Annotated in this window: 88 protein-coding genes, 1 tRNA gene and 6 pseudogenes; 40 read left to right on the plus strand and 55 right to left on the minus strand. The window is 65.9% G+C overall.

What is annotated here, in order from left to right; genetic code table 11:
* Nucleotides 1-71 precede the first annotated feature (71 nt).
* Entirely contained in the window at nt 72-995 is a 924-nt protein-coding gene (locus C2847_RS00740) for a GGDEF domain-containing protein (protein WP_164835594.1), read from the minus strand.
* A gap of 97 nt (nt 996-1,092) precedes the next feature.
* Between C2847_RS00740 and lepA the strand changes: the two genes are divergently transcribed.
* Together lepA and C2847_RS00750 are read left to right on the plus strand one after the other, a co-directional pair.
* Nucleotides 1,093-2,919 (plus strand): translation elongation factor 4, encoded by a 1,827-nt coding sequence (lepA, locus tag C2847_RS00745; RefSeq protein WP_105316589.1) that lies wholly within the window; start codon nt 1,093-1,095, stop codon nt 2,917-2,919.
* Nucleotides 2,909-3,892, plus strand: coding sequence for a sensor histidine kinase (locus C2847_RS00750; protein ID WP_105316590.1), 984 nt, complete (start codon nt 2,909-2,911; stop codon nt 3,890-3,892). Before lepA ends, C2847_RS00750 begins: the two co-directional genes overlap by 11 nt.
* Here C2847_RS00750 and sdaAB read toward each other — a convergent pair.
* Nucleotides 3,889-4,551, minus strand: a complete 663-nt coding sequence (gene sdaAB / locus C2847_RS00755) for an L-serine ammonia-lyase, iron-sulfur-dependent subunit beta (protein ID WP_015716795.1) — start codon at nt 4,549-4,551, stop codon at nt 3,889-3,891. The genes C2847_RS00750 and sdaAB overlap by 4 nt on opposite strands.
* A gap of 17 nt (nt 4,552-4,568) precedes the next feature.
* On the opposite strand from sdaAB, the gene C2847_RS00760 reads away from it, so the two are divergent.
* From C2847_RS00760 to C2847_RS12960, 3 genes are all read left to right on the plus strand, one after another.
* The gene (locus tag C2847_RS00760; protein ID WP_105316591.1) at nt 4,569-6,500 is read left to right on the plus strand and encodes a hypothetical protein; all 1,932 of its coding nucleotides are present in this window, start codon (nt 4,569-4,571) and stop codon (nt 6,498-6,500) included.
* On the plus strand, nt 6,497-7,348 hold the full coding sequence (locus tag C2847_RS00765; RefSeq protein WP_105316592.1) for a dihydrodipicolinate synthase family protein: 852 nt from the start codon (nt 6,497-6,499) through the stop codon (nt 7,346-7,348). Before C2847_RS00760 ends, C2847_RS00765 begins: the two co-directional genes overlap by 4 nt.
* Nucleotides 7,349-7,681: 333 nt before the next feature.
* Nucleotides 7,682-8,068 (plus strand): hypothetical protein, encoded by a 387-nt coding sequence (locus C2847_RS12960; RefSeq protein ID WP_425275068.1) that lies wholly within the window; start codon nt 7,682-7,684, stop codon nt 8,066-8,068.
* Here the strand turns inward: C2847_RS12960 and cdd are convergent.
* Both cdd and C2847_RS00780 read right to left on the minus strand, forming a co-directional pair.
* The gene (gene cdd / locus C2847_RS00775; RefSeq protein WP_105316593.1) at nt 8,065-8,433 is read right to left on the minus strand and encodes a cytidine deaminase; all 369 of its coding nucleotides are present in this window, start codon (nt 8,431-8,433) and stop codon (nt 8,065-8,067) included. The genes C2847_RS12960 and cdd overlap by 4 nt on opposite strands.
* A complete protein-coding gene (locus C2847_RS00780; protein ID WP_105316665.1) occupies nt 8,420-9,745 on the minus strand; it encodes a hemolysin family protein in 1,326 nt (441 codons plus the stop codon). The genes cdd and C2847_RS00780 overlap by 14 nt, the downstream gene beginning before the upstream one ends.
* A gap of 82 nt (nt 9,746-9,827) precedes the next feature.
* On the opposite strand from C2847_RS00780, the gene C2847_RS00785 reads away from it, so the two are divergent.
* The 8 genes and pseudogenes from C2847_RS00785 (at nt 9,828) to acnA (ending at nt 20,532) form a co-directional block, all read left to right on the plus strand.
* Nucleotides 9,828-10,262 carry a MarR family winged helix-turn-helix transcriptional regulator gene (locus C2847_RS00785; protein WP_105316594.1) on the plus strand — a complete coding sequence of 145 codons (435 nt, stop codon included), beginning with the start codon at nt 9,828-9,830 and terminating at the stop codon, nt 10,260-10,262.
* Nucleotides 10,255-11,526 (plus strand): TolC family protein, encoded by a 1,272-nt coding sequence (locus C2847_RS00790; protein ID WP_105316595.1) that lies wholly within the window; start codon nt 10,255-10,257, stop codon nt 11,524-11,526. Before C2847_RS00785 ends, C2847_RS00790 begins: the two co-directional genes overlap by 8 nt.
* Nucleotides 11,523-12,488: a TolC family protein gene (locus tag C2847_RS00795; RefSeq protein WP_105316596.1), complete on the plus strand. Its 966-nt coding sequence runs from the start codon at nt 11,523-11,525 to the stop codon at nt 12,486-12,488. Before C2847_RS00790 ends, C2847_RS00795 begins: the two co-directional genes overlap by 4 nt.
* A gap of 10 nt (nt 12,489-12,498) precedes the next feature.
* Nucleotides 12,499-12,737: pseudogene (locus tag C2847_RS12455) on the plus strand (RND transporter); the annotation flags it as partial.
* Between the two features lies 1 nt (nt 12,738).
* Nucleotides 12,739-13,613 (plus strand): annotated as a pseudogene (locus tag C2847_RS00800) (efflux RND transporter periplasmic adaptor subunit); the annotation flags it as partial.
* The gene (locus C2847_RS00805; RefSeq protein ID WP_105316597.1) at nt 13,610-16,909 is read left to right on the plus strand and encodes an efflux RND transporter permease subunit; all 3,300 of its coding nucleotides are present in this window, start codon (nt 13,610-13,612) and stop codon (nt 16,907-16,909) included. The pseudogene C2847_RS00800 and the gene C2847_RS00805, both read left to right, overlap by 4 nt.
* Before the next feature lie 3 nt (nt 16,910-16,912).
* The gene (locus C2847_RS00810) at nt 16,913-17,665 is read left to right on the plus strand and encodes an alpha/beta hydrolase (protein ID WP_105316598.1); all 753 of its coding nucleotides are present in this window, start codon (nt 16,913-16,915) and stop codon (nt 17,663-17,665) included.
* A 161-nt stretch (nt 17,666-17,826) separates the two neighbouring features.
* A complete protein-coding gene (gene acnA / locus C2847_RS00815; protein ID WP_105316599.1) occupies nt 17,827-20,532 on the plus strand; it encodes an aconitate hydratase AcnA in 2,706 nt (901 codons plus the stop codon).
* A 62-nt stretch (nt 20,533-20,594) separates the two neighbouring features.
* On the opposite strand, the gene atpD is transcribed toward acnA, so the two are convergent.
* Genes atpD through C2847_RS00860 form a run of 9 tightly spaced genes read right to left on the minus strand, consistent with a single transcriptional unit; the run spans nt 20,595 to nt 28,968 of the window.
* Nucleotides 20,595-21,266, minus strand: coding sequence for a V-type ATP synthase subunit D (atpD, locus tag C2847_RS00820; protein WP_105316600.1), 672 nt, complete (start codon nt 21,264-21,266; stop codon nt 20,595-20,597).
* Nucleotides 21,267-21,275: 9 nt separating this feature from the next.
* Nucleotides 21,276-22,712, minus strand: a complete 1,437-nt coding sequence (locus C2847_RS00825) for a V-type ATP synthase subunit B (RefSeq protein WP_019550082.1) — start codon at nt 22,710-22,712, stop codon at nt 21,276-21,278.
* 11 nt (nt 22,713-22,723) lie between these two features.
* Entirely contained in the window at nt 22,724-24,460 is a 1,737-nt protein-coding gene (locus tag C2847_RS00830; protein ID WP_105316601.1) for a V-type ATP synthase subunit A, read from the minus strand.
* 12 nt (nt 24,461-24,472) lie between these two features.
* Nucleotides 24,473-24,787, minus strand: coding sequence for a V-type ATP synthase subunit F (atpF, locus tag C2847_RS00835; RefSeq protein WP_208619917.1), 315 nt, complete (start codon nt 24,785-24,787; stop codon nt 24,473-24,475).
* A gap of 2 nt (nt 24,788-24,789) precedes the next feature.
* A complete protein-coding gene (locus C2847_RS00840) occupies nt 24,790-25,761 on the minus strand; it encodes a V-type ATPase subunit (RefSeq protein WP_105316603.1) in 972 nt (323 codons plus the stop codon).
* A gap of 3 nt (nt 25,762-25,764) precedes the next feature.
* Nucleotides 25,765-26,331 (minus strand): V-type ATP synthase subunit E, encoded by a 567-nt coding sequence (locus C2847_RS00845; protein WP_105316604.1) that lies wholly within the window; start codon nt 26,329-26,331, stop codon nt 25,765-25,767.
* Nucleotides 26,332-26,386: 55 nt separating this feature from the next.
* Nucleotides 26,387-26,686: an ATP synthase subunit K gene (locus C2847_RS00850; protein ID WP_038029369.1), complete on the minus strand. Its 300-nt coding sequence runs from the start codon at nt 26,684-26,686 to the stop codon at nt 26,387-26,389.
* A gap of 12 nt (nt 26,687-26,698) precedes the next feature.
* A complete protein-coding gene (locus C2847_RS00855; RefSeq protein ID WP_105316605.1) occupies nt 26,699-28,657 on the minus strand; it encodes a V-type ATP synthase subunit I in 1,959 nt (652 codons plus the stop codon).
* The gene (locus C2847_RS00860) at nt 28,654-28,968 is read right to left on the minus strand and encodes a V-type ATPase subunit subunit G family protein (protein ID WP_105316606.1); all 315 of its coding nucleotides are present in this window, start codon (nt 28,966-28,968) and stop codon (nt 28,654-28,656) included. The genes C2847_RS00855 and C2847_RS00860 overlap by 4 nt, the downstream gene beginning before the upstream one ends.
* Before the next feature lie 101 nt (nt 28,969-29,069).
* On the opposite strand from C2847_RS00860, the gene C2847_RS00865 reads away from it, so the two are divergent.
* Complete coding sequence (locus tag C2847_RS00865; RefSeq protein ID WP_105316607.1) at nt 29,070-30,215, plus strand: 23S rRNA (cytosine(1962)-C(5))-methyltransferase; 1,146 nt, start codon at nt 29,070-29,072, stop codon at nt 30,213-30,215.
* Here C2847_RS00865 and C2847_RS00870 read toward each other — a convergent pair.
* Complete coding sequence (locus C2847_RS00870) at nt 30,163-30,570, minus strand: hypothetical protein (protein ID WP_105316608.1); 408 nt, start codon at nt 30,568-30,570, stop codon at nt 30,163-30,165. The two genes, C2847_RS00865 and C2847_RS00870, sit on opposite strands and share 53 nt — an antisense overlap.
* Before the next feature lie 45 nt (nt 30,571-30,615).
* On the opposite strand from C2847_RS00870, the gene C2847_RS00875 reads away from it, so the two are divergent.
* From C2847_RS00875 to C2847_RS00900, 6 genes are read left to right on the plus strand one after another with little or no spacing between them, the layout of a single operon-like run.
* On the plus strand, nt 30,616-30,825 hold the full coding sequence (locus tag C2847_RS00875) for a DUF3248 domain-containing protein (protein WP_105316609.1): 210 nt from the start codon (nt 30,616-30,618) through the stop codon (nt 30,823-30,825).
* Nucleotides 30,822-31,202, plus strand: coding sequence for a DUF3809 family protein (locus C2847_RS00880; RefSeq protein ID WP_105316610.1), 381 nt, complete (start codon nt 30,822-30,824; stop codon nt 31,200-31,202). The genes C2847_RS00875 and C2847_RS00880 overlap by 4 nt, the downstream gene beginning before the upstream one ends.
* 21 nt (nt 31,203-31,223) lie before the next feature.
* Nucleotides 31,224-31,898, plus strand: coding sequence for a metal-dependent hydrolase (locus tag C2847_RS00885; protein WP_105316611.1), 675 nt, complete (start codon nt 31,224-31,226; stop codon nt 31,896-31,898).
* Nucleotides 31,891-32,718 carry a serine/threonine-protein kinase gene (locus tag C2847_RS00890; RefSeq protein ID WP_105316612.1) on the plus strand — a complete coding sequence of 276 codons (828 nt, stop codon included), beginning with the start codon at nt 31,891-31,893 and terminating at the stop codon, nt 32,716-32,718. The genes C2847_RS00885 and C2847_RS00890 overlap by 8 nt, the downstream gene beginning before the upstream one ends.
* A complete protein-coding gene (locus C2847_RS00895) occupies nt 32,719-34,611 on the plus strand; it encodes an AMP-binding protein (protein ID WP_105316613.1) in 1,893 nt (630 codons plus the stop codon).
* 4 nt (nt 34,612-34,615) lie between these two features.
* A complete protein-coding gene (locus C2847_RS00900; protein WP_105316614.1) occupies nt 34,616-36,997 on the plus strand; it encodes a tetratricopeptide repeat protein in 2,382 nt (793 codons plus the stop codon).
* Here C2847_RS00900 and murJ read toward each other — a convergent pair.
* The 9 genes from murJ to C2847_RS00945 all read right to left on the minus strand — a co-directional run bounded on the left by murJ (nt 36,948) and on the right by C2847_RS00945 (nt 46,026).
* Nucleotides 36,948-38,435 carry a murein biosynthesis integral membrane protein MurJ gene (murJ, locus tag C2847_RS00905; protein ID WP_105316615.1) on the minus strand — a complete coding sequence of 496 codons (1,488 nt, stop codon included), beginning with the start codon at nt 38,433-38,435 and terminating at the stop codon, nt 36,948-36,950. The genes C2847_RS00900 and murJ overlap by 50 nt on opposite strands.
* Entirely contained in the window at nt 38,425-39,555 is a 1,131-nt protein-coding gene (locus tag C2847_RS00910) for a PDDEXK family nuclease (protein WP_105316616.1), read from the minus strand. Before C2847_RS00910 ends, murJ begins: the two co-directional genes overlap by 11 nt.
* Before the next feature lie 43 nt (nt 39,556-39,598).
* Nucleotides 39,599-39,686, minus strand: a tRNA-Leu gene (locus C2847_RS00915).
* Between the two features lie 17 nt (nt 39,687-39,703).
* A complete protein-coding gene (locus tag C2847_RS00920) occupies nt 39,704-40,855 on the minus strand; it encodes an LCP family protein (protein ID WP_105316617.1) in 1,152 nt (383 codons plus the stop codon).
* Nucleotides 40,856-40,890: 35 nt separating this feature from the next.
* Entirely contained in the window at nt 40,891-41,901 is a 1,011-nt protein-coding gene (locus C2847_RS00925; RefSeq protein ID WP_341865784.1) for a S8 family serine peptidase, read from the minus strand.
* A 341-nt stretch (nt 41,902-42,242) separates the two neighbouring features.
* On the minus strand, nt 42,243-43,040 hold the full coding sequence (locus C2847_RS00930) for a helical backbone metal receptor (RefSeq protein ID WP_105316619.1): 798 nt from the start codon (nt 43,038-43,040) through the stop codon (nt 42,243-42,245).
* Nucleotides 43,037-44,275, minus strand: coding sequence for a histidinol dehydrogenase (hisD, locus tag C2847_RS00935; protein ID WP_105316620.1), 1,239 nt, complete (start codon nt 44,273-44,275; stop codon nt 43,037-43,039). Before hisD ends, C2847_RS00930 begins: the two co-directional genes overlap by 4 nt.
* Nucleotides 44,276-44,282: 7 nt before the next feature.
* Nucleotides 44,283-44,882 carry a hypothetical protein gene (locus C2847_RS00940; protein WP_105316621.1) on the minus strand — a complete coding sequence of 200 codons (600 nt, stop codon included), beginning with the start codon at nt 44,880-44,882 and terminating at the stop codon, nt 44,283-44,285.
* 4 nt (nt 44,883-44,886) lie between these two features.
* Nucleotides 44,887-46,026: a hypothetical protein gene (locus tag C2847_RS00945; protein WP_105316622.1), complete on the minus strand. Its 1,140-nt coding sequence runs from the start codon at nt 46,024-46,026 to the stop codon at nt 44,887-44,889.
* A gap of 168 nt (nt 46,027-46,194) precedes the next feature.
* Between C2847_RS00945 and C2847_RS00950 the strand changes: the two genes are divergently transcribed.
* Together C2847_RS00950 and C2847_RS00955 are read left to right on the plus strand one after the other, a co-directional pair.
* Nucleotides 46,195-46,563, plus strand: coding sequence for a hypothetical protein (locus C2847_RS00950; RefSeq protein WP_003044617.1), 369 nt, complete (start codon nt 46,195-46,197; stop codon nt 46,561-46,563).
* Nucleotides 46,560-47,177 (plus strand): uracil-DNA glycosylase, encoded by a 618-nt coding sequence (locus tag C2847_RS00955; RefSeq protein ID WP_105316623.1) that lies wholly within the window; start codon nt 46,560-46,562, stop codon nt 47,175-47,177. Before C2847_RS00950 ends, C2847_RS00955 begins: the two co-directional genes overlap by 4 nt.
* On the opposite strand, the gene bshB1 is transcribed toward C2847_RS00955, so the two are convergent.
* Genes bshB1 through C2847_RS00970 form a run of 3 tightly spaced genes read right to left on the minus strand, consistent with a single transcriptional unit; the run spans nt 47,174 to nt 49,248 of the window.
* Nucleotides 47,174-47,857 (minus strand): bacillithiol biosynthesis deacetylase BshB1, encoded by a 684-nt coding sequence (bshB1, locus tag C2847_RS00960; RefSeq protein WP_105316624.1) that lies wholly within the window; start codon nt 47,855-47,857, stop codon nt 47,174-47,176. The two genes, C2847_RS00955 and bshB1, sit on opposite strands and share 4 nt — an antisense overlap.
* Entirely contained in the window at nt 47,850-48,455 is a 606-nt protein-coding gene (gene plsY / locus C2847_RS00965) for a glycerol-3-phosphate 1-O-acyltransferase PlsY (RefSeq protein ID WP_105316625.1), read from the minus strand. The genes bshB1 and plsY overlap by 8 nt, the downstream gene beginning before the upstream one ends.
* Before the next feature lie 10 nt (nt 48,456-48,465).
* A complete protein-coding gene (locus C2847_RS00970) occupies nt 48,466-49,248 on the minus strand; it encodes an ABC transporter permease (RefSeq protein ID WP_208619916.1) in 783 nt (260 codons plus the stop codon).
* A gap of 24 nt (nt 49,249-49,272) precedes the next feature.
* On the opposite strand from C2847_RS00970, the gene C2847_RS00975 reads away from it, so the two are divergent.
* Genes C2847_RS00975 through C2847_RS00985 form a run of 3 tightly spaced genes read left to right on the plus strand, consistent with a single transcriptional unit; the run spans nt 49,273 to nt 51,606 of the window.
* Nucleotides 49,273-50,295 carry an ABC transporter ATP-binding protein gene (locus tag C2847_RS00975; protein WP_105316627.1) on the plus strand — a complete coding sequence of 341 codons (1,023 nt, stop codon included), beginning with the start codon at nt 49,273-49,275 and terminating at the stop codon, nt 50,293-50,295.
* Entirely contained in the window at nt 50,292-51,068 is a 777-nt protein-coding gene (locus C2847_RS00980) for an ABC transporter permease (protein WP_105316628.1), read from the plus strand. The genes C2847_RS00975 and C2847_RS00980 overlap by 4 nt, the downstream gene beginning before the upstream one ends.
* 4 nt (nt 51,069-51,072) lie before the next feature.
* Nucleotides 51,073-51,606, plus strand: coding sequence for a Uma2 family endonuclease (locus C2847_RS00985; protein ID WP_105316629.1), 534 nt, complete (start codon nt 51,073-51,075; stop codon nt 51,604-51,606).
* Here C2847_RS00985 and cimA read toward each other — a convergent pair.
* The 7 genes and pseudogenes from cimA to C2847_RS01025 all read right to left on the minus strand — a co-directional run.
* Nucleotides 51,578-53,161: a citramalate synthase gene (gene cimA / locus C2847_RS00990; protein WP_105316630.1), complete on the minus strand. Its 1,584-nt coding sequence runs from the start codon at nt 53,159-53,161 to the stop codon at nt 51,578-51,580. The two genes, C2847_RS00985 and cimA, sit on opposite strands and share 29 nt — an antisense overlap.
* A gap of 95 nt (nt 53,162-53,256) precedes the next feature.
* Nucleotides 53,257-54,759: pseudogene (locus C2847_RS00995) on the minus strand (2-isopropylmalate synthase); the annotation flags it as partial.
* Nucleotides 54,760-54,815: 56 nt separating this feature from the next.
* Nucleotides 54,816-55,829 (minus strand): ketol-acid reductoisomerase, encoded by a 1,014-nt coding sequence (ilvC, locus tag C2847_RS01000; RefSeq protein WP_105316631.1) that lies wholly within the window; start codon nt 55,827-55,829, stop codon nt 54,816-54,818.
* The gene (ilvN, locus tag C2847_RS01005) at nt 55,826-56,338 is read right to left on the minus strand and encodes an acetolactate synthase small subunit (RefSeq protein WP_015716745.1); all 513 of its coding nucleotides are present in this window, start codon (nt 56,336-56,338) and stop codon (nt 55,826-55,828) included. The genes ilvC and ilvN overlap by 4 nt, the downstream gene beginning before the upstream one ends.
* On the minus strand, nt 56,335-58,023 hold the full coding sequence (ilvB, locus tag C2847_RS01010; protein ID WP_105316632.1) for a biosynthetic-type acetolactate synthase large subunit: 1,689 nt from the start codon (nt 58,021-58,023) through the stop codon (nt 56,335-56,337). The genes ilvN and ilvB overlap by 4 nt, the downstream gene beginning before the upstream one ends.
* Before the next feature lie 166 nt (nt 58,024-58,189).
* Nucleotides 58,190-58,762: pseudogene (locus tag C2847_RS01020) on the minus strand (NAD(P)-binding domain-containing protein); the annotation flags it as partial.
* A 254-nt stretch (nt 58,763-59,016) separates the two neighbouring features.
* Nucleotides 59,017-59,409 (minus strand): annotated as a pseudogene (locus C2847_RS01025) (FAD-dependent oxidoreductase); the annotation flags it as partial.
* 36 nt (nt 59,410-59,445) lie between these two features.
* On the opposite strand from C2847_RS01025, the gene C2847_RS01030 reads away from it, so the two are divergent.
* The 3 genes from C2847_RS01030 to C2847_RS01040 all read left to right on the plus strand — a co-directional run bounded on the left by C2847_RS01030 (nt 59,446) and on the right by C2847_RS01040 (nt 62,288).
* Nucleotides 59,446-60,189, plus strand: coding sequence for a TerC family protein (locus C2847_RS01030; protein ID WP_105316633.1), 744 nt, complete (start codon nt 59,446-59,448; stop codon nt 60,187-60,189).
* A 20-nt stretch (nt 60,190-60,209) separates the two neighbouring features.
* Complete coding sequence (gene fumC / locus C2847_RS01035) at nt 60,210-61,607, plus strand: class II fumarate hydratase (RefSeq protein WP_105316634.1); 1,398 nt, start codon at nt 60,210-60,212, stop codon at nt 61,605-61,607.
* A gap of 66 nt (nt 61,608-61,673) precedes the next feature.
* Nucleotides 61,674-62,288 carry a superoxide dismutase gene (locus C2847_RS01040; RefSeq protein ID WP_105316635.1) on the plus strand — a complete coding sequence of 205 codons (615 nt, stop codon included), beginning with the start codon at nt 61,674-61,676 and terminating at the stop codon, nt 62,286-62,288.
* 36 nt (nt 62,289-62,324) lie between these two features.
* Here the strand turns inward: C2847_RS01040 and mqnB are convergent, their stop codons facing one another.
* From mqnB to infC, 6 genes are all read right to left on the minus strand, one after another.
* Nucleotides 62,325-62,981 carry a futalosine hydrolase gene (gene mqnB, locus C2847_RS01045; protein WP_105316636.1) on the minus strand — a complete coding sequence of 219 codons (657 nt, stop codon included), beginning with the start codon at nt 62,979-62,981 and terminating at the stop codon, nt 62,325-62,327.
* Nucleotides 62,981-64,642 carry a glycerol-3-phosphate acyltransferase gene (locus C2847_RS01050; RefSeq protein WP_105316637.1) on the minus strand — a complete coding sequence of 554 codons (1,662 nt, stop codon included), beginning with the start codon at nt 64,640-64,642 and terminating at the stop codon, nt 62,981-62,983. Before C2847_RS01050 ends, mqnB begins: the two co-directional genes overlap by 1 nt.
* A complete protein-coding gene (locus C2847_RS01055) occupies nt 64,639-65,106 on the minus strand; it encodes a COG2426 family protein (RefSeq protein WP_105316638.1) in 468 nt (155 codons plus the stop codon). The genes C2847_RS01050 and C2847_RS01055 overlap by 4 nt, the downstream gene beginning before the upstream one ends.
* 68 nt (nt 65,107-65,174) lie before the next feature.
* Entirely contained in the window at nt 65,175-65,531 is a 357-nt protein-coding gene (gene rplT / locus C2847_RS01060; protein WP_015716736.1) for a 50S ribosomal protein L20, read from the minus strand.
* A gap of 10 nt (nt 65,532-65,541) precedes the next feature.
* Nucleotides 65,542-65,739 carry a 50S ribosomal protein L35 gene (rpmI, locus tag C2847_RS01065; RefSeq protein ID WP_105316639.1) on the minus strand — a complete coding sequence of 66 codons (198 nt, stop codon included), beginning with the start codon at nt 65,737-65,739 and terminating at the stop codon, nt 65,542-65,544.
* 87 nt (nt 65,740-65,826) lie between these two features.
* Complete coding sequence (gene infC / locus C2847_RS01070) at nt 65,827-66,342, minus strand: translation initiation factor IF-3 (protein ID WP_105316640.1); 516 nt, start codon at nt 66,340-66,342, stop codon at nt 65,827-65,829.
* A 91-nt stretch (nt 66,343-66,433) separates the two neighbouring features.
* Here infC and C2847_RS01075 point away from each other — a divergent pair, with 91 nt between their 5' ends.
* Together C2847_RS01075 and C2847_RS01080 are read left to right on the plus strand one after the other, a co-directional pair.
* Entirely contained in the window at nt 66,434-67,195 is a 762-nt protein-coding gene (locus C2847_RS01075) for an enoyl-CoA hydratase/isomerase family protein (protein WP_105316641.1), read from the plus strand.
* Between the two features lie 51 nt (nt 67,196-67,246).
* Entirely contained in the window at nt 67,247-68,896 is a 1,650-nt protein-coding gene (locus C2847_RS01080; protein ID WP_105316642.1) for a glutamine--tRNA ligase/YqeY domain fusion protein, read from the plus strand.
* A gap of 4 nt (nt 68,897-68,900) precedes the next feature.
* Here C2847_RS01080 and C2847_RS01085 read toward each other — a convergent pair whose 3' ends face one another.
* Both C2847_RS01085 and C2847_RS01090 read right to left on the minus strand, forming a co-directional pair.
* Complete coding sequence (locus C2847_RS01085; RefSeq protein WP_105316643.1) at nt 68,901-69,329, minus strand: hypothetical protein; 429 nt, start codon at nt 69,327-69,329, stop codon at nt 68,901-68,903.
* On the minus strand, nt 69,322-69,627 hold the full coding sequence (locus tag C2847_RS01090) for a DUF3234 domain-containing protein (protein WP_105316644.1): 306 nt from the start codon (nt 69,625-69,627) through the stop codon (nt 69,322-69,324). The genes C2847_RS01085 and C2847_RS01090 overlap by 8 nt, the downstream gene beginning before the upstream one ends.
* A 20-nt stretch (nt 69,628-69,647) precedes the next feature.
* Here C2847_RS01090 and C2847_RS01095 point away from each other — a divergent pair, with 20 nt between their 5' ends.
* The gene (locus C2847_RS01095) at nt 69,648-70,355 is read left to right on the plus strand and encodes a TlyA family RNA methyltransferase (protein WP_105316645.1); all 708 of its coding nucleotides are present in this window, start codon (nt 69,648-69,650) and stop codon (nt 70,353-70,355) included.
* On the opposite strand, the gene C2847_RS01100 is transcribed toward C2847_RS01095, so the two are convergent.
* The 3 genes from C2847_RS01100 to C2847_RS01110 form a co-directional block, all read right to left on the minus strand.
* A complete protein-coding gene (locus C2847_RS01100; RefSeq protein ID WP_105316646.1) occupies nt 70,342-71,337 on the minus strand; it encodes an aspartate-semialdehyde dehydrogenase in 996 nt (331 codons plus the stop codon). The two genes, C2847_RS01095 and C2847_RS01100, sit on opposite strands and share 14 nt — an antisense overlap.
* A 72-nt stretch (nt 71,338-71,409) precedes the next feature.
* Entirely contained in the window at nt 71,410-71,628 is a 219-nt protein-coding gene (locus C2847_RS01105) for a DUF4926 domain-containing protein (protein ID WP_105316647.1), read from the minus strand.
* Between the two features lie 416 nt (nt 71,629-72,044).
* Complete coding sequence (locus C2847_RS01110; RefSeq protein WP_105316648.1) at nt 72,045-73,565, minus strand: glycine--tRNA ligase; 1,521 nt, start codon at nt 73,563-73,565, stop codon at nt 72,045-72,047.
* A gap of 151 nt (nt 73,566-73,716) precedes the next feature.
* On the opposite strand from C2847_RS01110, the gene C2847_RS01115 reads away from it, so the two are divergent.
* From C2847_RS01115 to sucD, 5 genes are all read left to right on the plus strand, one after another.
* Nucleotides 73,717-75,927: an ATP-dependent Clp protease ATP-binding subunit gene (locus tag C2847_RS01115; protein WP_105316649.1), complete on the plus strand. Its 2,211-nt coding sequence runs from the start codon at nt 73,717-73,719 to the stop codon at nt 75,925-75,927.
* 76 nt (nt 75,928-76,003) lie between these two features.
* Complete coding sequence (gene radA, locus C2847_RS01120; protein ID WP_105316650.1) at nt 76,004-77,281, plus strand: DNA repair protein RadA; 1,278 nt, start codon at nt 76,004-76,006, stop codon at nt 77,279-77,281.
* The gene (locus tag C2847_RS01125; RefSeq protein ID WP_105316651.1) at nt 77,278-78,291 is read left to right on the plus strand and encodes a PIN/TRAM domain-containing protein; all 1,014 of its coding nucleotides are present in this window, start codon (nt 77,278-77,280) and stop codon (nt 78,289-78,291) included. The genes radA and C2847_RS01125 overlap by 4 nt, the downstream gene beginning before the upstream one ends.
* A gap of 62 nt (nt 78,292-78,353) precedes the next feature.
* Complete coding sequence (gene sucC, locus C2847_RS01130) at nt 78,354-79,490, plus strand: ADP-forming succinate--CoA ligase subunit beta (protein WP_105316668.1); 1,137 nt, start codon at nt 78,354-78,356, stop codon at nt 79,488-79,490.
* Complete coding sequence (gene sucD, locus C2847_RS01135; RefSeq protein ID WP_105316652.1) at nt 79,487-80,353, plus strand: succinate--CoA ligase subunit alpha; 867 nt, start codon at nt 79,487-79,489, stop codon at nt 80,351-80,353. Before sucC ends, sucD begins: the two co-directional genes overlap by 4 nt.
* A gap of 45 nt (nt 80,354-80,398) precedes the next feature.
* Here the strand turns inward: sucD and malQ are convergent, their stop codons facing one another.
* From malQ to C2847_RS01150, 3 genes are all read right to left on the minus strand, one after another.
* On the minus strand, nt 80,399-81,901 hold the full coding sequence (gene malQ / locus C2847_RS01140; RefSeq protein WP_105316653.1) for a 4-alpha-glucanotransferase: 1,503 nt from the start codon (nt 81,899-81,901) through the stop codon (nt 80,399-80,401).
* Nucleotides 81,902-81,992: 91 nt separating this feature from the next.
* Nucleotides 81,993-82,865 carry a 3-hydroxybutyryl-CoA dehydrogenase gene (locus C2847_RS01145; RefSeq protein ID WP_105316654.1) on the minus strand — a complete coding sequence of 291 codons (873 nt, stop codon included), beginning with the start codon at nt 82,863-82,865 and terminating at the stop codon, nt 81,993-81,995.
* A gap of 15 nt (nt 82,866-82,880) precedes the next feature.
* Nucleotides 82,881-83,741, minus strand: coding sequence for a DMT family transporter (locus C2847_RS01150; protein WP_105316655.1), 861 nt, complete (start codon nt 83,739-83,741; stop codon nt 82,881-82,883).
* On the opposite strand from C2847_RS01150, the gene C2847_RS12965 reads away from it, so the two are divergent.
* Nucleotides 83,704-83,928 carry a hypothetical protein gene (locus C2847_RS12965; protein ID WP_425275070.1) on the plus strand — a complete coding sequence of 75 codons (225 nt, stop codon included), beginning with the start codon at nt 83,704-83,706 and terminating at the stop codon, nt 83,926-83,928. The two genes, C2847_RS01150 and C2847_RS12965, sit on opposite strands and share 38 nt — an antisense overlap.
* Nucleotides 83,929-83,955: 27 nt before the next feature.
* Here the strand turns inward: C2847_RS12965 and C2847_RS01155 are convergent.
* A pseudogene (locus C2847_RS01155) lies at nt 83,956-84,951 on the minus strand (M16 family metallopeptidase); the annotation flags it as partial.
* The gene (locus C2847_RS01160; protein ID WP_105316657.1) at nt 84,941-86,155 is read right to left on the minus strand and encodes a M16 family metallopeptidase; all 1,215 of its coding nucleotides are present in this window, start codon (nt 86,153-86,155) and stop codon (nt 84,941-84,943) included. The gene C2847_RS01160 and the pseudogene C2847_RS01155, both read right to left, overlap by 11 nt.
* A gap of 15 nt (nt 86,156-86,170) precedes the next feature.
* Between C2847_RS01160 and recG the strand changes: the two genes are divergently transcribed.
* Both recG and C2847_RS01170 read left to right on the plus strand, forming a co-directional pair.
* Nucleotides 86,171-88,498, plus strand: a complete 2,328-nt coding sequence (gene recG / locus C2847_RS01165) for an ATP-dependent DNA helicase RecG (protein WP_105316658.1) — start codon at nt 86,171-86,173, stop codon at nt 88,496-88,498.
* Between the two features lie 63 nt (nt 88,499-88,561).
* Nucleotides 88,562-89,308 carry a hypothetical protein gene (locus tag C2847_RS01170; RefSeq protein WP_105316669.1) on the plus strand — a complete coding sequence of 249 codons (747 nt, stop codon included), beginning with the start codon at nt 88,562-88,564 and terminating at the stop codon, nt 89,306-89,308.
* Here C2847_RS01170 and C2847_RS01175 read toward each other — a convergent pair.
* The 5 genes from C2847_RS01175 to C2847_RS01195 form a co-directional block, all read right to left on the minus strand.
* Complete coding sequence (locus tag C2847_RS01175; RefSeq protein WP_105316659.1) at nt 89,292-90,281, minus strand: pectin acetylesterase-family hydrolase; 990 nt, start codon at nt 90,279-90,281, stop codon at nt 89,292-89,294. The genes C2847_RS01170 and C2847_RS01175 overlap by 17 nt on opposite strands.
* Nucleotides 90,282-90,368: 87 nt before the next feature.
* On the minus strand, nt 90,369-90,746 hold the full coding sequence (locus C2847_RS01180; protein WP_105316660.1) for a CBS domain-containing protein: 378 nt from the start codon (nt 90,744-90,746) through the stop codon (nt 90,369-90,371).
* 142 nt (nt 90,747-90,888) lie between these two features.
* Nucleotides 90,889-93,822, minus strand: a complete 2,934-nt coding sequence (locus C2847_RS01185; protein WP_105316661.1) for an AAA family ATPase — start codon at nt 93,820-93,822, stop codon at nt 90,889-90,891.
* On the minus strand, nt 93,797-94,921 hold the full coding sequence (locus tag C2847_RS01190; protein ID WP_105316670.1) for a metallophosphoesterase family protein: 1,125 nt from the start codon (nt 94,919-94,921) through the stop codon (nt 93,797-93,799). Before C2847_RS01190 ends, C2847_RS01185 begins: the two co-directional genes overlap by 26 nt.
* 25 nt (nt 94,922-94,946) lie before the next feature.
* Nucleotides 94,947-95,963: a YibE/F family protein gene (locus C2847_RS01195; RefSeq protein ID WP_105316662.1), complete on the minus strand. Its 1,017-nt coding sequence runs from the start codon at nt 95,961-95,963 to the stop codon at nt 94,947-94,949.
* 57 nt (nt 95,964-96,020) lie between these two features.
* Between C2847_RS01195 and C2847_RS01200 the strand changes: the two genes are divergently transcribed.
* The gene (locus C2847_RS01200) at nt 96,021-96,386 is read left to right on the plus strand and encodes a zinc uptake transcriptional regulator (protein WP_105316663.1); all 366 of its coding nucleotides are present in this window, start codon (nt 96,021-96,023) and stop codon (nt 96,384-96,386) included.
* A 78-nt stretch (nt 96,387-96,464) separates the two neighbouring features.
* On the opposite strand, the gene C2847_RS12230 is transcribed toward C2847_RS01200, so the two are convergent.
* A partial coding sequence (locus C2847_RS12230) for a hypothetical protein (RefSeq protein ID WP_164835596.1) occupies nt 96,465-96,737 on the minus strand: 273 nt, incomplete at its 5' end.

Raw genomic sequence — 96,737 nt, forward strand, 5'->3', positions numbered from 1 at the left:
TCCGCAGGGTCGGTTCCCCATCTTTTTATCCCGCTCGGTGTCTCACATGTGTTTGTCCGGGTTCAGGGTCCTCATCTCCCCTTCTTCCGGTACATGAGCCCATCGGCCGCCTCGAGGGCCTGCACCAGCTCCTTTTCCTCCACCCGGCTGAAGCCCACGGAAACCGAAGGGAAACGAGCATGGACCCGCGCCTCCAGAGAGGCTCCATCCCTTAAGCCCAGGTGCAGGCCCACGAACTCGTCCCCGCCCACCCGGTAAAGGGCATCCCCCTCACGGGCCTCCTCCCGCAGGACCCTGGCGAAGCGGACCAGATGGGCATCCCCCGCCTTATGCCCCTCCCGGTCGTTCACCGCCTTGAGGTCGTCCAGGTCCCAGAGGGAAAGGACCAGGGAAAGCCCCTCCCGGGCGGCCAGGGCCTGGAGCCGGGAAAAGTCCCGCTCCAAGGAGCGGCGGTTGGCCAGGCCCGTGAGGGGGTCGGTGAGGGCCTCGCTCTGGATGAGGCTTTGCAGAGCCTGGAGGCGCCGGATCATGGCCGCCACGCTGAGGCCGGCTATGCTGGCCAAAAGCCCCCCCGCCGCCACCAGGAAGCGGGTTTCCTCCTGGGGCCAAGGGGCGAGGAGGACATAGGCCAAGGCCAGCCAAAGCCCGGGCCAGCCGGCGAAGGCGGCAAAGGCGTAGGCGCCCACGGTGAAGAAGGCCATGACCCCAAGCCGCCAATCCTCCCCCGAAAGCCCGGTGACCACCGCCTCCGGTGGGGCTACCAGGCTCATGAGGGCGGTGAATAGGGCCACCCCCAGGTGCAGGGCCACGGCCAGGCGCCCCATGCCCGTGACCCTGCCCAGGATGTAGGCCACGGGAAGGCTTAACCAGTAAAGGAGCGTGGCAGCGTACATCACCCGGCCCCCATAAAGCACCACCACCGGGATCCACACCAAAGGGATCAGGGCCAGGCGCCAGTACAGGCGGACCAGCCCCGGCCAGATCTCGGGGGACATGCCGCATTCTACCCATACCACCCAAACCACCGGGCGGTTCATTTGGGGTAGGGGCCCCAAAGCGGCCAGCTTGACTTTGCCCCCTCCACCCTGGACGATGAGAAGGATGGATGACAAGCGCATCCGCAACTTCTCCATCATCGCCCATGTGGACCACGGGAAGTCCACCCTGGCTGACCGAATCCTACAGCTGACCCATGCGGTGAGCGAACGGGAGATGCGGGAGCAGTTTCTGGACTCCCTGGAACTGGAGCGCGAACGGGGCATCACCATCAAGGCCAGCGCCGTGCGGGTGGAGTACCGGGCCAAGGACGGGAAAACCTATATCTTCAACCTGATTGACACCCCGGGCCACGTGGACTTCACCTACGAGGTCTCCCGGGCCTTGGCGGCGGTGGAAGGAGTCCTTCTGGTGGTGGACGCCAGCCAAGGAGTGGAGGCGGAAACCCTGGCCAAGTTCTACATGGCCCTGGAGCACGGCCACGCAATGATCCCCGTCATCAATAAGATCGACCTTCCCAACGCCAGGCCCCTGGAGGTAGCCCTCGAGGTGGAGGAGGTTTTGGGCCTTCCCGCCGACGAGGCCATCTTCGCCTCGGGGAAGACGGGGGAAGGCGTGGAGGAGATCCTCGAGGCCATCGTAAAGCGCATCCCACCCCCCAAGGGCGACCCGGAAGCTCCCCTTAAGGCCCTCATCTTCGACTCCCTTTACGACGCCTACCAGGGGGTGATCCCCTACCTCCGCCTCTTTGAGGGCCGGGTGCGCCCGGGGGACCGGATCCGCATCTACTCCACCGGCAAGGAGTTCACCGTGGACAAGGTGGGGATCTTCACCCCCCAAGGGCTCATCCCCGTGGAGGAGCTCACCGCCGGGGAGGTGGGCTGGCTGGTGGCCGCCATCCGGGACATCCACGACGTCCAGGTGGGGGATACCATCACCCACGCCCATAGGCCCACGGAGGCCCCCTACCCCGGCTTCCGCCCCGCCAAACCCGTGGTCTTCGCCGGGCTCTATCCCGTGGACTCCGGGGACTACGGCAAACTCCGGGACGCCCTGGAAAAACTCAAGCTCAACGACGCCGCCCTTTCCTTTGAGCCGGAGACCTCCACCGCCTTGGGCTTTGGCTTCCGCTGTGGATTCCTGGGGCTTCTCCATGCCGAGATCGTGCAGGAACGCTTGGAGCGGGAGTTCGGCCTGGAGCTCATCGCCACCGCCCCCAGCGTGGTCTACAAGGTCCGTCTGAAGAACGGGGAGGAGATGGAGGTGCTCAACCCCGCCGACCTCCCCGACCCCACGAAGATCGAAGAGATCCTCGAGCCCTACGTAAAGCTCACCGTCTTCACCCCCGAGGAGTACGTGGGGGCCATCATGCAACTCGTCCAGGAAAAACGGGGTCGCCTGGTGAACATGACCTACCTTCCCGGGGAAACCAAGCGGGTGGAGCTGGTCTACGAGGTGCCCTTTGCTGAGATCCTCTACGACTTCCACGATCGCCTGAAGAGTCTCTCCCGGGGCTACGCCTCCATGGACTACGAGCAGATCGGTTACCAGCCTGGGGACCTGGTCAAGGTCAACGTGCTGGTGCACGGGGAGCCCGTGGACGCCCTCACCTTCATCGCCCACCGGGACAAGGCCTACGCCATGGCCCGGGCCATGGTGGACAAGCTGGCGGAGGTCATCCCCCGGCAGCTCTTTGAAGTGCCCATCCAGGCGGCCATCGGGGGGAAGATCATCGCCCGGGCCACGGTGAAGGCCCTACGCAAGGACGTGCTGGCCAAATGCTACGGTGGGGACGTGACCCGGAAGAAGAAGCTTCTGGAAAAGCAAAAGGAGGGGAAGAAGCGGCTCAAGGCCATCGGCAAGGTGGAGGTGCCCCAGGAGGCCTTCCTGGCGGTGCTCTCGGCGGGGCGGGATGAGTCTTAGGGCGAGGCTCGCCCTGGTTATCGCCCTTTTGGCTTTCCTGCCCAACCTGGTCCTGGCCCTCACCCTGGGCCTCATGGGGGAGGGTCCCTGGCTGCCCTTGGTGCTTTGGCTTCTTCTCATCGCCGTGGTTTCCGGGGCGGTGGGGTATTTCCTGGCCCGAAGCCTCCTTAAGCCCCTCGAGGAGCTCACCCGCGCCCTGGCCTACCTCTCCTTAAAGGAGAGCCCGGTGAACGAGCTCAGGCTACCCGCTCCCAAGGAGCCTCCCCCCCTGGAAATCGCCCTGCTCCGCGCCCGCTTCGGGGAGCTTCTTCAACGCCTCCAGCGCCTCATGGAGGCCCGGGAAGCCTTCTACGGGGCCCTGGCCCACGATCTGAAAACCCCCCTGCTTTCCGCCATCCGGGCCCTGGAGTACCTGGAAAGGGCGGACCACCTGGGACGGGAGAAGCGGGTGGAGCTCCTTCTGGCCTTGAGGCGGGAGCTCTCCCAGGCCCACCTCTTGTTGGAAAACCTCCTGGCCCTCTCCCGCCTGGAAGCCCGCACCCCCCAGCGGGAAACCCTGAACCTAAGGGCCTTGGCCGAGGATCTCCTCCTGCGCTACCAGGAGGAAGCGGGAAGGCGGGGGCTTGGCCTTGCGGTGGAGGGGGCGGGTCTCGCCCGGGGGGAGCGGCTCCTTGTGGAAAGGGCCCTGGCCAACCTTCTGGATAACGCCCTGCGGCACGCCAAAACCCAGGTGCGCATCCGGGTGGAGGAAGGGGCCTTACAGGTGGAGGACGACGGGGATGGGCTTCCCCTTCCCCTGGAGGCCCTGGCCCAGCCCTTCCGCCAAGGAGGCCCGAACCGGGGAAGCGCGGGGCTTGGCCTCTACACCGCCAAGCGGGTGGCCGAGGCCCACGGGGGGAGGCTTTTGACCTGCAAAAGCCCCTTGGGCGGGGCGTGTTTGCGCCTGGAACTTCCCTCGGCCAAGGAGCTTTAGTCCATAACCGGGGGAATCTGCCGCACCCAGAGGATGTAGGAGAGGTGCTCCAGGTACCTCAAGGGAACCTCGGGAAGGGGGCGGTCCACCTCGAGGCTCATCATGGCCTCCCCGCCCCGCTTCTTGCGGCTCACCGTGAGGTAAGCGATGTTCACCTCGTCATCGGCCAGGATGCGGGCCACCCGGGCCACCACCCCCGGGGTGTCCACGTTGCGGATCACCAGGGTGGGGGCGGCTCCGGTGATGCGCACCTCAAAGCCATCCAGGTCAAAGATGCGCACCAATCCGCCTCCCAGGGAGCTTCCGGTCACGGTGATGCGCTCCTTCTCCCCCTCCAGGACCATGCGCACGGTGTTGGGGTGCACATCCCCTAGCTCCACCGCCTTAAAGGCCACCTCGAGGCCTTCTTTCTCCGCCAGGGAAAGGCTTTCCTTAAGCCGCTCGTCGTCGGGGGTAAAGCCCAAAACCCCCGCCACCAGGGCCAGGTGGGTGCCGTGGCCCTTTCCCGTCTTGGCGAAGGAACCGTGCAGGCCAAACTCCACCCGCCTGGGCCTTTCCCCCAAAAGGTGCCGGGCCAGAAGGGCCAGGCGGCAGGCCCCGGCGGTGTGGCTGGAGGAAGGCCCCACCATCACCGGGCCGATCATGTCCAGTAGACCCATGCCTGTAGAATAACCCCATGCGCGCGTTCCTGACCCGGGCCATCGGCTTCCTCTTGGCCCTGGGACTCCCGGTTTTAGGCCAAAGCCTGGTGGTCCCGAAGGAAGTCCAGGCGGGAAGGTCCGTGGTCCTGGAGGGGCGGGACCTGCCCGAGGGGCGCTTCCCCATGGTGCTGGAGGGTCCCGAGGGACAGGAAACCTTGGAGGTGGAGGCCCAGAAGGGGAGGTTCCAGCTGGAGTTACACCCCAAGGTCCCCGGGGAGTACCGCATCCGCCTTTCCCTGCCCGCCGGTGCCCTGGAAGCCCGCTTCACCGCCCTGCCTCCCGCCACCCCCGAGCTGACCCGGGAAGGGCTCAAGCTCCCCTGGGGCCTCCTGCCCCTACCCCCGGGGGATTGGCTGGGACCTTTGGTCCAAGGGGATAAGGTGTACGTAGCCCAGGGGCTTTTGGCGGTGGAAACCAGCCTTAAGGAGAAAACCCTAGCCTTTCACTTTGCCCCGGCCCGCATCCTAGCCCTCCGTCCAGGCCCCGAGGCCCTCCTCGAGGGGGACTGGGTCTTGCCCATCCCCTTTCCCCGGGTGCCCTTTGAAGGCAAGGAGGAGGACCTAAAGGCCCTGGGCTCCCTCCTGGAAGCCCTCAACCCCCCGAAGCCCTGGCCCTACTATGCCTACTGGACCCTGGACCCCGCCACCCTCACCCCGGAGGACCTGGAGGCCTACGGCCAGGACCTCCTGGCCCGGGGCCATAGGCCGGAACTCCTCTTCGGCCAACCGGAGGTGGCCCGCATGGCGGAGGTCTCCCGCTCCCTGCGGCAAAAGGATCCCGAAAAGGCCCTTCTCCTGGCCAAGGTCCTCCTCCGCTACACCCCTCTCTTCCCAGGCTCGCTGGCTTTTTTCCAGGAGACTGCCCAGTACCTGGAGGCCCAGGGCCACCCTGCCCAGGCCCTGACCTTCTTCGAGGCGGGAAAGGTTCTGCGCGCCTGGCTTCCCCCCAGGCTTTCCCTGCTTCCCATGGCCCTCTGGACCCTGGGCCTGGCCTACCTGGGCCTCATGCTCTACCTCTTCCTCTACTACCTGCCCGCCCAGCTAAAGGACCTGAAACCCATCGGCGGCTACCTAGGCGGGCTCTGGCGGCACCCCCTCCTGCGCCTTCGGCACCTTCACCTGGCCTACGCCAGCCTGGGGGAACGGGTGTTGGCCCTGGCCCTCTTCCTAGCCCTCAGCCTGGGCTTCCTCCTTCAGGGACTGGACGCCCAGGTGCGAAAAGAGCTTTTCGCCCCCCCCTTGGACCAAGGCACCCTCCGTACCCAAAAAGCCCAGGACTGGCTCCGCACCCTGCCCCCCACTCCTGAGGTCAAGGCCCTTCTGGGCTACGCCCTCCTTTCGGAAGCCCCTAAGGAGGCCCAGGGCCTCCTGCGGGAAGCCCCTTTACCCTTCGCCCTGGCCCTTAGGGGAGACGAAACCGCCTTGGCCCAGGCCTACCGTAGGGCTCCCCTCGAGGGACCCATCCGCACAGCCCTCCAACTGGGGCAGGATCCCTGGGGGGCCAGGGAGCCGGGTCCCAGCCTGCGCACCCTTTACCTGGCCCTCCTCCAGGTGGAGCTCAAGCGCCTCCAGGAGGATCCCTTTCGGGAGTTCCTGCGCCTAGGCACCTCCCTTCCTGAAGGGGTGAAGCCCTGGGCCTTCGCTGGCTTCTGGCTCCTTCTTTTCTACCACCTCTTCACCTTCCTCCTGCCCCGGCGCAGGACCCCGGTCCCCCCCTCCTGGGCCCTGGGGGTGCGCCTTTTGGTGCCGGGAAGCCTGGGGTTCTCCTCGGGGCTGGGCCTCGTCCTCCTCCTCCTGGCCTCCTATGGGCTTTTTGCCGTGTTGGAGGGGCAGAAACCCACCTTCCTAATCCTGGCCTATGGGCTCCACCTCCTGGCGTTGATGGTCAGCCTAAGGAGGCCCGCATGATCCTGCCACCCATCCCCACCCCCTTCGACCGGGAAGGCCGCCTGGACACGGAGGCCTTCCGCGGGTTGGCGGAAGCCCTAGAACCTTTGGTGGACGGGCTTCTCATCTACGGCTCCAACGGGGAAGGCGTTCATCTGACCCCTGAGGAACGGGCCAGGGGGCTTCGGGCCCTAAAACCCCGGAAGCCTTTCCTGGTGGGCCTCATGGAGGAAACCCTGCCCCAGGCGGAACGGGCCCTCCTCGAGGCCCAGGAGGCAGGGGCCATGGCCCTCTTGGCCACCCCACCCCGGTACTACCACGCCAGCCTGGGCGAGGGGCTGGTGGCCTATTACCAGGCCCTGGCGGAGAGGACGCCCGTCTTCCTTTACCACGTGCCCCAGAACACCAAGGTGGACCTCCCCCTTGCCGCGGTAGAGAGCTTGGCCCAGCACCCCAGGATCCTGGGCATCAAGGACTCCAGCGGGGACCTCTCCCGCCTGGCCTTTTACCAGGCCCATCTAAGGGATTTCCGGGTCTTCACCGGCCACGCCCCCACCTTTCTGGGGGCTTTGGCCCTGGGAGCGGAAGGAGGCATCCTGGCGGCGGCCAACCTGGCCCCCAGGGCCTACCGGGCCCTGCTGGAGGCCTTCCGCTCCGGGCGGATCCAGGAAGCCCAGGCCCTGCAGAAGCGGCTCTTCCCCCTGGGGGACCTCCTCTCCAAGGGCGGGGTGCCCCTCCTCAAACAGGCCCTCCGCCACCTGGGCCTGCCTGCAGGGTACCCCAGGCCCCCCTATCCCCCGGAAAGCCCCCTTTGGCCCAGGTTCCTTCCGGTTCTGGATATCCTGAAGGAAGAGGGATGGATTCTATGAGAAGGATGGCCCTGCTCATCATGGCGCTAGGTTTTCTGGCCGCCTGTGCGCCCCAAACCCTCACCCCGGAAGCCCGTTTCCTAGGGGCGGAAATCCGGGGTTTTGAGCTAAGCCCGGAACCCGCCCTCCTCCTGGGGGTAAGGGTGGCGTTCCAAAACCCCAACCCCTTCCCCTTGCCCCTTTCCACCTTTGGCACCCAGCTCCGGGTGGGGGAGGTGGGGGTGCCTTTGGACCTCACCCTACCCCCTGGGCGCAAGGAGGAGACCTTGAGCCCCGCACCGATGTCTATCTGGCCCGCCCCTACCCCCTGGGCGCAAGGAGGAGACCCTCCTGGTGCGCCTGACCCCAGGGGAAGCCCTCGCCACCGCAAGGGCCCTCCTTTCCCGGGAAGGGGTGGAGGTGGCCCTCGAGGGGCGCACCCTGGGCCAGAACTTTTCCTTCTTCCGCACCCGCTTAAGCTTTCCCCTGGAGCCCCCAAGGGTGCGCCGGACAGGGCTGAACTTTTTCCTGGAAAACCCCAATCCTCTCCCCTTGCGGGTGGAGGGGAGGCTGGTGCTCCTGGGCCAGACCTTCCAAGTGGAGGCGGACCTGCCCGCCCGGGGGGAAGGTAGGCTCCAGGTGGTGGGCTTCCGGCCTGGCCTGGAACGGGGGACGGGGCGGCTGGAGCTCAGCCTCGAGGTCCCCGGCTTTCTGCGGCAAAGCCTGGTTTTACCCCTCTAGAGCCTAAAACCCAGGGGCAAAAGCTCTCCCAGGGTCTTCACCACATACCCCTCGGGCCCGTGCATGACTACCTCGGTCCCGGAGGAGCCAAACTCAAAAAGCACCTGGCGGCATCCCCCGCAAGGGGGGATGGGGCCCTTCGGGCTATAGATGTGCACCCGGTCTATCCGCCTCTTCCCCGCCAAGACCATGGCGGCCACCGCATTGCGCTCCGCACACTGGGAAAGGGGAAAGGAGGCGTTTTCCACGTTGACCCCAAGGAAGCTTTCCCCTTCCGCCTCCACCAGGGCCGCCACGGGAAAGCCGGAGTAAGGAGCGTAGGCCCGCCCCACGTGGGCCCTCAGGATTTCCCTAACCTTCTCCATGCTCCACCAGCCTTTCCACCCGTACCCGCTCGATGCGCCGCTGGCTGGCGCTTTCCACCACGAACCGGAACCCCTGCCATTCCACGCTCTCCCCCACGCCGGGGATGCGGCCGAACCGCTCGTAGAGGAAGCCCGAGAGGGTGTCGTACTCCCCCTCGGGAAGCTCCACCCCCAAGGCCTCGGAAACCTCGTCCACGGGGGTTTGGGCCTGGATGGAGAAGGAGCCGTCGGGAAGCCTGCGAATGGCCAGGTCCTCCGGCTCGTCGGTCTCATCGTAGATCTCCCCCACGATCTCCTCCATCACATCCTCCAAGGTGACCAGGCCCGCTGTGCCCCCGAACTCGTCCACCACGATGGCCATGTGCACCTTCCGCCGGCGGAGCTCCCTCAGAAGCGACCAAGCATCCATGTTCTCGGGGACGAAGTAGGGAGGATGGGCGATGGAGGCCACGGTGCGCCCCTTAAGCTCCTCCTCGCAGTAGTAGTCCAGCAGGTCCTTGGCGTAGGCCACCCCCACGATGTGGTCCACGTTCTCCTTGTAGACAGGAACCCGGCTGTAGCGGTGCTCCCGGAAGAGGTGGAGGAAGTCCTCCAGGCTGGCCTCCGCCTCAATGGCCACCATCTCCACCCGGGGGGTCATGATCTCCCGCACGGGGGTTTCCTCCAGCTCCAGGATGGAGTGGATCATCTCCTCCTCCTGGGCCTCTATGGTGCCCGACTCCTCCGCCCCAGCCAGGATCAGCTTGAGCTCCTGCTCGGAGACCAGGGGGGTACCCCGGGGCTCGAGGCCCAGCACCCTGAGCAGGAAGACGGAGAGCAGGCTAAAGAACCGGCCCACGGGATAGAGGAGGACGGAGAGGAGATAGATGGGCCAGACCCCCACCCGGGCCAGGGCCACCGCGTGGTGCACGGCAATGGACTTGGGGGTGATCTCCCCGAAGAACAGGATGAGGAAGGTCATGAGCCCCGTGGCCAGGCCCACCCCCACCGAGCCGAAGGCCCGGGTGGCCAGGTCCGTCACCAAGGCGGTGGCGGCAATGTTCACCAGGTTGTTGCCCACCAGGATGGTGGTGAGGAAGCGGGTGATGTCCTGGGCCAGGAGGCGGAAGGGCCCCCCTTGAGCTTCCGAGAGCTCCCGCACCTTCCAGGGGTAAAGGGTGGTGAAGGCGGTCTCGGTAGCGGAGAAAAAGGCGGAGAAGGCCAAGAGGAGGACCAAAAGGAAAAGGTCCCCAGGGCTTGGGGCTTGGGACTGGGCCAGGGCTAGGGAACCGAAGGGCAAGAGGAAGAGCCACCGACTGGGAGGTCTGTCCATATCACCTTTCCGCATTCTACACCATGGCCAAGTGTGGCCCAGCCCCGCCTCTTTACTTCACCTTTCTGTATAGTTGAAGGGTATGAACGGTCCGCCCCTTACCCTGGTGGAGGAGCTTTCCCGGCTAGGCTACGCCCTCATGCGCCTCCTCTTCGCCCGGGCCAAGGAGGTCTTCGCCAAGGAGGGGGTCTCTCCCCTCCAGGCAGAGGCCCTTCGCCTGGTGGCCCAGGGGGTGCGACTGCCCTCGAGGCTGGCGGAGCACCTGGAGGTCCTGCCTTCCCAGGTCTCCCACCTCTTGGCCTCCTTGGAAGAGGCCGGGCTCCTGGAGCGCTACCCCGACCCCGAGGACCGGCGGCGGGTCCAGCTCCAGCTCACCCCCAAGGGGGAGGCGGTGCAGAAACGCCTCCAGACGGCCTGGCTGGAGGCCTACCGCCAACACCTGAGCCGCCTGGACACCGCGGAGCTCCTGGCCTTCCGCGACCTCCTGAGGAAGCTCACGGAGGTGGAGGGTGGCTAGGCTTTGGACCCTCCTTTTCCTCCTGGCCCCGGCCCTGGCCAGCGGCCACGCCCTGGACCCCTTGCAGGAGCACCCCCTCCTGCGCCAGGCCCAGGCCCTCCTGGAGGCGGCGCGCAAGGGGGTGGAGGCCCAGGCCGCCCCCGTGGCCCTGAACCTGCAGGGGAACTACACCCGGCTGGGCTACGAGTGCACCCCTTCCTCCCTTTGCCAAAACCTCCCCGGTACCGGAGGGAGCCTCACCCTCTCCCTGGTCCTCACCCCCTTTCCCTTCGGCGAGGCCGCGGACGGGCTGGCAAGGGCCCAGATCGCCTACCGCCGGGCGGAGCTGGGCTACCGCAAGGCCCTCACCGCCCTGCAAGCCCAAGCGGTGGCCGCCCACGGCCGCCACCGCCAAGCCCTCCTGGGGGTGGAGGCGGCAGCCAAGGGCTTGGAGCTGGCCGAGAAGGCCTTAGAGGCGGCCAGGAAGCGCCAGGCCAACGCCAAGGAACTGCGCGAGGCAGAGCTGGCGGTTTTGGAAGCGAAAAACCGCTTGGAGGAGGCCCGCCGGGGTCTGGAACTGGCTAAGCGGGCAGCGGCAGGGCTGGTGGACCTGGAAAAGCCCCTTCCCAACATCCCCCCACCCCGGGGAAGCACACCCCTCGCCCTAGAGGAGGCCCGCCTAAGCGTGGCGGAGGCCGGGATCGCCTACGAGAGTGCCCTACGGGCCCTCTTGCCCCAGGCGCAAGCCAGTTACCTCCTCTACCTGAGCGGCAACGACACCCTGGCCCTTACCCTCTCCAGCCGCTCCCTGCAACCCACCCTCTCCTACACCCGCCAAGACCCCGCCCGCCAGCCCACCGCGGTGCCCGGCGGGGGCAGTTACCGCACCCAGGAGGAGCTCCGGCTTTCCCTCTCCCTCACCCTCTCCCCTGGGCTCTTGGAGGCCCTGGAGGCGGCCACCTTCCAGAAGCAGGGGGCAGAAGAGGCCCTACGGGCGACTGAGGTCCAGGCCGGGCTCCAGGAGGCTACCCTGCGCCACGCCCTCCAGGGAGCCGAGGCTGCCCTGGCCCTGGCCCGGAAGCGCCTGGCCGCCCAGGAGCAGGCCTATGAGGAAGTCCGCCAGCGCCTGGCCCTGGGGCTGGAAAGCCCCCTGGCCCTGCTCCAGGCCGAACTCTCCCTGGTCCAGGCCCGCCTGGGCCTGGCACAAGCCGAAAGCGAATACCGAAACCGTCTGATGGACCTTTACCAGTTCTACGGTGAGCTCTTACCGGAGGTTGCCCCATGAAACGAGCCCTTATGACCCTTCTCCTCTTGGTCCCCGTCCTGGCCCAACCCCTCCCTGAGGCCCTGAAGCGGGCCTCCGAGGTGGCGGCAGTGGCCACGGCCCGGCTGGACCTCGCCCTGAAGCAGAAGGACCTGGCCCGGACCCTGCAAGACCCCTTGCGCACGGCCCTCTCCGAGCTCCAGGCCCGGCAGGCGGCCCTCCTGGCCGAGGCCAAGCTCAAGCGGGCCCTGGCCCAGGCGGAAAGCGACATCGTCGCCGCCTACGCCCAGGCCCGGGAGGCCGCGCTCCAAGTGGCCCTGGCCGCCAAGGCCCTGGAGGTGGCCGAGCTGGGCCTCAAGGCCACCGAGGTGCGGGTGAAGGGCGGGGGCGCCACCAGCCTGGACCTCCTGGAAGCGCAAAACCGGGTGTTGGAGGCCCGGAAGAACCTGGAGGCCGCCCAGCGGGGCCAAGAAAGCGCCCTGGCGGCTTTGGCCAACCTGGTGGGCGCTTGGAAGCCGGAGAGTGTCCAGGAACTCCCACCCCTACCCGGCATGGAGGTGGTGGAAGCCCTACTCCAAGAGCATGCCGACCTCCTCCAGCTTCGGCAGTCCCTAGAACTCCTCCGTTTCCAGCGGGGCCTCCTGGACGAAAGCTTCGCCGCCAGGAGGGACCTCGAGGCCCTGGAGGACCAGGCCAGGACCCTGGAGGAGAACCTGGGGAGCCTGGAGCGCTCCCTGCGGGTGGCCTTGGAGGCCCGCCACCGCCAGCTTGCCCCCCTCCTCCAGGGGGTGAAGACGGCTGAGGAGGCCTACCGGGGGGCTCAGGAACGCTACCGGGCCGAGGAAAAGCGGTTCCAGGCAGGGCTTGCCAGCCGCCTCTCCCTCCTACAACAGGAGCTTGCCCTGAAACAGGCCGAACTCACCTTGGAGCAGGCCAAGCACGCCTACCTGAAGGCCTACTACGGGCTCCTGGCGAGCCGCTAAGGAGGAAACTATGCGCCCTGTAACGAGCCTTGCCCTAAGCCTCATCCTCCTCAGCGCCTGCGCCCCCAAGGAGGCCAAAGCTCCCGAGACTCCTCCCACCCCTACCCTGGCCACGGAGGTGCGCACCGTGAGGGCCCAGTCTGGAATCCTGGAGCGGGAGGTACGGACCTCCGCCACCTTGCAGGCGGAAAAGGAGAGCCTGGTGGCGGCAGGCGCCTCCGGCCGGGTCCTGCGAACCCTTCCCCCCCGNGGCTTAACCTAAAACAAGCCGAGGCCAACCTGGAGCGCGCCCGAAACCAGCTTGCGGGAAACCGGGCCACCCTCAAGGCCCAGCTTCAAGCGGCAGAGGCCCAGCTTCAGGCGGCCAAGAAGCGCTACGAGGAAGGCCAGGCCCTGCTTTCGGCCGGGGCCTTGGCCCCTTTGGACCTCAAGGCCCTCGAGGCCCAGTACCGCCAGGCGGAAAGCAACTACCAGAACGCCCTCGAGGCCCTATCCCGCCTGGAGCGGGGGGAGGACCTCCGGCCTCTTGAGCTTCAGGTGGAGGCCGCCCGGCTCCAGGTGCGCCAGGCGGAAAGGAACCTCAAGGAAAGCACGGTGCGGGCCCCCTTCGCCGGGGAGGTGGTGGAGGTGTTCGTAAGGGAAGGGGAGTTCGTGGGAACGGGAAGCCGGGCCTTCCGGTTGGCCACCACGGACCGCCTTTTGGCCAAGGTCTACCTCCCCCCCGACCAAGCCAGCGCCCTCACCCCAGAAACGCCCTTCCTCCTCAGGCAAAACGGGCGGGAGGTCTGGGCACGCCTCCTGCGCAAGACGGACCTTCCGGGACAGACCCGCCTGGTGGAGGTGGTCCTGAAGCCGGAAGGCACCCTGCTCCCGGGTCCCGCCGAGATGCGCTACCGGGTGAAGCTGGCCGAGGGCCTCCTCCTCCCCGCGACGAGCCTTCAGGTCCAGGAGGGGGAAACCCTGGTCTACCAGGTGGAGGCGGGGAAGGCGAGAAAAACCCCTGTGCGCCTTCTCGCCCAGGAGGGCGGACAGGCAGCGGTGGAGGGCCTTAACGAGGGTGCCGAGGTCATCCATCCCGTGCCCGTGGGCCTCAAGGATGGGGATCCCGTGGAGGTGGTTCGGTGAGGACCAACCCTCTGGTGGCCTTCTTTGTGGAGCGGTTCGTCTTCGCAACCGCCATCTTTGCGGGCCTGGTCCTGGTGGGCCTGCTCCTGGGCCTTGGGCTTGGGGTGGAGCTCCTGCCCCGCTTCAGCGTGCCCGTGGTGGCGGTCTCCACCAGCTATCCCGGGGCCGGTCCCGAGGAGGTGGCGGAGCAAGTATCCAAGCCCCTCGAGGACGCCCTTTCCACCCTAAGCGGGGTGGACACCATCGGAAGCAGCTCCACCGAGGGCTTCAGCCTGGTCTTCGTCCAGTTCCAGCAAGGGGTGGACGTGGACCGGGTGGCGGTGGAGGTGAGCCAGAAGGTGGCCGCCGCCCGGGCCCTGCTTCCCAGGGATGCCTCGCCCCCCGTGGTGCAGAAGTTTGACCCCTCGGCAAGCCCCATCCTCTACGTGGCCCTCGAGGCGCCCGGGGAGGATCTCTCCCAGGTGTTGCGCTACGCCGAGCGAACCCTAAAGCCCCGCCTCCAGCTGGTGCCGGGGGTGGCGGACATCCGCCTCACCGGGGCGCCCAGGCGGGCCATCCGGGTCTACCTGGACCCAGGCCGCCTCGAGGCCCTGGGCGTGGCCCCCGGCCAGGTGGTGCAGGCGCTTTCCACCTCGGCCCTGAACCTACCCTTGGGGAACCTCACCGAGGGGGAAAAGCGCCTGGTCTATACCCTGCGCAACACCCCCGCCACCGCCGAGGAGGTGGCGGATTTGGTCCTGGACCCCTCCCGGGGCCTCAGGATCAGGGACGTGGCCCGGGTGGAGGAGCGGGCGGAGGAGCCCAGTACCCTAAACCGCCTGAACGGCCGCCCCGCCGTCCTCCTAGCGGTGGTGAAGACCCCCGACTCCAACGCCGTGGCCGTGGCGGACGGGGTCAAAAAGACCCTGGCGGAAACCAAACTCCCCGCAGGCTACCGGGCGGAGATCGCCCTGGACTCCACCCGCTTTATCCGGGCCGCCGTTTTGGACACGGTGCGGGAAGCCTTCCTAGCTGCCTTGGCGGTGTCCTTGGTGGTGCTGGTCTTTTTGGGGAAGCTGAACTCCGTCTTCTCCGTGATCCTGGCCATCCCCATCACCCTCTCGGGGGCCATCCTCCTTTTCGGCCTTCTGGGCTTCACCTACAACCTGATCAGCCTTCTCGCCCTCACCGTGGCGGTGGGCATCGTGGTGGACGACTCCATCGTGGTGGCGGAGAACATCGACCGCTACCGGCGCATGGGTTACGGCCTCAAGGAAGCGGTGCTGAGGGGAGCCAGCGAGGTTTCCGTGGCGGTGGCCGCCGCCACCCTGAGCCTCCTGGCGGTATTCCTCCCCATCAGCTTCCTCCCGGGCATCATCGGCCAGATCTTCCAGCAGTTCGGCCTGGGCATGGCCGCTGCCATCGCCGTGAGCTGGCTGGAAGCCCTCCTCTTCCTCACCGTGCGCCTGGCCTACTTCCCGGACCCCGAGCCCCCAAGCCCCAAGGAAGCCCTTCTGGCCCTCCGCCTCCTGCCCCAGGACCTCCGCTTCGCTTACCGAAGGGGCTTTCGTACCCCAGTGGGCCTTCTCCTCGGAGCCCTGGCCGCCTTCCTCCTCTACCGGCAGGGGCCCCTTTGGCTCCTCCTCCTTCCCCTATACCCCGCCCTCCTTGGCCTTGGGCGCTACCTGGGCCGCTTTTTCCTGGACCTGGCGGGAGCCCTCACCCACCTCCTCCACGCCAGCTCCGAGGCCTTGATGCACCGCCTCACCGAGGCTTACGCCCGAAGCCTTAGCCAGGTCCTAAGGCGGCCTTGGGTGGTCCTGGGCCTCGCCACCCTGGCCTTCCTCTCCCTCTTCCCCCTCCTGCCCAGGATCCCCTTCAACTTCACCCCCCGCTCCGACACCGGGGTCCTCACCGCCACCCTGCTCTTGCCCAAGGACACCCCCCTGGCGGTCTCCGACCGGGCGTCAAGGACCCTCGAGGCCTACTTCCTCTCCCACCCGGCGGTGAAGCGGGTGGTCACCACCGTGGGGGCCAGCGCCACCGGCGGGGCCCAGGTGGGGGACCCCAGCCGGGTGCAGCTCCAGATCGTCCTGAAGCCCAAGAGCGAGCGCCAGGACATCTTCACCCTCACCGAGATCTTCAATCGCCAAGGACGGGAGGCCCTTAAGGACTTCCCTGGAGCCGACCTGCGGGTCCTGGCCCAGACCGGCCCCGAGGCCGGGGATGCGGACCTGCAGTTTTTCGTCACCAGCCCCGACCGGGCCCTTTTGGAGAAGCGGGTGATGGAGATCACCCAGCTGATTGCGGAAAAACCCTATGTCCTCAACGTGAAGAACACCCTCGAGGCCACCCAGCGGGAACGGGTCTTCGTACCGGATCCTGCCCGGCTTTCCGGCACCGGCCTCACTCCCCTCGACGTAGCCCAGACCCTGCGCCTTTACCTCTCCGGCAGCCAGGCGGCCACCGCCAGGAGGAGCGGCGAGGAGTTGGCCATCGTGGTCCAGGCGGATCCCCTACGCCTCGGGGGCGAGTCCGACCTCCTCTCCCTGCCCATTTACGCCCCTGCCCTGGGAGCCTTCCTGCCCCTGGGAAACCTGGGGCGGTTCGTGGAGCGGCCTGGACCCACCCTGATCTCGAGGCGCAACCAGGCCTACGCCGCCGGGATCAACATCAACCTCAAGCCCGACGCCCCAGGAAGCTTCCAGATCCAACGGGAGCTGGAGGCGGAGCTTAGGGAGAAGGGCCTTTTGGGCGATGGAGTGGAGCTTCTGGCCACGGGCCTCGGCTCCTTCACCGGGGAGCTGGCCCGGCTGGCCCCCCTGGCCTTCCTCCTGGCCCTGTTCCTCAACTACCTGGTCATCGCCAGCCAGTTCAACGCCTGGCGCTACCCCCTTTACCTTCTCCTCCCCGTTCCCCTAGCCCTGGTGGGGGCCTTCTGGCTCACCTACCTCTTGGGCACCGGCCTGGACGTGATCAGCGTCCTGGGGGTGGTGATGCTCATCGGTCTGGTCACCAAAAACGCCATCCTCCTCCTGGACTTCGCCGTAAGGCGCATGCGCGAAAAGCCCTTAAGGGAAGCCTTGGTGGAGGCGGCCCGGCTCCGCTTAAGGCCCATCCTCATGACCAGCCTAACCGTGCTTATCATTAGCCTGCCTTTGCTTCTAGGCACCGGGGAAGGCGCCGAGTACCGTAGACCTCTAGGGGTGATCATCCTGGGGGGACTCCTTTCCTCCACCCTCCTCACCCTCTTCGTGGTGCCCGCGGCCTTCTACGCCTTTGAAGGGCAAAGGGCCCGGGAAGCGATCCTGAGGTGATCCATGAGCGCCAAAAAGCTCCTTCTCCTCTTCCTGGTGGCAGCCTTCCTCATCGCTCTGACCGTGGTTGGGGTGGCCCACTACTTCCTCAGGCCCTTAAAGGCAGAGGGCGTGGCCCAGGAGGCCTTGACGCAAGCTGGCCTCGAGGTGCGGGAGGCTTCTTACGGCCTAGAGCTCATCCCCAAAGCCCCCAAGGCCCTTTTGGCCTTCTACCCCGGGGCCCGGGTGGAACCCTTGGCCTACGCCCCGGTCCTGGCCCCGGTGGCGGAGGCGGGGTACCTGGTGGTCCTCTTGAAGGTTCCCTCGGGCATCGCCCTCCTGGGAAAGGAAAGGGCCCTGGAGGCCCACCGGGCCCATTCCGGGCTCCCCTGGGTGGTGGGCGGGCACAGCCTAGGCGGGGTGGCAGCGGCAGAGCTGGCCGCCTCGGAAGGGCTTCCCCTCATCCTCTTCGCCAGCTACCCGGAAAGGGACCTTTCCCAGGAAGACCTCCCCGTCCTGGCCCTTTTTGGCACGGAAGACGGCCTTCTCCCCCCGGAAAAAGCCCGGGAGAAGGCCCGGCTCCTTCCCAAAAACGCCCGGGTGGTCTTCGTGGAGGGATTGAACCATGCAGGCTTTGGCGCCTACGGCCCCCAGAAGGGAGACCGGCCCGCCCGAAGGCCCCGGGAAGCCCTATGGCGGGAGATCCAGGAGGAGGTCCTGCTCTTCCTGGAGGGCCTGGGCCTGGACGCCCCTCCCCCGCCCCAGGCCCACCGCTGAGGGCCAAGGTGGTATAGTGGGAAAAGCCGGGGCGGGCGCCCCCCCTCGGAACATTTCCCCCCAAAACCCACACCCAGCTCAAACCCTGGCTTTGGCGCCCGGGTACCGGAGTTTGCAGCCCGCTGGGTGGGGTTTGGAAAGGGGGAAGGAAAGGAGCAGCCATGAAGGATAGTTTCCAAACCCTTAAGACCCTTAACACCCCTAGCGGCACCTACGCCTACTTTGACCTCACGGAACTGGAAAGGAAAGGGATTGCCGAGGTAAGCCGCCTCCCCTTCTCCATCCGCATCATGCTGGAAAGCCTCCTCAGAAACGAGGACGGCTACCAGGTAACCCGGGAGGACATCGAGGCCCTAGCCCGCTGGACCCCTGAGCCGGGGGAGATCAACGTGCCCCTGAAGCTGGCCCGGGTCATCCTCCAGGACTTCACCGGGGTCCCGGCGGTGGTGGACTTGGCCGCCATGCGGGACGCCGTGGCCGAGCGGGGCGGGGATCCCAAGCGCATCAACCCCGTGGTCCCCGCCGACCTGGTCATCGACCACTCGGTGCAGGTGGACGCCTTCGGCACCGCCTACGCCTTCTTCTACAACGTGGAGAAGGAATACGAGCGGAACCGGGAGCGCTACCTGCTCCTCAAGTGGGCCCAGGGAGCCCTGGAAAACTTCCGGGTGGTGCCCCCCGGCACCGGCATCGTCCACCAGGTGAACCTGGAGTACCTGGCCCAGGTGGTGATGACCGAAAAGCGGGATGGCCTCCGCCTGGCCTTCCCCGACAGCCTGGTGGGCACCGACAGCCACACCACCATGGTGAACGGCCTGGGGGTTCTGGGCTGGGGCGTGGGGGGCATTGAGGCCGAGGCCGTCATGCTGGGCCAGCCCTACTACATGCTGGCCCCCAAGGTGGTGGGCTTCAAGCTCTTTGGGGAGCTCCCTGAGGGGGCCACCGCCACCGACCTGGTCCTGACCATCACCGAGATCCTACGCAAGCACGGGGTGGTGGGCAAGTTCGTGGAGTTCTACGGCCCCGGCGTGGCCAAGCTCTCCCTGGCGGACCGGGCCACCATCGCCAACATGGCCCCCGAGTACGGGGCCACCATGGGCTTCTTCCCCGTGGACGAGGAAACCCTAAGCTACCTGAGGCTCACGGGCCGCCCCGAAGCTCTGGTGGAGCTGGTGGAGGCCTATACCAAGGCGGTGGGCCTTTTCCGCACCCCCGAGGCCGAGGCCAAGGTGCAGTACTCCGAGTACCTGGAGCTGGACCTCTCCACCGTAGAACCCTCCCTGGCCGGCCCCAAACGGCCCCAGGACCGGGTGCCCCTCAAGGAGGTGAAGGGGAGCTTCCTGGCCCACCTCACCAAGCCGGTGAAGGAACGGGGCTTCGGGCTTACCCAGGACCAGCTCTCCAAAAAGGTGCTGGTCAAGCGCCAGGACGAGGAGTTTGAGCTCACCCACGGTTCCGTGGTCATCGCCGCCATCACCAGCTGCACCAACACCTCCAACCCCACGGTGATGCTGGGAGCCGGGCTTCTGGCCAAGAAGGCGGTGGAGGCGGGCCTGGACACCAAGCCCTGGGTGAAGAGCTCCTTGGCCCCGGGTTCCAAGGTGGTCACCGACTACCTGGAGAACAGCGGCCTCCTTCCCTTCCTCGAGGCCCTGCGCTTCCACGTGGTGGGCTACGGGTGCACCACCTGCATCGGCAACTCCGGCCCCCTGCCGGAGGACATCGCCAAGGCGGTGGAGGAGGGAAACCTGGTGGTGGCCGCCGTGCTTTCCGGGAACCGCAACTTTGAAGGGCGCATCAACCCCCACGTAAAGGCCAACTACCTGGCGAGCCCCATGCTGGTGGTGGCCTACGCCCTGGCGGGGCGCATGGACATCGACTTCACCGCGGAGCCCCTGGGCTATGACCCCAACGGCAAGCCCGTCTACCTCAAGGACATCTGGCCCTCCATGGAGGAGATCCGGGAAGCCATGGCCAAGACCCTGGACCCCGAGCTCTTCAAGAAGGAATACGCCCGGGTCTTCCAGGGGGACGAGCGCTGGCAGGCCCTGCCCGCCCCCACGGGGGAGCTCTTCGGCTGGGATCCCGAGAGCACCTACATCCAGAAGCCTCCCTTCTTCCAGAACCTGGGCCAGCACCAGGTGGGGGACATCCAGGGAGCCCGGGTGCTCCTGGTCCTCGGGGATTCCGTGACCACCGACCACATCTCCCCCGCCGGGGCCATCCCGGTGAAAAGCCCGGCGGGCCAGTACCTGATCTCCAAGGGGGTCAAGCCCGAGGACTTCAACTCCTACGGTTCCCGGCGCGGCAACCACGAGGTGATGATGCGGGGCACCTTCGCCAACATCCGCATCAAGAACCTGATGCTGGATGGGGTGGAGGGGGGCTACGCCAAGAAGCTGCCGGAGGGCGAGGTAGACTTCGTCTACCCCGTGGCCATGCGCTACAAGGCCGAGGGTACACCCCTTTTGGTCATCGCCGGCAAGGAGTACGGCACCGGTTCCAGCCGCGACTGGGCCGCCAAGGGCACCTTCCTCCTGGGCATCAAGGCGGTGCTGGCGGAAAGCTTTGAAAGGATCCACCGCTCCAATCTGGTGGGGATGGGAGTCCTGCCCCTGGAGTTCCTGCCGGGGGAGAACCGGGAAACCCTGGGCCTTACCGGCTACGAGGTCTACGACATCCTGGGCCTAAAGGACCTCGCCCCCCGCAAGAGGGTGGAGGTGGTGGCGAGAAGGGAAGATGGCACGGAGGTTCGCTTCCAGGCCATCGCCCGCCTGGACACCCCGGTGGAGGTGGATTACTACAAAAACGGGGGCATTCTCCAGACCGTGCTCCTCAACATGCTAAAGGAGGCGAAGGCCCAGTAGCGAAGCGCGCAAGGCCCCGGGGCTGTGCCCCGGGGCCTTCTTGCACCCTTCTTGGGAGGGGGCTAAAGCCCTGCCCCGATCTCCAGCTGGGGGTTGGGGCGGCTTCCCTCCGCCTCCGCCTCCCGGGCCTCGATCTTGCCCTTGATGCGCTTTAAGCGGAAGGTGTCCTCCCGCTCCCGCTGCTCCAGGACCTGCTGGATGAAGCGGATCTGGGAGCGGATCCCGGGGATCACCACCTGTTCCAGGGCGTTCACCCGTCGGGTGGTCTTTTTGATCTCCTCCCCGATCTTCTTGAGGCGGGTTTCCGTGTTGGCCACCTGGATCAAGGCCTCGGCGTAGCGGCGGAAGGCACGGGCGGCTTCCAGGGTGTAGGCCGGGGTGCCCACCGGGGAGAGCAAGGCCCCATCGGGGAAGGTGGCCTTGAGCCTCGGCACCTTGCTCCCCCAGACGTTTTCCACCTCCGCCTCCACCTCCTCGAGGGGCCTCACCCCCAAGGCGGCGGCGGAAACACTCTCCGGCCCGTCAAAGGCCTGGGCGAGAAGCAAGGCCCCATAGGCTTCCTGCGCCGCCTGGTTCAGGGCCTTCCGGGCCTCCAAGGCCTCCTTGACCAGCCCGAAGAACTCCGCCACCAAGGCATCCCGCTTCTTCTTGAGGAGGTCCACCCCCTTCTGCGCCAGGCGCATCTGGCCGCGCCGTTGCAGAAGGTTCATGCGGGTGGGGCTCACCTGGCTCATCTACCCTCCTTAGTCCAGGGCTTGGGGAGCACCCCAGATCTCTTCCAGCTTCTGCCCGTAGTACTTGCCGATGTGGTCCTTGGAAATCCGCTTGAGCTCCCCCTGGGGCAGCATGGAAAGAAGCGCCCAGGCGATCTGCAGGCTCTCCTCGATGGAGCGGTTCTGCTGGCCCTGGTTGATGAAGTGCTTCTCGAAGGCGTCGGCGAACTGCAGGTAGCGGCGGTCGTTCTCGGTGAGGGCGTCCTCGCCGATGATGGCCACCAGCTTGCGGATGTCCACCCCGTTGGCGTAGGCGGAGTAAAGCTGGTCGGAAACCTGCTTGTGGTCCTCCCGGGTCTTGCCCTTGCCCACGCCGTTGTTCATAAGCCGGGAGAGGGAGGGCAGGGGGTCGATGGGCGGGTAGATGCCCTTGCGGTGGAGCTCCCGGGAAAGCTGGATCTGCCCCTCGGTGATGTAGCCCGTGAGGTCGGGGATGGGGTGGGTGCGGTCGTCATCGGGCATGGAGAGGATGGGGATCTGGGTGACGGAGCCCTTCTTGCCCACCACCACCCCAGCCCGCTCGTAGATGGTGGCCAGGTCCGTGTACATGTAGCCCGGGTAACCGCGCCGGCCCGGGATCTCCTCGCGGCTCGCCCCGATCTCCCGCAAGGCCTCGCAGTAGTTGGTCATGTCCGTGAGGATGACCAGCACGTGGTAGTCGTGCTCGAAGGCCAAGTACTCGGCCACGGTGAGGGCCATGCGGGGGGTGAGGATGCGCTCGATGGTGGGGTCGTCCGCCTTGTTCAGGAAGAGCACGGAGCGGCTTAAGGCCCCGGTGCGCTCGAACTCCTGGATGAAGTAGGAGAGCTCCCGCTGGGTAATGCCCATGGCGGCGAAGACCACCGCGAAGGGCTCCTCCTTCTCCCCCTCCCCGGAAAGGTCCGGGCGCACCGTGGCCTGACGGGCGATCTGGGCGGCGATCTCGTTGGCGGGAAGGCCCGAGCCCGAGAAGATGGGAAGCTTCTGCCCCCTAACCAGGGTGTTCATCACGTCGATGGTGGAGATGCCCGTCTGGATGAACTCCTCGGGCTTCCTGCGGGCCACGGGGTTCAGGGGAAGGCCCACGATGGGAAGCCGCTTCTCCGGGGTAATGGGGGGCAGGCCGTCGATGGGCTTGCCGATCCCGTTGAAGCGCCGGCCCAGCATCTCCTTGGAAACCCCGAGCCGGGCCACGTCCTCCACCAGGCTCACGCTGGTGGTGGCCAGATCCAGCCCCGTGGTCTCCTCAAACACCTGGATGACCGCATACTCCTCGGAGACCTCGATCACCTGGCCGCCGCGCACCCGGCCCGTGCCGTCCTTGATGTCCACGATGGCACCGTAGGCCAGGTCCTTGGCGTTCTCCACGAAGAGGAGAGGTCCCGAGATGTAGGTGATGCCCGTGTACTCCTTCTTCAAAAGATCCATCCTTCCCTCCCCTAGGCCAAGGCCTTGAAGGCTCCCTCGATCTCCCGCATGGCTTCCTCAAAGTAACGGGGGAAGTCCTGCTCGCTCACGTAGCGGGCCCGGCCGATGCGCTCGATCACCGGGAGCTGCAGGATCTCGTCCACGGTAACCCCCCGCCGGATGGCCGCCTCGGCCTCCTTGTAGAGGCTCAGGATCATCTTCATGATGCCGTAGGCCTTCCCCATGGAGCAGTAGGCGTCGATCTCGTGGAAGGCGTTCTGCTGGAGGAAATCCTCGCGAATGATCCGCCCCACCTCGATGACCAGGCGCTCGGCATCCTGGAGGGCGTCGGGACCCACCAGCTGCACGATCTCCTGCAGGCCCGCTTCCCTCTGCAGGAGCTCGGAGATGGCGTCGCGAAGCTCAGGGTAGTCGGGGGCCACGTGCTCCCGGTACCAGGGGTCTAAGGCCCCGGTGAAGAGGGAGTAGGAGCCATTCCAGTTGATGGCCGGGAAGTGGCGCCGGAAGGCCAAGGAGGCATCCAGCCGCCAGAAGGCCCCCACGATGCGCAGGGTGGACTGGGTCACGGGCTCGGACATGTCGCCGCCGGGAGGGGAAACCGCCCCCACGATGGTGATGGCCCCCTCCTCCCCGTTTAGGGTGATCACCTTGCCGGAGCGCTCGTAGAAGGCGGCCAGGCGGGCAGCCAGGTAAGGGGGGTAGCCTTCCTCGGCGGGCATCTCCTCGAGGCGGCTGGAAATCTCCCGCAGGGCCTCCGCCCAGCGGCTGGTGGAGTCCGCCATGAGGGCCACGGAGAAGCCCTGGTCGCGGAAGTACTCGGCGATGGTGACCCCCACGTAAATGCTGGCCTCGCGGGCGGCCACGGGCATGTTGGAGGTGTTGGCGATGAGCACCGTGCGGTGCATCAAAGGCCCACCCGTCTTGGGGTCGGTGAGCTCAGGGAACTCCACCAAGACGTCGGTCATCTCGTTGCCCCGCTCCCCGCAACCCACGTAAACCACCACGTCGGCGTTGGACCACTTGGCCAGGGCCTGCTGGGTCACAGTCTTGCCGCTACCAAAGGGCCCGGGGATGGCCGCGGTGCCCCCCATGGCCACGGGGAAGAGGACATCCAGGATGCGCATCCCCGTGAGGAAGGGGGTGTTGGGGTCCAGCTTGCGCTGGACGGGGCGGGCCCGACGCACCGGCCAGGTGTGGTACATCTTGAGCTCGGTGCCGTCCTCCAGGACCACCACCGGCTCCTCCACCGTGTACTCCCCGGCGGGCTTCACCTCCTTGACCCGGCCCTTCACATCCGGGGGCACCAGGATCTTGTGGGTGAAGTTGAACTCCGACACGGTGCCGAGGACCATCCCGCCCCGCACCTCATCCCCTGGCTTCACCCTGGGGGTCCAGGCCCACTTCCTCTCCCGGTCCAAGGCGTGGACCACCACGCCCCGGGTGATGTAGATGCCGGTCTTTTCCTGGATACGCTCCAGGGGACGCTGGATGCCGTCGTAGATGCCATTGAGCATCCCCGGGCCCAGCTCCACCGCCAGGGGAAGCCCGGTGGACACCACCGGCTCCCCCACCTTGAGACCGGAGGTGTCCTCGTAGACCTGGACAAAGGCGGTATCCCCGTCCAGGCGGATGATCTCCCCCACCAGACCCTCGTGGCCCACCTTGCAGATGTCGTACATGCGGGCTCCGGTCATGCCCTTGGCAATCACCGCCGGGCCCGCAATCTTCTGGATCACGCCCTGGATCATCGTCCCTCCATTCTACAGCTTGATGTCAAAGCCTATGGTCCTCTTGACCAGCTCCCGCATGTACCCCTCCACATCGGGGTTCTGGAAGGCCTCCTTCAACCCGGCTATGGGTAGGAGCACGGGAAGGTCCTTGCCCCGCATGAGCCGCTCCACCGCCTTTTCCGGCTCGGGCAAAAGCCCCTGGTCCACAGCCACCAGGGCGTACCCCCCGGCCTGGACCAGGTTTTCCAGCCGGGCCCGGACCTCCTCTGCCGAGGTGGCGGCGTAGGCCTCGAGGCCCGCCAGCCTAAACCCCTGCGCCGCCTCGGGGTCGGCGATCACGGCGATCCTCATGAGCAGACCACCTCCTCCTCCACCTGGGCCCGGGGAAGCCCGAAGTAGGCCCGCCTGGCCAGGAGCCTAAGCCGCACGGCCTCCCACTCCCGCTCCTTCACATAGGCCAGCACCAATCCCACGCCCAGGGAGTCGGTGGCTCCCTTCCTGGCCTCCTTGAGCAGGAGGCACCTGAGCCGCCTTTCCAGGGTCTTGAGGTCCCGGGCACCCGCTAAAGGGGCGAAGGGAGTGCCCAAAAGCTCGTCCAATACGGCGTAATCCCCCTCGAGGAGCCGGGCGAAGCGGACCCTGTCCACGAACCGCCCACCCCGTATGAAGACGCTTTCCACCGGCACATCCTGCCCCTGGAGCTTGAAGGCGGTGCGCAGGTTCTCCGCATCCACCTCGAGGGCCAGGTAATCCCTCAAAGCCGTCTCCTCCAGGGCCTTGGAGGCCTTGGCCACCCCTTCAAAGAAGCGCTTGGCCAAAAGGGCCTCGATGCGCGCCAGGTCCTGGGTTTCCCGGAGCACCGACCTTAAGGCCCGGGCCAGGGGATGGCCCGGTACCGAAAGCACCTGGGCCATCCCCGCCGCATCCTGGGCCTCGTAGGCCTGCCGCCAAAGGGCTTCCTTTAAGGTACCCGGGAGAAGCACCACCTCCTCAAAGGGCTTCCCCGTGGCCTTGGCCCGGAGGACGGCCTGGAGGTTGGTGAGATCGTTCCTGAGGAGGAGAAGCCGCACCGCCTCCCGAGCCTCCCCCGTGACCAACCCCGCCAGGTCCCCCACCAACCGGGCCTGGGTGAGGGCAATGGCCCGGTCCACCTCGGGAAGGCCCTGGCCGGCCAGGTCCTGGCCGTAGACGCTCTCGGAAAGCAGGCGCAGGAAATCGGGATAGGAAAGGTCCAAGGCCTCCTGTAAAAAGCTCTCCTTGAGGAGGGTGCTCCTCCTGGCCCGCACCCGGGCGTTTAGGTAGCCGAAGTCGTCCGCCATGTCCTAGCCCCACACCACCTGGGCCACCTTGGAGGAAAGGGCATCCCAGGCCCGTTCCAAACGGCTTAACAAGGCGTTCTCCACCTGGGTCCTGCCCCCCTTGCCGATGGCCCTCACCCCAAGGCGCAAGGCAAGGTCGGCCCTAAGCTCCAGGCCCCGCTCCCGCGCCAGACCCTCGAGGTGCGGAAGATTGTCCGGATGGGAGGTCAGGGCCTCGGGCTCCCCTAAGGCCGCAAGGGCCTCCTCGGCCAGTTTCCGCAACACCTGAGGCCAGTCGGGGCTATCCGGCAAGGCCCTGAGGGCCTCCTCCGCCTTGGCCTTCACCCGCGAGAGCACCTCCCCCTTGGCCTCGGTACGGGCTGTGGCCAGGAGGAGCTCCCCGGCGCTTTCTGCCCGGCGGATGGCGGCCTGCAGGCTGGCCTCGAGGGCCCGCTTTCTGGCGGAAAGCAAGCCCTCCGCCTTGGCCTTGGCCTCGGACTTCAAGGCCTCCGCCTTGGCCTTGGCCTCTTGCAGGACGGCCTGGATCTCCGCCTCCACCTCCTGGCTCAAAATGGCTTCCAGCTTGGACATCTGCCCTCCTTGGAGAAAGGGCCCCACCCTCCACGGGGCAGGGCCCCAAAACCTCTTACAGCTTGCCGTTCAGGATGAAGGCGATGAGAAGGCCGAAGATCACCAGCGTCTCGGGCAAGAGGAGGAAGATCAGGGCGGTACCGAAGTTGCTCCGGTCCTCGGCGATGGCCCCCACGCCCGCCGCACCGATGCGGGCCTGGGCCACGCCGGTGCCCAAAGCCGCCAGGCCTACCGCCAGGCCCATCCCCACGGCGATGAGGCCTCGGTCCAAGCCCCCGGAAGCCGCCGCCTCCTCCGCCGCAAAAGCCAGAGCGCCGAAAACCGCCACCAGAACCGTAACCAGAAGCTTCTTCATCTCTTTCCCTCCCTAAAGCGTCTCGCGGACGCTCTTGAACGGCCGGTAAGGCCTGCCGTTCTCCTCGTAGAAACCGAACTTGGTGAAGAACTCCACCCAGATAAGACGGATGGGCTGGAGCATGTGGCCCAAGGTGGTGAGAAGAAGGATAAGAAGGTGCAACACCGCCGCCACCCCGATGCCCAGAAGTGCGCCCACAAGCCCGATCCGCTCCGCCAGGGCGAAGCCCACATCGGTGAGAAGGCCCGCCAGGATACCCCCAGCAGCCCCCACCGCATAGATACGGATGTGGGAAAGGATGTGCCCCGCCTGGGTGAAGATCTCCGGGATCATGAGCCACATACGGCTCATGAGAACCGCAAGCAAGAAGACGCCAAAGCCCAGGTACATGAGCACGGAAAGCCACCCGGCCTGGAGGTTCCCCAGGTACCCCGCCGCCAGGGCCAAGATGCCCACCAAGCCCCCCAGGTACCCCACGCCCTCCCAAAAGTGGGCCATGTGGCGGTGCTTCAAGCCCAGGTAAGCCCGTAGGGCCAGGCCCCAGAAGACCATGACCACCCCGAAGGCCACGGAAAGGAGGATGAGCAGGTTGGCGGTCTTGGCCGTGTCGATACGGGGGATGAGGATGGGGATGAGGCCAGGATGCTCAGGGGTGCCAAACACCCCCAGGTGCTCCAAAAAGGTGCCGAAGAACTCCCCGTAGACGAAGCCCCAGACCACCGTCCAGAAGACCATCCAGTTAAGGATGTAGACCAGCTTCCCGATGACGGCGGGCTTGAGCCTCAGGGCGAAAAGGTCGATGACCAGAGGCTCATTCCGTTGCACGAACCCGGAGAGCCAACGCCCGAGGAGCAGGAAAAGAAGGGCATACCCTATGTCCCCCACGATCATGCCGAACCAGAAGGGGAAGAAGATGGGCACCACCGGGGTGGGGTCCAGGGAGCCGTACTTGGGAGTGTTGAGGAAGTTCACCAGAAGCTCGAAGGGCTTGACCCAAGGAGGGTTGTCCAGGGCCACGGGCACCCGATCCGCCTCGTGGTGCTCGTCCACCGGCTCAAAGGCGTAGATCACCTGGTCCTTGTGGCGGGCCAAGGCCTCCTCCACCCGGCCCTTGGCCTTCACCGGCACGTAGCCCAAAAGGGCAAAGCCAAACCGGCCTGAGGCCAGTTCCTCCAAGGCCTTAAGCCGGGCCGCCTCGTCCTTGGCCCGGGTCCAGAGGCTTTGCAGGGTGGAGGCTGCCTCCTGGGCCAGCCGGTAAAGGGCCTGGCGCACCTCGGAAAGCTCCTTGGGAGCAGCCTCGGCCCACTCCTTCAACCGGCGGGTGGCCTCGCTGAGGGGAAGATCCCCGTAGTTGCCAGGGAGGCGGAGCTCCGCCACCCCGGCCCGGGAAAGGGCAGCCTTGGCCGCCTCGAGGTCCTTCCGGTGCACCACGAGAAGCCCAGCCACCCCTCTGGAGTAGGGCTCGCTGGCCAGGACGAACCGGTCCTCCAGGGCCTTTTTCAAGGCCTCCTCCACCAGGGGAAGCTCCTTTTCCGTGATCAGAAAGGGTACCACCCGGAAGAAGGGGCTTTGGTCCAAGCCCTGGGCCATGGCGGCAAGCTTCTCCAAGGGTTCCAGGTAAGCCTGGGCCAGGGCAAGCTCCTCCTCCAGCTCCTGCTTCTGCCGGGCGAGGCCCTCAGCGTGAGCCTGGATGGGGGAAAGAGCCTTTTCCGCCGCCTCTAGCCCATCGGGAAAGGGCCTTGCGGGCTCCATCTCCCGGCCCAGGAGGGTGAGGGTATGCTCGGCTCCCGCTGCCACCCCTTCCCAGCGCCTGAGTTCCTCTCGCTCCTCCTGGGAAAGCCTGTACTCGGCAAGCTCCTCCACCCGGAGGGTTTCCAGGTGGACCACCCCCGCTTGTTGGAGGCTGTGGAGAAGCTCCTGGGCCTTGGCCTTAGGCCCGGCCAGAACCAGCTTCTCCATGGGGGCGATCACGGCAAAACCTCCTTCAGAACCAGGGCCACGGCCTCCTCCAACCGGGCCCCTGCTTTCTCCTTCACCGCCTTGGCTTCGGCCTCCGCCTGGGCCCGGTAGCGGGCCAGGATGGCCTCCGTTTCCTTGGCCTCCCGTTCCCGGTACTCGGCCTCCAGGGCCTTAGCCTTGGCCTCGGCCTCCTCCAGGAGGGCCCTGGCCTCCGCCTCGGCCTGCCCCACCAGGACCTCGGCCTCCTTCTTGGCGGCCTCGAGGCGGGCCAGTAGCTCCCTTTCCTTCTCCGCCAGGCTCTTGATAAGTCCCAGGCCTCCCATCGCCCCTCCCTTCGTGAAAAGATGCGCAAACTGCGCCTGCCGGATAGGATACCGGCCTTTGGGGCAAACGTCAACCAACCCCGCTTAAGTATACTTAAGCGATGCGGATTCTCGTCAACGAAAAAGGAGCCCAGCGCCTCCTGGCCCGGCACCTTTGGGTCTTTCGCCGCGATGTGCTTTCGGGCCCCGAGGAGCCGGGCCTTTACCCTGTTTACTGGGGCAAGCGCTTTCTGGCCCTGGCCCTCTTCAACCCCACCAGCGACCTAAGCGTGCGGGCCTACCGCTTCCGACCCGCAAGGGACCCGGCGGAGGCGCTTTTGGACAACCTGGAGAAAGCCTTGGCCCGGCGTCTCCCCGCACTAGAGAAGGAGCCCGAAGGAGGCTTCCGCCTGGCCCACGCCGAAGGGGACTTCCTGCCGGGGCTGGTGGTGGACCACTACGCCGGCCACCTGGTTTTGCAGGCCACCGCCTACGCCTGGGAGGCCCTCTTGCCCCAGGTGGCCGAGAGGCTTAAGCCCCTGGGCAAAAGCCTCCTGGCCAAAAACGACGCCAAGGTCCGTCAGCTGGAGGGCCTGCCCCTATACGTCCGGCCCCTTTTTGGCCAGGTGCCCCCGGAAGCCCTGGTGAAGGAAGGCCAGATCCGCTACCGGGTGGACCTCACCGGGGGCCAAAAGACCGGCGCTTACCTGGACCAGCGGGACAACCGGATCCTTATGGAAAACTTCCGGGGAGAAAGGGCCCTGGACGTGTTCAGCTATGCGGGCAGCTTCGGCCTCCACCTGGCCCTGGGCTTCCAGGAGGTGATCAGCGTGGACAGCTCCGCCGAGGCCCTGAGGCAGGCGGAGGAGAACGCCAGGCTGAATGGGCTTTCCCTGAAAACCGTGGAGGCTAACGCCTTTGACTACCTAAGGGCCTTGGAAAAGGCGGGGGAACGGTTTGACCTGATCGTGCTGGATCCACCCGCCTTCGCCAAGGGGAAAAAGGACCTGGAAAGGGCCTACCGGGCTTACAAGGAGGTGAACCTCCGGGCCATCAAGCTCCTCAAGGAAGGGGGCCTCCTGGCCACCAGTAGCTGTAGCCACCACCTGACCGAGCCCCTCTTCTACCAGATGCTCGCCGAGGCCGCAGAAGGCGCCCACCGCAGCCTGAGGGTAGTGGAGAAACGGGGCCAGGGATGGGACCACCCCATCCTCCTCAACCATCCCGAAACCCACTACCTGAAGTTCGCCCTCTTAGAAGTTCTCTGATCCGGGCCGCCAGGCCCTCGGGATCGGGCACGGGAAGGGGTATCCCCTCCCCGTCTTCCAGGTGGAGGACCAAAGCCCGCCTTCCCCGGGCGAGGGGCCCTGCCGGCCAGTAGACCACCCCCACCTCCCGCACCCCCTCCAGGGGGATCCGGCGGCTGAGACCCAAAGGGGGGTGAAGGCTCAGGTGATCGGGAAAAAGCCTTAGCCGCCAACCCCGCCTAAGCCGCCACCAGGGGTAAAGGAGAACCCAGGCCATCCAGGAAGCTTCCCCCAGGGTAAAACCCAACGCCATAGCCCCTACCCCGGCCCAGAAAACCCAGGGGGAAAGACCCGCAAAGACCACCTCGAGGAGCATCCCCATCCATTATCCCCCAAGGCCACCCCGGGATAGACTAAGGGGGTGGAGAAGGATCTGTTGGAAGCCCTGGGCCCGCACCTGGTCTGGCGGATCGGCCGGGCGGAGGAGGAGGAGGTCCTGGTGGTGCGGGTGGGCCTGGCCTCGGCCACGCCCCGCTTCCGGGAACTGCCCAGGCTCTTGAACATCCCGGACGCCGAGGTGGCCCGCCTGGCCAAGGAGGGCCGGGTGCGGGTGGAGTGGGTGGAAGGATGAAGGCCAGGCTGCACCTCCTCCTCCACCTCCTCAACGGCCATCCCTCCCAGGGTTTACCCCTGGAACTCCGGCTGGAAGGAAACGAGGTCCGTGGGGTCTTCCGGCAGGAAAACCCCGTGCTGGGGGAGGTGGCCCTTCCCTTCGCCTCGAGGCTTAGAGGAGAGAACCTCGAGGCCAAGCTCCTCCCTCCACCTTCCCTTAAGGTGGAGGGGCGGGTACTTTCGGGCACGAAGGGGCTGGAGCTGGAACTGGAGCTCAGTTTGGTCCTCCCCGAGGGACAGACCTGGGGGGAGCGAGCCTTTGCCCGCATCCTGGAACTCCTCTTCTATAAAAGCCTAGAGCGGTCCCTTTCCCAACTGCCCTCCTCTCCGGTATAGTGCCTCTTAAAGGAGGTGCCTATGCTGGAGATCCGGTACCTGGGCCACTCGGCGGTCTGGCTTTCCGACGGCAAGACCAAGGTGGTCATCGATCCCTTCCTCACCGGGAACCCCGTGGCCCCGGTGGGGGTGGGGGAGGTGCAGGCGGACCTCATCCTGGTTACCCACGCCCACGGGGACCACTTCGGCGACGCCGTGGCCCTGTCCAAGAAGGGAGGCACGGTGGTTTCCACCTTTGAGATCGCCACCTATGCGGAGAAGCACGGGGCCAAGGCGGTGCCCATGAACATCGGAGGCACCTACCGCTTCTCCGGGGGCTGGCTCAAATGGTTCCCCGCCTGGCACTCCTCCAGCTTCCCCGACGGCACCTACGGGGGCATGCCCATGGGGGTGGTGGTGGAACTTGGCGGCAAGCGCATCTACCATGCCGGGGACACCGCCCTCTTCTCCGATATGCGCCTCATCGGAGAGCTGGACCTGAACTTGGCCTTCCTGCCCATCGGCGACCACTTCACCATGGGACCGGAAGACGCCCTAAAGGCCCTGGAGCTCGTAAAACCCAAGCGGGTGGTGCCCATCCACTACAACACCTTCCCCCCTATCCGTCAGGACGGGGACGCCTTCGCCGAGAGGGCCAAGGAAAAGGGCGTGGAGGGCCATGCCCTGAAACCGGGAGGGGTGTTGGTCCTTGACTAGCCTGAAGCGCAAGGACTTCCGCCTCCAGATGCTCCTGGGCCTGGGGCAGACCGCCCAGGTTTACCTGGCGGAGGCTCCGGGCGGGCAAAAGGTAGCCCTCAAGCTTCCCCGGAAGGAGGTAAGGGAGGATCCCAGGCTTGCCGAGCGGTTTGCCCGGGAGGTTTCCCTTAGCCTTTCCCTGAGGCACCCCCACCTGGTGCAGGGGCTTTACGGGGTGCCCTTTGGCGAGGAGGCCTTTTTGGCCCTGGAGTACCTGGAGGAAGGCACCCTGGAGGAACGCCTCCTCAAGGGTCCCCTGAGCCAGGAGGAGGCCACGCAGGCGCTTTTGCAGGTGGGGCAAGCCTTGCTCTTCCTGCACGAAAAGGGCTTCCTCCACCAGGATGTGAAGCCTTCCAACGTGTTCGTGGGGGAAGGGATCTACAAGCTGGGGGACCTGGGCACCGTGCGCCCCATGGCGGAGGCTTCCTGGGAGTATGCGGGAAGCCCCCACTACCTGGCCCCCGAGCTCTTCCTGGGGGCCAAGCCCAGCCCCAAAAGCGACGCCTACAGCTTTGGGGTGATGGCTTACGAGCTCCTCACGGGGCGGCGCCCTTTTCGCGGGGAAACCCTAGAGGACCTTAGAAACGCCCACCTCCTTCTTCCTCCCCCTCCCACCTCCTTGCCTTCCCGGCTGGACAAAGCCTTGAGGCGCCTAATGGCCAAGAGGCCGGAGGAACGGCTGGAGCTCAAAGTCTTTCTGGAGTTTTTGCAAAATTCGGAGGGCCCTAAGACCGAGGAAACCCCGCCCAAGCGCAAAGGATTCCCTTTCTGGAGGAAGTAGATGGAACCCATCTGGTACCCAAAGCCCGAGGAGGCCCAGGCCACGAGGCTTTTCCAGTTCATGGAGGCCCTGGGCTTTCAAGACTACGAGGCCTTTTACCGCTACAGCGTGGGGGAGCTCGAGGATTTTTACGGGCAGTTTTTCACCTACCTTGGGATACCCTGGCGCAAACCCTACGAGCGGGCCATAGAAGGTGGGTTTCCCCTTCCCCGCTTCTTCGTGGGGGGACGGCTCAACCTGGCGGAGGCAGCCCTCAGCCACGAGCCCTCTGCCTTAGCCCTCATCCACGAAACCGAGGAGGGTGGGGTACGCACCCTCACCTACGGGGAGCTTTTAAAAGAAGTGGAGCAGGTAGCGGCAGGGCTTCGGGCCCTGGGGGTGGAGCGGGGGGACCGGGTGGGCCTGTGGTTCCCCATGGGCCTCGAGGCGGCCATCCTCCTCCTGGCCACCTCCTGGCTTGGGGCCATCGCCATCCCCATCTTCTCCGGCTACGCCGCCGAGGCGGCGGCAGTGCGGCTCAAGGACGCCAAGGCCAAGCTCCTGGCGGTGCAAGATGGCTTCCACCGGCGAGGAAGAAGGGTGGAACTCCTCCTCGAGGCCCGCAAGGCCCAGGCCCTGGCGGAAACCCCCCGTCTTCTGGTGGTGCGGAGGCTGGGCCTTCCCCTGGAAGCCGGGGAGGTGGACTACGAATCCTTAAGGGGCGAGCCCTTCCCCCCGGAGGAGATGGAGAGCATGGACCCCTTCATGCTCATCTACACCTCCGGCACCACGGGCCGACCCAAGGGCACCGTGCACTACCATGCGGGATTTCCCCTTAAGGCTGCTCTGGATCTGGCCCTTCTCTTTGACCTCAGGGAGGGGGACCGGCTTTTCTGGTTCACCGACCTGGGCTGGATGATGGGCCCCTGGGCCATCCTGGGAGGGCTGATCCTGGGGGCCACGGTGTTCCTCTACGACGGCGCCCCCGACCACCCCGGACCGGAGCGGCTTTGGCGAATGGTGGAGGCCCACCGCCTCACCCACCTGGGCCTCTCCCCCACCCTGGTGCGGGCCCTGATTCCTCTGGGGGAGGAGCCCATCCGGGCCCACAACCTCAGCTCCCTCCGGGTCCTCGGCTCCACCGGGGAGCCCTGGAACCTCGAGCCCTACCTCTGGTTCTTCCGGGCGGTGGGAGAGGAAAAGAGACCCATCGTGAACTACTCGGGGGGAACAGAGGTCTCCGGCGGCATCCTGGGCAATGTTCTGGTCAAACCCATCAAGCCCATGGGCTTCAACACCGCCGTTCCCGGGATGGCCGCGGCGGTGCTGGACCAGGAGGGGAAACCCGTGGTGGGCCAGGCGGGGGAGCTTGCGGTGCTTAGGCCTTGGCCCGGCATGACCAAGGGGTTCTGGCAGGACAAGGCCCGCTACCTGGACACCTATTTCTCCCGTGTCCCCGGGGTTTGGATTCACGGGGACCTGGCCCTTCTGGATGAGGAAGGCCACTTCTTCATCCTGGGCCGGAGCGACGACACCCTTAAGGTGGCGGGCAAACGGGTGGGGCCTGCCGAGGTGGAAACCGCCGCCATCGCCCACCCCGCCCTCAAGGAGTGCGCCGCCATCGGGGTACCCCATCCGGTAAAGGGGGAGGCCATTGTGCTCTTCGCCGTGCTGAAGCCCGGCTATTCCCCGGGCCCCGAGCTGGCCCAGGCGGTGGCCGACCGGGTGGCGGAAGCCCTGGGCAAACCCTTAAGGCCGGAAAGGGTTCTCTTCGTCCCTGACCTGCCCAAAACCCGCAACGCCAAGGTGATGCGCCGGGTGGTGCGGGCCGCCTACCTGGGCCAGGATCCCGGCGACCTTTCCGCCCTGGAAAACCCCGAGGCGGTGGAGGCCATCCGCCAGGCGGGAAGCTGAAGCCATGCGCCTTCTCGGAGCGCTCCTCGCCCTGGGGCTGGCCCTGGCCGCCCCCTTGGAGGAAGCCCGCACCCACTATGGGGCAGGGCGGATGGAGGTTGTCCTGGAAACCCTAAAGCCCCTCCTCGAGGGCCATGACCCCCCCGAGGAAGCCCTCCTCCTTTCGGGGTTCGCCCAGTACCGTCTGGGCCAACTTTCCGAAGCGCTCCTCCTCTTCAGCCGTCTGGTGGGCACCTTGAAGGGGGGTCCGGAAGCCCTTTACGGCTTCGGCCTCGCCCTCAGGGCCTTGGGCGATTTGGAAGGAGCCCGGAGCGCCTTGGACTGGGCCCTGCGCCAGGGCTACCGGGAGGCGGAGGATATCCTAACGAGCCTTCCCCCACCCCCTCCCCCGGCCCCCAAGGCCCGCAAAACCCCACCCCCCTTCCGGGCGGAAAAGGGACGGTTCTGGATTGGGGATACCCCTTTCCAGGTCCGGGGGGTCAACCTGGGGGTGGCCCTGCCCGGGCGCTTTCCCGCGGAGTTCCCGGAGGAGGAGGCCCTGTACCGGGCTTGGCTGGAACTGCTCTCCGCCATGGGGGCCAACGCGGTGCGCACCTACACCCTCCTGCCCCCCGCCTTCTACCGGGCCCTCGAGGGGCACAATCGGCTGCACAAGGACCGCCCCCTTTACCTCTTCCAAGGGGTGTGGACGGAGCTCCCTGAGGACGAGGGGTATGGGGACTGGGAAGGCCCCTTCCTGGAGAAGTTCCTCCTGGAGGGGCGCGAGGTCTTGGACGCCCTCCACGGCAACCTCCGCCGTCCCCCCCGCCCAGGGCACGCCCACGGGGACTACACCGCGGACGTCTCCCCCTGGGTCTTGGGCCTCTTGGTGGGGCGGGAGTTTGAACCCTACTCGGTGGAGGCCTACAACCAGCGCCACCCGGGGCGCACCTACCGGGGAAGGTTCCTCGAGGCCTCCCCGGGGGCCAGCCCTTTTGAGGCCTATTTGGCCGAGGTCCTAGACCGCCTCGCCACCTACGAGTGGGAGGCCTACGGCACGGTACGCCCCCTCTCCGTGAGCAACTGGCCCACCCTGGACCCCCTCTTCCACCCCACGGAAAGCACGCGGGCAGAGGAAGCCGCGCTCCGGCGTGCCCGGGGAGAACGTGTGCCCGAGGACGGGGTTAAGGAACTGAACAACGACCAAGTCAGCCTGGACATGGCCCTCATCCGCCCCCGTCCGGGAAGCCCCGTGACCACCTTCGCCAACTACCACGCCTACCCTTACTATCCGGACTTCATGAACCTGGACCCGCGGTACCGGGAGGCCCAAGGCCCTTTTGGTCCTTCCAACTACTTCGGCTACCTCCTGGACCTCAAAGCCCACCACAAGGATCAGCCTGTGCTGATCGGCGAGATCGGCCTCCCCAGCAGCCGGGGTATCGCCCACTTCCAGCCCCAGGGTCTGCACCACGGGGGCCACTCGGAAGAGGCGCAAGCGGAGGGCGTAGCCCGCCTGGTGGCGGAGATCGAGGCCGCGGGACTGGCGGGGAGCCTGGTCTTTGCCCTACTAGACGAGTGGTTTAAGCGCAACTGGCTCTTTATGGACTGGGAAGCGCCGGAGAGCGACCCCTTCTGGCACAACCTCCTGGACCCCGAGGAGAACTACGGCCTCCTGGCGGCCACCGCCCAAGGGGGCTTTCGCCTGGACGGAAAGGGGGAGAAGTGGGAAGGGGTGCCCTTCCTCCTGCGGGAGGAGGGCCGCTTCCTCAAGGCCCACGCCGACCCCGAGTACCTCTGGCTCCTCTACCGCGGGCCCCTCCCCTTGCGGCTCTACCTGGACACCGTCCCCGGGGGGGTACCGGTGGCGGAGGGCTTCGGGGCGGAGTTTTACGTGGAGATCGGTCCCGAGGAGGGAAGGCTCCTCATCGAGGCGGGCTACTACCCCTTCCGGGAGCTGGACCATGGCCTGCCGGGAACGGAGTTCCTCCTCTTCCGCGGGCCCAGCAAGCCCGGGGATGGCCCCTTCGTACCCTTCCTCCTTGAGCCCAACCGCCGCCGCACGGGCCGGGACGGGACCGACTACCCCCGGAGGGTCTACGAGCTGGGCCAGCTGCGGCGAGGGCAGGACCCGGAAGGGGCCCGGGATCCCACCGCGGACTACGCCCTGGGGGAGGAAGGGCTTTTGGAGCTCCGTATCCCCTGGGGGATGATCCTCATCAGCGCCCCCAACCAGCGCCTGGCCTGGTACGCCCCCGAACCCGTGCCCATAGGGGGCATCGGCCTCCTCTTGGCGGGCGCCCCGCCCCTTCGCTTTAGCTGGCCCACCTGGGAAGCGCCCCCGTTCGCCCTTAGGCTCAAGCCCCTTTACTTCCGCCTGCAGGACCTCTGGCGAGGAGGGCCCTAAGGGGCAGGCCCATGACCCACCCCGAGGCGGCAAAGAGGAGGAGGCCCAAGCCTCCTCCCACACCCAGGGGCAATAGGGCGGACAGGGGGGCCCAGGCCACCAGGAACTCGGCAAGAACTAGGCCAGGCACGGCGGCCAGCAACCCGGCCAGAAAGGCCCGCGCAAGGAACCCGGGGAGAAACCCCAGCCGCACCCCCTCCCTGGCGAGAAGGCGGAGGTAGAGGAAAAGCCCCAAATACCCCGCCAGGGCCGTGGCCAAGTTCAGGAGGAAAAGGCCCGCCTCCCGCAGGAGCCAGTACCCCAGGGTGTTGGCGAGGAAGACCAGGGCGCTGGCAAGCACCGCCTCCCGTACCCGACCCAGGGCGTAAAGGCCCCGCAGGAGAAGGGTGTTCACCCCCCAGGGAAACACGGCCAAGCCCATGGCGGCAAGCACCTGGGCGCTGTAGTGGCGGTTTTCCGGGCTTAAGGGTCCAAAGAGGCCAAAGAGAAGGATCACCACATAAGGCGCCAGGCCCGTGAGGAGCCCTCCCAGAAGGGCCAAGAGCAGGGAAAGCCGCCGCAGGGGCCCCTCGAGGAACCGGGCCAGCTCCTCGCCCTTAAGGGCGCTCATCCGGGGGAAAAGGGCGATGGCGGGCGAGGTGGCGAAAAGCCCCAGGACCATCTGGAAGACCACCTCGGCGTTGTAGAACCCCGTTACCGCCGCCGGGGGGTAGCGGGTGAGGATGTGGGTCAGGACCAGGTTGAGAAACTGGCGCAAGGAGGTGGTGAAGGCGAAGGGCCCCATCCGGAGCAGGGCCGGGGCAAAGGCCCGGTGCCAGCGCCACTCCAAGGCATAGCCCTTGAGGAAGGGAATCTGCACCAGGGCCTGGACCAGCCCTCCCAGGGCCACGGAAAGCCCCAGGAAGGTGGGGTCCCCGGGGAAGAGGGCCATGAAGCCGATGGCCACCAGGTTGAAGGCGATGGGTCCCAGGGCGTAGGGCAGGAAGCGCTCCTCCGCCTGAAGAAGAGCGGAGAAGAGGGCAGCCATGGAGATGCCCAGGAGAAAGGGCAAGAGAAGCCGGGTGAGGTAGACCACCTGCCCCAAGGCCTCCCCCTGCCGGAGGTGGCTTTCCTGGGCCACCAGCAGGTTCACCACCCAGGGAGCCAAGAGATAACCCAGGCCCAGGACCAAGAGGTTCACCCCGAAGAGAAACGCCCCAAAGCGCCGGGCAAAGGACCGGGCCTCCTCCTCGGGCAGGTTCTTCAGGAGGGGGATGAGGGCGTTTTGCACCGCCCCCTCGGCCAAAAGCTCCCGGAGGAGGTTCGGCACCCGGTAGGCCACGTTGAAGGCATCCTTGAGGGCATCGGGGTACAGGGCGTTGAAGACCGCCTGGCGCACCAGGCCCAAGACCCTCGAGGCCAGGGTGCCCCCCATGACCAGGAGGACCTTACGCAGCATTCCCCTCCAGCACCTCCTGGAAGACGTCCAAGAAGTTTGCCTGGTTGACCACCGTGAGCCCATGAAGGGCGGAAAGCTCCTTGGCGCGGGCCTTGTCCATACCCAAGATCACCAGGAAGCTTTCCCTGGCGGAAAGCCCTAGGACCTTTTTCAGCCCCGCATACTTGGCGATATGGGCCTGGAAGTCCCCCGTCTTGGCCTCAAACCAGAAGAAGCGCTCCCCCACCCTGAGGAGCACATCCAGCTCCATGGTGTCCCCGTTGGGCAGGGTGACCTGGTAGCCCACCGCCACCTCGTGGGCCAGGTTCCGCGAGCGAAGAAACCGGCGAAGCCGTTCCGCCACGTACCGCTCCAGCCAGCCCCCGGTGAGGAAGTTCTGCACCCATCCTTCCGTGCTGGCCTTGGCCCGGATGCGACGCTCCTCGCTCTTGTAGTGGTACGAGGTGAGGAGGGCGTACTGCTTCAGCATGGTGCAGAACTGGGTGGAGTTGGCGATCTCCTCCTGGGAGGCCTCGGAAAGGGAAAGCTCAAACTGGCGCTTGGTGGAAAGGCTTTGCTTAAGGCGCTCGTAAAGCTTTTCCAGGCTGGGGTAGCGGTCCCCCAGGAACAGGGCCAGGCGCGTCAGGACCTTCTCCTTCTCCTCCGCTTGCTTACGCAAATCTGTTTGCCCTTCGGGCAAAGCATCTTCCTGGGGCTTCTTCACCACCTGGATGCCCAGGCCCTTCAGCCATTCCTCCAGCGAAGGTGCCTTTTTCGCCCTCGAGGGCTCCTGCACACGGCTGGACGAGGCGGGAACCGCCCCAGTCTTCCCCCCCTCCCCCTCCCCGGGCTCCCTCAAAAGCCGCCAGATCTCCCGGGTCAGGGCCAGGAAACGGGTGCGCACGGGATCCTCCACTCCTTCCAGACCCGGCGGGGTAAGGCCTGAGCGCAGGGTATCCAAAAGCCAGGCCTCCAAAGCTTCCTGCAGACTCTCCCGGGCGGCCTCGAGGTGAGGAGCTTCCACGCGCAGGCCCAGCTCGGGAAGCTCGGCCACAAAACGGCCAGGGCCCAGGAGGTCGTAACGGGCCTGGGCCATGGACTTTTCCAAATAGCGGGTGAGAACGCCCACGAAGCTAAGCATATCAAGGGTTAAAGGTTAAGCCCCGGGAAACCCGGGGCCCCTCTGGTGCCGGGGACGGGACTCGAACCCGTACGGGGGTAACCCCCCAGCGGATTTTAAGTCCGCAGCGTCTACCGTTCCGCCACCCCGGCGGGCGCCTTCCATGCTACTAAAGGGGAACGTCTCCGCCAAGCCTTAGGGTGAGGTCCGCCCCCAAAACCGCCTCCCCCGATATGCGGTAGGGCACCCCCAGGGCCTCCCCCAAGGCCTGGGCCAGGAGACCGGGCCCGTTTTCCAACACTTCCGTGCGGGAAGGAGGCAGGTCCACCGGGTGGAGGATCACCCTCAGCCCCAGCTCCCTTAGCCTCGTGCGGGCTTTTTCCACCAGGGCCTCCTGCCCGGGTCCATAGACCAGGGCCACCAGCCGCCCCCTAAGATCCCCCTTCTCCCCCAGCGTCTCCCCATCAAAGTACACCGCCAAAAGCTGCCGCAGGGCCTCCTGGTCCACGTTCCACCCCCCTCCCCCGAAGTTTCCCGGCAAAAGGAGGCTTACCAGGTGGGGCTGCTTCATGGCGAAGCCCAGGATGGCTCCCTTTTCCTCGCGGGGAAGGTCGGTTTGGAAGTAGGGCTCCACCGCCGCCACCACACGGGGCAGGCGGAGTAACCCGGAAGGGGAAAGTACCTGCTCCTTCAGGGCGTGAAAGAAAGCCTGCTGGCGCTGGATCCGCCCGATATCCCCCAGGGCATCCTTGCGGAAACGCAGGTAACCCTCCACCTGCTCCCCGTTCAGCACCTGGCACCCCGGCTTTAAATCAATGTCCAAGCCCGCGGCGGTGTCCCGGTAGCGCATGGGCTTTTCCACGCAGACCCTAACCCCCCCTAAGGCGTCCACCCCCCGGCGCAGGGCTTCCGTGCTCACCACCACGTACCGGTCCGCCTGCACCCCGGTGATGCGGGCCACAGCCTCCTTCATCAGGTCCGGGCCCCCTAGGGGGCTTGCCGCATTCACCTTGTGCCAGCCGTAACCGGGGAGGTTCACCCAAACGTCCCGGGGAATGGAAAGGACCACCACCCGACCTGCCCCAGGGTCCAGGCGCACCAGGAGGATGGTGTCGGCCAGGCCCCGGAAGCGCTCCGGAGCCCTTCGGTGGTAGCCGGAGTACTCGGGGCTGGAGCCGTAAACCAGCACCGTGAGGGGGGCCTTCAACCCCTCGGGGGCTGGCAGGGCCCCGTGCCGCACCACGGGGCCCAGAAGGGGGTAGGCCCAGAAGGCCAGGCCCAGAAGGACAAGCCCCAGGAAAAGAAGGAGGTACCGCCGCACGAAGGCCTAGTTTACGTCCCCCAAGGTGAGACCGGTTAGGGGAAGCAGTAGGTGGTGTCCGTCATCACCCGGTCCGCGCGCACCAGACCGAAGCCGTACTCGTCGTCCTTCCCCACCGGGCCCAGGTCCTCCGCGGTTCCCGTAAGGCAGGCATATACCTGGTCCGGGCTTGGCCAAACCCCTTTAAGCGCGTGGTACCTACCTATGTAAAGAGCAGCCACACCCGCAACCATTGGACTGGCAAAGGATGTGCCTGAAGCTTGGCCATAGTCATCGTTAGGCAGAACGACAACCACGCCCCTACCAGGAGCCACTAAGTCCAGCTCAGGGCCACAGTTCGAAAAAGAAGACTTGGTGCGGTCGTTATCCACCGAACCCACGGAGATGACGGCGGAAGATCGGGCCGGGTAAAGGATGCCATCGCGTCCGTCGTTACCTGCCGCAGCAACCACCGTTACTCCACGGTTCCTTGCATCCAAAATGGCGTTTTCCAAAACTTTATCACTTGCTTCGCTGCCCAGCGAAATATTGATCACCTTAGCCCCCAAATCAGTAGCTATCCCAATTGCTTGCGCCAAAGAAGTTGTGGTGATTTCTCCGCTCTGCGAGTTGGCAACCTTCAGGGGCAAAACCTTACCAGCCCAAGCGACAGCCGCCATTCCTTGACCATTGTTGGTGGAAGCTCCCAGCACTGAGGCCACCTCTAAACCATGGTTTTTAGCGGAAAAAGCCGGTAGGTCGTCCGTGGGATCGGTGTCATTGTTTGATACGTCCAGCATTTGCCCTTGGGGCAAATACCATCGACCCATATCCTCATGAGCCTGATAGCCTGTGTCGGTGACAGCTATAATCAACTCCGGATCCCCGTTGTATACACTCCAAGCTGCTTCCAAACCCAAGAGGGTTTCCAGCGAGATCCTTTGGTTTTGGCGATATAGGGGGTCGTCGGGTATTCTCAAGGTTTGGTAAAGATAGTTAGGCTGGACATACGCTACCCCTGCTTTCAAAAGTTCCCTTGCTTTGAGTAGCTCTTGACCTTTGGGCACCCTCACCCGCACGAAGCTCCTAGGCACCCCTTCCAAAACCTTCGTGTCCGCGACTCGGGCACTTATCGCGAGAGGGTCAAGCCCACCAGGCAACACCAGGACTTCCCCAGGAACATGGGGAGCATCAAAGTCACCCAGACCAGCAGGCCTAACCAAGGCTTTTTTTGAGGTACCTTGCACCGATAATCCCGTGAGCCTGGGAGTACAACCACTTGCAGGTGGAGGCGGCGGTGGGGAAGTTTGGGGACAAGCGGTAAGGACAAGGGCCGTGGCCGCAAGGAGGGCCAGGAAGAAAACCCGGTTCATGTTCCCTACTCTACATGCCCAGGCCTTGGGCTCCCTTAAGCTTCGCCTAAGGTTTCCGCCACCCGGTCCGCCAGCTTCTCCAGGAAGGCGAAGAACATGGGCCCGTAGTGGGCCAGCTCGTCCCCATCCGTGGCCACCACGGGGAGGTCCCAACCCCTCTCCCTGGCCAGGGTCCGGGCCTTCTCCAGGGGATGCCGGCCCCAGGGCTTGGGCTCGTAAAGGAAAAGGTCAGGCTTGCGGCGCTTCACCTCCTCGAGGTCCGGCGGGAAATACGCCTGGGGCACATCCAGGAAGATGGGCCTAAGCCCCAGGTGCAGAAGCGCCTGGGCGATATAGCTCCCCCGGCCCACGGTGATGGGCCCGCCCAGGTCCATTTCAAAGTAAACCTTCAGGTCAAACCGCCCCTTAAGCCGGCCATAGCGCTCGGCCAGCCGGTGGGCAAGCTCCGTGGCCCTTTCCTCCAGGTCCAAAAGGTGCCCCAGGGTGGAGAGGTTTTCCAGGATGCCGTAGGGGCTTAGGGGCAGGGGAAGGGCGTAGACGGGAAAGCCCTCCTCCTTAAGCCTAAGGGCCTGCTCCCGCTGCACCCCGGTGGAGAGAAGGACCAAATCGGGCTTCAGGCTCCGCAGAAGCTCGGTGCGGGTCCTGGTGTAGGAGGCCAAAACCGGCAAGGAGAGGACCTCTGCTGGGCGGTGGCAGAAGGCGCTTCGGCCCAAAACCCTCTCCCCCACCCCCAGGGCGAAAAGGGCATCGGTCACGTTGGGAGCCAGGCTGACGATGCGCTCCAGCCGGTCAGGAAGCTCCACGAGGCCCAGGATCTCGTGAAAGAGCTTCATCGCCTAAGGTCCAGGGAACGGGCGTGGGCCTCGAGGCCCTCGGCCCGGGCAAGAAGCGCCCCTTTCTGAGCCAGGTCCCTCACCGCGTTCTCGCTCAGGCCCATCACGGGGATCACCTTCAGGAAGTCCCGCACCGCCAACCCCCCCTGGAAGCGGGCGGTGCCCGAGGTGGGCATCACGTGGCTGGGCCCGGCGATGTAATCCCCCAGGGCCTCGGGGCTACCCTCCCCCAGGAAGACTCCCCCAGCGTTTTGCACCCTTCCCAGCCAGGGCAGGGGATCCGCCAGGGCCAGGCAAAGGTGCTCGGGGGCGTAGAGGTTGGCCAGTTCCAGGGCCTCCTCGAGGTCCTGGGTGAGCACCAGGCCTCCTCGCTCCAAAGCCCTCTTGGCGATCTCCGCCCGAGGCAGGCCCTCCAGCTGGCGGGAGAGCTCCGCCTCCACCCTCTCCAGGAGGGCCCGATCGGGAGAGAGGAGCCAGGGCTCGGAGTCGGGACCGTGCTCCGCCTGGGCCAGGAGGTCGGCAGTGAGAAGCCTAGGAGAGGCGGAACCGTCGGCGATGATAAGGGTTTCCGTGGGTCCCGCCAGACCATCCAACCCCACGGTGCCGAACACCTGCCGCTTGGCCGCCACCACGTAGGCGTTGCCCGGCCCCACGATCTTGTCCACCCGGGGAACCCGCTTGGTGCCGTAGGCCAGGGCGGCGATGGCCTGGGCCCCGCCCATGGCGAAAAGCCGGTCCGCCCCGGCCACCCAGGCGGCAGCCAGCACCCCAGGGTGGACCCTTGGGGGACTGGCCACAATCACCTCCGCCACCCCGGCCACCTTGGCGGGCACCACGCTCATGAGTAGGCTGGAAAGAAGGGGGGCGCTCCCCCCGGGAACGTACACCCCCACCCGGGAAAGGGGGCGGACCAGCTGGCCGAGAAGGCCGCTGGCATCCGCCTTCAAAAATCCCCCCTTGGCCTCTTCCCGATAGAAGGCCTCTATGCGCTCCTTGGCGGTCTCCAGGGCGTCCCTGAGCTCCTCGTCCAGATCCTCGTAGGCCTGGCGCCAGGCCTTCTTGGGAATCTCCTCCACGGGGTGGCCGTCCAGATCCAGGCTGAAGCGGTCCAAGGCCACATCCCCTTCCTCCCGTACCGCGGCCAAGATACCCCGCACGATTTCCTCCACCGTGGGGTCAAAGGAAAGGCCCCGACGGGCGAAGCGCTCCCTCACCTCCTCCGCGCGGTAGATCATGCCTCCACTATACCCAGCGGCGGCGCCTTTTCACTTCCTCCACCCCCTCGAGCACCGCCTCAAACACATGGTCCTGCACCTGCTGGGCCATCCTTGCGGGAAGCCCTTCCTCCAGCTCAATCAGGGTAAGCCCCGGGCGCAGGCGGTAATGCCAGCGCCTGCGCCCGTTCACCTCGAGGTCCGCAAGCCTTTCCACATACACCCGCCCCCCGGGCATGGGAAAGCGGGCCACCCCTCCCGGCTCCAGGGCCAGGCGGGGCAGGGCCAGGAGGAGGGAGAGGGGGTCGTGGTAGGGGGCCACGAAGGGCAGGGCCACGCTCTCCTTGCCCTGGGTGACCAGCACCACCCCTTCCTCCTCCAGCCTCTCCACGGTGAAGACCCGGCTCTCCCGCCCCTCCACCCGCTCGGCAAAGTACAGGGAGAAGCCCTCGGCGTCCATTTCCGTCTGCCAGCGCTGGCGGGTCTTGGGCAGGGGCAGGTTCACCTCGGCGGTGAGGGTGGCCTTCACGCCCCCTTCCGGCAGGGGGCGCACCTCCAACCTGCCCTCCCCCGCCTCCTCCCCGGCGAAGAAGTAACGGTACACGTAAACGGCGGGGTGCTCGGTCATGGCCTTAGCGTACCTTGATGACCAGAGGCGGACCCGGCACCTCCAGGAGATAGTCCACGGGATCGCGGCCCGCCACCCGGATGCGCAAGCGGTATACCCCCTTTTGGTCAAACTCCACCCGGCCTGGAGCGGTGAGGAGCAGCTGGCCGGGCGTCATCCTGGAACCCTCCGGCACCTCGAGGAGAAACACCTCCGCCCGCTCCGTGGGAGGATCGGTGCGGAACTCCATCACGTATCCCCCTCCGGAAGTGGAGGAAGGGCGAAGGAGCAAAAGGGCCAGACCCAAAAGCACCACGGCACCCAGAAGCCCCAAAAGCAAGGACCGCCTTCTGGGCCGCGGAGGTTCCACCACGGTAAAGGAAGGCTCCTCGGGCTCCTCGATGCGGATGACCCGGGGCCGGCTTGGGGTCTTGCCCTCGGGGGGCGTGGTTTCCTTGGTCGGAGAAACCTCCTGGCCCTCCAGGGGTTCGGAAACAGGATCCACGCTCAGCACCTTCCGCGAGGAGGAAGGGAGCCTGAGCTCCTCCTCAGGCTTGGAGGAGGCATCCTGGAGGGGCTGAGCTTCCTGGCCAGGGGTCTCCGGGGTCAGGGCCTTGGCCTCCTGTACACCATGGGCATGGGCGGGCTCGGAGAAAAGAACCTCCAGGGGGTCCTCCTTAGCCTCAATCCTTTCCAAGATTTCCCTTAAGGGAAACTCGGGATAGCGCTCCCCGGCCAAGGCTCGAGCCAAAGCGGCGAGGGCCTTCTCCGGCTCCCCGGAAAGCTCCTTAAGCCCCACCCCGGCCAGCCACACCCGCTTGCCCTTCACTAGGCAAAGCTCGGGGATGGGGGCATGGGACACCCCCTGGGCCTTCAAGGACGCCAGAATACGGGCCATCTCCCTTACCCAATGCTCCAGGCGCTCCAGATCCGCCACCCCCAGGTACTGGCTTAAGGGAACCGCCCCGATGGGCCACTCCAGCACCCAGGCCTCCGGCGTTTCCTCCAAAAGGGGAAGCCCTCCTTCCCCCAAAACTGGCGTTCCCTGGGCTCCCTTGAGCACCATCACCGGCATCCCGGTGTGGGTATCCTGGCCTTCGTAAACGACCACGGAAGCAATACGGGCAAGAATGCGCCGCAGCCAATAGTTACCCAAAACCTCCATCCCTACAAGTATAGCCACTTTAACCTACGCTGGCCCTCGAGGTCCCCAAGGAAGCAAATCCGCCCAGCCCTGGGCCTTGCCAAGGGTCGCCCTTTACCTGGCTTTGCCCTTCCTTCCGGCTATATAATTCTCCCAAAGGTAGGGCCCTTAGGCCGGAAAGGAGCGGGGATGGAGTTCAAGATCACGCTGACCACGGAGGAGATCGTTCGAGGCTTGAAGCATTACCGCCGCATCGCCAAGCAGGACGTTCTCCGGGCGCCGGAAACGCCGAATCCGGAGGTTTTCCGCCGCCATGCGGAAGCCCGGCGCGAGGTCTACGCCAAGCTGGCCGAGGTAGCCGAGGCCGAGGGGCCGGAAGCCGTGGTGCAGTACGCCCTGGAGCTTTACAAGTCCCTGCCCTTCGTCACCGGCACCCCGGAGGACCAGTACCCGGAGATCAAGGGCCAGGAAAACGCCCTGGAGAACTTCTTCCTCATGATCGGCCTGGACCCCAAGACCCGGCGGGAGGCCAGGAAGGCCCGGAAACCCCTGCAATGACCCTGGAACTTCTACAAGCCCAGGCCAGGGCCTGCACCGCCTGCCGCCTGGCGGAAGGCCGCACCCAGGTGGTTTTCGGGGAAGGCAACCCCGACGCCCAGCTCATGATCGTGGGGGAAGGCCCCGGGGAGGAGGAGGACAAGACGGGCCGCCCCTTCGTGGGGAAGGCGGGACAACTTCTGAACAGGATCTTCGAGGCCGCCGGCATCCCCCGGGAATCGGTCTATATCACCAACATCGTCAAGTGCCGCCCCCCAAATAACCGCGCCCCCTTGCCCGACGAGGCCAAGGTCTGCACCGACAAATGGCTCCTGAAGCAGATTGAGCTCATCGCCCCCCAGATCATCGTCCCCTTGGGGGCGGTGGCCGCGGAGTTCTTCCTGGGAGAGAAAGTTTCCATCACCAAGGTACGGGGGCAGTGGTTTGAGTGGCACGGGATCCGGGTCTTTCCCATGTTCCACCCCGCCTACCTCCTGCGAAACCCCAGCCGCACCCCGGGAAGCCCCAAGCACCTCACCTGGCTGGACATACAGGAGGTGAAGCGGGCCCTGGATGCCCTTCCCCCGAAGGAACGCCGCCAGGTGAAGGCGGTAAGCCAGGAACCCCTCTTTTAAGCCCGGCTCCAGGGAGTGTAGAGGATGGGCAAGGGGCTTACGAAGGGCTCAGCGTAGTCCACCCCCAGGTGGTTGCCGAAGTAGCGGCGCATGGCCTTCCTGGCCTCCACCCCCTTGGGCCCCACGGTCTCGCTCACCCCCTCCCCGGAAAACTGGCTCTTGTAGGCCAGCACCGCCCGCTCCCATTGATCTATGAAGGCGGAGATCTTCACCAGGAAACTGGGAGTAAAGGGGTGGTTTCCGGGATAGAAGAAAAGCCGCTCCACCCGGTGGGGCTCCCCCTCGAGGGGGGCTTTCCTGAGGCCTGCCAGGTGCACCGCCGCCACCGCCAGGCGGCTCGCCGCAGTGTGGTCGGGGTGGCGGTCGGCCTCGAGGGGAGCGAGGACGATGCGGGGCCTAAGCTGCCTCAAGGCCTGGGCAAGCTTAAGGCGTTGCTCCAGCACATCCCCAAGCCCCCCATCCGGCAAGCCCAGGTTGCCCCTATAGTCCAGGCCCAGGATGCGGCTTGCCTCCTCCACCTCCTTCGCCCTCTCCTCCGGTGTGCCCTTGGAGCCCATCTCCCCCCGGGTGAGGTCCAAAATCCCCGTGCTGAGCCCCTCCGCCTTGGCCCGGGCCAGGGTCCCCCCGCACCCCAACTCCCCGTCGTCGGGATGAGGAGCAAGGACCAGGAGGTCAAGCATCCCGCACCTCTGCCCTCTCCCCAAGCCGCCTCTCCGTGCCCGACTGGAGCCGCTTCAGGTTATCCCGGTGGGTCCAGAAGATGAGGAGGGCCATAAGGCCCACGGTGACCACCTCCCAAAGGGGACGGGAAAGGGCCAGGGCCAAAACCGTGGCCGCCACTCCCCCGGTCATGCTCCCCGCAGACACGTACCGGGTGAGGAGCATCACGGATACCCCTATGGGAAAGGCCCACAGGGCCAGGATGGGGTCCAGAAAGAGGAGGGTGCCGAAGCTGGTGGCCACCCCCTTCCCTCCCTTAAACCCCAAAAACAGGGAGTAGTTGTGGCCCAGCACCGCGGCCAACGCCACCCCGCCCAGGAGCGCCCCCTCAATCCCCACCGCCCGGGCGATCAAGACGGCAATCCCACCCTTAAAGACATCAAAGAAGGCCACCACCAAGGCGGGCCCTGGCCCCAAGGCCCTCAGAACATTGGTGGCCCCGATGTTGCCCGAACCCACCTTGCGGAGGTCCACCCCGTAGGTTTTGGCCACCAGAACCCCGGCGGGTATGGAGCCGAAGAGGTAGGCCACCAGCAAAGCCAAAAGCACCGACCCCATAGGGGGGATTTTAACTGCTCGCCGAGGTGTAACCCCTTAAGGCGAAGCGGAAAAACCCCCGGGAAAGGAGGAAGAGGAAAAGGGCGAGGACCGAGGCGAGAAGGGGAACCTCCCCCCTTTGCAGGGCGGCCTCGGCGGGCACGGTGGTGAGGAAGGCCACGGGCACCACGAAGGTGAAGAAGACCCGGTACAAGGCCGGATAGGCCCCCACGGGAAACCGGCCCGCCTCCAGTAGCCCCCTAAGGACCTCGGTGACGTTGTAGATCTTCACGAACCAGATGCTGGTGGTGGCCAGGAGGAACCAGAGGCTATAGAGCATCAAGGCCCCCAGCACCCAGTACCCGGTGAAGGCCAGGTAGTCCCAGGGTCCGAGCTCCAGGCGCACCCCCGCGTGGAGGAGAAGGCCGAACCCCAGGAAGAAATCCCCTAACCCCCAAGGGGAAAAGGCCCGTAGCGAAAGCCAGAACTGAGGGTCCAAGGGCTTGAGGAGCACGAAGTCCAGGGTGCCCTGCTGCACGTGCTCCACGATCTTGTTGAGGTTTGGGGCCAGAAGGGTGCTCCCCAGGCCCTGGAGAAGGGTGAAAGCCGCCAGGACCAAAAGCGCCTCCTCAAAGGCCCACCCTCCGGGCCGGTACCCTCCTTGGTAGAGGAGCACCAGACCGAACAGGGCCCCAAGAAGGGTCAGGGCCGAGGAGAGAAGGCCCAGGAGGAAGTTGAGCCGGTACTCCATCTCCGCCGCCAGGCTGAGGCGAAGGAAAAGCAGGAAAACCCTCAGGTACCGCACAGGGAACATTAGACCACAGGGTAGACTATAGGGGTGTCGGCGGAACCCATCATTCTTGCCCAGGACCTCACCAAACACTACCGGGTGGCCCTGAAGGAGGAAAGCCTCCTCGCCACCCTGCGCCACTTTCTCCTGCGCCAGTACCGCACGGTAAAGGCGGTGGAAGGGGTGAGCTTCCAAATCGCAAGGGGCGAGGTAGTGGGCTTTCTGGGCCCCAACGGGGCGGGCAAGACCACCACCTTGAAGATGCTCACCGGCCTGATCCACCCCACCCGGGGCCAGGCGGTGGTGGCAGGGCACATTCCCTGGCGGCGGGAAAAGGCCTTCTTGAAAAAGATCACCCTGGTGATGGGCAACAAGCAGCAGCTCATCTGGGACCTGCCCGCCCTGGACACCTTCCGCCTCAACGCCGCCATCTACGATATCCCCGAGGGGGAGTTCCGGAAGCGGGTTTCGGAGCTTTCGGAAATGCTCTCCCTAACGAATAAGCTCCACCAGCCCGTGCGCAAGCTCTCCCTGGGGGAAAGGATGAAGGCCGAGCTTCTGGCGGCCCTTCTCCACCGCCCGGAGGTGCTCTTTCTAGACGAGCCCACCCTGGGCCTGGACGTGAACGCCCAGGTGGCGGTGCGGGAGTTCATCCGGGAGTACAACCGGCGCTACGGGGCCACGGTCCTCCTCACCAGCCATTACATGGCGGACATCGCCGCCCTGGCGGAACGGGTCTTGGTGATCCACCAGGGAAGGCTTCTCTACGATGGACCCCTGGCAGGGCTTCTGGAACGCTTCGCCCCCTACCGGGAGGTGGGGCTCACCCTGGCCCAGCCCCTTCCCAGGGAAGCCTTCCTGGCCTTCGGGGAGGTCAGGGACCTCGAGGGCCTAAAGGCCCGGCTTCTGGTGCCCCGGGAAAAGCTTACGGAAAGGGTGGCGGAGATCCTGAAAAGGCTTCCCGTGGAGGACCTCGAGGTACGGGAAGCTCCTTTGGAAGAGGTCATCGCCCGAGTATACAAGATCGCCCCTTCGGGGCTGAGCGAAACCCCCGCCCTGGAGGAGGCATGAGGAAAGCCAAAACCCTCCTCGCCGTCTACCTGGCCTACATGCTGGAGTACCGGGCGGAGCTCTTCCTCTGGGCCCTGGCCGGGGCCTTGCCCCTGATCCTCCTCGGGGTGTGGACGGAGGCCGCCCAAAGCGGGGCCTTCCCCCTCAATCCCGGGGAGTTCGCCCGTTACTTCCTCATGGTCTTCCTGGTGCGCCAGGCCACGGTGGTCTGGGTGGTGTGGGAGTTTGAGCGGGACGTGGTGGAGGGCAGGCTTTCCTTCCGCCTTCTTAGGCCCCTGGACCCCTTTTTTGAGCACCTGGCGGCCCACGTGGCCGAGCGCCTGGCCCGGCTGCCCTTCGTGGTGCTCCTCACCCTCCTCTTCTTCTGGCTCTTCCCCGAAGCCCGCTTTGTGCCCGAACCTGGCCCCTTCCTCCTGGGGCTTCTCTTCACCCTTTTGGCCTTTTTGCTTCGCTACCTGATGCAGTACACCACCGCCATGCTCACCTTCTGGAGCGAGCGGGCCACCGCGGTGGAGGAGGTCTTCTTCCTCCTCTACCTCTTCCTCTCCGGCACCATCGCCCCCCTCGAGGTCTTCCCCGAGCCCCTAAGAAATCTGGCCCTCCTCACCCCCTTCCCCTACCTGGTCTACCTGCCCGCAGCCCTCCTGGCCGGGCAAAAGGTGGATCTGTTCCCGGGGGTTTGGGCGATGCTCTTCTGGGGCGTGGCCTTTCTTCTCCTCTGGCGGCTCTTGTGGCGCATGGGGCTAAGGCACTACTCGGGCCAAGGAGCATGAGGGTATGGCCACCCGCTACCGCTTCCGCGTGGAGGAGTTTGAACGGGCCTTCCGGGACGTGCCCCGGGTGGAGCTCTTAAGGGGAGAGGTTTACCAGATGAGCCCCCTCGGTCCCAAACACGCCTTTATGGTCGCCTGGCTGGACGACCTCTTGCACGAGGACTTGCGGGGCAAGGCGGTGGTAACGGTACAGAACCCCTTGCGCCTTCCCCCGGACTCGGAGCCCGAGCCGGATCTCCTGGTCCTCAAGCCCCCCTTGGACCGGTACCAGGACCAGCATCCCGAAGCTTCCGATGTCCTTCTCCTCATAGAGGTGGCGGACACCTCCTTAGAGTTTGACCGGGGGATGAAGCTTCCCCTCTATGCGGAGGCGGGAATCCCCGAGGTATGGCTTGTGAACCTCAAGGAGAATCTCCTCGAGGTCTACCGGGAGCCCCGGGAGGGGCGCTACCGCTCCATCCGCCTCCTCTCCCCTTCCGAGCCCGTAAGCCCCTTGGCCTTCCCCGAGATCAGCCTGCCCTGGGCGCCGTCTCCTTGAGGCTCGAGTAAAGGAGGGCGTAGGCGTAACCGTCGGTGAGGGCCTTCAAGGAGGCCTCGAGGATGTTCTCGCTGGCCCCCACGGTGGCGAAGCGCTCCACGTTCCGCTTCATCTCGATCATCACCCGCACCCCGGAGTTGGTCCCCGCCTCCTGGCCAGAGAGGATGCGCACCTTGTAGTCGGTGAGCTCCACATCGGCAAGCTCCGGGTAAAACTGCAACACCGCCTTGCGAAAAGCCCGGTCCAGGGCGGAGACCGGGCCAAAGGGGCTCTCGGCGGCGGTGTGCTGCAGGCCCTCCCCTACCCTAACCCGCACCGTGGCCTCGGCCCAGGCGGTGTCCAGACCGCTCCCGTGGACGAAGACGGAAAACCCCTCCACGCTGAAGGGCAGGCTTCCCCCCTTTAGGCGGTGGGCCAAGAGGTAGAAGCTGGCCTCCGCCCCCTCAAAGGCATAGCCCTCGTACTCCAGGGCCTTCACCTCGTCCAGCAAGCGCTTGGCCTCCTCCTTGGAAAGATCCACCCCCAGCTCCTGGAGCTTGACCAGGAGGTTGGAACGCCCCGAGACATCGGACACCAGGAAGCGACGGCTGTTCCCCACCCACTCCGGAGGAATGTGCTCGTAGGTGCGAGGGTTCTTAAGGACGGCGGAGACGTGCACCCCCGCCTTGTGGGCGAAGGCCGACTCCCCCACGTAGGGAGCCCGGCGGTTGGGGGTCTGGTTGGCCCTCTCGTCCAGGAAGTGGGAGAGTTCCTTCAGCCCCTTTAGCCTCTCCGGGGGAAGGGCGGGGACGCCGTACTTGAAGACCAGGGTGGGGAGGAAACTGGTCAGGTTCAGGTTGCCGCACCGCTCCCCGTAGCCGTTGATGGTGCCCTGGGCGTGAGTGGCCCCGGCCCGCACCGCCGCCAGGGCGTTGGCCACGGCAAGCTCCGCGTCGTTATGGGGGTGGATGCCGATCCGCAGGTGGGGAAAGCGCTCCACCACCGCCTTGGTGATGGCGTAGACCTCCTCGGGCAGGGTGCCCCCGTTGGTGTCGCAAAGGACCAGGGTGTCCGCCCCCCCTTCGGCCGCCGCCTCGAGGGTGGCCAGGACGTAAGGGGGGTCCTCCTTGTACCCGTCAAAGAAGTGCTCGGCGTCGTAGACCACCCGCTTCCCCCGCCGGGCGAAGAAGGCTACGGTGTCCTGGATCATGCGGAGGTTTTCCTCCAAGGTGGTTTCCAAGGCCTCCAGCACGTGCAGGGTCCAGCTCTTGCCGAAGAGGACCACCACCGGGGTTTCCGCCTCCAAGAGGGCCAGAACCGAGGGATCCTCCTCGGGGAGAAGGCCCTTCCGCCGCGTGGCTCCAAAGGCGGCCAGCCGGGTCTCCCCCAGGTCCACCCCCCTCATGCGCTGGAAAAACTCGGCGTCCTTGGGGTTGGACCCCGGCCAACCCCCCTCGATGAGGTGCACCCCAAAGGCCGCCAAGCGCCTGGCGATGGCCACCTTGTCGTCCACGGAAAGGCTGATGCCCTCCCCTTGCGTTCCGTCCCTTAGGGTGGTGTCTAGGATCTCCACCATGGCTTCTCCCCAAAGCCCCAAGCCCTAGGCCAGGGTTGCTCCATGGGCAAAGGGCGAGAAGGGGCAATCCTGGCTTTGGGACCCCCCCCCCCGGNGCTGGCCAGCTTGCCGGCGGCGTCCAGGAAGGCCAGGGCCGAGGCCTCAATGATGTCGGGGGATACCCCCACCCCCACCGCCTGGAGCTCCCCCAGGCGGAGCCTCACCGTCACCTGGCCCAGGGCCTCGGTGGAACCCGTGATGGCCTCCACCCGGTAGAGCTCCAGCTCGGGCCTGAGGCCGATGGCCTCCTGGATGGCCTTGTACACGGCGTCCACCGGCCCATCCCCGGTGTGCGTGGCCACCCTTTCCCCATCCGGGGTCCTCACCTTCACCGTGGCCGTGGGCAGGAGGCCGGAGCCCGAGAAGAACTGCACGTGCTCCAGGGCGAAGAATTGGGAAGCGGGCCCCCGTTCGCTTTCCACCAGGGCCTGAAGTTCCTCGGCGGACAAAGGTCCTTTCTTCTCGGCGATCTCCTTGAAGCGGGAGAAGAGCACCTTAAGCTGCTCCTCCGTAAGGTCCTTATAGCCCAGGTCCTCGAGGGCCTTCTTGAAGGCCGCCCGCCCGGAGTGCTTGCCCAGCACGATCACCGCGGGGCGCCGGCCGATAAGCTCGGCGTCCATGATCTCGTAGGTGGAGCGGTGCTTCAGGACGCCATCCTGGTGGATCCCCGACTCGTGGGCGAAGGCGTTGTCCCCCACGATGGCCTTGTTGGGGGGCACGGGCATGCCGGTGTAGCGCTCCACCAGGCGGGAGACCCGGTAGATCTCCCGAGTGTTGATCTGGGTTTTGGCCTTGTACCAGTCCCGGCGCACGTAAAGGGCCATGACCACCTCCTCCAAGGAGGTGTTCCCCGCCCGCTCCCCGATGCCGTTCACCGTGCACTCCACCTGCCCCGCCCCGTTCTCGATCCCCGCCAGGGCGTTGGCCGTGGCCAGGCCCAGGTCGTCGTGGGTGTGGGTGGAGATGATCACGTCCCGGCCCCGCACCACCTCGTCGCGGATACGGCGGATGAGGGCCCCGTACTCCCCAGGAGTGCCGTAGCCCGTGGTGTCGGGGATGTTGACCGTGGTGGCCCCGGCCTCGATGGCCACCTCGTAGAGCCCTTTCACGAACTCCCAGTCCGCCCGCATCACGTCCTGGGCGCTAAACTCCACGTCATCCACGTAGCGCCGGGCGTAGCGGACCATCCGGTCCGCCATCTCCAGGACCTCCTCCTCGGTCTTCCTCAGCATGTGCTCCAGGTGGATCTTGGAAGCCGAGGTGAAGACGTGGATACGGGGTTTCTCCGCCCGCTCCAGGGCTTTGGCCGCTTGGTCGATGTCCAGGGTGTGGGTGCGGGCCAGGGCAGCGATGATGGGGCCCCTTACCTCCTCAGCGATCCGCCTTACCGCCTCAAACTCCAAGGGCCCGGATACGGGGAAGCCCGCCTCGATGATGTCCACGTTGAGCCGGGCCAGGGCGTGGGCGATCTCCAGCTTCTGGTCCAGGGAAAGGGCCACCCCTGGGCTCTGCTCCCCATCCCTAAGCGTGGTGTCAAAGATGCGGATGTGCCTCTCCATTTCTCCCTCCCTAAAAACGCACCAGGCCCCCCACCCGGGGGGCCTTTTTGCCCAAGCTAGCCTACCTCCTCCAATACCCTTGCCCGCAGGAAGGGCATCATGGCCCGAAGCCTCGCCCCCACCTCCTCGAGGGGATGCGCCTTCCAGCGCTTGCGGTTCGCCTCCAGGACCGGCTGGCCCACCTGGTTTTCCAGCATCCACTCCCGGGCGAACTCCCCGGACTGGATCTGCCGGAGGATCTCCCGCATGCGCCGCTTGGTCTCCTCCACCGGCACCGAGACCTCCCCCCGGGTGTAGTCCCCGTACTCCGCGGTGTTGGAGATGGAGTAGCGCATCCCGGCAAAGCCCGCCTCGTAGATGAGGTCCACGATCAGCTTCACCTCGTGCACGGTCTCAAAGTAGGCCATCTCCGGAGGGTAGCCCGCCTCCACCAGGGTTTCAAACCCCGCCTGGATGAGCCGGGTAAGCCCCCCGCACAGCACCGCCTGCTCCCCGAAGAGGTCGGTTTCCGTCTCGTCCTTGAAGGTGGTGGGGATGACCCCCGCCCGGGCCGCCCCTATAGCCTTGGCGTAGGCCAAGGCGGTGGGGAAGGCCGAACCCGAGGCGTCCTGGTGCACGGCCACCAGAGCCGGCACCCCGCTTCCCTTCACGTACTCGCTCCGCACCAGGTGGCCAGGGCCCTTGGGGGCCACCATCCACACGTCCAGGTCCCTCCTGGGCTTGATCTGACCGAAGTGGATGTTGAAACCGTGGGCAAAGGCCAAGGCCGCCCCCTCCTTCAGGTTGGGCTCCACCTCCTCCCGGTAGACCTTCCCCTGGGTCTCATCGGGGAGGAGGACCATGACGATGTCCGCCTCCCGTACCGCCTCGGCCACGGAAAGGACCCTAAGGCCCATGGCCTCCGCCTTGGCGGCGCTTTTAGACCCCGGCCTAAGGCCCACCCGCACATCCACCCCCGAGTCCTTGAGGTTAAGGGCGTGGGCGTGCCCTTGTGAGCCGAAGCCCAGCACCGCCACCCTCTTGCCTTGGATGAAGCCTAGGTCCGCGTCGTGCTCGTAGTAGATCTTCATACCGCCTCCCGTTTTTCCCTGACCTTGAGGGTACGCTCCCCTCGGCTCATGGCCACCGCTCCGGTGCGCATGACCTCGAGGATCCCGTAAGGCCTTAGGGCCTCGATGAAGGAGTCTATCTTCTTGGAGTCCCCGGTGAGCTCCAGGATCAGGCTCTTCTGGGCCACGTCCACCACCCGGGCCCGGAAGGCCTCCTGGATGTCCTTCACCGCCAATCTCTCCTCCACCCCCGCCACGTGGACCTTCACCAAGGCTAACTCCCGCTCCACGTGGGGCTCGGAGTGGTCGGTGACCTTCAAGACCTCAATCAGGCGGTTCAGCTGTTTTTCCACTTGCTCCAGGGTGTGGTCGTCCCCGGAAACCACCAGGCTGATGCGGGAAAGCCCCGGCACGTGGGTGGTCCCCACCGCCAGGCTCTCCAGGTTGAAGCCCCGGCGGGCGAAAAGGCCCGTGATGCGGTTCAAGACCCGGGGGTGGTCCTGCACCAAGACCGAGATCACGTGCCTCACGCCTCCACCTCCTCCCTTTCCGCCGGGTGCTCGAGGATCATGTCCTCCGCAGCCCCTCCAGCAGGGATCATGGGGAAGACCCCTTCCTCGTGGTAGACCTTGAACTCGGCCACCACGGGGCCATCGGCGTTCAAGACCGCCTCCACCCCCTTCATGAGGTCCTCCTTGCGCTCCACCCTGACCCCCTTGATGCCGTAGGCCTCTGCCAGGCGGGCGAAATCGGGGTTGGAGTCCGCCAGATACACCTCGGAGTAGCGCCGGGCGTGGAAGAGGTCCTGCCACTGGCGCACCATCCCCAGATAGCCGTTATTCAGAACCACCACCTTCACATCCAGCTTGTACTTGACCAAGGTGGCCAGCTCCTGCAGGGTCATCTGGAAGGAGCCATCCCCGTCAAAGTCGATGACCAGCTCCTCGGGCCGGGCCACCTTGGCCCCGATGGCGAAGGGCAGGCCCACCCCCATGGTGCCAAGCCCCCCCGAGGTGATGAAGCTCCTGGGCCGGGCCACGGGGAAGAACTGGGCGGCGAACATCTGGTGCTGCCCCACCCCGGTGGTGACGATGGCATGCCCCCCCGTGGCCTCGGCGAAGGCCTTGATGACCTCTTGGCTTTGCAGGTAAGGCTTAGGCTTCCAGCGCAAGGGGTGGCGGGTGCGCCACTCCTCCAGTTGCCGCCACCAGGCGGCCAGCTTCAGGGGCTTGGCCCCCTTCAGGAGTTCCCGCAGGACCTGCCGGGCATCCCCCACGATGGGAATGTGGGTGCGCACCACCTTACCGATCTCCGCGGGGTCGATGTCCACGTGGATGATGGTGTGGGCGTGGGGAGCAAAGCGGGAAACCTTCCCCGTAACCCGGTCATCAAAGCGCAAACCGATGGCCAGGATCACATCCGCATGGTGGATGGCCCGGTTGGCGGCCACGGTGCCGTGCATTCCCGGCATCCCCAGCCAAAGGGGGTGGTTCCCCGGGAAGGCCCCCAGGCCCATGAGGGTGGTGATCACGGGGATCCCCGTCCGCTCGGCAAAGGCCAGAAACTCCCCGTGGGCGTGCTGGGCCCCACCCCCCACCATGAGGATGGGCCTTTCCGCCTTTTCCAGGGCATCCAGGGCCCGTTCGATCTGCTTGGGGTGGCCCTTGGTGGTGGGTTTGTAACCGGGAAGGTCCAGCTCCACGTCAAAGGTACCGGCGAATTCCGCCAGCTGCACATCCTTGGGCAGATCGATCAGCACCGGCCCCGGCCTCCCGCTGGAGGCGATGTGGAAAGCCTCCCGCACCACCCGGGGGATGTCGTTCACCTCCTGCACCAGGTAGTTGTGCTTGGTGATGGGCATGGTCACCCCGGTGACGTCCGCCTCCTGGAAGGCGTCGGTACCGATCAAGGCCCGGGGGACGTTCCCGGTGATGGCCACCACCGGGGTGGAGTCCATGAAGGCATCCGCCAGGCCGGTCACCAGGTTCAAAGCCCCGGGACCGCTGGTGGCCATCACCACCCCCACCCGGCCCGAGGCCCGGGCATAGGCGGTGGCGGCGTGGACTCCCCCCTGCTCGTGCCGCACCAGGATGTGGCGGATGGGACTGTCATACAGGGCGTCGTAGGTGGGCATGATGGCCCCACCCGGGTGGCCGAAGATGACCTCCACCCCTTCCCGCTCCAGCGCCTTCAAAAGTGCCTCCGCTCCCTTCATCTCCCCCTCCTAAACCAAAACCCCCCGGGTTCTCCGGGGGGTTTTGGATGCGCCCTACAACGCTACACCCTACCCCCCGCCGGCCCTACGATTAGGACCAGGCCTAGGGATAGGACGAGGCCGAAGCGCATCTTGGGCTTTATCCTAGCCCCCTTTGTGAAGGGTGTCAAGAGCCCAGGCGGCGGGCGATGGCGGCTATGGCCACCCGTGCGTGCTCCCGGCCGTTTTCGATAAACACCGTGCGGGTGTCCGGCCCAAAGGCACTGGAGCCGATGGCGAAGAGCCCCTTGCGCGAGGTTTCCCATTCCGGGGAAAGCCAGGGTTTCTCCCCCTCGTAGCGCACCCCGGCCCCCCTAAGGAGATGGTCTTCCGCCCGGTAGCCAATCTGGACCAGGACGAAGTCGGCCTCCAAGAACTCATCCCCTTGGGGTCTTTCCAGGACGAGGCCTTCCCGGGTAATGGCCTTTACCCTGGCCTCCATCACCGCCAGAATGCTTCCCTCCTTCGCCCGGTTCTCGAAGTCGGGAAGAAGCCAGTACTTCACGCTGGGGCGCACCCACTTGCCCCGGTGGACCAAGGCCACCTGGGCTCCGCCCCGGTACAGGTCCAAGGCCACCTCCACCGCGGAGTTGCTTCCCCCCACCACCGCCATCTTGCGGCCGAAGAAGGGGGCTGCCTCCTCGTAACGGTACAGCACGTGCGGCAGGTCCTCCCCCGGCACCCCTAGGCGGTTAGGGTTCCTCAAAACTTGCACCTCCTGAATACCCCGCATAAACAATGCTTTTCCCCCGAAGGGGGAGGCCAGCGGTCCAACTTGCTGTGCTAGGGCCTGGGCGGAGGTGAGGGGTTGGCGGGAGGGCCAGGAGGGCCCAGAGGGGAGACTGGGCCGTTTGGGTCATTACGCCCTTCATCCGAGGGAACCCGGCGGCCCTTTTCAAGTGGTCCCCTGGCGCATGGGTATGCGGGGGGTGGATAAGTGCAAGTTTTGAGGTTCCCGAAGTAGCCCGTGGCCACCACCACGTACCGGGCAGGGAAGGCCTTCTCCCCAAACCGGTCCCGGGCCAAGACCTGGAAGGCCCCCTCCTCCCCTTGGATGCCCACCGCCTCCGTGTAGGTGAGCACCCGAAGCCCCTCCCTTTCCGCCACCCTTTGGTAGTAAAGGAGCGCCTCGAGGCGGGTGGGCTTGGGCCCCTGGGACACCAGGGGATGGCCCCCGATCTCGATGTTTTTGGACTCGGAGAAGAAGACCATCTGCCGGGGAAAGCGGTAGAGGGTCTCCGCCACCGTGCCCCTTTCCAGGACCAGGTGGCTTAAGCCCTGGCGCTTGGCCTCGAGGGCCGCCGCCAGACCCACGGGCCCAGCCCCCACGATGAGCACGTCCACCATGCCCCCCAGTCTACGCCGTCATGTAAACTCCTTCCCATGGAGTGGCTCACGAGCCCCGAGGTCTGGATCGCCTTCCTCACCCTCACGGTGCTGGAGGTGGTCCTGGGCGTGGACAACGTGATCTTCATCAGCATCCTGGCCGCCAAACTTCCCAAAGAGGCGCAGGAGCGGGCCCGGGTCATCGGCATCTCCCTGGCCGCGGTGACCCGGATCCTCTTCCTCCTCTCCATCGCCTGGATCATGGCCCTGAAAAAGCCCCTCTTCACCCTCTTGGGCCATGAGGTCACCGGAAAGGACCTGGTGCTGATCGCCGGGGGGCTTTTTCTCCTCTACAAGTCGGTGCGGGAGATCCACGAAAAGCTGGAGGGGGAATCCGGCCACGCGGCCAAGCGGGTGGCCCCTTCCTTTGCCGCGGTGATCGGCCAGGTCCTCCTCCTGGACATCGTCTTCTCCATCGACTCCGTGATCACCGCCGTGGGCCTCACCCCCTACGTCCCGGTGATGGTGGCCGCCATCCTCACCTCGGTGGCGGTGATGCTACTAGCCTCCAAAAGCATCTACGCCTTCGTGAACCAGCACCCCACGGTGAAGATGCTGGCCCTCGCCTTCCTCCTCCTCATCGGCTTTACCCTGGTGGCCGAGGGCACCGGGGTGCACATCCCCAAGGGGTACATCTACTTCGCCATGGGCTTCGCCGTGCTGGTGGAGTGGCTAAACCTTCGTGCGGGGCTTAGGGGGCAACCCGTCAAGCTCCACGAGCCTTACGAGGAGGAGGCGTAAAATCGGGCTGGAGGTGCGGTATGGAATACCGGATCGAGCGGGACACCATGGGCGAGGTCAAGGTACCGGCGGACCGCTACTGGGGCGCCCAGACCCAGCGTTCCTTAGAGCACTTCAAGATCGGCGCCTGGCGCTTCCGCATGCCCTTGGAGGTGATCCGCGCCTACGGCATGCTGAAGAAAGCGGCGGCCAGAGCCAACCTGGAGCTGGGGGAGCTACCCGAGGAGATCGCCAAGGCCATCATCCAGGCGGCGGAGGAGGTGATGGCCGGAAAGCTGGACGACCACTTCCCCCTGGTGGTCTTCCAGACGGGAAGCGGCACCCAGACCAACATGAACGTGAACGAGGTCATCGCCAACCGGGCCTCGGAGCTTCTGGGGAAGCCTCTGGGCTCCAAGTATGTTCACCCCAACGACCACGTGAACCGGGGCCAGAGCAGCAACGACACCTTTCCCACCGCCATGTACGTGGCCGTGGCTTTGGCCCTCCACCAAAGGCTTTACCCAGCGGCGGAGGCCCTCATCGCCACCTTTGAGGAAAAGGCCAAGGCCTTTGACGGCATCGTGAAGGTGGGCCGCACCCACCTGATGGACGCGGTGCCCATCACCCTGGGGCAGGAGGTGGGGAGCTGGGCCGCCCAGCTTAGGAACACCCTGGCCACGGTAAAGGAAGCGGAAAAAGGCCTCTACAACCTGGCCATAGGGGGCACGGCGGTGGGCACGGGCCTGAACGCCCACCCCCGGTTCGGGGAACGGGTGGCCCACTACCTGGCCGAGGAAACCGGCCTGCCCTTTAGGGTGGCGGAAAACCGCTTCGCCGCTTTGGCTGCCCACGACGAGTTGGTGCAGGTGATGGGGTCCTTGCGCACCCTGGCCGGGGCCCTGATGAAAATCGGCAACGACATCCGCTGGCTGGCCTCGGGGCCCTACGGGGGCATCGGGGAGATCTTCATCCCCGCCAACGAGCCCGGGTCCTCCATCATGCCCGGCAAGGTGAACCCCACCCAGGTGGAGGCCCTCACCATGGTGGTGGTGCGGGTCTTTGGCAACGACCATGCCGTGGCCTTTGCCGGGAGCCAGGGGAACTTCCAGCTCAACGTCTACAAGCCGGTGATGGTGGACGCCGCCCTCGAGTCCATCAAGCTCCTGGCCGACGCCATGGAGTCCTTCAACGAGCACCTGGCCAAGGGCATCGAGCCTAACCTGGAGCGGATCGAGGAACACCTGCAGAAAAACCCCATGTTGGCCACCGCCTTGAACAAGGCCATCGGCTACGACAAGGCGGCGGAGATCGTGAAGAAGGCCATCAAGGAGAAGAAGACCCTGAAGCAGGCCGCCTTGGAACTGGGCTACCTCTCGGAGGAGGAGTTTGACCGCATCGTGGTGCCCATGAAGCTGGCCAGGCCCCATGAGGGCTAAAACACAATGTGAAAGGACCCACTCCACCTGGGGGTAGGTCCTTTATAGTGGAGTGGGAGGTGCGGTATGCCGTATCCGTTCAAGCTGCCGGAACTGGGTTACCCCTACGAGGCCCTCGAGCCCCACATCGACGCCAAGACCATGGAGATCCACCACCAGAAGCACCACGGGGCCTACGTGAACAACCTGAACGCCGCCCTGGAGAAGTACCCCTACCTGCAAGGGGTAGAGGTGGAGGTGCTTCTAAGGCACCTGGCCGCCTTGCCCGCCGACATCCAGACCGCGGTGCGCAACAACGGGGGCGGACACTTGAACCACAGCCTTTTCTGGGAGCTCCTCACCCCCGGGGGAGCCAAGGAGCCGGTGGGGGAACTTAAGAAGGCCATCGACGAGCAACTCGGGGGCTTCGCCGCCCTGAAGGAGAAGCTCACCCAGGCGGCCATGGCCCGCTTCGGCTCGGGCTGGGCCTGGCTGGCCAAGGACCCCTTCGGGAAGCTCCATGTCTTCTCCACCGCCAACCAGGACAACCCCGTGATGGAAGGCTTCGCCCCCATCGTGGGCATCGACGTGTGGGAGCACGCCTACTACCTCAAGTACCAAAACCGCCGGGCGGACTACCTCCAGGCCATTTGGAACGTGATCAACTGGGATAAGGCGGAGGAGATCTACAAGCGGGGCTAAACCTCGCCGCCCTTGCCCAGGGCCTTTGGCCCTGGGCTACCCCACCTCAAGAAGGCGCTCCAGCGCCCCCTCTAGGGCGGCCATGGCTTTTTGCACCTGCCAAGCCCCCTTGTCCCGCACCCCGGCCACGTTGGAGACGGCCCGGAGCTCCACCCCCCTAATCCCCAGGGCCAGGCAGGCCCGGGCGAAGGCCGCCCCCTCCATGCTCTCCACCTGGGTCCCCCACTGCCGGGCAAGGGCCTGGGCCTCCTCCGGGCTTTCCGAAACCAGGTCCCGGGTGAGGCCCGCCACCACCCTGAGGCCCAGGGCCCGGGAGAGCTCCCCTGTAAGGCGGGCATCCAGGGGAAAGCGGTTGTGGTAGCGCCGCCCCCCAAGCTCCAGCGCAGGGAAGCCCAAGGGCGCCAAGCCCTCCCTCAGCCCCAGGTCCGCCTCCACCTCCTCCCCCACCAGGACCGCCTCCCCCAGCGCTAGCCCCGCCCCCGGGTAGGCCCCGGCGATGCCGAAGAGGAGGGCCCTTTCCACCGGCTGCCGGGCGGCCCAGGCCGCCAGGGTGAGGGCGGCGTTGACCTTGCCGATGCCGGTCTCCAGGTAAAGGAAGCCCACCCCCCTCAGGCCCTTACGCCCCAGGAAGGCGAAGGGCTCCCCCCGGAGGAAGGAAGCCTCGAGGGCCGTGGGGGAAAGGAGAAGCCACATCACTCCACCACCCTAAACCCCAAGGCCTCCGCCCGCTCCACGAAGAACTGGATGTTCTCCGCCCTCACCTCACCCCCCAGGCTCTTGCGATCAAAGGCCTCCTCCGCCGCCAGGATCATGGTCTCCGCCAAGCAGGCAGGCACTTGGTCGGGAGCACCGAAGTGAAGGTCTAAGGTGGCCTTTGCCCTCCCGGGAAGCCGCACCACCCCCCCGGGGATGACCCTGACCCCGGGTACCTCTTTAACCGAGGGATGCACGTCGGGGGGCACGCCCTCGTCGTAGATCCAGGCTCCCGGCTTCACGTGTTCAGGGTAGATCACCGGGTTCGGGTCGCTGGTGGCGGTGAAGACCAGGTCCGCCTCCCTAATGGCCGCCACCTCGGTGGTCACCTGGATCTCGGGCGCTTGCCCCTTTCGCTCCAGGTTTTTCCGCAGGCTTTCCGCCGACTTCTCCAGGCGCTTTGGGTCCCGGCCCACCAGGATAAGCCTCCCCACCAGGGGAGCGATCTGCCGGGCGATGCCGAAGGCCACCACCCCGTTGGCTCCCACCACCGCCGCCGTGGTGTTTCTCAGGTCCTTGCCGCTTTGGGCAAAGTGGGCCAGGATGCCGGGAATGGCCGCTTTGACGGTGCCCGCGGTGTAGGCCCCCCCGTTCGTCACCTCTATATCCGGCACCGCCTCCTGTACCCTCTTGCCCTTCTCCCCCACCACGCTCCAAAAGGCCCCTAAGCCCACCACCGTGGCCCCAAGCTCCTTGGCGAGCCTGGCCCCTTGGATGGCCCGCCTTACCGCCAGCTCCGGCTTGGCCTTGATCTGGTGGGGCAGGAGGGGAGCGGAGATGAGGTGGCACAGGACCTCCCGGCCATCCGCCGTCCTCACCCCCCTCACCTCCCCCACCTTCATGGGACGGAAAAGCTCCGCCAAACGTTCTATCCAGGCTTGCTTCAGAACTCCCAGGCGCACCAGGGGCCGGGCCCAGCGGAAACGGGGGCTTTGCCAGAAATCCTCCACCGTGAGGGGATGGATGAGAAAGGCGCAAACCACCTGCCTTCCCGAGGGCAGGGGCAGGGGGCTACCCAGCCTGGGCTCGGTGCCTTCCAGGATCCGGCCCAGGTTCTCCTTGTAGCGCCAAAGGGCCAGGAGGAAAAGCAAGCCCCCGAGGACCTTGGCTCCAAGGGGAAACCCGCCGAAAAGGAGGATGCCAAAGAGGCCCAGGGGAAGCCCCAGGGCTCCCAAGGAGGCATAGCCCGTGAGGGCGTAAAGGGCAAGGCCCAAGGCCACGGGGACCATGCCCCAGGCTGGCTCCAGGGGTAGCCCCGCCAGCACCCCCAAAAGAACCCCCACCCCCTTGGCCCGAAGGGGCCAGGGATCCCGGAAGAAGAGGGGATAAAGGTGGCCCAGGTAGACCGCCACCCCTAGGGCCAAAAGCTCCTCCACGCCAAGCCCCAAGCCCCTCCCCAGGGCCAGGGGCAAGTACCCCTTGGCGAAGTCTAGGAGGAAGGCCAAAAGGGTCAGGCCCGGCCCAAGCCGCCTCAAGGCCGTTTCCAAACCCAGGGTGTAGGGGCTTGCCGTGCGCAGGTCCACCCCCCGCCGCCTGGCCAGCCAGTACCCCAGGGGCAAGGCGCCCAGGGCATAGGAAAGGGGCAAGAGGAGGAACATCATCGCAGCAGGTAGTTTAGCCCGGCCACCGCCCCACCCGTAAGGAGGAGAACGATAAGCCCAGCAGCCAGCACCCCCAGGGAGATGGCCAGGAGGGCGTAGCGCCTTTTTAGACCCAAGACCACCGCCAGCACCGCCCCGCTCCAGGCCCCGGTGCCGGGCAAGGGCACGGCCACGAAGAGGAAAAGGCCCAGGGCCCCCAGGCGCTGCACCTGCTCTTCCCCCTTGAGGCGCACCCGGGCCTCGAGGGCCGCCCAGAGCTTGGCCAGGAAGGGCACCCGGGTCAGAAGCGCCACCGCCCAAGGCAAAAGGAAGAGGGCCACCGGGGCCACCAACAGGTTGCCCAAGAGGGCCAGCAGGAAAGACTCCCCTGGGGAAAGCCCCAGGGCCACCCCCAGGGGAATGGCTCCCCTCAGCTCCACCACCGGCAGGGCGGCCACCAGGATCACGTAAAGTTCAGGAGGCATGCTCACAAAAGGAAACCCGCCGCCAGATCGGGGCGGGATCCGGACGGCGGGTCACGGGAAACAATGCCTTAGGCGCGGGCCGCCTTGGCCTTCTCCACCAGCTCGGCAAAGGCCTGGGGCTCCCGCACCGCCAAGTCGGCCAGCACCTTCCGGTCCAGCTCCACCCCCGCCTTCTTCAGGCCATGGATAAAGCTGGAGTAGTTCAGGCCGTGCTGGCGGCATGCGGCATTGATGCGCACGATCCAGAGCTTGCGGAAATCCCGCTTCTTGCGTTTGCGGTGGGCATAAGCGTAGTTGCCCGCAGCGAAGAGGGTCTCCCGGGCCTTGCGAACGCTCTTAGAGCGGAGGCCCCAGTACCCCTTGGCCAGCTTGAGGATCTTCTTGTGCTTCCTGCGGCGAACGACTCCGGTTTTGGCGCGCGGCATCCTCTACCTCCTACGCGTAGGGCAAGAGGAGCTGGATCCGCTCCGCCTCGGCCTGGGCCAGGGTGAACTTCCGCCCCTTCTGGCGGATGGTCTTCCCGGACTTGTGCCAGTTGAGGTGCCGCTTACCCGTCTTCATGGCCACCACCTTGCCCGAAGCGGTCACCTTTACCCGCTTCTTGGCGCCCTTATGGGTCTTCATCTTCGGCATGGTTCTCCTCCGCTTTGGGAAGCGCCCCTACAGGGTCTTGGATGCTCCCCAAAGCCCTCACACTATACCAAAAGGGCTTACCAACGTCTAGGCCGACACCTTGGCCGGGGCCAGGAGCATGTTCATATCCCGGCCCAAAAGCTCGGGCCTCATCTCCACCACGGCCAGGCCCTTCAGGTCCTCGGCCACCCTTTCAAGAAGCCTCTCCCCCAGCTCGGGATGGGACATCTCCCGTCCGCGGAACATGATGGTGACCTTAACCTTGTGGCCTTCGGCCAGAAAGCGCTTGATATGGTTCAGCTTGGTCTGATAGTCGTGGTCGTCGATCTTGACCCGGAACTTGATGGACTTCACCTCGGTGCGCTTGGCCTTCTTGCGGGCCTCCTTCTCCGCCACCTGCTGCTCGTAGCGCCACTTGGAGTAGTCCATGATGCGGGCCACGGGAGGATCGGCGGTGGGGCCCACCAGCACCAGGTCCAGGTCCTGCTCCTGGGCCAGGCGCAAGGCCTCCCGGGTATCCATGATGCCCAGCTGCTGCCCATCGGCCCCGATGACCCGCACCTGCCGTGCGCGAATGCGTTCGTTAACCAGATACTCCTTTATCTACACCACCTCCTAGCCCGCGGGTTTTCCCTGCATGGCTTGCGGGCTAAGGGGAGTGTAGCAGGAAAACCCCAGCGCCTACAATGGGGGCATGGTTCAGGTGGAGAGAGGTCGGATCTATCGGGTTTTCCTCAACGATCCAGAGCGGCGAAACCCCCTTTCCCCCGAGATGGTGGAGGGGCTTTTGCAGGCCCTCGAGGAGGCGGAGAAGGACCCCGGGGTCCGGGTCCTGGTCCTTTCCGGCCGGGGAGGCGCCTTCAGCGCCGGGGCCGACCTGGCCTTTTTGCAAAAGGTTACGGAGCTGGGCGCCGAGGAGAACTACCGCCACTCCCTTTCCCTCATGCGCCTCTTCCACCGCCTTTACACCTTCCCCAAGCCCACGGTGGCGGCGGTGAACGGACCGGCGGTGGCGGGTGGGGCCGGTTTGGCCACCGCCTGCGACCTTGTGGTCATGGACCAGGAGGCCAAGCTGGGCTACACCGAGGTGAAGATCGGCTTTGTGGCCGCTTTGGTTTCCGTGATCCTGGTGCGGGCCGTGGGGGAGAAGGTGGCCAAGGACCTCCTCCTCACGGGCCGCCTGGTGGGGGCGGAGGAGGCCAAGGCCCTGGGCCTGGTAAACCGGGTGGCCCCCCCGGGGAAGGCCCTGGAGGAGGCCCTGGCCCTGGCGGAGGAGTTGGCCAAGAACGCCCCCACCTCCTTGCGCCTCACCAAGGAGCTTCTCCTGGCCCTGCCGGGGATGGGCCTCGAGGATGGCTTCCGCCTGGCCGCCCTGGCCAACGCCTGGATCCGGGAGACCGGAAACCTCCAAGAGGGCATCCGGGCCTTTTTTGAAAAACGTCCGCCCCGGTTTTGAGCGCCCCCCCAAAACTAGGCAAAAGCTCTCCCTTCGCCGTAAACTCTGCCTATGGGCCTCGTCCCCGAGTGTTTCATCACCGAGATCGTGGAAAGGGACTTGCGGGAGGGAAAGTACCCAAAGCTCCTAACCCGCTTTCCCCCTGAGCCCAACGGTTACCTGCACATCGGCCACGCCCGGAGCATCGTGCTCAACTTCGGCCTGGCCCTGGACTTTGGGGGAGAGTGCAACCTGCGCTACGACGACACCAACCCGGAAACGGAAAAGGAGGAGTACGCCCGGGCCATCGAGGAGGACGTGCGCTGGCTGGGCTTTACCCCGGATCGGGTCCTCTACGCCTCCGATTACTTTGACACCATGTACCGGTGCGCCCTCGAGCTCATCCGGGAGGGCAAGGCCTACGTGGACGACCTCTCGGAAGAGGAGATGAGCGAGCTTCGGGCCCAGGGAAAGCCAAGCCCCTACCGGAACCGGAGCGTGGAGGAAAACCTGGAACTTTTTGAAAGGATGCGCCGGGGGGAGTTCCCCACGGGAAGCCGGGTCTTAAGGGCCAAGATCGACCCCGCCCACCCCAACTTCAAGCTCCGGGACCCCGTGCTTTACCGCATCGTGCACGCCCCCCACTACCATGCGGGGGACCGCTGGCCCATCTATCCCCTCTACGACTACGCCCATCCCCTCGAGGACCTCATCGAGGGCGTCAGCCACTCCCTTTGCACCCTGGAGTTCGAGAACAACCGGGCCATCTACGACTGGGTGATAGAAAACCTCAAGGGGAAATGCGGCTTACCTGAAAGTCCCAGGCCTTACCAGTACGAGTTCGCCCGCCTGGACCTCACCCACACGGTGCTCTCCAAGCGGAAGCTCATCCGGCTGGTGGAGGGGGGCTACGTCACGGGCTGGGACGACCCCCGGCTTCCCACCCTTAGGGCCCTACGCAGGCGGGGGGTGCGGCCCGAGGCCATTCGGGAGTTGGTACGGCGCACCGGCATCTCCCGCAACGAGGCCCTCATCGAGATGGAGCTCTTCGAGGAGGTGGTGCGGGACGACCTGAACCCCATCGCCCCCAGGGTCTTGGGGGTTTCAGACCCCTTGAAGGTGGTCCTCACCAACTGCGGCGGGGAAGAGTGGATCCAGGCCCCCTACTGGCCCCGGGACATCGGCAAGGAGGGGGCAAGGCCCCTGCCCTTTTCCCAGGAGCTTTACATCGAGCGGTCGGATTTCAGCCTCAATCCCCCCAAGGGCTGGAAGCGCTTCGCCCCGGGGCAAAGGGTGCGCCTCAGGCACGCCTACGTGCTGGAGCTGGAGGACGTGGTGGAGGAAAACGGAGAGGTGAGGCTCCTGAAGGCCCGGATCGTCCCCGGCACCTTGGGAACCAACCCCGAAGACGGCATCAAGCCCAAAGGGGTCATCCACTGGGTTTCCGCCCGGCACGCCCTGCCCGTGGAGTTCAGGCTTTACGACAGGCTATTCCTGACCGAGGACCCCGAGGAGGGAGGGGATTTCCTGAGGAACCTGAACCCAAGGGCCCTCGAGGTCAGGCAGGGCTTCATCGAACCCAGCGTGGCCCAGGATCCACCGGAGACCCGCTACCAGCTGGAGAGGCTGGGTTACTTCTGGCAGGACCCGGTGGACTCCCGCCCTGGGCGGCTGGTGATGAACCGCATCGTGCCTCTCAAGGAGGGCTACCGGCCTCAGTAGCGGCCTATAGCCCCACGCTCACCCCCACTGCTCCCCCTATCCCCAAGCCCGTGTTCGGGGCCAGGAAAAGGGTGGGGTGTACCTCCACATAGACCCCGATAAGGGGCAAGGGCAGGTCCAGCCAGGTGCCCAAGACCGCCCGTAGGCCCGCATGGCCCCGGGAATCCTGGGGCAGGGTGAGGGCCGGCCCCGTGCCATAAAACCCCCCAAGGCCCAGGTAGAGGTCGGTGAGGGGAAGCTTAAGAAGCAGGTCCACCCCACCTCCCATAGCCTCGAGGCCCACGCCCCCGTACACCCGCCCATCCAGCAGGAGGGGCACCAGGGGAAAGCGCAACCCCCCCTGCACCCCAAAGGGGCTTCCCCCGCTCACCTCAGCCCGCTGGGCTAGACCCAAGGCCAAAACCACCAAAACCGCCGCAAGCCACCTACGCACGCCGAATCTCCTCCAAAAGCGCCTCCACCCGGGCCATCCGGGCCCGGTGGGCCCCGGGTTCGTAATCCACCAGGACCCCATCCACCTTGAGCATCCCCAAGGCCCTGAGGAAGGCCTCCTTTAAGGAGGGGGACTCCAGGGCGCTCACCCGCATCCCTAGCTCAGGGTGGCGGGACAGGAAGCCCTGGGCCAAGGCCTCGGAGGTCCAGATACCGGAAAGCCTCTGCCCCAAAACCTCCAAAACCAGGTGTTCCCCAGGCTCCCCCTCCAGGATGTACCAGGGCCCCGAGAGATCCATCTCCCGGCATAATACCCCTGGTGAGGCTGGACCGCTACCTGGTGGAAAGGGGCCTGGCGGAAAGCCGGGAGAAGGCCCAGAGGCTCATCCAATCCGGCCAGGTCAGGGTGGCCGGGCAGGTGGTGACCAAGCCCGCCCACAGGGTGCCGGAAGGAGCCCGGGTGGAGGTCCTCTCCCCGGAACGGTACGTGAGCCGGGGGGCCTACAAGCTCCTGGGGGCCCTCGAGGCCTTTCCCGTAAGGGTGGAGGGAAGGGTAGCCGCCGATATCGGGGCCAGCACCGGCGGGTTCACCCAGGTGCTCCTGGAAAGGGGTGCCAGGCGGGTCTATGCGGTGGACGTGGGCAGGAATCAGCTCCATCCCCGCTTAAGGGAGGACTCCCGGGTGGTGAGCCTCGAGGAGCAGGACGCCAGGAGCCTCCTTCTTCCCGAGCCCGTGGACCTGGTGGTAATAGACGTGTCCTTCATCTCCTCCACCCTGCTTCTGCCCAAGGTAAAGGAGCTCCTTAAGCCGGGGGGCGAGGCCCTCATCCTGGTGAAGCCCCAGTTCGAGCTGGGCCCCGGGGTGCACAAGGGGGTGGTGCGGGACGAGGCCCTACGGCAAAAAGCCCTGGCCCGGGTGCGGGAGAAGGCCCGGGAGCTGGGCTTTCAGGTGCTGGGGGAAAGGGAAAGCCCCTTGCCGGGGAAGGAGGGAAACCGGGAGTTCTGGCTTTGGCTTAAGGTCCCTTAAGCCATTCCTCCGCAATCTGCACAGCGTTTAAGGCGGCTCCCTTTAAGAGCTGGTCCCCCACCACGAAAAAGTCCAGGCCGTTGTCAAAGGCCAGGCTCTTGCGGATCCTACCCACCTCCACATTCCACTTGCCGCTGGCCGTGAGGGGCATGGGGTAGCGCTTGGCCTGGGGCTCGTCCACCACCTCCACCCCAGGGGCCTGGGCCAGCACCTCCCGGGCCGCCTCCGGGGAGACGGGCCTTTCAAACTCCACGCTTACCGCCTCGGCATGGGCCCTCAAGGTGGGCACCCGCACCGCGGTAGCGCTGATGCGGATGGAGCTATCCCCGAAAATCTTGTGGGTCTCCCACACCACCTTCATCTCCTCGCGGGTGTAGCCATTTTCCTGGAAGGCATCTATGTGGGGGATGACGTTGAAGGGCAGGGGGTGGGCAAAGACCTCGGCCACCGGGGTTTCCCCATGCAGCTGGCGGTGGGTTTCCCTGAGGAGTTCCTCCATCCCCTTGGCCCCGGCCCCGCTGGCCGCCTGGTAGGTGGCCACGATGACCCGCTTCGCCCGAAAGGCCCGGTGCAGGGGCCAAAGGGCCATGGCCAGGATGGCCGTGGTGCAGTTGGGGTTGGCGATGATGCCCTGGTGCTGGAAGATTCGCTCCCGGTTCACCTCCGGCACCACCAGGGGCACATGGGGCTCGTAGCGCCAGGCGCTGGAGTTGTCGATCACCAAGGCTCCCCCTTGGGCCCAAACGGGGGCCAGGGCCTTAGAAAGGGACCCTCCGGCGCTGGCCAGCACCAGGTCCACGGGCAAAGGCCCCTCGGGAAGGGGCCCCACCGGAATGGCCTCCCCCCGGAAGGCCATGGTCTTGCCCGCAGAGCGGGGGGAAGCGTACAGCCTAAGTTCGCTCAAGGGAAAGTTCCGGGCCTCGAGGACCTTCAGCATCTCCTGCCCCACGGCCCCCGTGGCCCCCACCACGGCTACCCTCACCTTCTCTCCTCCTTGCTGGCTACCCAGAAGCCCACCATGCCTTCGCCTCCCAGATCCTTTTCGCCCAAAGGGCTACCCCAGCACCTTGGCCCGCAGAAGGGCTGGACCCCGCAGGGGAAGGACCTCGTCCTCTAGATCCAGCAGAGCCAAGGTGTTTCCCTCATGGTCCACAAACTCGACCATGTAGCCACCCTTGGGATAGACCAGGACCACCGTACCCACATCCCCTGCCTCGAGGCCCGCTTCCCTGGGGCCGCGCTTAAGAACCACCGGATCGTGCTCGCGGATCATCGTCTCCCTCCACGGATAGGCGGTCACCAGGCGAAAGGTCTCCTCCCCCTCCCCACGATACCAAACGCTTCGTAGGAGAACCGGACCTGCTAAGTACCCCGTTGGGGCTTGCGCCCCAACGGGGACCCCAAAGAGGCCATAAGCAAGCCGCCTCGGCCTTTACCGATGGGGCAACCACCGTGTACGGGCGCTTAGGATCAACACTTCCCCATCCCCGTATGGGCGCCTTTGGACTTCTTGCGCCACCTGCGCATGCGCCAAAAGGGCGGCCTCCAACGCCTCCGGCGCATCCGTAGAAAACCCCTGGACAGGAAAAGCCGGGCCCTACTCCCTCCTTCCGGGTGCCTAGGGTTGGGAAAGTACCCCATCAGCTTGGACCGGGGCACAAGAAAACCCATGTCCGCCCCCGGCCCTCCCTACCACCTGAGCTTCTCCCGCAAAAACCCCTCCAGCTCGTCCACGTGAAGCCGGATCTGCTCCATGGTGTCCCGGTCCCGCACGGTGACCGTGTCCTTGAGCCTTGTGGTCCCGTCCTTGCTCTGCCCGATGGTGTCGTAGTCCACGGTGATGGCGAAAGGGGTGCCCACCTCGTCGTGGCGGCGGTAGGCCTTGCCGATGTTGCCGGTGTCCTCGTAGAGGATGCGCCCCAGGCCCAGAGCCTGCAAGCGGGCCTTCAGGCGCTTGGCGTACTCGGTGATCTCCGGGCGGTTCCTGACCAGGGGAATGACCGCCACCTTGATGGGGGCAAGCTGGGGCTTAAGTTTCAGCACGATGCGCTCTTCCCCACTTTCAAGCTCCTCCCGGGTGAAGGCCTCAGCGAGGAGGGCCAGGACCCCCCGGTCCACCCCGGCGGAGGGCTCGATCACGTAGGGGACAAACCACTTGCCGGTTTCGGGGTCCCGGTAAGCCAGGCGGGCGGTGGAGTGCTCGTTTTTAAGCACCCGGGCGGTGATGGAAAGCTCCTCCTGGTCCTTGGTGTGGCTTCCCAGGTCAAAGTCCGTGCGGTTGGCGATCCCCTCCAGCTCCTCGAGGCCATGAGGAAAGCGGTAGAGGATGTCCACCGTGGCCTTGGCGTAGTGGGCCAACTCCTCGGGGGGCTGCTCGTAGGGCACCAGGTTCTCCCGGCTCAAGCCCATCTCCTGCCACCACCGAAGCCTTTCCTCCACCCAGTAGCGGTGCCAGTGCTCGTCCTCCCCCGGGCGGACGAAGTACTCGATCTCCATCTGCTCAAACTCCCGCACCCGGAAGATGAAGTTCCTGGGGGTGATCTCGTTGCGGAAGGCCTTGCCGATCTGGGCGATGCCGAAGGGAAGCTTCCGGCTCGTGCTGTCCAGGACGTTCTTGAAGTTGACGAAGATGCCCTGGGCGGTCTCCGGGCGCAGGTATGCCAGGGAAGCTTCATCCTCCACCGGGCCCACGTAGGTCTTGAACATCATGTTGAAGTACCGGGGTGGGGTCCAGTCCCCGGGTTCGGAGGTAGCGGGGTCCAACACCCCGGCTGCGGTCATGGCCCCCCCAGCCCTCTCCGGGGCCTGCATCATGGCCTGGACCAGGGCGTGAAGGTTCCCCTCCTCCACCTCCATGGCCCGGTAGAGCCTCTGGAGCACCCCTTCCGGCTGCTCCTTGAGGAGGTGGTCCAAGCGGTAGCGCTTCTTGCTGATGCGGTTATCCACCATGGGATCGGCGAAGGTGGCCTCGTGGCCGGAATAGTACAGGACCAAGCGGTGGGTGAGGACGCTGGCATCCAACCCCTCGATGTCGTCCCGCTCGTAGACATTCCTTCGCCACCAGGCCTGCTTCAGGTTGTTCTTGAGCTCCACCCCCAAAGGACCGTAGTCGTAGGTCCCCTGGAGGCCCCCGTAGATCTCGGAGCCCTGAAAGATAAACCCCCTGCGTTTGCAAAGCGCCACCAGTTCGTCAAGGCTGCTCGCCGGCATCGTCCCTCCCGAAAGGGGGCTTGGCCCCCGGTTAGAGGGCATCTTACCGGATGCCGGACCCTTTTTGCTCCTGGCAGCCCCGGCCAAGGTAATCCCAGGCGCAAACCCCCGCCGTGGCCTCCTTTAGGCTAGAATGTGGGAAGAGGGGAGCATGAACAGGTACGACGATCGCGCCAGGCTGGTTTTCCACTACGCAAGGGAGGAGGGGAGCCGCTTAGGCCACTCCATGATCGGCCCAGAGCACCTCCTCCTGGGCCTGATGCGCGAGGGGGGTACAGCGGCCCGCATCCTCCAGGAGTACGGGGCAAGCCTCGAGGCCATGCGCCGCATGGTGGAGGAGCTGGTGGGCCGCGGCGAGGGAAGCCGCACCGGGGAACCCCCTGCCATTACGCCCAGGGCTAGGCGGGTCATGGAGCTGGCCAGCGCCGAGGCCCGCAACACGGGAGCCTCGGTGATCGGCACCGAGCATATCCTCCTGGGCATCATCCGGGAAGGTGACGGGATCGCTTACCGCATCCTCTCCCACTTCGCCAAGGATGTGGACGCCATCCGCTGGCGGGTGCTGTCCATGGCGGAGGGGCGGGAGCGGGAAAAGCCGGTGAACACCCCCTTCCTGGATGAGTACGGCCGCGACCTCACCAAGGAGGCCCGGGAAGGGAAGCTGGACCCGGTGATCGGCCGGCAGGAGGAGATCAACCGGGTGATCCAGATCCTGGCCCGGCGCACCAAGAACAACCCCGTCCTCATCGGCGATCCCGGGGTGGGCAAGACCGCCATCGTGGAAGGGCTGGCCCAGGCCATCGTGGAGGGCCGGGTGCCCCCCATCCTGCGGGGGGCCCGGGTGGTGGCCATCGACCTGGCCGGGGTAGTGGCGGGCACCAAGTACCGGGGGGAGTTTGAGGAACGCCTCCGCCAGATCATTGAGGAGCTCAAAAACGCCAAGGTGATCGCCTTCATCGACGAGCTCCACACCCTGATCGGGGCCGGGGGAGCCGAGGGCACCCTGGACGCCGCCAACATCCTGAAGCCTGCCCTGGCCCGGGGGGAGATCCAGGTGATCGGGGCCACCACCACCGGGGAGTACCACCGCTACATTGAAAAGGACGCGGCTCTGGAGCGGCGCTTCCAGCCGGTGATCGTCCTGGAGCCCTCCCCGGAGGAAACCCTGGAAATCCTAAAAGGCCTCCGTCCCCGCTACGAGGCCCACCACGGGGTCATCATCCCCGATGAGATCCTGGAGCTTGCGGTCAAGATCGGGATCCGTTCCCTTCCCGGGCGCAACTTCCCCGACAAGGCCATTGACCTAATTGACGAGGCGGCGAGCCGTGTCCGCCTGAACGCCTCCTTAGGCCTGCCCGTGGCCGAGGAGGAGGACGGTACCCCCATGGTGACCCGGGAGGACATCGAGGCGGTGGTGGACTCCTGGGGTGGGGTCTACGTGGACGACAAGGACGACGAGAAGCTCATGCGCCTCGAGGAGGAGCTTAGAAAGCGGGTGGTGGGCCAGGAGGAGGCCATCCGCGCCCTGGCGAGCGCCCTCCGCCGGGCCCGGGTGGGTCTGGGAGGCCGGACCCGGGTGGCGGCCAGCTTCCTCTTCGTGGGGCAAAGCGGGGTGGGCAAGACCCAGCTGGCCAAGGCCCTGGCCGAGGTGCTCTTCGGCTCGGAGCGGGCCCTCATCCGCTTTGACATGTCCGAGTTCCAGGAGCCCCACTCCATCTCCAAGCTGATCGGGGCCCCTCCGGGCTACGTGGGCTACGAGCAGGGGGGTCGGCTCACGGAGGCGGTGCGCCGCCAGCCCTTCAGCGTGGTGCTTCTGGACGAGATCGAGAAGGCCCACCCCGACGTGTACAACACCTTCCTGCAGGTCCTGGACGAGGGCCGCCTCACGGACGGCATGGGGCGGACCGTGGACTTCCGCCGGGTCATCCTCATCATGACCTCCAACACCGGCTACAACGTGGGCCCGGCCATCGGCTTCACCTCCAAGGAGGTGGACACCGAGTCCCCCCTCAAGGCCCTCTTCACCCCCGAGTTCCTGGACCGGCTGGACGAGGTGATCCGCTTCCGCCCCCTCACCGAGGAGGAGCTGGTGCAGGTGGCCCGGATGATGCTGGAAGATATCCAGAAAGAGCTGCGGTCCCGGGACATCGCGGTGCGCTTCGCCCCCGAGGTGGCCCGGTTCGTGGTGGAGCAGGCCCCCAAGACGGGGAGCGCCAGGGCCATCCGGAGCATCATCCGGGAACGCATCGAAGATCCCCTCTCCCTGGCCCTCCTCAAAAAGCCCACCGGCCACCTCTACGTGAACGTGGAGGACGGCCACCTAGCCTTCCACGAGGTGGAGGGCGAGGAGCTTTTGGTCTAGATGCCCCCTGCAACCCTTAGGCCCTGCCTCCTCCTGAGGGGGCCAGTTTTTCTTGGGCCCCTCGAGGCCTGAACCCATGGCCAAAACCTCCTACACCTGCGTGGAATGCGGTTACCGCACCCCCAAGCCCCTGGGGCGGTGCCCGGCCTGCGGTGCCTGGGAGAGCTTCCAGGAGGTAGCCCCCTCCCCCCGTGCCCCATCCCGCCAAGCCCACCTGGAAGCCCCCTCGCCGATTTCCCTCTCCCAGGTGAACGAGGTCGAGGAGAAGCGCTTCTCCTCGGGCCTCTCCGAGATGGACCGGGTCTTGGGCGGGGGGTTTGTGCCGGGGGAGGTGGTCCTCCTTGGGGGCGAACCGGGGGTGGGCAAGAGCACCCTCCTTCTGGAGCTGGCCAAGCACCTCACCAGGAAGGTCTACTACCTGGCCGGAGAGGAATCCCCGGCCCAGATCAAGCTGAGGGCGAGGAGGCTTGGGGTAAAAGAGCTCCTTCTCCTAAGGGAAACCCGCCTGGAACCCCTTCTTTCCCTCCTGGAGCGGGACCCCCCTGAGGCGCTTTTCGTGGATTCCATACAGACGATTGAGGCGGGGGGAAGCCCAGGCAGCCTGGTGGCGGTGCGGGAGGCCACCCATGCCTTCGTGCGCCTGGCCAAGGAGGAGGGCATCACCACCCTTTTGGTGGGCCACGTGACCAAGGAGGGGGTGGTGGCCGGGCCCAAGAGCATAGAGCATGCGGTGGACGCCACCCTCTACCTGGAAAGCGCCGGGGTCTACCGGGTCTTGCGAAGCGCCAAGAACCGCTTCGGCCCCGTGGGGGAGCTCGGGGTCTTCCGCATGGAGGAAAAGGGCCTGGTGGAGGTGGAAAATCCCTCAGAGGCCTTCCTTCTGGAAAGGCCCCTGGGGGTGCCGGGAAGCGCCATCGCCCTAGCCCTGGCCGGGGAGAGGGCCTTGGCCCTCGAGGTCCAGGCCCTGGCCGCCAAAACCCCCTTCCCCGCCCCCCGCCGGGTGGTACAGGGCCTAGACGCCAGGCGGGTGGACATGGTCTTGGCGGTCCTGGAAAGGCGGCTAAGCCTCCCCTTGGGCAGCCTGGACATCTACGTGAACCTGGCTGGGGGCCTGAGGGTGCTGGACCCGGGCCTGGACCTGGCCGTGGCCTTGGCGGTGTATTCTGCGGTGGTGGGCAAGGCCTTACCCCCGGACCTGGCGGTGGTGGGGGAGGTGGGGCTTCTGGGCGAGGTGCGGAGCGTCATGGGATTGGAAAGGCGGCTCAGGGAAGGGGAGCGGGCGGGGTTTTCCCGCTTTGTACATCCGGGGAACACCCGGTCCTTGGGGAAAGCGGTGGAGCAGTACCTGGGATGAGCCCCCGCCTCCTTCTCCACCTCCTTTTCGCCTTCCTGGGCTACCAGCTGGCGGCAACCCTGGAGGGCCTGGGTCTCCTTCCCCGCTCGGCCGGCCTCCTTTCCCTCAACCGCCTCTATCTGACCCTGGCAGGTTTCCTGGCAGGGGTTCTCCTGGCCCCCAGACTGGAAGGTTTCTGGGAGAAGCGGCTTGGGCGCCTCAGGGAGCTTCCCCCGGAAGTGCCGGTGGCCCTGACCCTGGGGGCCACCCTGGGGCTTCTCTTTACCGTGCTCCTCACCAGCCTCCTTTCCCAGATCCCAGGGTTTTCCCCTTACCATAGCCTCCTTCTGGCCCTCTTCCTGGTGGGCCTCTTCAGCTACCTGGCCCTGGGGTACAAGGACTATTTGCGCCTTCCCCCAAAACCCCCCCGCCCCATCGGGGGCAAGGTGTTGGATACCAGCGTCCTGGTGGACGGGCGCGTGGCCGAGGTGGCGGCCACGGGCTTCCTGGAAGGCCCGCTGTACGTACCCCATTTCGCGCTGAAGGAGCTCCAGCATTTCGCCGACAGCCCCGATCCCCTCAAGCGGGCCAAGGGGAGGCGGGGGCTGGAAACCCTGGAAAGGCTTAAGGAGGTAGCCCGCCTCGAGGTCCTGGAGGACATCCCCAAGGGGGAAAGCGTGGACGAGAAGCTCCTCTTCCTGGCCCGAGACCTGGGGGCCGCCCTGGTGAGCAACGACCTGGCCCTGTTGCAGATGGCCAGGATCTACGGGGTCAAGGCCCTTTCCGTCCAAGCCCTGGCCCAGGCCCTTCGCCCCCAGCTCAAGGTGGGGGACACCCTGAAGCTCCTCATCCTGAAGGAAGGCAAGGAGCCCCACCAGGGGGTGGGCTACCTGGAGGACGGCTCCATGGTGGTGGTGGATGGGGGGATCCGCTACCGGGGCCAGGAGGTGGAGGTGGTTATCACCCAGGCCATCCAGACCCAGGTGGGCCGCCTCTTCTTCGCCCAACCTGTCGCCGAAGCGCAAAGCTAATGGCCGAAAGCCCGGTAGCTTATAATGCCTAACGGCCTTGGCCGGCCAAGGAGGTGGAAAGCTTGAACCTGCACGAGTATCAAGCCAAGGAGATCCTGGCCCGTTATGGGGTACCGGTGCCGCCCGGCAAGGTGGCCTACACCCCCGACGAGGCCAAAAGGATCGCGGAGGAGCTGGGCAAGCGGGTGGTGATCAAGGCCCAGGTGCACGTGGGCGGGAGAGGCAAGGCCGGGGGCGTGAAGCTGGCGGACACCCCGGCCGAAGCCTACGAGAAGGCCCAGGCCATCCTGGGGATGAACATCAAGGGCCTCACGGTGAAGAAGGTCCTGGTGGCCGAGGCGGTGGACATCGCCAAGGAATACTACGCCGGCCTCATCCTGGACCGCGCCCAAAAACGGGTGGTCCTCATGCTCTCCAAGGAGGGGGGGGTGGACATCGAGGAGGTGGCGGCGGAGCGCCCCGAGGCCATCCACAAGTTCTGGATCGACCCCCACAAGGGCTTTCGGGCTTTTGAGGCCCGGGAGATGGTGAAACAAGCGGGCCTCGAGGGCAACCTCAACAAGATTGCCCAGGTGCTGGTGGCCCTCTACCGGGCCTACGAGGGGGTGGACGCCTCCATCGCCGAGATCAACCCCCTGGTGGTCACCACGGACGGCCAGATCGTGGCCGCCGACGCCAAAATCGTCTTGGACGACAACGCCCTCTTCCGCCACCCGGATCTGGCGGAACTCAGGGAGATCGAGGCCGAGCACCCCTTGGAGGTGGAGGCCAGCAACTACGGCTTCGCCTACGTGAAGCTTCAGGGGAGCATCGGCATCATCGGCAACGGGGCGGGGCTCGTCATGTACACCCTGGACCTGGTGAACCGGGTGGGGGGGAAGCCCGCCAACTTCCTGGACATCGGGGGCGGAGCCAAGGCGGACGTGGTCTACAACGCCCTCAAGGTGGTCCTCAAGGACCCGGATGTCAAAGGCGTCTTCCTCAACATCTTCGGGGGCATCACCCGGGCGGACGAGGTGGCCAAGGGGGTGATCCGGGCCCTGGAGGAGGGCCTCCTCACCAAGCCCGTGGTCATGCGGGTGGCGGGCACCGCCGAGGAGGAGGCCAAAAGGCTTCTTGAGGGCAAGCCCATCTACATGTACCCCACGTCCATTGAAGCGGCCAAGGCCATCGTGGCCATGGTGGGAGGTGCGGCGTGATCCTGGTGAACCGCGAAACCCGCGTCCTGGTCCAGGGCATCACCGGGCGGGAGGGGCAGTTCCACACCCAGCAGATGCTGGAGTACGGCACCAAGGTGGTGGCCGGCGTGACCCCGGGCAAAGGGGGCAGCGAGGTCCTGGGTCTTCCCGTGTACGACACGGTAAAGGAAGCCGTAGCCCACCACGCCATCGACGCTTCCATCATCTTCGTACCGGCGCCTGCCGCGGCGGATGCGGCCCTCGAGGCGGCCCATGCCGGCATTCCCCTCATCGTCCTCATCACCGAGGGCATCCCCACCCTGGACATGGTGCGGGCGGTGGAGGAGATCAAGGCCCTGGGAAGCCGCCTCATCGGGGGCAACTGCCCGGGCATCATCAGCGCCGAGGAGAGCAAGATCGGCATCATGCCCGGCCACGTGTTTAAGCGGGGGAAGGTGGGGCTCATAAGCCGCTCCGGCACCCTCACCTACGAGGCCGCCGCCGCCCTTTCCCAGGCGGGGATCGGCACCACCACCACGGTGGGCATTGGAGGCGATCCGGTGATCGGCACCACCTTCAAGGACCTCCTCCCCCTTTTCAACGAGGACCCCGAGACCGAGGCCGTGGTCCTCATCGGGGAGATCGGCGGCTCCGACGAGGAGGAAGCGGCAGCCTGGATCAAGGCGAACATGAAAAAGCCGGTGGTGGGCTTCATCGGCGGCCGCAGCGCCCCCAAGGGCAAGCGCATGGGACACGCCGGGGCCATCATCATGGGGAACGTGGGCACCCCGGAATCCAAGCTGAAGGCCTTCGCCGAGGCAGGCATCCCCGTGGCCGACACCATCGACGAGATTGTGGAGCTGGTGAAAAAGGCCTTGGGCTAAAAGTCCTTAAGCCTCCCACCCTGGCCAAGCCAGGGTGGGGTGTTTTTACACCCTGCCCGTGGCCTCGGCCATCCAGCGAAGCCGTTCCCCGTGCTCGGGAAGGAGCTGGCCGGGCCTAAGCCGCCAAGCCCAGTTGCCCGAGGGGCGCCCGGGGTAGTTCATCCGGGCCTCGCTTCCCAACGCCAACACGTCCTGCACGGGGTAGACGGCCAGCTTGGCCACCGACTTCATCCCCAGGTGCATGAGGGCCCAGGGTACCTCCTCCTCCCCATGGAAACCGATCCCCCACTCCCCCAGGTAACGCTCCAAGAAGGCCCTTTCGTGGGGGGTAGCGGTGCGGTACCAGCCTAAGGTGGTGTCGTTGTCATGGGTACCGGTATAGACCACCACCCGGCCATGGGAGGGGTAGTTGTGGGGCAGGAAGGGGTTTTCCATCCCCCCGTCAAAGGCGAACTGCAAGACCTTCATCCCGGGCAGGCCAAACCGGTCCCTCAGGGCCTCCACCTCCGGGGTGATGACCCCCAGGTCCTCCGCCAGGATGGGCACCTTCCCGAAGACCTCCCGGATGCGTTCAAAAAGCCTCTCCCCTGGAGCCTTCACCCAGCGCCCCTCCACCGCCGTAGGGCAGGAGGCGGGGATCTCCCAGTAGGCCTCGAAGCCCCGGAAGTGGTCGATGCGCACCAGGTGGAAAAGTTCCAAGGCCTTCCTTAAGCGCTCAATCCAGAAGGAGAACCCCTCCTTTTCCAGCACCTCCCAGCGGTACAGGGGATTCCCCCAGCGCTGCCCCGTCTCCGAAAAGTAATCCGGCGGCACCCCCGCCACCACCGTGGGCCTTCCCTCCTCATCCAGGTGGAACCACTCGGGATGGGCCCAGACCTCCGCCGAGTCCTCGGCCACGAAGATGGGCATATCGCCGATCAAGGAGAGGCCCAGGGCCTCCGCCTCCTCCCTCAGGGCCTCCCACTGCCGGAAGAAAAGCCACTGGGTCCAGGCGTGGAAGGCCACCTCTGGGGAGAGGGCCAAAGACGCTTCCCTTAAAGCCCTTTCCTCCCTCAGGCGTAGGGGCATGGGCCAGCGGTTCCAGGGAAGGCCCCCGTGGTGGGCCTTCAAGGCCATAAAGAGGGCATAGTCATCCAACCAGCTCCTTTCCCGGTCCCAAAAGGCCTGGAAGGCCTCCTTTTCCTCCCGGCCGGCCCGCTCCTGGAAACCCCGGAAGGCTTCCCTAAGCGCCGGCCACCTCCAGGCGTAGAGCCAGCCGTAATCCACCCGGCCCTCGGGAAAACCGGGGTCCTCGAGGCGAAGATACCCCGCCTCCGCCAAGGGGCAGAGGTCGATGAGGTAGGGGTTCCCGGCAAAGGCGCTGAAGGCCTGGTAGGGGGAGTCCCCATAACCTGTAGGGCCCAAGGGGAGAACCTGCCAGTACCTTCCCCCCGCCTCCTTGAGGAAGCGAAGGAAGGCGCGGGCCTCTTCCCCTAAGACACCCACCCCGTAGGGCCCGGGAAGGCTGGTGGGGTGGAGGAGCAGGCCGTAGGTGCGTGGCAGTTCCATGCCCCGAGTTTACCCCAGGTTTGGAAACCCTTCCAGGGGCCGACAGAGCCTAAGCGCTTTGGGTCCACCAGGAAGTCGGGCAAGCCGAGGCCTAGCCCACCTTGTTCCCCTTCTCGTCGTAGGTGTAAAACCCTCGGCCCGTCTTGCGGCCCAAAAGCCCCGCCTGCACCATGCGGCGGAGAAGGGGGGAGGGCCGGTACTTATCGTCGCCAAAGCCCCGGTGCAACACCTCCATGATGGCCAAGCAGGTGTCCAGGCCGATGAGGTCGGCAAGCTCCAAGGGCCCCATGGGGTGGTTCATCCCCAGGCGCATGACCCCGTCGATGGCCTCCTTGGTGGCCACCCCCTCCCGTAAGGCCTCTATGGCCTCGTTGATCATGGGCATGAGGAGGCGGTTAGAGACGAAGCCGGGGTAGTCTTGGACCTCGAGGGGGGTCTTCCCCATCCGCTTCGCCACCTCCACCACCACGTCCCGGGTTTCCTCCGAGGTAAGCTCGCCCCGGATCACCTCCACCAGCCCCATGAGGGGCACGGGGTTGAAGAAGTGCATGCCAATGAAGCGGTCGGGCCTTCCCGAGTAGCGGGCCAAGGCGGTGATGGGAATGGAAGAGGTGTTGCTGGCCAGAATCGCCTCAGGCTTCACCAGGCTTCCCAGGCGCTCGAAGAGGCGGCGCTTTTCCCCTTCGTCCTCCACGATGGCCTCCACCACCAGGTCGGCCTCCGCCAGGTCCCCCAAGACCACGGTGGTGCGGATCCGCCCCAAGGTGGCCTCGAGGTCCTGCGGGGCAATCCGCCCCTTCTCCAGAAACTTGCTTAGGGACCGCTGGATGGCCTTTAGGCCCCTTTCCAGGAAGCCCTCGGCCACGTCCACCAGCACCACCTCAAACCCCGCCTGGGCCGCCACCTGGGCGATGCCGCTACCCATCTGCCCTGCGCCCACCACACCGATCCTTTTGACCTCCATACCGCACCTCTCGGGCTATTTTACGCCCCTCAGGTTCACCAAAAGGACGCCCGCTAGGGCCAAGGCCCCGCCCAGGAGGGAAAGCGGGGAGGGTACCTCACCCAGCCACCCGTAGGCGACGAGGATGGCCAGGACCGGGGAAAGGTACAAGAAGCTGGAAAGGCGGGAAGCCGGGGTGCGGGAAAGGGCATAGGTCCAGGTGAGGTAGGCCAAAGCACCGGGGAAAATCCCCAAATAGAGGGTGCTGAGAAGGGACGGGCGAGGGGCGGCGAGAAGGGCCTCCCCCAGGCCGGGAAAGAAGACGAACAGGGGAAGCGTACCCAACACCAGGGTGTAGACCGTCATCTCCCGGCTGCTGTAACGGGCAAAAAGAGGCTTCTGCCAGACGAAGTACAAGGAGGTGGAAAGGGCGGAAAGCAGGATCAAAAAAGCCCCCGGGCTCAAGGACACTCCGCCTCCCTCCCCGAAGGCGATCAATAAGGAGCCCAAAAAGGCCAGGGCAAACCCCAGAATCCCTACGGGCCTAAGCCGTTCCCCCAGGAAGAAGAAGGAGAGGAGTGCGGTAAACACCGGCCCAGTAGCGATGAGAAGGCTCGCGGCCCCTGCGCTCACCGTGAGCTCCCCGTAGGCCAGGGCCGTGTGGTAAACGGTGATGCCCAAAAACCCCAGGAGAAGAAGCCGGGGAAGGTCCTCCTTCCTGGGTGGGCGAAGGCCGCGAAGGCGGGCATAAAGGAGAAGCAGGGCGCTGGCCACCAGGAAGCGCAGGAGGACCAGGTGGCCTGGGCTTAGGCCCTGGAGCCCCGCCCGGATGCCGGCAAAGGCGCTGGCCCAGAAGAGGATGGTGAGGAGGGCGGCTGCCAGGGCCTTAGGTTCCATAAGGACCCACCAGATAGTAGAGGCCCTGGTGCAAAAAACCCCTCTCCAAAAGGGCGTTCACCTCCTTAGCCCCCACCTTGCTCACCCGCTCCTTGACCGCGGAAAGGGAAAGGTAGCGCCCCGTGTAAAGGTATTCCATCCCCAGGTGGAAAAGCCTCCCCATGGGGGTTTCCCCAGCGAAGACTAGGCCTGTGGCCAAGGGGGTTCTGGCCTTTGCCACCTCCTCCTCCCCCACGCCCTCGAGGGCGATCCGGCCGAGCTCCTCTTGAAGGACGGCCAGCACCGCCTCCTTGTTCGTCGGGTCCGCCTGCACGTAGGCGTGGAAGAAACCTGCCCGGTCGGCCTCCTCGTGGCCAAAGGAGGCCGCCTCGGCAAGGCCCGTATCCACCAGGGCGAAGTGGAGCCGCCCCGAGCCCTCTTCTCCCAGCAGATGGGCCAGCACCTGGGCAGCAAAGCGTTCCTCCTCCTGGTAGCTTACCCCGGGGAAAAGGCCCACCAAATAGAGGGCCCGGGCCTTCTCGTAGGGGTGCTCCTCTACCCCCTGGGAAGGGCTTAAGGGTGGGTAGGTCCTCCCCGCCTCCCCCAGAGGCCAATCCTCCGTAAGCCGTTCCGCCTCGGCCACCAGGGCCTCAAAATCCACCTTCCCCGTAGCGGCTAAAACCATGTTCCCCGGCAGGTAACGCCTCCCGTGGTAGGCGGCCATGGCCTCCCGCGTGAGAGCGGTGATGCTCTCCACCGTGCCCAGGACGCTATTCCCCAGAGGGTGTCCCTGGAAGAAGCGGGCCCGGGCCCAGTCATAGGCCATAAAGCCTGGGCGGTCTTGGTAGCGGGCGATCTCCTCCAGGATCACCTTCTTCTCGGTGTCAAAGTCCTCCTGGCGCAAAGCGGGGCGCATGAGCCTGGAAAAGAGTTCCAGAAGGGGAAAGGCGAACTCCGGCAACACGGCCCCGTAGAAGACCGTGGCCTCCTCGGAGGTGAAGGCGTTGTACTGGGCCCCCAAGCGGTCAAAGGCCAGGTTCACCGAAAGGGCATCCATCCCCTCGGGGCCCTTGAAGACCATGTGCTCCAGGAAATGGCTCACCCCGCTCTCCTCAGGGGCCTCGTCCCGGGCCCCGGTCCTTACGAAATACCCCAAGGCCACGCTGCGGGCCCCAGGAACCACCTCAGCGATGACCCTCAGGCCATTTTTCAGCTCAGCCTCACGAAACATCGTCCACCTCACCCAGAAGCCCCACCCAGGGGTTGCGGTAGGGATGCGCCCGCAAGAAGGCGTTCACCGCCTCGAGGCCCGTACCCTCTATGGCCTCCTCGATCTCGGAAAGGGGCCGGATTCGCCCCAGCATGAAGAGGTCCCGCACCATGGAGGCGGCCCGGCTACGGATGGACTCGTCCGCCATCACCAAGGCGGTCTTCAGGCCCACCTTGGCCCGGGAAAGCTCCTCCTCCGTGACGCCCTCCGCCAGGTGCTCCATCTCGGCCAGCATGACCCTTAGGGTTTCCCGGGCCCTCTCCTTGGTGGTGCCCCCGTAGGCCATGAGGAGGCCCTGGCCCTTAACCCCAGCGGGGAAGGCGCTCACCGCATAGACCAGGCCCCGTTTCTCCCGCACCTCGGTGAAAAGGCGGCTGCTCATACCTCCCGAAAGCACCTCCAAGGCCAGCCTGGCCGCGTAAAACCGGGGGTCCTCCGGCCCCACGTCGGGGTAGGCCAGGCCGATCTGCACCTGGGCCGTGGGTCGCTTGAGGGTAAAGGAATGGGGCTCCGAAAGAAGGGGGGTTGGGTAGGAGGCCTCCTCCCCCTCCCAGGCCAAAAGGGGCTCCACCGCCCCAAGAAGCCTCTCCCAGGAAACCCCTCCCGCCACCGCCAGGATGGCCCCCTTAGGGGTGTAGCGGCGTCGATAGTCCTCCCGCACCGCCTCGGGGGTAGCCCGCTTCAAGCTTTCCTCCTCCCCCAAGGGGTCCCGGCCGTGGGGGGAGAGGAAGACCCTTTTCCGGAGCTCGGAAAAAAGCTTCCTGGCGGGCTGGTCCTCCTGGGAAAGAAGGGCCTGCAGGGCCACGCTTCTCACCGCTTCAAAGCCCTCCTCGGGAAGCCGGGGATTCAGGAGAAGAAGGGCATAGAGCCGGAAGACCTCCTCCAGCACCTCCGGCAAAAAGGCGGCAGCAAAGAGGGTGTACTCCAGCCCCGCCCCGCTTTGCCGCCTAACCCCCAAGGCGTCCAAGGCCTGGGCCAGGCCCCGGGCATCCAGCTCCCCAGCCCCCTTCCACAGCCAGCCCTCTATGAGGGTACTGTCCCCCAGAAGCCCCTCGGGCTCGTTCACCGCCCCGGCGGGCACCAGCAGCTGGAAGGCCACCCCGGGGTAGTCCCGCTCCTCGAGGGCCAGAACAAGCCCATTCGGTAGTCGCTCCACGCGGCTCACAGGCCTAAGGGTATCATGGAGGGCGTGAGGGAAGGGGAACTGCGGGAAAGGCTTTTCAGGCCCATCCTGCGGGAGCTGAAGGATGGCGCCAGGGACCAGGTGGTGGTGGGGGGCCTGGAAACCCTCATCCAGAACCTGGCCAAACCCTTCCCCCATCTCCAGAGGCTTTTCCAAGGGTACGGGGGAAAGACCCCGGAGGAGCGAAAGGAGATCCTGATGGAGGCCATCCGCTTTCTCAAAGACGGCCTGGCGGCCCCGTCCCCTAAGGGAGGCGCGGCCGCCACCCCGTCCCCACCCCCCCGGCTTGCCCCCCAGGACCCCGCCCACCTCCTGGCTCCCCCGCAAAGCCGGAGGAAGCTTACGGAGCTTTCCCTCCACACGGTGCGGGATGTCCTCCATTACTACCCCCGCCGTTACGAGGACCGCAGGACCCTCCCCGGGGTGCGCTTCCTGGAGGACGGCCAGAAGGCCACCCTCTCCGTGAGGGTCCTGGCCAAGGAGCTGGTGAAAACCCCCAAGAAGGGGATGCAGCTGGTGCAGGTGCGGACCCAGGATGCCTGGGGCTTCCGCATCACCCTGGTCTGGTTTAACCAGACCTGGGTCCTTTCCCAGATCCAGGAGGGGGAAACCCTCATCGTCACGGGCAGGGTCCAGCGGCGCAACGGGGTGCAGATTTACGTGGAGCACTTTGAGAACGAGGGCACCGAGTCCCTCTCCACCGGGCGCATCGTCCCCATCTACCCCGCCAAAGAGGGGGTGGGACAGGCCTTTTTGCGCCGTACCGTCCACCGGGCCCTGGAGATGGCCCTCCCCCTCCCCGACCCCTTGGAACCGTACCGGGAGGAGCACCGCCTTCTTCCCTACTCCGAGGCCCTTCGCCAGATCCACTTCCCCGAGGACGAGGAGGCTCTGAGGAAGGCCCTTCTCCGCCTTAAGTTTGACGAGTACGTGCTCTTAGAGCTAAAGGCCCTCTTGGACGCCGGGGGGCTGGTCCTGGGCCGAAGCTTCAAGGTGGAGGAGACCTGGACGGAAACCTTCAAGAAAACCTTTCCCTTTCCCCTGACCCAGGCCCAGGAAAGGGTCATGGCGGAGATCGCCCAGGACATGCAGAGCCCCAGGCAGATGGCCCGCCTCCTCCAGGGGGACGTGGGCTCGGGTAAAACCGTGGTGGCCGCCTACGCCCTCTACCTCGCCGCCCTGAACGGCGCCCAGGGAGCCCTTATGGCCCCCACGGAGATCCTGGCCAAGCAGCACTACCAGAACCTCACCCGCTACCTCTTCCCCCTAGGGGTGCGGGTGGAGCTCCTTCTGGGCTCCATGACCCCCAGGGAGCGGGAGGAGGCTATCGAGAGGCTTCTTTCCGGGGAGGCCCAGGTGGCGGTGGGCACCCACGCCCTCATCCAAGAGGGGGTAGGGTTCAAGGACCTGGGCCTGGCGGTGGTGGACGAGGAGCACCGCTTCGGCGTGTTGCAGCGGCGGGCCCTCCTGAGGCTGGCCACGGTCCCCCCCGATGTTCTGGTGATGTCCGCCACCCCCATCCCCCGCTCCCTGGCCCTGACCCTGTACGGGGACCTCGAGGTCAGCATCCTGGACGAGATGCCCCCGGGGAGGAAGCCCATCAAAACCAAGGTCCTCCCCCACCGCCTCCGCCTCCAGGCCTACGCCTTCGCCCGGGAGGAGGTGAGAAAGGGGCACCAGGTCTTCGTGGTGGCCCCGGCCATCGAGGAATCCGAGGAGCTGGACCTGAAGGCGGCCACCGCCCTCTACGAGGAGCTAAAGGGCCTGCTCCCCGAGGTGCGCATGGCCCTTCTCCACGGCAGGATGCCCGCACGGGAGAAGGATAGCGTCATGGAGGCCTTCCGAAAGGGGGAGTTCGACCTCCTGGTGTCCACCACCGTGGTGGAGGTGGGGGTGGATATCCCAAGGGCCAGCCTCATCATCGTGGAAAACGCTGAGCGCTTCGGCCTGGCCCAGCTCCACCAGCTTAGGGGCCGGGTGGGAAGAGGAGGGCTTGAAGGCTACGCCATCCTCATCTCTGGGGAAGCCAGCCAGAAAACCCTAAAGCGCCTTAAGGTCCTGGAGGAATCGGGAGACGGCTTCTACATCGCGGAGATGGACCTGAAGCTAAGGGGCCCCGGGGAACTCAGGGGCACCCGGCAGTCCGGCTACCCGGAGCTGAAGCTCGGGGACCTCTCCCAGGACACCGAGGTCATCGAGCAAGCCCGGGCCCTGGCCAAGCGCATCCTGGAGATGGACCCCGACCTCTCCTTGCCCCAGCACCAGGCCCTTAAGGAGGAGCTCCGGGCCCAGGCGGAGCGCATCGGCTTCCGGGAGGTTATCTAGAAGGATGCTTGAGGAGGGACACGGCCTTTTAGAAACGGCCCAGGGGAGGTGGGAAGCACCGGGATGAGGGCCCTGCCCCATCCCCATATTCCGGCCTTCGCCTCCGAGGGAGGGGTTCTGCGGGCCGAAGGCCTGCGAAGCTACCTTCTCGAGCTGCGGGAGGCCTACACCGCCTACGCCCCGGTACCCCCCGTGACCCTTTACGTGCTCTCCGAGGGGGACTGGCGGGCCCTTGTCCCCTACCCCTATGGCCTGGCCTTCCAGCGAAGCGAGGGGGGAAGGCTTTCCCTCTTTGCCCCCCTCACCTACCCCGAAAGGCTCCTCCACCGTTTCCGGGAGGTCCTGCTTCCCCTGGGGCCTCCTCCCATGGAAATCCCCTCCTTCTTGGACCTGAACCTGGGCCACGAGTACGCCCACGCCCTGCAGGTAGCCTGGCGCCTGAGGACGGGGGTAAGGTGGCTGGACGAGTTCTTCGCCAACTACCTTTTCCTCCTGGGCCTGGCCTTGGCCAGGCCGGACCTGGCGGAATCCCTCCTGGCCTTTAGCCAATACCTGAGCCGCCTGGAACCGGAAAGGCGAAGCCTTTCCGCCTACGAGAGGAGGCGGGGAGACCTGAAAAGCGCCCTCTGGTTCCAGGCCCAGTTCACGCTGAAGTCCCGGGAAATCCTGGAAAGGAAGGGGGACGGCCTCCTCCTGGCCTTCCTCGAGACCGCCCCCCTGGACCGGAAAAAGGGGCACGCGATCCTGCTGGAGCAAGATCCGGAGCTTAAGGCATGGTTCGCCGCCTTCGGCCTCAGGGGCGCACCCTAGGCGCGGCCTTCCCCTCCGCCAGGGCCCTAAGCCACTCCAGGAAGGTCACCTCCCCCACCTTCAAGGTGTAGAGCTCCGGCCGGGGCAGGATGCAGTGCTGGCCACCCGGGGCCAGGTAGAAGGTGTAGTTTTCCGCCTGGGCTGGTGCCAGGACTGCCCTCATGGCGCCCTCCGCCCACTCCCGGGCCGTGGCCTCCGAGGGAGCCCGCTCGCCCTTCATGAGCCCGTAGAAGAAGATCTGGGTGCCGTCCAAAAGGGTGGTGTACTGGGCGATTTGGGCCTTGGGGAAGGCCTTGGCCAGGGCCAGGTAGATCTCGGCCACCTGGGGGTTCGGGGACAAGCCGGGAAGCTCTGGCAGGCGTGGGTTCCACACGCCAAACCCCGGGAAGTCCGGGGTGCGCACCCCCACCCCGGCGTCCCCGCAGACGACCACCCGGGCGTTTTTGTAGGTGGAAAGCATCTTATCCGCCCAGAAGACCGCCCCATAGGCCCCGGCGGAGCAACCGGTCACAAAGACCCTTTCTGGGTCCGTGTGGTTACGGAAAACGTACTCCAGGGCCGCCAGGGCGTTCCTGGCCCCCTGGTGGTGGACCTTGAAGCCCCCGTAGTCCACCGTGGCCCGGCCCACGTGGAGATCCCCCGTGCAGTAGGGCACGAAGACATGGGTCCAGCCGTGGAAGGGGTTGGCCACGCTCAGGCGGTTGTAGATGCCCTGGGCCAGGAGAAGCTCCTGCACATCCACCCGCTTGCGGTAGGTCTGGCTCTGGGGACCACAGATGGCCGCGTCCCAGCAGGCCCCGCCCCCTTGGAAATCGATCACTACCTTCTTGGGATCCCCGAGGCTCACGTAGAACCGGTAGGGGGAACCATCGGAGCATACGCCACCCGGAACCTCCACGGCCCTCCAAACGGCCTCGAGGCCCTGGACCAGGGCCAAACCCAGGAGCAAAAGCAAGGCTAGAAACCGCCGCATTGTTCACCTCCGCCCGCAGTGTATAAGGAGTCTTAAACCAAGTCAAGAAAGGGCAGCCTTCCCGGCTGCCCAAGGGCAAAATCTACTCTAGAACACCGCCTTGCGCAGGATATCCGTCACGGAAACGATCCCGATCACCTCGCCCTGGATCACGGGAGCCCGGCGGATGCCGGTGTTGGCGAAAAGCCGGGCCACGTACTCCACGCCCAGGTCGGGGTTTACCGTGATCACCGGCTTGGTCATGATCTCGTGCACCTGCACGGTGGCGGGGTCCTTGCCGTAGGCGATCACCTTGTAGACGATGTCGGTTTCCGTGACGATGCCGTAGGCGTCCTCCTCGTGGCGACGGTCCACGATGAGGGCCCGGAGGCCAGTTTCCTTCATGAGGTTGATGGCCTCCTTCACCGTGGCCGAGCCCTGAATCTTTACCACCTCCGTGGACATGATGTCCTTGGCCTTTTTCACGGTGCACCTCCTTGCCCGGGAGGGCCAAGCTTACACTTTCCGGGCAACTTCACCATACCCCTTAGGGTATGGGGTTTGGTAGGGATAAAACTCCCTTTCCCTTATATGCAAAAAGGGGATTCCATAAACCCACCGGGGAGGTTCACGCCCACTCCACCCGGCTCCCCGAGGGGTGCTTCCGCACCACGAGCCTGGCCGGGAGCCGCACCGCCAAGGCCTCCACGTGGGTGACGATGCCCACCAGCCGCCCCCGGGTGGGAAGGGCCTCCAGCACCCCCGCCACCACCTCCAGGGTTTCCGGGTCCAGGGTGCCGAAGCCCTCGTCCAAAAACAAGGCCCCAAGCCGCCCCCGGGAAAGCTCCTCGGAAAGCGCCAGGGCCAAGGAGAGGCTTGCCAGGAAGCTTTCCCCCCCGGAAAGGGTCCTCACCGGGCGCACCGCCTCGGTCCAGAGGTCCAGGACCTGGTACTCGTCCTCCTTAGAACGGAGGCGGTAGCGCCCTGCGGAGAGGGTGGCCATGAGCTCATCCGCCCGCTCCACCAGGTTCCGCTGCCTGAGGCCCAGGAGGTAGGCGGGAAAGTTGTTCTGCTGGAGGTCAAAGGCCAGCTTCTCCCAGAGGTCCATCTCCCGCACCACCTCCGCCAGGCGGGCCGAAAGCTCCTGGCGGCGCTGTAGCCTTTCCCCCATCTCCTTAAGCCGCTCCTCCAAAACGGCCTTTTCTCCCATCCTGGCCTCGAGGCTCCCCTGCACCTCAGAAAGCCTTTCCTCTTCCCGCCGCAAGCGGGCCCCCACCTCCGCCAAAGGGGGAAGGGGACCGGGAAAGCGAGCCCTGGCCTCCCGCTCCACCTCCTCCAGGAGGGCCTCCACCTGGGCAAGCTCCTCCCGGTGGGCCCGGATCCTCTCCGCCAGGGCCTCCCGCTCCTTGGGGGGAAGGTAAAGGGCCCTGGCCTCCTCCTCGAGCATCAGGCCCACCACCCGGCCCTTGGCCTCCTCGAGGGCCTTTCGCTGCTCCTCCTCCTGGGCCAAAAGCCCCGCCAGGGTCCGGGAAGCCTCCTCCCAGGCCCGGGCGAGATCGCGGTCCTGTTTTTCCTTTTTCTCCAGCTCCTCCACCCTCCGAGAAAGCTTCCCGATGTACTCCGGCACCGGCCTGCCCCCCGTCCTCTCCCAAAGCAGGCGGTAAAGCCCGGCCGCCAGGGCCTCCTTCTCCCAGCGCAGGGAGGCCAGGGCTTCCCGGGTCTTTTCCCAGGCGATTTCCGCCTCCTCCTCCAGGCGGGAAAACCCCTGGTGCAAACGCTCCTTCTCCTCGGATAGCCGCTTCACTTCCTCCTCAAGGGCCCTGGCCTCCCCCTGTTTTTCCCGGTACTTTTCCCTAAGCTCCTGAAGCCTCGCCTGCGCTTCCTGAAGCTTCCCCTCCAGTTCCTTGGGATCCCCGGGGATGGGCTCCACGCCCAGGGCCTCCAGGGCCTCCCGCTTGGCCCTTTCCTCCTCCGCCACGGCCCCAAGCCGGGTCAGGACCTCCTGAAGGGCCTTCTCCCCTTCCTCCCGCCTCCTCCTCAGGTCCGAAACTCCCTGGTTGCCCTGGGAATGGGGAAAGACATGCACCACACCCCCGCACAAGGGGCAGGGCTCCCCCGGCTGCAAAAGGTCGCGGTAGGCAAGAAGCCCCAGGCGCCTTTCCTCCTTGGCCAGCTGGGCAAGCTCCGCCTCGAGGCGCTTTTTTTCCTCCTCCAAAAACTCCCGCCTCCTCCTTAGCTCCTCCAGCTCCTGCCGAAGCCGGTGGGCTTCCGCACCCTTAAGAGCTTTCTCCAAAGCCTCCACCTGGGCTCGGGCCTGCCCTCCCTCCTCCACCAAGGCCTTCAGGGCCTCCCTAACCCGGTTCAGGGCTTCCTCCTTCTCCCTTAGCCGCCCTTGCTCTTCCACCAGGCGGGATAGCTCCCGTTTCCTCTCCGCCAAAAGGGCTTCCTCCTGGAGGAGGGATTCCAGGGCCTCCGCGTAGGCCTCGGGAGCCAGGCCCAGCCTGGGAGCGGGGTGCTCCTTCACCCCCACCCGCCGCCAAAGGGCCTCGAGGGCCCTTAACCCCTCCGCCTGCAGAAGAGCCCTTTGCGCCTCCTTTAGGGCCTCGGGGTCAAAGGCCAGGGCCCGGCGATCCCCTTCCAGCTTGAAAAGCCGGGCGCGCACCCTTTGGAGCTCCTGCGCTGTGGCCGCCAGGGCCTCCTCCTTCCTTCTCAAGTCCTGCCACAAAGGCAGGGCGGCCTCCGCCTCCAACGCCTTCTTGAGCCTTTCCTCCACCTCCGCCATGCGGGAAGCCTCAGCCTTAAGGCGGCCCAGGCGGCCTTCCAGCTCCCCTTTGCGAAGGAGAAGCGCCTGAAGGCCTTTGAGCTCCAAAACCGCCTCCTCCAGGCGCCTTTTCTCGTTCTGAAGGCGGGCGATCTCCCGGGTTAGGTCCGCCAGGGCCCTTTCCAAGTCCTCCTTAGCCTCGAGGCTCACCCCGAGAAGCCCCGCAAGCTCCCCCTCTAGCCGGCCCTTCTCCTCCATCAGGGCCGCCTTGCGGGAAGCCGCCTTTTCCCTGGCCCTTTCCAACCGGGTAAGCTCAAAGAGATCCAGGAGAATCCTGCGCCTCTCCTTGGCCTCCCCCTTAAGGAAGCGGTCAAACTCCCCCTGGGGAAGGAGGAGGGCCCGGGTAAAGGCCTCGTAGGTGAGGCCCAAAAGCTCCTCCAAGGCACGGTTCAAGGCGTCCAGGGTCTCCAAGGGTAAAAGCCGCTCCCCCACCGGGGCTAGCTCAAAGAGCCGCCCTTCGCTCCGCTTCCCCCGCACCCGCTCCACCCTGTAGACCCTTCCCCCCACCTGGAAGGTGAGGCGGACCCGGGCCTCGCTGGCACCCGGGTGGACCAAACTCCCCACGTTCCGCCCCACCCGGGGCACCACCCCATAGAGGGCAAAGGCCATGGCGTCCAGGAGCGTGCTCTTCCCGCTCCCCGTGGGCCCGGTGATAGCGAAAAGCTCCACATCGGAGAAGTCCACTCCCTGCCGCTCCCGGTAGGGGCCAAACCCCTCAAGCTCCAGGCGCAAGGGCCTCAAGCTCCACCTCCTTGAGCACCTGGTTAAACCGCTCCAGAAGCCCTTCCTCCTCCCGCCCCCGTTCCTTCAGGTAGCGGTCGTAGGCCTCCACCAAACCCAGCTCCGGGGCCAAGGTCCCATTCCCCCCATCCTCAAGCCCTCCTGCGGTTTCCACCGCCAGGAGATGGGGAAGCCCTTGGAAGAGCCTCTCCTTCACCGCCGGGGAAAGCCGGCCCTCCACCACCACCCTGAGGTACCCGGGAAAGCGCTCCAGCTCGGGAAGCCTGCCGTCCAGCTCCTCGGGCTTCAGGCGGAGGGTTTTAAGGGGTTTCCCCCAGCGCTCCCTTATAGGGTGGACCCGGACGGGCCCTCTTTCGGGCACCTCCACCAGCAAAGCCCCCCGCTCCGCCTCCTCCCCCTCCCCAAAGTCCAGCTGGACCAGGCTTCCCGCATACCAGGCCACAGGGGCCTCGGAAACCTGCTGCTGGCGGTGGATGTGGCCCAGGGCCACATAGCGGGCCCCCAAGGGCAGGGCGGAAGGGGGCACCGCGTAGCTTCCCGTGAGGTGGAAGACGAATTCCCCCGCCCCTGGCCGAACCCCCTCCAGGGCAAAGTGCCCCAGCATAAGGGGGCTTTCCAGGTTGGCGAGGATCCGCCGCATGGCCTCCGCATAGGTGCGGTGGCGCTCCTCGGCCTCCTGCAGAACCTTTTTCACCAGGATGCGCTCGGATACAAAGGGGAGAAGGGCCGCCCTGAGCCCCCCCACCTCCACCACCCCTCCTTCCTCCCGGAAAAGGGGCCTTCCCCGCACCGCCGCCCCCGCCAGGGCGAAGAGGGGGGCAAGGGCCTCGAGGCGCTCCTTGGGATCGTGGTTGCCCGCGATGACCAAGGCGGGAACCCCAAGCTCCCTAAGGCGTAGGAAAAACTCCACCGCCATGGCCTCGGCCTCGGCGGAAACCTGGGGGCGGTCGAAGAGATCCCCGGAAACCACCACCAGGTCCACCCCCTCCTTGGCCACCATCTCCAGAAGGGTTTTCAACGCCTCCCCGATCTCAGGGGTGCGGTCCACGCCCTTTAATACCTTGCCCAGATGCCAGTCCGCGGTGTGCAATAGGCGCACGGCTCCCATTATGCCAGCCCCCACCCTAATGGGCATGGCCATGGCCCTCGGGAGGCCCACCCCTTCCCCCCTGGAAGAACCAGGCCGCCATCAGGGTGGTGAGGGGCACCGCCAGAAGAAGTCCCAAGGAACCCAGCACCATGGAGGCGATCTCTGCGGCGAAGGGTTCGGTGTTCAGGAGGAAGCGCAAGGGGGTGGGATCCCGGGTGAGGAGAAGAAAAAGGGGCAAGGAGCCTGCGGCGTAGGCCAAGACCAGGGTGTTCACCAGGCTGCCGATGTGGTCGTACCCCACCTCCATCCCCCTCCGGTAGAGCTCCCCAAGGCCAAAGCGGGGGTTGGCGTGGGCCAGAGCCTGGACCACCGCCGCCTGGGTCACGCTCACGTCGGTCAAGGCCCCCAGGGTACCCACCACCACCCCCGCCAGGAAGAGGGAAACCAGGTCTACCCCGCCCCACTGCCGGAGGAGAAGGGCCTCCTCCGAGGCCAGGCCCGTAAACCCCATGCTTCGGGTGAAGAAGAGGGCCAGGAGGAGGACAAAGGCCACCGAAGCCAGGGTACCCAGGAGGGCCGCCGTGGTCTTGCGGTTCACCCCGTGGACCAGGTAGATGGTGAAGAGGAGCACCCCAAGGCTTCCCAGAAAGGCGTAGAGGAGTGGGTTTCCCCCCACCGCCACCCTGGGCACCACCCAGTAGACCACCACCAAAAGGCTCAGGAAGGTGCCCAAAAGCCCCCTAACCCCCTTCCCCCGGCCCAGAAGGGCAGCCAGGGAGGCGAAAAGGCCCAAAAGGCCAAAAAGCCAGGGGATACGGTCGGGCTCGGTAATATAGGTCCTGCCGCCCTCCTGGTAGAGGACCACCCGCTGGCCCACCCGGTAGTGGCCTCCATCCACGGGCAGAAGGGCCTCCAGCCTCCCGCCTTCCACCTCCACTAGGGCCACGCCCCGTTGGGCCTCGAGGGCCAGGACCCGCCCCACCAGGTACCTCCCCTCCCCTTGGGCCAGGGCGGGGAGGAGGAGGAACCCCAAAAGCATCCAAAGGCGCATACCGCCACTCTACCTGGCCACGATGAAAACTTCTTCTCAACTTGCTATCCTAGGGTCATGGAGCGCTCCACCCGGCAGCGGCGGGCCATCCGGGAGGTCTTCCTGGAAGTGGGCCGTCCCCTCTCCCCCCAGGAGGTGCTGGAGCTGGCCAAGCGGAAGGTACCCTCCCTGGGCCTGGCCACGGTGTACCGGACCCTCAAGGGCTTGGTGGAGGAGGGCTTCCTCACCCCGGTGGCCCTCCCTGGAGAGCCCCCCCGCTACGAACCCGCAGGCCGGGCGCACCACCACCACTTCCTCTGCCGCCTTTGCGGCCGGGTCTACGAGCTTCTGGGCTGTGACCTGGCCCTCACGCACCTGCCCCCCGGCTTCCAAGCCGAGGGGCACGAGGTTACGGTCTTTGGCCGCTGCCCAGAATGCGCTTAAGTACCCCGTCGTGGCCCAAGCTACGACGGGGTACTTAGGAAACCCTCCTTCCGAGGCCGGAGCGGGTAGTCCCCTTCCTCAACGGAGGTTTCGGTAATCCCTGAAGTAGAAAGTGCCGCTTTGAGCCTGTTCGTACCCACCAGGGTGGGCGAAGAAGGTAGGGTCGATGTAGGCCGTACCCGTACCCCTGTCCTTCACGAAAGCACCCCAGTTGTGAATGACACCCCCAGCACCCCCCTGGCCCACCGAGGTATCCCCCAGGAGCACCTCGTTGCGGTTCTCCAAAACCCCCGCCAGGTTCGGGCTACTGCAGCCAAACGCGATTTGGCTCCCCTCCAGCCGCACCGTCCC

The sequence above is a fragment of the Thermus tenuipuniceus genome (assembly GCF_002964845.1).
Taxonomy (GTDB): domain Bacteria; phylum Deinococcota; class Deinococci; order Deinococcales; family Thermaceae; genus Thermus; species Thermus tenuipuniceus.

What these genes read in the sequence shown, in the direction of transcription:
- C2847_RS00740 (WP_164835594.1), bottom strand. Translation starts at nt 995, where the DNA reads ATGTCCCCCGAGATCTGGCCGGGGCTGGTCCGCCTGTACTGGCGCCTG.
- lepA (WP_105316589.1), top strand. Translation starts at nt 1,093, where the DNA reads ATGAGAAGGATGGATGACAAGCGCATCCGCAACTTCTCCATCATCGCC.
- C2847_RS00750 (WP_105316590.1), top strand. Translation starts at nt 2,909, where the DNA reads ATGAGTCTTAGGGCGAGGCTCGCCCTGGTTATCGCCCTTTTGGCTTTC.
- sdaAB (WP_015716795.1), bottom strand. Translation starts at nt 4,551, where the DNA reads ATGGGTCTACTGGACATGATCGGCCCGGTGATGGTGGGGCCTTCCTCC.
- C2847_RS00760 (WP_105316591.1), top strand. Translation starts at nt 4,569, where the DNA reads ATGCGCGCGTTCCTGACCCGGGCCATCGGCTTCCTCTTGGCCCTGGGA.
- C2847_RS00765 (WP_105316592.1), top strand. Translation starts at nt 6,497, where the DNA reads ATGATCCTGCCACCCATCCCCACCCCCTTCGACCGGGAAGGCCGCCTG.
- cdd (WP_105316593.1), bottom strand. Translation starts at nt 8,433, where the DNA reads ATGGAGAAGGTTAGGGAAATCCTGAGGGCCCACGTGGGGCGGGCCTAC.
- C2847_RS00780 (WP_105316665.1), bottom strand. Translation starts at nt 9,745, where the DNA reads ATGGACAGACCTCCCAGTCGGTGGCTCTTCCTCTTGCCCTTCGGTTCC.
- C2847_RS00785 (WP_105316594.1), top strand. Translation starts at nt 9,828, where the DNA reads ATGAACGGTCCGCCCCTTACCCTGGTGGAGGAGCTTTCCCGGCTAGGC.
- C2847_RS00795 (WP_105316596.1), top strand. Translation starts at nt 11,523, where the DNA reads ATGAAACGAGCCCTTATGACCCTTCTCCTCTTGGTCCCCGTCCTGGCC.
- C2847_RS00810 (WP_105316598.1), top strand. Translation starts at nt 16,913, where the DNA reads ATGAGCGCCAAAAAGCTCCTTCTCCTCTTCCTGGTGGCAGCCTTCCTC.
- acnA (WP_105316599.1), top strand. Translation starts at nt 17,827, where the DNA reads ATGAAGGATAGTTTCCAAACCCTTAAGACCCTTAACACCCCTAGCGGC.
- atpD (WP_105316600.1), bottom strand. Translation starts at nt 21,266, where the DNA reads ATGAGCCAGGTGAGCCCCACCCGCATGAACCTTCTGCAACGGCGCGGC.
- C2847_RS00825 (WP_019550082.1), bottom strand. Translation starts at nt 22,712, where the DNA reads ATGGATCTTTTGAAGAAGGAGTACACGGGCATCACCTACATCTCGGGA.
- C2847_RS00830 (WP_105316601.1), bottom strand. Translation starts at nt 24,460, where the DNA reads ATGATCCAGGGCGTGATCCAGAAGATTGCGGGCCCGGCGGTGATTGCC.
- C2847_RS00840 (WP_105316603.1), bottom strand. Translation starts at nt 25,761, where the DNA reads ATGGCGGACGACTTCGGCTACCTAAACGCCCGGGTGCGGGCCAGGAGG.
- C2847_RS00845 (WP_105316604.1), bottom strand. Translation starts at nt 26,331, where the DNA reads ATGTCCAAGCTGGAAGCCATTTTGAGCCAGGAGGTGGAGGCGGAGATC.
- C2847_RS00850 (WP_038029369.1), bottom strand. Translation starts at nt 26,686, where the DNA reads ATGAAGAAGCTTCTGGTTACGGTTCTGGTGGCGGTTTTCGGCGCTCTG.
- C2847_RS00860 (WP_105316606.1), bottom strand. Translation starts at nt 28,968, where the DNA reads ATGGGAGGCCTGGGACTTATCAAGAGCCTGGCGGAGAAGGAAAGGGAG.
- C2847_RS00865 (WP_105316607.1), top strand. Translation starts at nt 29,070, where the DNA reads ATGCGGATTCTCGTCAACGAAAAAGGAGCCCAGCGCCTCCTGGCCCGG.
- C2847_RS00870 (WP_105316608.1), bottom strand. Translation starts at nt 30,570, where the DNA reads ATGCTCCTCGAGGTGGTCTTTGCGGGTCTTTCCCCCTGGGTTTTCTGG.
- C2847_RS00880 (WP_105316610.1), top strand. Translation starts at nt 30,822, where the DNA reads ATGAAGGCCAGGCTGCACCTCCTCCTCCACCTCCTCAACGGCCATCCC.
- C2847_RS00885 (WP_105316611.1), top strand. Translation starts at nt 31,224, where the DNA reads ATGCTGGAGATCCGGTACCTGGGCCACTCGGCGGTCTGGCTTTCCGAC.
- C2847_RS00895 (WP_105316613.1), top strand. Translation starts at nt 32,719, where the DNA reads ATGGAACCCATCTGGTACCCAAAGCCCGAGGAGGCCCAGGCCACGAGG.
- C2847_RS00900 (WP_105316614.1), top strand. Translation starts at nt 34,616, where the DNA reads ATGCGCCTTCTCGGAGCGCTCCTCGCCCTGGGGCTGGCCCTGGCCGCC.
- murJ (WP_105316615.1), bottom strand. Translation starts at nt 38,435, where the DNA reads ATGCTGCGTAAGGTCCTCCTGGTCATGGGGGGCACCCTGGCCTCGAGG.
- C2847_RS00910 (WP_105316616.1), bottom strand. Translation starts at nt 39,555, where the DNA reads ATGCTTAGCTTCGTGGGCGTTCTCACCCGCTATTTGGAAAAGTCCATG.
- C2847_RS00930 (WP_105316619.1), bottom strand. Translation starts at nt 43,040, where the DNA reads ATGAAGCTCTTTCACGAGATCCTGGGCCTCGTGGAGCTTCCTGACCGG.
- hisD (WP_105316620.1), bottom strand. Translation starts at nt 44,275, where the DNA reads ATGATCTACCGCGCGGAGGAGGTGAGGGAGCGCTTCGCCCGTCGGGGC.
- C2847_RS00940 (WP_105316621.1), bottom strand. Translation starts at nt 44,882, where the DNA reads ATGACCGAGCACCCCGCCGTTTACGTGTACCGTTACTTCTTCGCCGGG.
- C2847_RS00945 (WP_105316622.1), bottom strand. Translation starts at nt 46,026, where the DNA reads ATGGAGGTTTTGGGTAACTATTGGCTGCGGCGCATTCTTGCCCGTATT.
- C2847_RS00950 (WP_003044617.1), top strand. Translation starts at nt 46,195, where the DNA reads ATGGAGTTCAAGATCACGCTGACCACGGAGGAGATCGTTCGAGGCTTG.
- C2847_RS00955 (WP_105316623.1), top strand. Translation starts at nt 46,560, where the DNA reads ATGACCCTGGAACTTCTACAAGCCCAGGCCAGGGCCTGCACCGCCTGC.
- bshB1 (WP_105316624.1), bottom strand. Translation starts at nt 47,857, where the DNA reads ATGCTTGACCTCCTGGTCCTTGCTCCTCATCCCGACGACGGGGAGTTG.
- plsY (WP_105316625.1), bottom strand. Translation starts at nt 48,455, where the DNA reads ATGGGGTCGGTGCTTTTGGCTTTGCTGGTGGCCTACCTCTTCGGCTCC.
- C2847_RS00970 (WP_208619916.1), bottom strand. Translation starts at nt 49,248, where the DNA reads ATGTTCCCTGTGCGGTACCTGAGGGTTTTCCTGCTTTTCCTTCGCCTC.
- C2847_RS00980 (WP_105316628.1), top strand. Translation starts at nt 50,292, where the DNA reads ATGAGGAAAGCCAAAACCCTCCTCGCCGTCTACCTGGCCTACATGCTG.
- C2847_RS00985 (WP_105316629.1), top strand. Translation starts at nt 51,073, where the DNA reads ATGGCCACCCGCTACCGCTTCCGCGTGGAGGAGTTTGAACGGGCCTTC.
- cimA (WP_105316630.1), bottom strand. Translation starts at nt 53,161, where the DNA reads ATGGTGGAGATCCTAGACACCACCCTAAGGGACGGAACGCAAGGGGAG.
- ilvC (WP_105316631.1), bottom strand. Translation starts at nt 55,829, where the DNA reads ATGAAGATCTACTACGAGCACGACGCGGACCTAGGCTTCATCCAAGGC.
- ilvB (WP_105316632.1), bottom strand. Translation starts at nt 58,023, where the DNA reads ATGAAGGGAGCGGAGGCACTTTTGAAGGCGCTGGAGCGGGAAGGGGTG.
- C2847_RS01030 (WP_105316633.1), top strand. Translation starts at nt 59,446, where the DNA reads ATGGAGTGGCTCACGAGCCCCGAGGTCTGGATCGCCTTCCTCACCCTC.
- fumC (WP_105316634.1), top strand. Translation starts at nt 60,210, where the DNA reads ATGGAATACCGGATCGAGCGGGACACCATGGGCGAGGTCAAGGTACCG.
- C2847_RS01040 (WP_105316635.1), top strand. Translation starts at nt 61,674, where the DNA reads ATGCCGTATCCGTTCAAGCTGCCGGAACTGGGTTACCCCTACGAGGCC.
- mqnB (WP_105316636.1), bottom strand. Translation starts at nt 62,981, where the DNA reads ATGTGGCTTCTCCTTTCCCCCACGGCCCTCGAGGCTTCCTTCCTCCGG.
- C2847_RS01050 (WP_105316637.1), bottom strand. Translation starts at nt 64,642, where the DNA reads ATGATGTTCCTCCTCTTGCCCCTTTCCTATGCCCTGGGCGCCTTGCCC.
- C2847_RS01055 (WP_105316638.1), bottom strand. Translation starts at nt 65,106, where the DNA reads ATGCCTCCTGAACTTTACGTGATCCTGGTGGCCGCCCTGCCGGTGGTG.
- rplT (WP_015716736.1), bottom strand. Translation starts at nt 65,531, where the DNA reads ATGCCGCGCGCCAAAACCGGAGTCGTTCGCCGCAGGAAGCACAAGAAG.
- rpmI (WP_105316639.1), bottom strand. Translation starts at nt 65,739, where the DNA reads ATGCCGAAGATGAAGACCCATAAGGGCGCCAAGAAGCGGGTAAAGGTG.
- C2847_RS01075 (WP_105316641.1), top strand. Translation starts at nt 66,434, where the DNA reads ATGGTTCAGGTGGAGAGAGGTCGGATCTATCGGGTTTTCCTCAACGAT.
- C2847_RS01080 (WP_105316642.1), top strand. Translation starts at nt 67,247, where the DNA reads ATGGGCCTCGTCCCCGAGTGTTTCATCACCGAGATCGTGGAAAGGGAC.
- C2847_RS01090 (WP_105316644.1), bottom strand. Translation starts at nt 69,627, where the DNA reads ATGGATCTCTCGGGGCCCTGGTACATCCTGGAGGGGGAGCCTGGGGAA.
- C2847_RS01105 (WP_105316647.1), bottom strand. Translation starts at nt 71,628, where the DNA reads ATGATCCGCGAGCACGATCCGGTGGTTCTTAAGCGCGGCCCCAGGGAA.
- C2847_RS01110 (WP_105316648.1), bottom strand. Translation starts at nt 73,565, where the DNA reads ATGCCGGCGAGCAGCCTTGACGAACTGGTGGCGCTTTGCAAACGCAGG.
- C2847_RS01115 (WP_105316649.1), top strand. Translation starts at nt 73,717, where the DNA reads ATGAACAGGTACGACGATCGCGCCAGGCTGGTTTTCCACTACGCAAGG.
- radA (WP_105316650.1), top strand. Translation starts at nt 76,004, where the DNA reads ATGGCCAAAACCTCCTACACCTGCGTGGAATGCGGTTACCGCACCCCC.
- C2847_RS01125 (WP_105316651.1), top strand. Translation starts at nt 77,278, where the DNA reads ATGAGCCCCCGCCTCCTTCTCCACCTCCTTTTCGCCTTCCTGGGCTAC.
- malQ (WP_105316653.1), bottom strand. Translation starts at nt 81,901, where the DNA reads ATGGAACTGCCACGCACCTACGGCCTGCTCCTCCACCCCACCAGCCTT.
- C2847_RS01145 (WP_105316654.1), bottom strand. Translation starts at nt 82,865, where the DNA reads ATGGAGGTCAAAAGGATCGGTGTGGTGGGCGCAGGGCAGATGGGTAGC.
- C2847_RS12965 (WP_425275070.1), top strand. Translation starts at nt 83,704, where the DNA reads ATGGTGAGGAGGGCGGCTGCCAGGGCCTTAGGTTCCATAAGGACCCAC.
- C2847_RS01150 (WP_105316655.1), bottom strand. Translation starts at nt 83,741, where the DNA reads ATGGAACCTAAGGCCCTGGCAGCCGCCCTCCTCACCATCCTCTTCTGG.
- recG (WP_105316658.1), top strand. Translation starts at nt 86,171, where the DNA reads ATGGAGGGCGTGAGGGAAGGGGAACTGCGGGAAAGGCTTTTCAGGCCC.
- C2847_RS01170 (WP_105316669.1), top strand. Translation starts at nt 88,562, where the DNA reads ATGAGGGCCCTGCCCCATCCCCATATTCCGGCCTTCGCCTCCGAGGGA.
- C2847_RS01175 (WP_105316659.1), bottom strand. Translation starts at nt 90,281, where the DNA reads ATGCGGCGGTTTCTAGCCTTGCTTTTGCTCCTGGGTTTGGCCCTGGTC.
- C2847_RS01195 (WP_105316662.1), bottom strand. Translation starts at nt 95,963, where the DNA reads ATGCGCCTTTGGATGCTTTTGGGGTTCCTCCTCCTCCCCGCCCTGGCC.
- C2847_RS01200 (WP_105316663.1), top strand. Translation starts at nt 96,021, where the DNA reads ATGGAGCGCTCCACCCGGCAGCGGCGGGCCATCCGGGAGGTCTTCCTG.